At 44.5% G+C, this 86,234-nt stretch carries 83 protein-coding genes, 3 tRNA genes and 4 pseudogenes; 17 read left to right on the top strand and 73 right to left on the bottom strand.

Translation table 11 applies throughout. From position 1 onward, the window contains the following. Positions 1 to 162: 162 nt before the first annotated feature. The 4 genes from OCV77_RS12760 to OCV77_RS12775 all read right to left on the bottom strand — a co-directional run bounded on the left by OCV77_RS12760 (position 163) and on the right by OCV77_RS12775 (position 3,359). A complete protein-coding gene (locus tag OCV77_RS12760) occupies positions 163 to 1,098 on the bottom strand; it encodes an acyl-CoA thioester hydrolase/BAAT C-terminal domain-containing protein (protein ID WP_262575385.1) in 936 nt (311 codons plus the stop codon). Positions 1,099 to 1,227: 129 nt separating this feature from the next. After that, a complete protein-coding gene (locus OCV77_RS12765; protein ID WP_262575477.1) occupies positions 1,228 to 1,422 on the bottom strand; it encodes a hypothetical protein in 195 nt (64 codons plus the stop codon). Next, positions 1,388 to 1,978, bottom strand: coding sequence for a cytidylate kinase-like family protein (locus OCV77_RS12770; RefSeq protein WP_262575387.1), 591 nt, complete (start codon positions 1,976 to 1,978; stop codon positions 1,388 to 1,390). The genes OCV77_RS12765 and OCV77_RS12770 overlap by 35 nt, the downstream gene beginning before the upstream one ends. Positions 1,979 to 1,991: 13 nt before the next feature. Next, entirely contained in the window at positions 1,992 to 3,359 is a 1,368-nt protein-coding gene (locus tag OCV77_RS12775; protein WP_262575388.1) for an MATE family efflux transporter, read from the bottom strand. Between the two features lie 277 nt (positions 3,360 to 3,636). Here OCV77_RS12775 and OCV77_RS12780 point away from each other — a divergent pair, with 277 nt between their 5' ends. Then, positions 3,637 to 5,010 (top strand): sodium-dependent transporter, encoded by a 1,374-nt coding sequence (locus OCV77_RS12780; RefSeq protein ID WP_262575389.1) that lies wholly within the window; start codon positions 3,637 to 3,639, stop codon positions 5,008 to 5,010. A 12-nt stretch (positions 5,011 to 5,022) separates the two neighbouring features. Next, complete coding sequence (locus OCV77_RS12785; protein ID WP_262575390.1) at positions 5,023 to 5,988, top strand: ion transporter; 966 nt, start codon at positions 5,023 to 5,025, stop codon at positions 5,986 to 5,988. On the opposite strand, the gene OCV77_RS12790 is transcribed toward OCV77_RS12785, so the two are convergent. From OCV77_RS12790 to OCV77_RS12815, 6 genes are all read right to left on the bottom strand, one after another. Beyond that, positions 5,985 to 7,577, bottom strand: a complete 1,593-nt coding sequence (locus tag OCV77_RS12790) for a PP2C family protein-serine/threonine phosphatase (RefSeq protein ID WP_262575391.1) — start codon at positions 7,575 to 7,577, stop codon at positions 5,985 to 5,987. The two genes, OCV77_RS12785 and OCV77_RS12790, sit on opposite strands and share 4 nt — an antisense overlap. Then, on the bottom strand, positions 7,552 to 8,706 hold the full coding sequence (locus OCV77_RS12795; protein WP_262575392.1) for an acyltransferase family protein: 1,155 nt from the start codon (positions 8,704 to 8,706) through the stop codon (positions 7,552 to 7,554). The genes OCV77_RS12790 and OCV77_RS12795 overlap by 26 nt, the downstream gene beginning before the upstream one ends. Before the next feature lie 393 nt (positions 8,707 to 9,099). Beyond that, positions 9,100 to 10,806 (bottom strand): methyl-accepting chemotaxis protein, encoded by a 1,707-nt coding sequence (locus tag OCV77_RS12800; protein WP_262575394.1) that lies wholly within the window; start codon positions 10,804 to 10,806, stop codon positions 9,100 to 9,102. A 261-nt stretch (positions 10,807 to 11,067) separates the two neighbouring features. Further along, positions 11,068 to 11,868, bottom strand: a complete 801-nt coding sequence (locus OCV77_RS12805) for an AraC family transcriptional regulator (protein ID WP_262575395.1) — start codon at positions 11,866 to 11,868, stop codon at positions 11,068 to 11,070. A gap of 351 nt (positions 11,869 to 12,219) precedes the next feature. After that, positions 12,220 to 13,617, bottom strand: coding sequence for an MFS transporter (locus OCV77_RS12810; RefSeq protein WP_262575397.1), 1,398 nt, complete (start codon positions 13,615 to 13,617; stop codon positions 12,220 to 12,222). A 39-nt stretch (positions 13,618 to 13,656) separates the two neighbouring features. Next, positions 13,657 to 16,695 carry a glycoside hydrolase family 2 TIM barrel-domain containing protein gene (locus OCV77_RS12815; RefSeq protein ID WP_262575399.1) on the bottom strand — a complete coding sequence of 1,013 codons (3,039 nt, stop codon included), beginning with the start codon at positions 16,693 to 16,695 and terminating at the stop codon, positions 13,657 to 13,659. Between the two features lie 201 nt (positions 16,696 to 16,896). On the opposite strand from OCV77_RS12815, the gene OCV77_RS12820 reads away from it, so the two are divergent. Then, entirely contained in the window at positions 16,897 to 17,760 is an 864-nt protein-coding gene (locus OCV77_RS12820; RefSeq protein WP_262575400.1) for an AraC family transcriptional regulator, read from the top strand. A gap of 115 nt (positions 17,761 to 17,875) precedes the next feature. On the opposite strand, the pseudogene OCV77_RS12825 reads toward OCV77_RS12820, so the two are convergent. The 11 genes and pseudogenes from OCV77_RS12825 to OCV77_RS12875 all read right to left on the bottom strand — a co-directional run. Then, positions 17,876 to 18,550: pseudogene (locus tag OCV77_RS12825) on the bottom strand (reverse transcriptase domain-containing protein); the annotation flags it as partial. 214 nt (positions 18,551 to 18,764) lie between these two features. Further along, positions 18,765 to 19,205, bottom strand: a complete 441-nt coding sequence (locus OCV77_RS12830; RefSeq protein ID WP_118798691.1) for an Hsp20/alpha crystallin family protein — start codon at positions 19,203 to 19,205, stop codon at positions 18,765 to 18,767. A gap of 375 nt (positions 19,206 to 19,580) precedes the next feature. Next, a complete protein-coding gene (locus OCV77_RS12835) occupies positions 19,581 to 19,817 on the bottom strand; it encodes a hypothetical protein (RefSeq protein WP_262575402.1) in 237 nt (78 codons plus the stop codon). A 203-nt stretch (positions 19,818 to 20,020) separates the two neighbouring features. Next, the gene (locus tag OCV77_RS12840; protein WP_262575403.1) at positions 20,021 to 20,251 is read right to left on the bottom strand and encodes a hypothetical protein; all 231 of its coding nucleotides are present in this window, start codon (positions 20,249 to 20,251) and stop codon (positions 20,021 to 20,023) included. Further along, on the bottom strand, positions 20,239 to 20,805 hold the full coding sequence (locus OCV77_RS12845; protein WP_262575404.1) for a DUF3990 domain-containing protein: 567 nt from the start codon (positions 20,803 to 20,805) through the stop codon (positions 20,239 to 20,241). The genes OCV77_RS12840 and OCV77_RS12845 overlap by 13 nt, the downstream gene beginning before the upstream one ends. Next, positions 20,798 to 21,022 (bottom strand): DUF3791 domain-containing protein, encoded by a 225-nt coding sequence (locus OCV77_RS12850; protein ID WP_003864584.1) that lies wholly within the window; start codon positions 21,020 to 21,022, stop codon positions 20,798 to 20,800. Before OCV77_RS12850 ends, OCV77_RS12845 begins: the two co-directional genes overlap by 8 nt. A 52-nt stretch (positions 21,023 to 21,074) precedes the next feature. Further along, the gene (locus OCV77_RS12855; RefSeq protein WP_262575406.1) at positions 21,075 to 21,503 is read right to left on the bottom strand and encodes a hypothetical protein; all 429 of its coding nucleotides are present in this window, start codon (positions 21,501 to 21,503) and stop codon (positions 21,075 to 21,077) included. Between the two features lie 58 nt (positions 21,504 to 21,561). After that, the gene (locus OCV77_RS12860; protein ID WP_262575407.1) at positions 21,562 to 22,188 is read right to left on the bottom strand and encodes an alpha/beta fold hydrolase; all 627 of its coding nucleotides are present in this window, start codon (positions 22,186 to 22,188) and stop codon (positions 21,562 to 21,564) included. Between the two features lie 334 nt (positions 22,189 to 22,522). Next, complete coding sequence (locus tag OCV77_RS12865) at positions 22,523 to 22,729, bottom strand: helix-turn-helix domain-containing protein (RefSeq protein ID WP_262575409.1); 207 nt, start codon at positions 22,727 to 22,729, stop codon at positions 22,523 to 22,525. Between the two features lie 146 nt (positions 22,730 to 22,875). Next, positions 22,876 to 23,415: a helix-turn-helix domain-containing protein gene (locus tag OCV77_RS12870; protein WP_262575410.1), complete on the bottom strand. Its 540-nt coding sequence runs from the start codon at positions 23,413 to 23,415 to the stop codon at positions 22,876 to 22,878. Positions 23,416 to 23,674: 259 nt separating this feature from the next. Next, entirely contained in the window at positions 23,675 to 24,319 is a 645-nt protein-coding gene (locus OCV77_RS12875) for an SGNH/GDSL hydrolase family protein (RefSeq protein ID WP_262575412.1), read from the bottom strand. A gap of 613 nt (positions 24,320 to 24,932) precedes the next feature. Here OCV77_RS12875 and OCV77_RS12880 point away from each other — a divergent pair. The 3 genes and pseudogenes from OCV77_RS12880 to OCV77_RS16730 all read left to right on the top strand — a co-directional run. After that, complete coding sequence (locus OCV77_RS12880) at positions 24,933 to 25,634, top strand: N-acetylmannosamine-6-phosphate 2-epimerase (RefSeq protein WP_262575414.1); 702 nt, start codon at positions 24,933 to 24,935, stop codon at positions 25,632 to 25,634. 23 nt (positions 25,635 to 25,657) lie between these two features. Further along, positions 25,658 to 26,548, top strand: coding sequence for an ROK family protein (locus OCV77_RS12885; protein WP_262575415.1), 891 nt, complete (start codon positions 25,658 to 25,660; stop codon positions 26,546 to 26,548). 107 nt (positions 26,549 to 26,655) lie between these two features. After that, a pseudogene (locus OCV77_RS16730) lies at positions 26,656 to 27,047 on the top strand (SIS domain-containing protein); the annotation flags it as partial. Between the two features lie 27 nt (positions 27,048 to 27,074). Here the strand turns inward: OCV77_RS16730 and OCV77_RS12895 are convergent. The 12 genes and pseudogenes from OCV77_RS12895 to OCV77_RS16735 form a co-directional block, all read right to left on the bottom strand. After that, a complete protein-coding gene (locus OCV77_RS12895) occupies positions 27,075 to 27,920 on the bottom strand; it encodes a MurR/RpiR family transcriptional regulator (protein WP_262575416.1) in 846 nt (281 codons plus the stop codon). Between the two features lie 42 nt (positions 27,921 to 27,962). Further along, on the bottom strand, positions 27,963 to 28,919 hold the full coding sequence (locus OCV77_RS12900; RefSeq protein WP_262575417.1) for an acetylxylan esterase: 957 nt from the start codon (positions 28,917 to 28,919) through the stop codon (positions 27,963 to 27,965). After that, on the bottom strand, positions 28,907 to 29,887 hold the full coding sequence (locus tag OCV77_RS12905) for an acetylxylan esterase (RefSeq protein ID WP_262575418.1): 981 nt from the start codon (positions 29,885 to 29,887) through the stop codon (positions 28,907 to 28,909). The genes OCV77_RS12900 and OCV77_RS12905 overlap by 13 nt, the downstream gene beginning before the upstream one ends. Positions 29,888 to 29,892: 5 nt before the next feature. After that, positions 29,893 to 30,351: a NanQ anomerase/TabA/YiaL family protein gene (locus OCV77_RS12910; protein ID WP_262575420.1), complete on the bottom strand. Its 459-nt coding sequence runs from the start codon at positions 30,349 to 30,351 to the stop codon at positions 29,893 to 29,895. A gap of 12 nt (positions 30,352 to 30,363) precedes the next feature. Further along, complete coding sequence (locus tag OCV77_RS12915; protein ID WP_262575422.1) at positions 30,364 to 31,173, bottom strand: amidohydrolase family protein; 810 nt, start codon at positions 31,171 to 31,173, stop codon at positions 30,364 to 30,366. Between the two features lie 115 nt (positions 31,174 to 31,288). Then, positions 31,289 to 32,713: an ABC transporter substrate-binding protein gene (locus tag OCV77_RS12920; protein WP_262575423.1), complete on the bottom strand. Its 1,425-nt coding sequence runs from the start codon at positions 32,711 to 32,713 to the stop codon at positions 31,289 to 31,291. Positions 32,714 to 32,757: 44 nt separating this feature from the next. Beyond that, complete coding sequence (locus OCV77_RS12925; protein ID WP_262575424.1) at positions 32,758 to 33,609, bottom strand: carbohydrate ABC transporter permease; 852 nt, start codon at positions 33,607 to 33,609, stop codon at positions 32,758 to 32,760. Then, positions 33,606 to 34,493: a carbohydrate ABC transporter permease gene (locus tag OCV77_RS12930; RefSeq protein WP_262575425.1), complete on the bottom strand. Its 888-nt coding sequence runs from the start codon at positions 34,491 to 34,493 to the stop codon at positions 33,606 to 33,608. Before OCV77_RS12930 ends, OCV77_RS12925 begins: the two co-directional genes overlap by 4 nt. Before the next feature lie 32 nt (positions 34,494 to 34,525). Beyond that, a complete protein-coding gene (locus tag OCV77_RS12935; protein WP_262575426.1) occupies positions 34,526 to 35,443 on the bottom strand; it encodes a dihydrodipicolinate synthase family protein in 918 nt (305 codons plus the stop codon). A gap of 35 nt (positions 35,444 to 35,478) precedes the next feature. Continuing rightward, entirely contained in the window at positions 35,479 to 36,396 is a 918-nt protein-coding gene (locus tag OCV77_RS12940) for a dihydrodipicolinate synthase family protein (RefSeq protein ID WP_262575428.1), read from the bottom strand. 39 nt (positions 36,397 to 36,435) lie between these two features. After that, entirely contained in the window at positions 36,436 to 37,605 is a 1,170-nt protein-coding gene (locus tag OCV77_RS12945) for a MalY/PatB family protein (protein ID WP_262575429.1), read from the bottom strand. Between the two features lie 182 nt (positions 37,606 to 37,787). After that, a pseudogene (locus OCV77_RS16735) lies at positions 37,788 to 38,272 on the bottom strand (PP-loop family protein); the annotation flags it as partial. Positions 38,273 to 38,301: 29 nt separating this feature from the next. Here OCV77_RS16735 and OCV77_RS12955 point away from each other — a divergent pair. After that, on the top strand, positions 38,302 to 38,514 hold the full coding sequence (locus OCV77_RS12955) for a hypothetical protein (RefSeq protein ID WP_262575430.1): 213 nt from the start codon (positions 38,302 to 38,304) through the stop codon (positions 38,512 to 38,514). 146 nt (positions 38,515 to 38,660) lie between these two features. After that, entirely contained in the window at positions 38,661 to 39,443 is a 783-nt protein-coding gene (locus tag OCV77_RS12960) for an SDR family NAD(P)-dependent oxidoreductase (RefSeq protein WP_262575431.1), read from the top strand. Positions 39,444 to 39,457: 14 nt separating this feature from the next. Here OCV77_RS12960 and OCV77_RS12965 read toward each other — a convergent pair whose 3' ends face one another. The 19 genes from OCV77_RS12965 to ispF all read right to left on the bottom strand — a co-directional run bounded on the left by OCV77_RS12965 (position 39,458) and on the right by ispF (position 58,804). Further along, positions 39,458 to 39,790, bottom strand: a complete 333-nt coding sequence (locus OCV77_RS12965) for a transcriptional repressor (RefSeq protein ID WP_331488877.1) — start codon at positions 39,788 to 39,790, stop codon at positions 39,458 to 39,460. Between the two features lie 14 nt (positions 39,791 to 39,804). Further along, positions 39,805 to 41,976, bottom strand: a complete 2,172-nt coding sequence (gene feoB, locus OCV77_RS12970) for a ferrous iron transport protein B (RefSeq protein ID WP_262575432.1) — start codon at positions 41,974 to 41,976, stop codon at positions 39,805 to 39,807. Between the two features lie 98 nt (positions 41,977 to 42,074). Continuing rightward, on the bottom strand, positions 42,075 to 42,296 hold the full coding sequence (locus tag OCV77_RS12975; RefSeq protein WP_118798683.1) for a FeoA family protein: 222 nt from the start codon (positions 42,294 to 42,296) through the stop codon (positions 42,075 to 42,077). A gap of 13 nt (positions 42,297 to 42,309) precedes the next feature. Then, the gene (locus OCV77_RS12980; protein WP_262575434.1) at positions 42,310 to 42,522 is read right to left on the bottom strand and encodes a FeoA family protein; all 213 of its coding nucleotides are present in this window, start codon (positions 42,520 to 42,522) and stop codon (positions 42,310 to 42,312) included. A 113-nt stretch (positions 42,523 to 42,635) separates the two neighbouring features. Next, a complete protein-coding gene (locus tag OCV77_RS12985) occupies positions 42,636 to 43,328 on the bottom strand; it encodes a TetR/AcrR family transcriptional regulator (protein ID WP_262575435.1) in 693 nt (230 codons plus the stop codon). Next, on the bottom strand, positions 43,321 to 47,541 hold the full coding sequence (locus tag OCV77_RS12990; RefSeq protein ID WP_262575437.1) for an efflux RND transporter permease subunit: 4,221 nt from the start codon (positions 47,539 to 47,541) through the stop codon (positions 43,321 to 43,323). Before OCV77_RS12990 ends, OCV77_RS12985 begins: the two co-directional genes overlap by 8 nt. A 147-nt stretch (positions 47,542 to 47,688) precedes the next feature. Continuing rightward, positions 47,689 to 48,408, bottom strand: a complete 720-nt coding sequence (locus tag OCV77_RS12995) for a cell wall-active antibiotics response protein (RefSeq protein ID WP_262575438.1) — start codon at positions 48,406 to 48,408, stop codon at positions 47,689 to 47,691. Continuing rightward, positions 48,405 to 48,863 (bottom strand): LytTR family DNA-binding domain-containing protein, encoded by a 459-nt coding sequence (locus OCV77_RS13000; RefSeq protein WP_262575439.1) that lies wholly within the window; start codon positions 48,861 to 48,863, stop codon positions 48,405 to 48,407. Before OCV77_RS13000 ends, OCV77_RS12995 begins: the two co-directional genes overlap by 4 nt. A 143-nt stretch (positions 48,864 to 49,006) precedes the next feature. Beyond that, positions 49,007 to 49,186 carry a hypothetical protein gene (locus OCV77_RS13005; protein WP_262575440.1) on the bottom strand — a complete coding sequence of 60 codons (180 nt, stop codon included), beginning with the start codon at positions 49,184 to 49,186 and terminating at the stop codon, positions 49,007 to 49,009. After that, positions 49,173 to 49,865 (bottom strand): hypothetical protein, encoded by a 693-nt coding sequence (locus OCV77_RS13010; protein ID WP_262575441.1) that lies wholly within the window; start codon positions 49,863 to 49,865, stop codon positions 49,173 to 49,175. The genes OCV77_RS13005 and OCV77_RS13010 overlap by 14 nt, the downstream gene beginning before the upstream one ends. Positions 49,866 to 50,149: 284 nt before the next feature. Then, positions 50,150 to 50,776 carry an RNA polymerase sporulation sigma factor SigH gene (gene sigH / locus OCV77_RS13015; protein ID WP_262575442.1) on the bottom strand — a complete coding sequence of 209 codons (627 nt, stop codon included), beginning with the start codon at positions 50,774 to 50,776 and terminating at the stop codon, positions 50,150 to 50,152. Next, on the bottom strand, positions 50,766 to 52,034 hold the full coding sequence (locus OCV77_RS13020) for an SGNH/GDSL hydrolase family protein (RefSeq protein ID WP_262575443.1): 1,269 nt from the start codon (positions 52,032 to 52,034) through the stop codon (positions 50,766 to 50,768). Before OCV77_RS13020 ends, sigH begins: the two co-directional genes overlap by 11 nt. Before the next feature lie 19 nt (positions 52,035 to 52,053). After that, a complete protein-coding gene (gene rlmB, locus OCV77_RS13025; protein ID WP_331488878.1) occupies positions 52,054 to 52,821 on the bottom strand; it encodes a 23S rRNA (guanosine(2251)-2'-O)-methyltransferase RlmB in 768 nt (255 codons plus the stop codon). A gap of 94 nt (positions 52,822 to 52,915) precedes the next feature. Further along, positions 52,916 to 53,344, bottom strand: a complete 429-nt coding sequence (locus OCV77_RS13030) for a Mini-ribonuclease 3 (RefSeq protein ID WP_262575444.1) — start codon at positions 53,342 to 53,344, stop codon at positions 52,916 to 52,918. Further along, a complete protein-coding gene (gene cysS / locus OCV77_RS13035) occupies positions 53,329 to 54,735 on the bottom strand; it encodes a cysteine--tRNA ligase (protein ID WP_262575446.1) in 1,407 nt (468 codons plus the stop codon). Before cysS ends, OCV77_RS13030 begins: the two co-directional genes overlap by 16 nt. Positions 54,736 to 54,755: 20 nt before the next feature. Beyond that, positions 54,756 to 55,448 carry a serine O-acetyltransferase EpsC gene (epsC, locus tag OCV77_RS13040; RefSeq protein WP_118798672.1) on the bottom strand — a complete coding sequence of 231 codons (693 nt, stop codon included), beginning with the start codon at positions 55,446 to 55,448 and terminating at the stop codon, positions 54,756 to 54,758. 124 nt (positions 55,449 to 55,572) lie between these two features. Then, a complete protein-coding gene (gene hydF / locus OCV77_RS13045) occupies positions 55,573 to 56,787 on the bottom strand; it encodes a [FeFe] hydrogenase H-cluster maturation GTPase HydF (protein WP_262575447.1) in 1,215 nt (404 codons plus the stop codon). A 33-nt stretch (positions 56,788 to 56,820) separates the two neighbouring features. Beyond that, positions 56,821 to 58,236, bottom strand: a complete 1,416-nt coding sequence (gene hydG, locus OCV77_RS13050) for a [FeFe] hydrogenase H-cluster radical SAM maturase HydG (RefSeq protein ID WP_262575448.1) — start codon at positions 58,234 to 58,236, stop codon at positions 56,821 to 56,823. A gap of 19 nt (positions 58,237 to 58,255) precedes the next feature. Further along, positions 58,256 to 58,804 (bottom strand): 2-C-methyl-D-erythritol 2,4-cyclodiphosphate synthase, encoded by a 549-nt coding sequence (ispF, locus tag OCV77_RS13055; protein WP_118798669.1) that lies wholly within the window; start codon positions 58,802 to 58,804, stop codon positions 58,256 to 58,258. A 69-nt stretch (positions 58,805 to 58,873) separates the two neighbouring features. On the opposite strand from ispF, the gene OCV77_RS13060 reads away from it, so the two are divergent. After that, on the top strand, positions 58,874 to 59,521 hold the full coding sequence (locus OCV77_RS13060; RefSeq protein ID WP_262575450.1) for a gamma-glutamyl-gamma-aminobutyrate hydrolase family protein: 648 nt from the start codon (positions 58,874 to 58,876) through the stop codon (positions 59,519 to 59,521). Positions 59,522 to 59,530: 9 nt separating this feature from the next. Here OCV77_RS13060 and OCV77_RS13065 read toward each other — a convergent pair whose 3' ends face one another. The 5 genes from OCV77_RS13065 to OCV77_RS13085 all read right to left on the bottom strand — a co-directional run bounded on the left by OCV77_RS13065 (position 59,531) and on the right by OCV77_RS13085 (position 64,542). Next, positions 59,531 to 59,935, bottom strand: a complete 405-nt coding sequence (locus OCV77_RS13065) for a DUF1284 domain-containing protein (protein WP_262575452.1) — start codon at positions 59,933 to 59,935, stop codon at positions 59,531 to 59,533. A gap of 5 nt (positions 59,936 to 59,940) precedes the next feature. Further along, complete coding sequence (locus OCV77_RS13070) at positions 59,941 to 60,498, bottom strand: biotin transporter BioY (protein ID WP_262575453.1); 558 nt, start codon at positions 60,496 to 60,498, stop codon at positions 59,941 to 59,943. Positions 60,499 to 60,628: 130 nt separating this feature from the next. Further along, on the bottom strand, positions 60,629 to 62,467 hold the full coding sequence (locus tag OCV77_RS13075; protein ID WP_262575454.1) for an ABC-F family ATP-binding cassette domain-containing protein: 1,839 nt from the start codon (positions 62,465 to 62,467) through the stop codon (positions 60,629 to 60,631). Positions 62,468 to 62,470: 3 nt separating this feature from the next. Then, positions 62,471 to 62,992 (bottom strand): CarD family transcriptional regulator, encoded by a 522-nt coding sequence (locus OCV77_RS13080; protein WP_262575455.1) that lies wholly within the window; start codon positions 62,990 to 62,992, stop codon positions 62,471 to 62,473. Between the two features lie 191 nt (positions 62,993 to 63,183). Beyond that, positions 63,184 to 64,542 carry an NCS2 family permease gene (locus OCV77_RS13085; protein WP_118798663.1) on the bottom strand — a complete coding sequence of 453 codons (1,359 nt, stop codon included), beginning with the start codon at positions 64,540 to 64,542 and terminating at the stop codon, positions 63,184 to 63,186. A gap of 672 nt (positions 64,543 to 65,214) precedes the next feature. Between OCV77_RS13085 and OCV77_RS13090 the strand changes: the two genes are divergently transcribed. Continuing rightward, positions 65,215 to 66,447 (top strand): SGNH/GDSL hydrolase family protein, encoded by a 1,233-nt coding sequence (locus tag OCV77_RS13090; protein WP_262575456.1) that lies wholly within the window; start codon positions 65,215 to 65,217, stop codon positions 66,445 to 66,447. Positions 66,448 to 66,519: 72 nt separating this feature from the next. Here OCV77_RS13090 and OCV77_RS13095 read toward each other — a convergent pair whose 3' ends face one another. The 14 genes from OCV77_RS13095 to OCV77_RS13160 all read right to left on the bottom strand — a co-directional run bounded on the left by OCV77_RS13095 (position 66,520) and on the right by OCV77_RS13160 (position 78,383). Beyond that, positions 66,520 to 66,747: a hypothetical protein gene (locus OCV77_RS13095; RefSeq protein WP_262575457.1), complete on the bottom strand. Its 228-nt coding sequence runs from the start codon at positions 66,745 to 66,747 to the stop codon at positions 66,520 to 66,522. Continuing rightward, a complete protein-coding gene (locus OCV77_RS13100; RefSeq protein WP_262575458.1) occupies positions 66,731 to 66,970 on the bottom strand; it encodes a purine biosynthesis protein PurH in 240 nt (79 codons plus the stop codon). Before OCV77_RS13100 ends, OCV77_RS13095 begins: the two co-directional genes overlap by 17 nt. 174 nt (positions 66,971 to 67,144) lie before the next feature. Continuing rightward, positions 67,145 to 67,218: transfer RNA gene (locus OCV77_RS13105), tRNA-Met, on the bottom strand. A gap of 29 nt (positions 67,219 to 67,247) precedes the next feature. Then, positions 67,248 to 67,320 (bottom strand) — tRNA-Val (locus OCV77_RS13110). Positions 67,321 to 67,529: 209 nt separating this feature from the next. Next, the gene (locus OCV77_RS13115) at positions 67,530 to 70,334 is read right to left on the bottom strand and encodes a glycoside hydrolase family 3 protein (protein WP_262575460.1); all 2,805 of its coding nucleotides are present in this window, start codon (positions 70,332 to 70,334) and stop codon (positions 67,530 to 67,532) included. Positions 70,335 to 70,357: 23 nt separating this feature from the next. Beyond that, positions 70,358 to 71,149 (bottom strand): prolipoprotein diacylglyceryl transferase, encoded by a 792-nt coding sequence (locus OCV77_RS13120; protein WP_262575461.1) that lies wholly within the window; start codon positions 71,147 to 71,149, stop codon positions 70,358 to 70,360. Positions 71,150 to 71,218: 69 nt separating this feature from the next. Continuing rightward, positions 71,219 to 72,064: a polysaccharide deacetylase family protein gene (locus OCV77_RS13125; RefSeq protein ID WP_262575463.1), complete on the bottom strand. Its 846-nt coding sequence runs from the start codon at positions 72,062 to 72,064 to the stop codon at positions 71,219 to 71,221. A gap of 15 nt (positions 72,065 to 72,079) precedes the next feature. After that, entirely contained in the window at positions 72,080 to 72,571 is a 492-nt protein-coding gene (locus OCV77_RS13130; protein WP_118798654.1) for a deoxycytidylate deaminase, read from the bottom strand. A 33-nt stretch (positions 72,572 to 72,604) separates the two neighbouring features. Further along, on the bottom strand, positions 72,605 to 73,573 hold the full coding sequence (locus tag OCV77_RS13135) for an MraY family glycosyltransferase (RefSeq protein ID WP_331488879.1): 969 nt from the start codon (positions 73,571 to 73,573) through the stop codon (positions 72,605 to 72,607). Positions 73,574 to 73,620: 47 nt separating this feature from the next. After that, positions 73,621 to 74,208, bottom strand: a complete 588-nt coding sequence (locus OCV77_RS13140) for a ribonuclease H family protein (RefSeq protein WP_262575464.1) — start codon at positions 74,206 to 74,208, stop codon at positions 73,621 to 73,623. 241 nt (positions 74,209 to 74,449) lie between these two features. Next, positions 74,450 to 75,241, bottom strand: coding sequence for a hypothetical protein (locus OCV77_RS13145; RefSeq protein ID WP_262575465.1), 792 nt, complete (start codon positions 75,239 to 75,241; stop codon positions 74,450 to 74,452). A 160-nt stretch (positions 75,242 to 75,401) separates the two neighbouring features. Continuing rightward, a tRNA-Leu gene (locus OCV77_RS13150) sits at positions 75,402 to 75,485 on the bottom strand. 89 nt (positions 75,486 to 75,574) lie between these two features. After that, entirely contained in the window at positions 75,575 to 76,678 is a 1,104-nt protein-coding gene (locus OCV77_RS13155) for a DUF2974 domain-containing protein (RefSeq protein WP_262575466.1), read from the bottom strand. Positions 76,679 to 76,730: 52 nt separating this feature from the next. Next, positions 76,731 to 78,383, bottom strand: a complete 1,653-nt coding sequence (locus OCV77_RS13160) for a bifunctional diguanylate cyclase/phosphodiesterase (protein WP_262575467.1) — start codon at positions 78,381 to 78,383, stop codon at positions 76,731 to 76,733. 146 nt (positions 78,384 to 78,529) lie between these two features. Here OCV77_RS13160 and OCV77_RS13165 point away from each other — a divergent pair, with 146 nt between their 5' ends. Continuing rightward, on the top strand, positions 78,530 to 79,840 hold the full coding sequence (locus tag OCV77_RS13165) for an alanine/glycine:cation symporter family protein (RefSeq protein WP_262575469.1): 1,311 nt from the start codon (positions 78,530 to 78,532) through the stop codon (positions 79,838 to 79,840). Here the strand turns inward: OCV77_RS13165 and OCV77_RS13170 are convergent. Then, on the bottom strand, positions 79,828 to 80,262 hold the full coding sequence (locus OCV77_RS13170; RefSeq protein ID WP_118798647.1) for an RrF2 family transcriptional regulator: 435 nt from the start codon (positions 80,260 to 80,262) through the stop codon (positions 79,828 to 79,830). The two genes, OCV77_RS13165 and OCV77_RS13170, sit on opposite strands and share 13 nt — an antisense overlap. A 122-nt stretch (positions 80,263 to 80,384) precedes the next feature. Here OCV77_RS13170 and OCV77_RS13175 point away from each other — a divergent pair, with 122 nt between their 5' ends. Further along, entirely contained in the window at positions 80,385 to 81,683 is a 1,299-nt protein-coding gene (locus OCV77_RS13175) for an MATE family efflux transporter (RefSeq protein ID WP_262575470.1), read from the top strand. A gap of 11 nt (positions 81,684 to 81,694) precedes the next feature. Here OCV77_RS13175 and OCV77_RS16835 read toward each other — a convergent pair whose 3' ends face one another. Further along, positions 81,695 to 82,081, bottom strand: coding sequence for a hypothetical protein (locus OCV77_RS16835; protein ID WP_331488880.1), 387 nt, complete (start codon positions 82,079 to 82,081; stop codon positions 81,695 to 81,697). Between the two features lie 273 nt (positions 82,082 to 82,354). On the opposite strand from OCV77_RS16835, the gene OCV77_RS13185 reads away from it, so the two are divergent. From OCV77_RS13185 to OCV77_RS13205, 5 genes and pseudogenes are all read left to right on the top strand, one after another. Continuing rightward, on the top strand, positions 82,355 to 83,134 hold the full coding sequence (locus OCV77_RS13185) for a PBECR4 domain-containing protein (RefSeq protein WP_262575471.1): 780 nt from the start codon (positions 82,355 to 82,357) through the stop codon (positions 83,132 to 83,134). Between the two features lie 16 nt (positions 83,135 to 83,150). After that, positions 83,151 to 83,828, top strand: coding sequence for a response regulator transcription factor (locus OCV77_RS13190; RefSeq protein ID WP_262575472.1), 678 nt, complete (start codon positions 83,151 to 83,153; stop codon positions 83,826 to 83,828). Then, the gene (locus OCV77_RS13195; RefSeq protein WP_262575474.1) at positions 83,821 to 84,720 is read left to right on the top strand and encodes a sensor histidine kinase; all 900 of its coding nucleotides are present in this window, start codon (positions 83,821 to 83,823) and stop codon (positions 84,718 to 84,720) included. The genes OCV77_RS13190 and OCV77_RS13195 overlap by 8 nt, the downstream gene beginning before the upstream one ends. Before the next feature lie 135 nt (positions 84,721 to 84,855). Further along, complete coding sequence (locus tag OCV77_RS13200) at positions 84,856 to 85,527, top strand: ABC transporter ATP-binding protein (RefSeq protein ID WP_262575475.1); 672 nt, start codon at positions 84,856 to 84,858, stop codon at positions 85,525 to 85,527. Positions 85,528 to 85,542: 15 nt separating this feature from the next. Then, positions 85,543 to 86,234: pseudogene (locus OCV77_RS13205) on the top strand (ABC transporter permease); the annotation flags it as partial.

Here is an 86,234-nt window from a genome sequence, read left to right on the forward strand (position 1 = left end):
CTTTTTTGAAAAACAAGCCGTAGGTCTATTAAAGTTACCCATTTATATGAAAAGCATTTCAAAATACTTCTTGACTATTTACCAAATTGCTTACTTTCGTTTTATCTTTGTTCCTTTTGTTAGTTTATTCTAACTCGCATATAATAAAAATTCTTCCGGCAATTATCTATCTGCACTCTTCCATTCTGTAGCTGCATTTCTTACCCGCTGGTCAATATCCAGACGTACCCTGCGACATTCTTTCGGATATTTTCTTGCTGCCTGAAATGCCAGCTTCATAAAGAGTCCGGATCCAACCGGAAGCATTGTCTTTAGCATGCTCTCTGGAAAAACGAAATGGGTTCCATGCTCATAAATTACAGGCTCTAATCTGCATATATGCGGGCGTTCTTCCATTCGCTGTTTCATTCGACAGATATATTTTGCAGTATCCCACAACACATCATCCTCAGCACCAATCAGCAATACTGTTCCATGGATTTTTTCAATCTTGATCATCTCGTCTTCTGTGATTGGGTGAGCCTTTTCCGAATCATCAAACAGTTTTTTCGAATTAATCATATCACCGGTTCGTTTTGTTTCTTTCTCGATTACATGCCAGTAGTCAGGATGTTTGTAGCAAAAAGGCATATACGGAAGTGGTTCTCCTTTGTAAGAAAAAAGAGATTCTCCCTCAATCGGCCATTCTTTACAGCCATCTTTTTTGCCCTGCATAAACCCCTGCCAGATAAAGTCACTCGGTGTCAGACCTATCGTCAATGTAATATCCTCAAAATAAGAAGCGGCAGTTAATGCAAGTGTTCCTGTAGTAGAGACCCCGACAATTCCTATCTTCTGATTACCATGTACTTTTAACCAATTGATTGCTTTCTCTATACGTTCCAGTGGATAATTATGATGTCCATAATCCTTTTTTCCAGGTGACATTGTCATCACATTTATACCGAGTTTATGTAACCATTTCACGGATGCACGTGCCAGATAATCCTCTGGATCATCTCCGATCATGGCAATCATTGCACAGTCTGAGCCTGTTTTGCATTTCCAATATGCACCATAAAATCCGTCTAATTCCACATCAAAATGCCTTTTCTTCATCTCTTATCATCTCCTTAATATCAGCTAAGTTTCTCCAAAACTATTATTTTGTTTGAAATATTCCGAACGATTGAAAGCTTTCCTATTTTAAACTGTCCTGTATATTTCCATCATGCAAGTTAGTCTTATCTAACCATTGTTTTCTAAAAAACCGTGTGCTAACAAAACTGCAATTTCACACGGTTTCTTTTCATATATATTCAGTATATCACATTTATCTAATTTATCAAGCAGCTTCTGTGCTATCTGGATTGCCAGCATGACACCAAAATAGGTATACATCCATATTTCAACTATTACTGCATTCCATAATGATCTTCTCACATCTGTCATATCCAAGCTGTGAGCTGTTCAGGCACAACGTATAATTGCTGGTTCTTCCCCATTTCTGCTCTGTATAAAAATTATAATTTGTCATACGTCTTTTGTCTGTATCTGCCATCATTTTGACAGCCTTCTGTTCACTGACACGATATAACCGACTGATGCGCTGTATTTTTTCCGGCATATCCCCGTGGATAAATACGTTCAGCACATCGTTCCGGTCTTTTAAAATATAATCTGCATTTCTTCCAATGATCACGCAGGGCTCTCTCTCTGCCAGATCTAAAATAATCTTTCTCTGCGCCTCATAAACCATATCCCCAACTGATCTTCCTGTAATATCACGTCCGACAAGAGCATATGCAAATACTCCTTTCTTTGGAGACAGCTCTGCATTTTCCTGAATATATTCCGGTGCTAAGCCTGACTTTTCTGCAATCTCATTAATAATGCTTTTATCGTAATAAACAATCCCAAGCTTCTTTGCGACCTCTTCTCCGATAAAACGTCCACCGCTTCCAAATTCTCTGCTGATCGTAATAATTCTTTTTGCCATCTCTGACTCCTCCTTAATCCAAAGCATCCACTTTAATTTTTCTGATCCTCTTTAAAAATACATATCCCACAAGACATGCGGTCGCTTCAGTGACCGGAAATGCCCACCAGATCAGTGAAACCCCCATCTGACCATTTCTGACAAACAGAGAAAGAATTCCCGCCAGCGGCAGGATAATAATGAGCTGTCTCAAAAGCGAAATAACCAGTGATTCCACACCACCATCCAGTGCCTGATAAATGCCCTGATAAGCAACATTGATTCCGGCAAACAGAAAGCTGATGGAGATCACTCTCATCGCACCGACAAAATATTCTCTCGACTGTCCTACATTAAACAGCGCTGCAAATGCCCCGGGAAATATTTCTGTGATCGCAGTCCCAAGGATCATTAATGCAATGGTATAAATAAGCCCATATTTAATTCCAGCCTGAATCCTCTTCCTGCTTCTCATCCCATAAGCAAACGCGATGATTGGAGTGATCGCATCCCGAAGTCCAAATGCAAGGAACAGGACAAACTGCTGTACCTTATAGAATAAACCATAGGCAGTCTGTGCTGACGGACTGAATTTCAGGATCAGATTCATCACATAAACCATGATAGACATCAGAGCCTGCGCGATAATCGCCGGAAGTCCGATCGCATAGATTTCTTTGATGATCCCGCTGTCTGGCTTCATATATTTCACTCCGTGCTCAAATTCCTTATTCAGCTTAATGTGAAAGAAAAACAGCAATACTGCAGATGCTATCTGTCCGATCACAGTTGCGTAGGCTGCCCCCTTCACTCCCATTTCCGGGCAGGGTCCAATACCATAGATCATGACCGGATCAAGAATGATATTTATAACCGCACCAGCCACCTGTCCGATTGTAGAATAAAGTGATCGGCCTGTTGCCTGTAATAGCTTTTCAAACACAGAAAAGAAAATAATCCCAAAAGAAATCACACAGCATATTCTCAGATAGCTGACGCCCATCTTAGTTACTTCCACATCTACTGTCTGCGATGTAATATATGCCTTTACCCCAAATATACCAAATACCAGGCAGACCGCATAAATGATCACACCAAGAAACAGACTGTTTCCTGCTACCCTTGCAGCCTTTTTACTGTTTCCCTGTCCAAGTGTCCTTGCCAGAAGCGCATTGGTTCCCACACCTGTTCCAACCCCTACTGCAACCATAAGCATCTGAACCGGGAATACCAGCGTCAAGGCATTTAACGCCGCTTCACTTCCCTCTTTCATATTTCCTACAAAAGCACTGTCTACAATGTTATAGACCGCCTGCAACGCCATAGATAAGATCATCGGGATCCCCATCCGGATCATCAGCCTATCCACCGGCATTTCCTTCATCTTGTTGCTTTCCGCCATTTTGTTTCAGCTCCTCTCTTTTCATGGCAATGCTCATTTTTTTGCAATATAAAAACGAGCAGCTGATAAACTGGATTTACGCTTATCTGCTACTCGTTTGGTGTAATTATATTGCCTGTTTTTTAAAATGTCAAACAAAATTTATGATTGACAGGCTGCCTGAAACATTGCTTTTTTGCAGGTTTTATGCTATATTTTCGACATATGCACAATAAAAGCAGCTGATCCTGGTAAGGAGAAGATACTCTGCTCAGAATAAAAGAAAAAGGGGAATTTTATGAGTCACAATCACAAACAAAGAAGTTCATTTTCAGGAAAGCTCGGCTTCGTCCTTTCTGCGGCGGGTGCCTCCGTTGGTCTTGGAAATATATGGCGTTTTCCATATCTTGCTGCCAAATACGGCGGCGGTATTTTTCTGCTTATCTATATTCTGCTGGCACTGACCTTCGGTTACACCATGATCATTGCTGAAACCTCTCTTGGACGTATGACCGGCAAAAGTCCTGTAGGTGCGTTTCATTTCTTTGGGAAATCCATTTCCCTTTCCATTGGCGGCTGGCTGAATGCCATTATCCCGATCCTGATCGTTCCCTATTACTCTGTGATCGGCGGATGGGTCATCAAATATCTTGTTGAATATATTACCGGCCATGGTGATCTTCTGGCTTTTGATGAATACTTTACTTCCTTTATTTCCGATGGTATTTCCACAGAGATCTGCTTCATTATATTTGCCCTGTTCACCCTGCTTATCATTTATGCCGGTGTCCGGAACGGAATTGAGCGTGTATCCAGGATCATGATGCCTATTCTGGTAGTGCTTTCTGTGATCATTGCTGTTTACTCCATAACAAGACCGGGTGCACTTGCCGGTGTGAAATATTTTCTGGTTCCCAATGTACAGAATTTTTCCTGGATGACAGTCGTAGCTGCCATGGGGCAGATGTTTTACTCTCTTTCCATTGCCATGGGTATCCTGATCACCTTTGGCTCCTACATGAAAAAGGATATTTCCATTGAAGACTCTACCAAAAATGTGGAAATTTTTGATACCGCCATTGCTATCATGGCAGGCCTTATGATCATTCCTGCTGTATTTGCTTTCTCCGGCGGTGATCCGAATACACTGAAGGCAGGTCCCTCCCTGATGTTCATTACCATTCCCAAGGTATTTGAAAGCATGGGACTTGGCTCCGCTATCGGGGTACTCTTCTTCGTGCTGGTGCTGTTTGCTGCGATCACCAGTTCTATCGCCCTGACAGAAAGTGCAGTTTCCACCTTTGAGGATGAGCTTCACTGGAATCGTAAAAAAGCAACTGTTATTGTTGGTATTATTATGATCGTCCTGGGAAGTCTCTCATCCCTTGGTTATGGGCCACTTGCTTCTGTTACTATCATTGGCATGCAGTTCCTTGATTTCTTTGACTTTTTAACCAACTCCGTGATGATGCCCATAGCTGCTATCGCCATCTCTCTCCTCATTTCAAGAGTCGTTGGTGTCGATAAGATCGAAGAAGAGGTTCTTCACGGCGAAAGCAGGTTCAGAAGGAAAAAGGTATTTGTGATCATGATCAAATATCTCTGCCCGATCTTTGCCGTCATTATCCTGATCAGCTCTGTGGCAAATGCCTTTGGATGGATCAGTATGTAAAGGATCACACTTATGAACAGTGAAAACTCCTTACCTCTGAAAGCCAGAATTTTTAATATCATACAGATCGGAGATAAAAGTAACCGGATCAGCCGTGCCTTTGATATTTTCATTACGGTTGTTATTTTTTCAAATATCGTGGTTACTTTTCTCCAGACCTTCTCGGAGCTGTCCTTTCTGTCCGGCTTTTTCCACGTGATAGAAGCTGCTACCCTTTGCATCTTCTGCATCGAATATATACTCCGGATCTGGACAGCCGATCTGCTCTATCCTTCCAGAAGCAGACTGCGTTCCAGACTGTGCTTTCTAATTTCCTTTGACGGTATCATAGACTTCCTGACGATCCTGCCATTTTTCTTCCTGTCCGGCTTTGTCATCTTCCGGATGCTGCGGGTTGCCCGGATCTTCCATCTGTTCCGGCTCAACTCCAGATATGATTCCTTCAATGTCATCACAACCGTCCTTTATGAAAAGCGGAATCAGATCATCTCCTCTGTTTTTATTGTAATGATCCTGATGCTGGCAAGCAGCCTGTGTATGTACAGTGTCGAGCATGACGCACAGCCTGATGTCTTCCGTAATGCATTCAGCGGGATCTGGTGGAGCATGTCCACGCTTCTGACTGTGGGCTATGGTGATATCTATCCCATTACTACCCTTGGCAAAGTCATGGCGATCTGTATCGCTTATCTTGGTGTTGGCGCCGTGGCGATCCCTACCGGTATCATCAGCGCCGGCTTCGTGGAACAGTACCAAAGAAAGAGTGGTCTGTCCAATATCAAAAATGCGGATATTAAGGAAATTGCTGAAATTCTTGCCGACAGACGCTATGCCGGCAAGACGATCGAAGAAATAGAAACGGCAGACCAGCTGACTATCTTCCTGATCCTCAGGGATAATCTGTCGGTTCTGCCGCAAAAAGATACTGTTGTCAAATTAAATGATATTCTGGTGATCCGTGGTGAAAACGGGAATTAATGTTCACCGGTTTCTCCATAATATGTCAGTGCCACCATGGTGATATCATCAAACTGTGGAGCCTCCTGCACGAAGGCATGAATCCCCCCGCTTACATTCTCAAGAATCTTCCTGCATGCCTTATCCGGACTGCCATTTAATGCCTGCAGCATCCGTTCTGTACCAAACAGCTTGCTTTCTGCATTCGTTGCCTCAGCCACACCATCCGTATAAACATACAGCGTATCTCCCGGTTCAAACCGGATCTCATAATCTGTATATGCCACATCCTCCAGTCCTGCCAGAACAAATCCATGTTTGTCCTTAATCAGTTCAAATTCGCCATCTGCTTTCCGGAAGGCAGGATACTCATGTCCGGCATTGGCTGCTGTCATCACACCTGTAGACAGATCCAGAATTCCCATCCAAACGGTTACAAACATCTCTGCTTCGTTATTTTCACATAGCTGGTTATTGACAAAGGCAAGGATCTCTGACGGTGTTCCGCCCATCAGTGCCCGGTTCTTGATCAGTGTCTTGGCGATCACCATAAACAAAGCTGCAGGCACTCCTTTTCCTGAAACATCCGCGATCACCACGCCAAGATGCATGGGATCGATCAGGAAGAAGTCGTAGAAGTCGCCGCCGACCTCCTTGGCCGGATGCATAGTCGCATAGATCTCCATGTCTGTCCGTTCCGGAAAAGGCGGGAAAATACTTGGCAGCATGTCTGCCTGGATTTTGGTCGCTACTGAAAGCTCCGCACCGATCCTTTCCTTTTCTGCTGTCACCTCAGAAAGGCGTGCTATGTAATCCTTTACTTCCCCATACATCCTTTCAAAGGATCTGGCCAGCTCTTCCACCTCGTCCCCTGTCCGGATATCAATGGAAACTGTCTCTTCCTTCTCCAGGTTCTCGACCATCTTCTGGGATGCCCTGTTTAAAAGTCCAATCGGACGGAGCAGCTTCTGTCTGACTACCACAAGCAATGCGATGCTGAACAGCAGGATCACGATGATGATATTGATGCTGGTCGTCAGAATGAAACGGGCAATGTTTTCCTTTACTCCCGGCATGGAAATATCCACACCTACAAGAGCCACCGGCTTTCCCGTACTATCATAGACCGGTGCTACTACTGATGCAATGTACCCATAGGTTTCATCCATGGATATAAGAACCTGTTCTTCCGGATCCTTCTGAAAGGCAGCAAAGGAAACCTCCCTTCCTCCCTCCATATAATCCTCATGATCTCCCAGATCACAGGCTCCTTCATCCTTATTGGCATCCCAGATATAAATCAGGTCATCCTCACAGGGTACGTAAACATAGTAATATTTCAGGGCTGAATTTTCCTGACTGGCATTCAGAAAGCTTTCAATCTCATCATAATAAGCATCCTTCTGTCCGGTCTCCAGATACTTTTTTATCGTATCCCCATCAATATAGGCTGCTGCCGTCCTGGCATAGGCAAAGCCCTGGCTGCTGTATCTTTCCATAATGTCCTTCCGGTAGCGCAGCACCACAGATAAGCAGGTTGCCACAATGATCAGCAGTGCAAAAAACACTACTGCCAGAATCACCTTAGTACTTAGTTTTCTTTTCTTCATGTTCTGTTTTCCCCTTTTGAAATCCTTTTCTGATCTTACTATTCCAGATATCTGCAAGTATCAGGGACACTGCTGTGATCACCACTGCCAGCAGCAGGATCATCGGCGTGGGCAGAAGCTGTGTCCCCCTGACCAGATTCAGACAGAGCTGCACGGTCAGTGCAACAAAGATCCAGTGGATAAAGTAAAATACCGTCATATCCGTGCCAATCCTGTATACAAGCTTCACCGCTCTTTCAGATAAATGCTTTCCTATAAAATAGTAAATACCAAACATGGTGACTGCTGTCGTGATACAGATCAGGACATCCGGCATAATGATATGATAATAGCACAGCTCTCCCTCACCGAACATTCCCTGCCGGCTGTTGATCTTTATCAGGAAATACGGCAGTGTAACAAGGAAGCATGCCGTACTGGCGATCCGGTAAAAAAGTGCTTTGTCCTTTATCCTGCGGAGCCTTTTGCCAAATACATACCCGCTTACCGGCATGATCAGCCAGTTCATATAAACAAAATAGGACATCACCTGTCCTGCCGCATCCTCTGTTCCAATAAAATATCCAAGAATGATATTGGATACCATATTCCCTGTATCAGTTCCGTTCAGCATGGTTCCCACAACAGAACAGAGCAGTGCGATCAGGATCATACTTACATCAGACAGTCCAAGCTTTATAAAAATGCCTATCGTGATCAGCACAAGTCCTGCAAGCTGGAAAATATCATTATTAAAGGTCTGATATATAATAGAAGAAAGAAACATATCCCTGTCTCCAGAAATGGCATATCCGATCAGATCCGGGATCGTGTAACGGCACAGGTTCAGAAGAAATCCAAGCAGAAAGATCTGCACCCCTCTTCTGACAATGTCATTCCATTCCTTCTTCCTGCCATAGACAAGACAGGCTCCCATGGAAAACATCAGTCCCGGTGCGATCATGGGGCCTCCGATCACCGTATCAAAAATATAAGGAAGTCCGCTGTTTAGTGCTTCTTCCGGTACACAGTCAATGGTACAGTGCACCATTGCTACAAAGATCACAAAGACCACCTTGGCAATATCCATCTCCACCTGTCTGCCGGTGTTTACTTCTTTTTCTGAAAAAATCCTGTTCTTTAGATTCATCCCTTTTCCTTATCTATCCTGTGTTATATCACATATTTCATCTGTGAACTCTGTTTTATCATAACGCAATCGACGAAAAGCTGCAATAAGAAAGAATCCGGCTCGGAGGACTCGGAGGACTTTTTTGATTCATAAGACGTAATTTCCTATGAATCGAGTAGGAGGCGGTGACTAACCGCCGTCCTCTCACAGCACCGTTCTTTATTCAGCGCCCAAATCACAGACATGATTCCGTGTAGTTATTGGGCTTCGATTTGGTATGCAACCTTAGATAATGCGGAAATGAAAATTTCAGTTATAATGAAAGTTTTATGTTATAAAAAATACCGATCTTAATTCTCCACTATTTACGGATTATTAAGACCGGTATTTATTTCATTTTTTAATTAGCACTTAATCCCGACGTAGGGTAAACTTTCCTACCAGATCGTTTAATGCATATGCCTGTGCGGATAATTCCTCACCGGTAGCAGACGATTCCTCTGCTGCCGCAGAGTTCGACTGCACTACTTCCGATATCTGATTCACACCAAGTTCTGCCTGTTGCATCGCCTGTGCCTGCGCAGCAGACTCTTCACTCAATCGTTTTGCATCTGCCGCCATCTCCTTGACTCCCGTAACGATCTGCTCCAGAGATTCCGCTGCTGCCTCCGCTGCCTGGTTGCCATTCTTGATCTCCTGCAGCGATCCCTCGATCAGGCTTCTGGTATCTACTGCCGACTGTGCACTCTGTTCGGCCAGTTTACGGATCTGTTCTGCCACCACTGCAAATCCCCGTCCGGCTTCTCCTGCTCTGGCCGCCTCAATTGCCGCATTCAGAGACAACAGGTTCGTCTGACTCGCAATATCTTCAATGTCAGCAATAATATTCTGTATCTTTTTAGATGTTTCATTGATTCGGTCCATTTCCTCCATCAATGATCTCATCTGCGTATGCTCTGCATCCGCCTGCTGTGCATAATTCTCAGCCTTTTCCGTCGTCCTCTGCAGTTCGCCGGCTGTACGTGACACGGCATCTGTGATATTCGTAATGGTTGCCGTCAGTTCTTCCACAGATCCTGCCTGCTCTGTTGCTCCTTCTGCCAACGCCTGGGCAGATTGTGCAAGATTCTCCGATCCGGCAGATACCTGCTTAGCGGCCTCTTCTACCTGCTGTAAGGTGCTGTTCATCTGTCGGTTCATCTTACGCATGGCATCTTTCAGTGCCACAAACTGTCCTACATATTTCTCTTCGATCTTAGTACCGATGGCATAATTACCCTCCGCCATCTGTCCCAACAATTCTCCTGCATCCGTAATGATCAGATTCAGGTCAGCAGCCATGCCTTTTGCGACCTGTATCATATAGGATATCTCATCTTCCGTGTTTCTGTCCGGGAATGCACTATTCAGATCTCCCTGTGCAAAAGTCTGAAGTCGATCTGCCAGCGCTATCATCGGTTCTTCGATATTTCCTGCCATTTTCTTGCCTAATACCACAGAACTCCAGAAAGAGATCACTACGATAACCAGAATCGCGATCAGCATAAAAAGCTCCATATGACGCAGATCTACCTCCGCCTGATCTCCTTTTTCGACGCACAGATTCATCAGGTCTACAAACTCCGCATATATCCGTTCGTACTGTGCGGTCAGATCTCCGGTATCCAGATCCTGCGCCTTCAGATATCCGTCCTCGTCATCGGAAGTAGCCAGTTCCAATACCTGTGCATCCAATTCCCAGTACCCGTCCAGTTCCTGCAATACTTTATTATAGGCATCCCTGCCTTCGGTGAATTTGATTGAGCGGTTTAATTCATCTATGTAAGTCTCAAACGCTGCCTTTTTCTGGTCATGCAGTTCAATCTGCTTGTCTATCACTGCTTTGTCATCATAGCCTACTACTGCACGTAATGCGCTCCGGCTCTCCGAAAATGCCGCGACCGCTTTACCGATATCTCCCTGTGTAAATCCGTATCGGCTCAATGCCTTTTCATACTGCATCGCTGCGATCAGTAGTGCTACGATTCCAATAACTGCCGCAATCGCACCGATTATTGCTACTTTCACAAATCCTTTCGTCAGTTGCTTTTTAATACCTTTTTGCTTTTGTGTGGCCATATAAAGCTCCCCCCTAGCTTATCCGTTAAATAAGCTGCCGTGATCGACATCTCTATACAATCGTAGCACATCCCCTTTCATTATTCAACTGTACGAGATGGGTTTCCAGAGATTTTGTAAGACTGAAACTTGACTTTGCAGTTCATGTAACAGTTCTTTCATGTACTCCGACCTCCAGGTATTTTCCTAAACATATTGTGTATTCATTTTAAGTACAACTTTATGTATCTTACTTACAACATTTTCCAGTTATCGAACATTTTATGACTGCATATCATTCACACATGTACTTCGATAGTCACTTGGCGAAATTTTATATCTTTCCTTGAATACCCGGTTAAATGTCCTCTGGCTTTCAAATCCACTATCCAGGCAAATATTTGTAATAGAATCGCTTGTATTTTCCAAGCGATGGCATGCATAGTTCAGCCTTGCATCGTTAAGATATTGATTAAAGTTTCTATGGAATGTTTTGGAAAAGAGTCTGGATAAAACATATTTGCTCACCCCCAGGTCTTTTGCCATTTCTTCCAATGATAACTTTTTCTTGAAATTTGCTGATATATAGGAAACCGTCTGGTAAATAAGGTCTTTGCTCCCCACATGACTCTTCTCTACCAGATTCAGTTTTCCTATGCAGCGCGCAAACACAATTTGAAGATATGCCTGTGCAATAGTGATATCCGACTGTTCTGTCTCTAAAATTGCATTTATAACCCTATATACCTCTGATTCAACCTTTTCCGCTGTGATGATTGGGTATTCAGGAGCCATGGATTGCATGATATCTGCAAATTTGGCAATCGTAAATGGCGATGCAATCAGATAAGTCGCTTTATTTACACCAGGTGTCAGTACCTGATAGTGATGAATAACATTTGGAAATACAAAGCCTATATCTCCTTTTTCCATATGGTAAAGTTCCTGTCCGACACCAAGCTCTAATGTCCCACTCGTTACACAAACAATCTCCAGTGCATTATGAAGATGTGGTTCAATATGTTTTGACTTCCTATTTATTGCTATGATCTCCTCTTTTGTGTCAACATATTTTAATTGCATGAAATACTCCCCTTTGCAACATTTGTCTATCTCTTCTTTCGATTTGGCAAGCAATTCTTTTACACCTGTCTTATAATCAACTTGTAAATAAGGAAAGGAGGAATTACAAATGAGCAATCTTAAAAAATATCTGAATAACCTTTTAGTATTCTACGCTGAATATTTTGAGCATCCATACCATGTATAAATACTAAAAGGACTATTTTGTGAAAACTGAATATTTTTTCTGAGACCATTTCACAAAAACGAGGTGGTCCTTTTTTATTTTCAAAATACAGTTCTATCACTTTATATATAGAAAAACCACTGTCTCATCGAGCAGCTACCAGACAACGCTTTTTCCTGTCAATTCTAATTTATGTCCGATTTATCTGTTACTTCATCTGCAGCAATTCCTTTTTCTGCTTTCAGTTTTTTATTTGCATCTTCAACATTCATTCTTGAAAGTGCAAACATAATCAATACATCAAAGATTAACGGAAGCCAAAGATACATGAACTGCATCATATCAAGTGCAGACTGTGGCTGAGTTGCATTTGTTCCGACATATCCACTGAACTCAAGCATCCATCCAACAACAGCGGTTCCAATACCTCCACCGATTTTTACACCAAGAGAAGTACAAGAGTACATCGTTCCATCAATTCTCTTTCCCTGTGTAAGATAAGTGTATTCAGAGCAGGATGCAATAACAGCATTCATATCTCCCTGCCATGGTCCCTGACCTAAGGCTGCAAGAGCTGTAAACGCCATCATCAGCGGAACACTACCCATATATCCGGCAACAACAACAAGTGCTCTACCGATGACTGCTAAGACATAACCTCTTAAGTTCAGTTTATACATGCCTTTCCACTTACCAACTAATGTCGGTGTAAAAATCAGGGCAATAATCAGTGGAATATTTACTGCCCACGCAAATTGTCCAAACAAATTCTTATTTTTCAGTACCCATGTCATGTAATAAATGCCAGCTCCAATCATGGCACCATATAACTGCTGTAAAATATATGTTCCACAAATCATCATGTAATATTTGTTTTTGACAAGAAGCTTGAATGCCTGTACCATTCCATACTTTTCATTATCATTCTTTACTTCTCCTTCATTAAGTTCCTCCTCCGGAAGTTCCTTAACAGAAAGTGCTGAAATCGTATTTACGACCAGACCAATGATTGCATAGATAATAGCAACCGTTCTCCATGCCGCAGTATCTCCACCGCATTTATCTACAAATCCAACTGTAATCGCCTGAATCAGAAGACTTGTTGAAAATGCAAAAATAAAACGGTAAGATCCCATCTGTACACGCTCTTTGCTGTTCTTTGTAATCAGTGACGTAAGTGCTGAGTAAGCAATATTGTTTGCTGTATAAAACACGCCATTTAACAGTGTATATGAAATAAAGAACCACGCATATTTAGCCGTTGTTCCCAAACTGACCGGTACTGTAAAGCAGCAGACCAGCGTAATGGCACAACCAATATATCCGTATAGCATCCATGGCTTCGCTTTTCCCATTTTACTGTGTGTTTTGTCAATCATTGATCCAAAAAATATATCCGTGAAACCATCAAATAGTTTTGATACGGCAATCAGGGTACCTACGACACCTGCAGCAAGTCCTACTGAGTCCGTCAGATAGACCATCATAAAAGATGTCAGGAACGCATAGACTACATTACCTGCAATATCACCTGATCCGTATCCAATTTTGTTATACCATTTCAAATACTTTTTTTCTTCCATCGAATTTCTTTGCTCCTCATCTTCATCGCACTTAGAATTTTATCCCTTTACATACGGTATCAGTGTAAACTGGAACCGGAATAATACATCATCAAATCGGTACTGCTCCAATACAACTGGTCCACAACTATTAGAACCAATGCCATTTAATGCGTAGTCAACACAAAATACCACACTATCTGATTCTATTAATTCATAATTATGCGTTTTCTTCTCAAGTTCTTCCTGTGTATAATAAGAAGCATTGAATGAGAAGGCATTTTCCGCGGATACCACAATTCCATATCGGCTGTTGTTAAGCTCTACATATTCACAATCGTAATGGCTTCCATTTTCCTGTGGGCGGATATAGTCCTCATGTAAATCCCCTACATTTGCCCGGTACAGACCGTGACTCGCTGCCTGATGCTTGTCACGATAGCTCTCCTGCGGTCCCATTCCAAAGTATCTGATATCTGCAAGTTTCTTATCCAGGAACATCCTCACACCAAATCTTGGCAAATCTGGGAACTCTCCATCTTTTGCTGCCTCAATAGTTGCGTCTATTTTTCCTGCCGCATCTATTGTCCATGTAATTTTCACATCAAGGATCTTCTGCACTGTCTCTGCCACAATGGAAGCATGGCTTGTAATTTTTACACCATGTTTTCCCTGCACAACCTCTGTCGTATAGGCTCTTGTATAAGCCTTATCATAGCGGGCTTTCTTCCATTCAGACTTGATATACATATCGTTATCTGTTGGAGCTCTCCAAATATTTAATTCCATCGGATGGTTCAAGTATTCCAGCCCTGCGAATTTCATCTCTGTAAAGAGTGCAGTACGTTTGTCTATGGTATAAGCAAATTCACGCCCCTTGATATGAATCTGTGTATCATTTTCATTTACCTGTAATTCAGAGTCCACTGCTGTCTTTTGCATCCATTTCTCTGCAAGTTTACATTTTGCATCATCTTTACTTACCTCAATTTCATCAAATCCAAGGATATGGTCTTCATTCAACAGTGGCAATTCTTTTTTCAGATGGTAAATAAGTTTTAAATAACATTTCCCATTCTCTGGAACATTAATCTTCAGGCTTGTTTTTCCTTCCCCATGTGGTGCCACAGAAAATTCCGGAAGTATGCCTTTGCTGATCACAAGACCATCCTGTGTCAGTTCATAACTGATCTTCACATAATCCTTCAAGTCATCAAAATCCATGTAGTTATGAAGCACCAGTTCTCCACTTTCTTTGTCATAGGAAATAACCCTTGCCGGGCGATAAACATTCTTGTATTCCAAAAGTCCTGTGTGTACTGTTCTGTCCGGATATACTAATCCATCCATACAGAAATTGCCATCATGAATTTCTTCGCCATGGTCGCCTCCATAAGCATATATAGTCTTTCCATTCTCAGCAGTTCCATGAGCAATCGCATGGTCACACCATTCCCAGACAAAGCCGCCGCACATTTTGTCATTATCCTGAATCATCTGGAAGTAATCTTCAAAATCTCCAGGACCGTTTCCCATACTGTGACAGTACTCTACCAAGAGGAAGGGTTTGCTTCCATCCTTATCCAGATATTCCTGAATTTCGGAAAGTGCCGGGTACATCCGGCTATACACATCCAGATTGCTGTAATCATATGTTTTATCATAATTACGGTATCTTGCACTCTCATATTGTGTGATGCGGTCTGGATCATAATTCTTTGTCCATTCTAGTGCTTTTTCAAAGTTGCAGCCATAAGCGCTCTCATTTCCCATTGACCACATAACAATACAGAAACGGTTTTTGTCACGTTCCACCATGAGTTTTACACGATCAACGATTGCCTCTTCCCATACCGGATCATCTGCAATCTTCTCATTCCATCGCTTGAACCGATTGTAATCGGTGTCTTCTTTTCTGTAAATCATAAATGGACCATGAGCTTCAATATCTGCTTCATCTATCACCATGAATCCATACTTGTCACACATTTCATAGAAAAATGGTGCGTTCGGATAGTGGCTGGAACGGATCGCATTAAAATTATGCTGCTTCATTAACGTAAGATCGGTTGTAATCTGTTCCAGACTGATTGTAAATCCCGTAACCGGATCGGAATCATGTCGATTGACTCCACGGAATTTAATCTTCTGTCCATTTAGATAAATGACCTGGTCTTTAATCTCTACCTTTCTTAATGCAATGTGATCCACAATTACTTCATTTTCTGTTTCAAGAATCAGTTTATACAGATATGGATTTTCTGTATTCCAAAGTTCCGGACTTGCGATTTCTAATACAGCTGTTCCTTCTTCGTCAATACTTCCTAGTGCTACAACTGCTCCATTTTTATCTTCAATCGAAATTTTTACATTTGTTGGAGAGTAGAATTTCACATCAAGTTCTACCTTTGCAAGTATATCCTCAATCTTTGATTTTATATGATAATCGCTGATTGCCTGCTCTGGACGTTTCAAAATGTACACATCCCGGAAAATACCACTCATACGGAATTTGTCCTGATCTTCCAAATAAGAACCATCACACCACTTCATTACCAACACTGCCACCGTATTTGTTCCATCCTGAAGTACATCTGTAACATCAAACTCACTGGTCATATGGGAAACCTGGCTGTATCCTACATAAGAACCATTGATCCATACATAAAAGCAACTGTCTACTCCTTCAAAGTTCAAAAAAGCTTTTGGTGCTTTCTCATCTCTACTGTACTCAAAATTATGTACATAGGCTCCACACGGAATATCCTGCGGCACATATGGTGGATCAAATGGAAACGGATACCGGATGTTTGTATACTGATGTGTATCATATCCTGCCATCTGCCATACACTTGGAACCTGAATCTCATCAAAATTTTCTGTATCATAATTCTTCTCAAAGAAAGAATCCTTAATATTATAGATGCTGGTAAAATACTGGAATTCCCAAGTTCCGTTTAATAACTGCATACGGTCTGATTCTTCCCTGTGTTCCACCAAATTATCCATTCTTTTGGATGCCGGAATATAATAGGCTCTGGCTGGCATTGTGTTTTCGTGCAGTACGTTTAAGTTTTCATAATAACGTGGTACAATCATAAATAGCTCTCCTTCAATACATATACTTTTTTGTTTTTTGCTTTTCTAAAATAAACCTTAATACTTTACTTATATGCTTGCATTCCTTTGTTATGTTATATATAGCTTATCTTATTCTGCAAAATATGTCTATGAATTAGATTGGATAAAATATGCACTAAATAATACAATAATAAAAAGCGTGAAAAGAGGTGCTGCTCTATGTATATGAATACTGGTTATCTGAATCACTCCCACATGGATTTCAAAAACAAAAGTCGTCCACTGATTGTAGGAAGCTGTGGCACTTATCGCCTTTCCAGCTATCCAAAATTGCCAACCTACCGTCCAAAGGGACGCCTGGATTATCAGATCATCTATATCACTGCTGGTTGTGGGCATTTTCATTTTGACAATGTAGATAACGAAACGATTGTTCCCGCCGGTAATATTGTGCTGTACAGACCGAAGGAACTTCAGAAATATGAATATTATGGAGAAGATAAGACAGAAGTATACTGGGTTCACTTCACAGGAAGCAATGTGAAAAATATCTTACGTCAATATGGGTTTCCGGATAAAGAACGAGTTTTCCAAATCGGCACATCTATGGAATATGAACGGATTTTCAAGAGTATTATCATAGAGCTTCAACACTGTCAAAACGACTATGAGGAAATGCTTGTTCTTCTGCTTCGTCATCTGCTAATCAATTTCCACCGAGAACTGACACGGGAACATATTCTGAAAAACGAATACCTGGATCAGGAAATGAACACTGCAGTTACCTATTTCAGCGAAAATTATAATCAGAACATCAACATAGAGGATTACGCAGCCTCACGAGGAATGAGTGTCAGCTGGTTTATCCGGAATTTCAAAAAATACACCGGTTCCACACCAATGCAATTCATCGTAGGAATCCGGATCAACAATGCTCAGATGCTACTTGATGCAACAACCTATTCCATCAATGAAATCTCTAAAATCGTCGGATATGATAACCAGCTATATTTCAGTCGGCTTTTTCACAAGCTGAAAGGATATTCACCGAGAGAATACCGAAAGCTGAGAAACAAATTCTGAAATCGAGTAGGAGGCGGTGACTAACCGCCGTCCTCTCACAGCACCGTACGTACCGTTCGGTATACGGCGCTTTCAAGAGTTGACGTGCACAGACTGGTAGGCTGTGGCTAAATTCCCTCGCATACACCTTGATTTTCTCAAGGCTTGGCCTGATCGACTGACATTGCTTGCGGGAAGATAACTCCTTCAGTCTGGACTTGAACTTCTTCCATGACTTCGGATGAACTCGGACATAAATGCCTTTTCCGTTCCTTCCCAATGCAAAGCCAAGGAATTTAAAATTTCGGATTGCAAATACGCTGACAGTACGGCTCTTTTCTCAGTTGACTGTAAGTTTCAGCCTCTCCTCAAGATATTTTGTACTGCTTTCCAAGAGTCTCTCTGATGCTCGCTTGCTCTTTGCAAGAAGCACGATGTCATCTGCATATCTTATGCATGGAACATCTCTTTTCAAGAATTCCTGGTCGAACTCATTGAGGTAGACATTTGCCAGCAATGGTGATAGATTTCCACCTTGTGGTGAGCCTTCCTCTGTATCAATGACTACTCCGTTTTCCGTTACACCACTTTTCAGATAGCGCTTTATCAGCTGTACTACGCGCTCATCCTTTACATTCTTCCGGAGAAGATTGATGAGAATTTCGTGATTAAGAGTATCGAAGTACTTTGACAAGTCAAGGACTACAGCAAATGTATAGCCTTGTTCTGCATACTCCTTAACCTTGAGTATTGCATCTTTTGCACTTCTGTTCGGACGATAGCCATAGCTACCCTCTGCAAACAGCGGTTTTCTTAATTACAAGGGCCGCTTTCGCTACATCGTTATCGTTCAATAGCGAAAGCGGCCGCACATTTTGATTTTAATGTCAAGTGTTTGAGACAAAAAAAGACCCCAGTATTATTTCTAATACTGAGATCTTTGGTTTTGTCATCTTAACTTAATGACATTGAGCGAAAGCTCCGGGTCTTCTTCACCTGGGGTCAGCTGCATCATGCCGCTGCCATTATCCTTCGATTGCTATATGCTTTTTGGTTTCTACTGCCTTGGCTTCCTTCTTCGGAACATCCAGTGTCAGGATGCCGTTTTCAAATTTGCCATGAATATCATTTTCGGTGATATCATCACCTACATAGAAGCTTCTGCTCATGGAACCCGCATAACGCTCCTTACGGATGTATTTACCCTTCTTATCAGTCTCGTCCTTATCAAGGCCTTTGGCTGCTGAGATGTTCAGGTATCCATTCTCAAGCTGAACCTCGATCTCATCCTTCTTGAAGCCAGGCAGATCAACGATCACCTCATATCCATCCTCTGACTCCCTGACGTCTGTCTTCATCACATTCTTGGCGTGCTTACCATAAAGCTCCTTGTCCACATCAGGAAATGTGAAACCATCCATAAAGTCATCAAAAATATCTCTTCCAAATACACTGGGCATTAACATAAGTCATTCCTCCATTCTTTACTTGACAAATATGCCAGCTATTATTGTTTTCATTTTTACTTCCGAACTCCAGGAGATCTTTTATTTTTCTCTCTTCCTTTGTTCTATATGTAATATAGCACGTATCATTAGCACTGTCAAGAGGTGAGTGCTAATTTTTTGTGAAGATTTTGTGAACGCTACGAGCCATGCAAAATGGTGAAAAAACGCCCTGCAAGTTTACTTGCGAGGACGTTTTTTTGCTATTTTATAGGGCGACAGCCCGACAGCGAGGGAATTCTTTCCCGAGCTGTGCATGGCATATCTCACAGCTAGCATAGTTTCTGGCAGGTTCATTTCAGACATTTCATTCTCCACGTGAGACTTTTCTTGCCATTAACTGTCATCTCCCTTCTCTGTCTTTTGAACTGCTTCGGCAATCTCTTGTCTGTCTTTTTGCGAAGCAGATATATAAGTCTGCCGCACAACACTCTTGTTGTAACTGCTGTTCCGCATCTGGTTCATTACCTTGTGGTGAATTGCTGCCTCCAGTTCCTGTCTGCTCTTTTCCATATTTGCCTTCAATTCTTCCAGCGACATGGATTCATATTTCGGATTTTTTGCTCTGCTCACTTTGTCGTCCTCCTTCATTTTTCTGTAAATAAAAAGAACCGGCTTATTCATAAATGCCGATTCCTGGGTATAAAAAAACTGAGGTCATTGTTCCATGATTAGGAAATGCTGACCTCAGCGTTTTTGAAATATTTAATTGTTGCTCTATATGGAATAAAAGTTTTGCTCGCCATTGCTGTATAAATTTAAACTCACATTCCATATCAGGATTTCTTTAGTTCTTCCCTATACAATTCGGTTATATATGCCGGACCATTGCACCACAGTTTTGTTTTCTCATCATACAGTGCTTTTCCTGTCTTTGAACATAGAAAATCTGTCAATACCTCTTTTCTGTCCTTGCCCGTCTCTTCTGCGATTTCTTCTGTCACCATAGTGATAAGAAGGTCGATTGTATAATCCATTTTTTCTTTTGGAATTGTTACTTCAGCCATATCTTCTCACCTTTCACAAATTTCAGACACTCAATAGCTGCTTCCGTTTTAAAGCAATATTGATCTTTTAATTTATTTGGCAGCAACTGTTTAATACAAAAATCATCTGCTTCCTGATCACCTGCTGTTCCAAACGCCCCTGCAAGGTAGGCTGTAAGAGTTGCATTTGTCGCATCATCCGCAATCTTTCCTGCAATGATATCATACCTTGCCATTTCACGTTCAACTTCGATGAACATTTTTTTCTTTCGATGAGCTGCAATGCAATGTAACCAGTCTACATCTGCATTTTCAAAAATATGCGTTTCAAGATTTCCTGAAAGGTTGAATTCAAAAGTTGAAATATATCCAAACTTCTGTCCCTCTTCAATTGTTCCGGTTGCGATTGCTTTGGCTATTGAGGTTCTCAGAAAACTTTCTGCCTGCTCCTTGGATGTGGTTAAATAAAATCCCTGCCCAAAATCTTTTCTCTTTGCACATTTGGCAAGATCTGGCTCTTTTACTTCACAATAACTTCCATGATAGAGAACAAATCCATCTTTTAAATCAAGCACTAATCTCTATCCCCTTTCTTTGCAAAAATTCAGTAATATCTTCAAGCACAGCTTCATCACCTTCACAATGAAAAATCCCATAACATTTTTCTATATATCCAAGAACATCGGCTTCTTTAAACAAGTGGATAATCTGTTCAACAGGTAAATGCCACTCTTCTGAAGCAAGCCGGATTAATCTTGTTTGCATGAAAGTAATCTCTGTTTTCTCACTCATTATGAATCCTCCTTAATTTCTTGGTCAATAATACTGGAATTTTCTACTCTTATCAATAACCCCAAGTCATCAGATTCCATTCTCCGCCTTCACTCCGTGCAAGCCACCATGACCAAGTGTATTCTTCGTTAGCTTCCCATGCACCGCCACCTTTTTCCGGCGAACGGAAACTGCTTTCAAATGCAATACATTGCGTAAAGGCTTCTTTATTATCATCCGTTCTTAAATCGTTCATCCATTCAATGTTATCTGCATTGTTGCATTCTTCATCCGGCATATAAGAAAGGCTATGCAATTCACAGTCCTCAAACGAAGCGAACTGCTTTTTTATAATCTCAATGGCAGAGTCTATTTCTTCTTTTGAATAAACGGAAGATGCTCCATAATCAATTTCCACTTTTGATGTATCGTCGTTCTTTCCGCATCCGGCAAAGAGAAGAACCAGCACAATGCAAAGCATTACGGTTATAATCTTTTTCATAGTGAATACCTCCAAATACCGTTTTTTCGTTCTCTGCGACTTCCCGATAAACGGGAAGCTAATTGATACTATCATAAAATCTTTGCAACACGATTGCCAACTCTTCCGGAGCTTCTATGTTTGCTTCATGACCTGTTTTAATAAGTTCATGGAAGTTGGAATTGTTCAAATAATGACAAAGTTCTTTTGAAGTTTTTTTGTTTGCATTGTCCTTCTCTCCACAAACGATTAATACCGGACAAAACACCTTATGAAGTGAGTCACTGAAATCTAATTCAGCCATCGTACCACATAGGTTAATAACATCTGTTTTTTTGAACCCCATTTTATTGAATGCCGAATTCGGCATAAGATGAAACAAGATATTCTGAACTTTCAATAATTTTTTTGGCATTTTATATTGTGCTGCAATTAATGCGAGTGCCTTTACTTTATCCGGGTGGTCTATCGTATAATTAAGTGTCAAAACAGCTCCCAGAGAAAGCCCACATAAGACAATTTCTTCGTTCTCCTTGTCGCATTCTGATGAGAATGCTGAATATAATTCCTTATATGTAGCAGCTTTCCCTTCTAACATCTCTGATAAACTCAAACTGCAACTGCTTTTCGATACTTTCGTTTCTTTTATTACTCTATTCCAACTGTCTGGTTTTTGCCCTAGTCCATGCAAATATAAATACTTCATTTATTATCGCCCTTCAAATTTATATTTCACGCTTTCTATCACTTTATATGCCTGTATCTGAAATATCAAGTTACAAACTTTATTGGGAATAGGCACCTATGCCGCAATGGGAGAATCCCCTTGTATGAAATCTCTGATTTCGCTGTATTTTCCATTTTGAGATTTTTTTAAACTGAGAATGGCACCGCAGGTCGCACGATACAGGCAAATGTAATTGCCTGTATAGAAGTGCGCTCTTAGCTTTGCTAAGAGATTTATGCCGTATCCGCCGTGTTATCTTTTTTCGACTTCTGACGCATTCTGCCAGTTTTAATAATTGACATGTCTGCTCCTGTTACTCATCATCTGTAAACTCCATCATCTCATCAACGGTGCAGACCAGTTTCTTGCAAATCTTCTCAATCGTCTCCATTGATACATACTGGTTTTTTCCCATTCGGGCAAGAATGTTTCCACTGATCCCGGTGAGGTACTGCATCTCTATCCGCTTCATATTTTTATCTATGAGCATTTTCCACAATCTGTTATAACTTACGCCCATAAGCTACCTCCATATTTCTCATTCAAATATATTTTGATTATATCATGATTCGCACCTTCGGTGCTTACCGTTGCTTCGCAACTATCATGATCCAATTCGCCGTTCGCCAATCATGCAAGCATGTTGGCTCTCTTGCGCTCATTATATCACGTTTTCGTTAGGTTAAATACCTGTAATTTTTGAGTGGCTTCGAGCATAGCGCATATCTTCCGATAAATCTTTCGTGACGGTCTGCGATTGCCTCCTTCGAGCTTATAGTAATAACCGGGTGCAATCTCTATTTGCTCTGCAAAAGCCTTCTGCGACAGCCCCAGAGCCGTTCTAACGCTCTTTAGCACTTCGGTATAGGGTACGGCAAGGAAACGGAAGAAATCATCATAGAGCAAGGACGCTTCAATTTCCAAAATATCTGCCAGTTTGACAGCTACATCATAAGGGATAGACTGCTTTCCGTTTTCATACATCGTAACAGTCGCTGGTACAATATCCAGCTTTTCTGCTATATGCCTTGTTGTCATCTGTTTTCGCTGACGGTAGTACCTTAGATTATCGCCCTGCAAATTAGTCTTTGGCTTTTCTTCAAAAGGTATTGTTAAATGGAGTAACAGCTCGCCCTGGTGAAATTCACACAGCGATGTGTGATTGAAAACACCATTGCAAATACTATGTGGTACTTGCATTCCCATTTTGTATGCGCCAAACTATTATTGTCCATTTGGGGCCTCCTGTGTTTTTTATTTGTGGTTTGCAAACCCTCATTTATTTTAACACAGGAGTTTTCTTTTATCTAAAGATTTCCCTCCCCTGCATAGCAGGGGGTATTTTCACTGTGACACAACTAACTAACGATAAGCACCGCTATATAGAGAAACCTGTACTGCGGTGCTTATCTGTATACAAATATATCGCGAATTCTAATACCTTTAACAAATTATTACTGCTGCTTTACAAAATCTCGCGAACTTTTTCTGACAATGCTTCTGCCAACTGTGCATGACCTTCCCCGGTTAAATGCATAAAATCAATTTGATTAGGCGCCGCTGTAAGGACACAGTTTGCGTCCAGATAATGGCAGTCTGTAAGTTCAGCAATTTCTTTGTATTCGGCAGCTAAACGGCGAGATTTCTCATCACATCCAACTCCCATCGTATCGCCCACCTCCGTCTGAATATATTCCGTTGCAATGTTTTGCGGTACTACAACCAAAATATTGGGAACACCGTCTTTCCATGCATCCAATGTAGCTTTTGCCTTTAAAATCAAACGTTTTAATCCCAGGCCGATACAGGCGGCAGAAGAACCGAACCTTTCTTTTGTATCATTCGTTCCCAACATAATAATCAATAAATCTACTGGTTCATGACTCATAAGACAAGGATAGATATAATCCAATCCAGAAAGACCTTCATGGATCGGATCGGAAAAACAGGTAGTTCGGCCAGAAAGACCTTCTTCCAGAATCAGGTAATCGGCCCCCAGTTTTTTTTGCAAAAGCTGAGTCCAACGATGACTTTCATCAAAACGACCTCCTGTTTCTGCACAATAACCATGCGTGTTGGAATCTCCAAAACATAAAATATGATTTCTCATAAATTTTATCACTCCTTTATTTCTGTTATCAGCTATGAGCAAAGCTCCACACACCTATTATTTATGCGACTTTGCGAGGCATGGCAAGCCTCGTTATCACTACTAACTTCATAGTAACAACCAACTCCTAATGGTACAATTAAATTGACAAAATTAATCACACTTGAAAAGAGCTGATTGCTATCTATCGTCAAAAAATTTTACAGGATATCCACCTGTTCACATCACAACCGGTTGCCAGATTCCTGTTTCAAAAATACCGGTCAAGAACGAATGTTTGTAGGAAATCAAAACTCTATCACTAACTTAAATACATTCGCACATATCAGTTTGTTGGCAGTTGCAATTGCAGCAATCACTACATTTTCCAAGCAGTCTTACCGTAAACTAAAAAACAATCAAACGGACTGCATGATTTTCAATATGTGTTTTGCTCATCTCTATCTGTTATCAAAATCATATCATTTTTAATTCCAAAAATCAATCATGAAAGAAATTTCTTTCATTGATTTTTCCTTGAAAAAAATTTTGGCCATGTTATAGTGAAAATAACGAAACTGACATTCCCTGTTCCCAACGAAACCATATCATCATTAAAAGGAGGCTACTTCATATGACGCAAAAAAATCAGGCAATCTTCGAACAAATCAAGGGCGGACTGATCGTATCCTGTCAGGCTCTTCCGGATGAACCTCTTCATGGTTCTTATATTATGTCCAGAATGGCATATGCGGCTATGTTAGGCGGTGCAGTAGGAATACGCGCCAATACCATACCTGATATTACAGAAATCAAAAAAACTGTAGATCTTCCTATCATCGGTATTATAAAAGAAGTGTACGAAAATTCTAACGTCTATATTACGCCCACAATGAAAGAAATTGATGCTCTGGTTGAATGCGGCGTAGAAATCATCGCCTCTGATGCCACCGATTCTGAAAAGCGTCCCAGACCTGATGGAAAATGCCTTGATGAATTTTTTAAGGAAGTTCGTGAAAAATATCCGGACCAGCTTTTTATGGCAGACTGCTCCAACTATGAGGAAGCGATTCATGCGGCTGAGATCGGCTTTGATTTTATTGGAACTACTATGAATGGATACACAGAATACACCAAAGGTGTAACTTTGCCTAATATTGATTTAATGACCCGACTGGTAAAGGAATGCGAGAAGCCAGTGATCGCAGAGGGTGGAATCTGGCTTCCGGATCAGTTGCGGGCAGCTTTAGACGCAGGCGTTCATTCAGCGGTTATCGGAGGTGCAATCACAAGACCGTTAGAAATCACCAGACGCTTTGTAGCTGCCATCAAATAAAGAAAAACGAGGATTTCAAACCTATGAAAATTGCAGCTTTGGATATTGGCGGTACTTCCATCAAATCCGGGATCTGGAACGGTCATAATATGGAAGAAACCGGAGAGATTGCCACAAACGCCAAAAACGGCGGACCGTATGTCATTCAGCGAGCTATAGAAATTCTTCGTTCCTATTCCGGATTCGAAGCCATCGGTATCAGCACAGCGGGACAGGTCGATTCCCAAAAAGGAATAATCCGATATGCCAACGAAAATATTCCCAACTATACCGGAATGCCAATACGGCAAATTCTGGAAGAAACCTTCGGAGTTCCCATTGCCGTAGAAAATGACGTCAATGCGGCTGCTATGGGAGAAGCTCACTTTGGCGCAGGAAAAAATCATCCGGATTTTCTGTGTCTGACCTATGGAACCGGTGTAGGTGGAGCCATTGTCATCAATAAAAAGATATATAGCGGAAGCATGTTTTCCGCAGGCGAATTTGGTGCCATTACAGTCCATCCAGAAGACATCCGGGATCATGATCCGTTCAGCGGCTGTTATGAACAATATGCTTCCGCTACCGCACTTGTAAAAAAAGCGAAAGCATATGACGAAAGACTGGAAAATGGCCGGATTATTTTTTCACGCTTAACCGAAGAACCCGTAAAAAAAATCGTCGATGACTGGATCGATGAGATTGTTTATGGTCTTACGACCGTTATTCATATTTTCAACCCCTCTTGCATCGTTCTCGGAGGCGGTGTCATGGCTCAGCCTTACATTTTACAACAAGTACAGCAAAAAACAAGTAAGCGAACCATGAGCAGTTTTCATAATGTCGAACTGAAAACCGCTGAGCTTGGGAATCACGCAGGTATGCTTGGAGCAGCATGGTTAGCATTACAGAAAGGTTCACTTCACGCCAGGTGATTTACTCATAAAAATTAAAACAGAATATACTCGATTTACCAAAGCAGAAAAAAGTAGCCAATTATATTTTTCAAAACCATGGAATTAAAAGGGTATCAGGAATTTAATTTCTTAGAATCGAACCCAAGGTTTATTGTATGCAGGATTCTCATATGCAGGCCATAGTAGCTTCCACGATGTCGGAGAATGAAGTAGCCATTCTTTTTTCTTATTCCGGAGCGACCAAGGATACTATTCACGTGGCAGAAACCGTAAAAAAGCCGGAGCAAAAATCATCTGTATTACTCGCTTTATCAAGTCTCCTCTAACCTCCTATGCAGACCTTACGCTCCTGTGCGGTGCCAATGAAGGCTCACTTCAGGGAGGTTCTACCTCCTCTGAAATGAGCCAGCTCTTTTTGGTAGATCTCATGTATACAGAGTATTATCGAAGATACTATGATTTCTGCAGCAAAAACAATGAAAAAACCTGTGGATCAGTCGTTGAAAAAATATGGTGACTTGTTTCCATCCCTGCCAGCTATAACCTATTCGATCCAGTAATGAGGCTGTTTTTTTCTGTCATTCAATGCCTGTATGGTATTATTATACATAAATTTCTTTTCCTCATCTTCATCTACATAGTAATAATAAAGAATATCCATCATAGCAAGCAAAGGAAGCTGCGGCGAAACAATATTTCCTCCATACATATACTTAATAGAAGGAATCAAGACCACCTCAGTGCAAAATTCTTTGAAAATTTCTTTATCATTGGCCGTAAACAGAATTGTTTTTGCCCCTCTGGCATATGCCCCTTCTAACAAATAGAGAATCTCTTCGCTTTCTCCGCTTAAACTCATGCCAATGACCAGCTTATTTTTATCCTGAAAGACCGTACACATCCTGATTCGATCTGCTTCCTGCAGAGAATTAATATTTACTCCAATACGCATAAACCGCTCTTCCATCTCACTGGCCGCCAACCCGGAGCTTCCTTTTCCACAGATCCAAACCTGTTCCGCCCCATTGATATATTCCACAATCCGCATCATCTGCGCCTCATCCACCAGACTATACGCCTTATTGATAATCTCCTGATAAATATTGAGTACCTTCCGCACATTGCTCGTTGTGACCTCTGTAAATCTGGACTCTGCAATACTTTCTTTATAGGAATATACAAATTCGCGATACCCCTGAAATCCGCATTTCTTTGCAAATCTTGACAAGGCTGCCATGGATACAAATAATTGCTCCGACACACTTTTTGCAGACAAATCCACAGCTTCCCGATTCGTAAGAAAAAAATCGGCAATGCTCTTTTCTACTTGTGTAAAAGACTCATATTTCACTTCAATGATCGGAACAATGGATTTTACATATTGATCCATTCTTAATCAATACCTCCTGCTTCTATCAAAAAATGCTGTCCTTTATTTCTCCAGCAAAAATTTTAAGTATTCATTTTCAAAAAAATTATTTAGTTCATGCCCATGCTTGGGATATACAAGATGCCGTTTTTCACATGCCAAAGCATGAAATACAGCAAACTGAGCGGACGGTGGAGATACAAAGTCCCTTAAACCGGTACTCATAAGTACCTTTGCTTTTACCATAGAAGCAAAATTTTTCACATCCATCAGGGCAAGCTTCTCAAAGATTTCTTTTTCGCGTTTATGTTCCGGATCATGCCATCGAAAAAAATACGTTAGCCCTTCATATCCGTTGGTATCAAAATCCATTTCCCATACTCTTTTATAATCGCAAAGCATAGGATAATGTGCAATACATTTCTCTATCTCCGGATACAATGCGGCACAGGCAATAGCCTGACCTCCACCTTGCCCTTCACCATACACATAAAGTGAACCGTCATCCATGCCGGATAATCGTTTTGCCACCTCAATCCACAAAAAAGAATCCTCTATTAAATGATACAGATACATGTTTTCAGGGATATCCGAAAGCCCCTGAAATAATAGGCTACCGGCAGTAGGTCCCACTCCGCTTTGTCCAGACTCACTCATGCCACCCTGGCCTCTCGCATCCGGCGCCAACACCCCAAACCCTAACGCTCCGTAACGACTCAAATGAAACCAGCCTCTGGAAGCGCCCGGATAATCATGAAATGCAATCACCATTGGAACCTGTGTCTTTTTCTTTGGTCGAATGTATTTTGCACGAAGCCATACCTGATCTGTTGCCTGTATAGTAATCCGAAAATAACTCAATTTTGGATTTTCATACTCCACAGCTTCTTCTTCGATTCGTAAAGAAAATGCGCTCACCTTTTGCTTGCTCTTCTCCCAAAAGAATTCAAAATGCTCCGGCATCGGATCCCTACCCAAATACTGCCGTAACTGCTCCAAGGATACATCTACTCCTGGCACACAACCGCCTCCTCTCCGAAAAATGCAATCAGTTTATCGTCAAAAGCTGCTATTTCCTCATGTCCGAATTCTGGAAATATCAGATGTTGCTTCGGCGCTCTGATTTTAGAAAAAACGGCAAACTGTGAGGATGGCGGACAAATTTCGTCCATCAACCCAGTTCCAAACAAAACCGGACAGGTAATTCGTTCCACAAAATTCTGTACATCAATATATCCCAGTTTTGTAAAAAACTCCGTCAAATGCTTTCCTTCCGGATCAAACCATCTGGTATAATAATTGAGTCCATTATACACAATTACATCCCGATCCATATCCCAGGCTCTCCGATAATCACTTAAAAACGGATATAATGCGGCGCAGCGCCGGATATAAGATGAATTCAAAGCTGTACACACAAGTCCCAACCCAGCTCCCTGGCTGGCTCCGTTCACATAAATTCTCTCACAATCCAGTTCAGGAAGATTCATTGCCAATCTGACCATCAGGCAGGTGTCCATAAACACTTCGACATAATACATCTTTTCCGCATCTCCATCCACGCCCTGAATAATATGATCAGAAGCTGTAGTTCCCGCTCTGCCCCCTAAATCTTCACTTGAACCGCCTTGACCCGGACAATCCATGGCTAAAACCGCCATTCCCATTCCTACAAACGACGCCTGCTCAAACCATCCTCTGGAAGCGCCCGGATATCCGTGAAACTGCAAAACAACCGGTACTTTCTCCATGGATTTTGGTCTTATATATTTCGCATGAAGTTTTTCGCCATTTACACCCTCAAGCCAGACATCAAAAAATTCTGTCTCCGAGGTTTGAGGAAGGTCTGACGGTATTATTTCATAACTAAACGGAACCGACCAGGCCTTTTTCGTCATCTTATCCCAAAAATTCCAGAAATCGTCTGGAACTGGCGTGCTACCTGTATAACGTTTCAGTTCCTCAAGAGGCATATCCTTTCTCGGCAATGTAATCAAACCTCCTCTATCCGCACCTTAAAAATTGCCTTTTTTATTTTCTGAGATTCTTTTGCAATGACTCCTGTTCGATGTCCATCCTCCGGAAAACAAACCAGAAAATCGCCTTCATGCAGCGTAACCTGCGCAGCTGCCTCACCGGTCAGCGGAAGGAAATCATCCTGTGGGACGTACTCTTTCTGCTCCATTGTCCGAATAAAGCCAATATCTATTTGTTCGTTTCCTCTCAGCATCAAATGAATATCCAAATATTTCCTGTGTGCTTCCCAAAAACGTTCTTCCCTCTGCACCGTCGTATACTCCGCAATGTTTACATAAAATCGTTCTCCCTCAATGGGATAAGACCCCGGGTTCAATGCTTCTAAATCATGCGTTTCTGCATAAGCAAAACATTCCCTGATACGTTCTTCTAAAAAACCATAAGTAGTTTGTTGATGAATATTTCCAAATACCATATCTGCTCTTCCTCACTCTTCATTATTCGTATTGCTATCATCTTTCGGCAACCATTTCATGGCATTCTTATAAAAAATACATTCTTTCTCTTCTTCAGAAAGTTCTGCAAATTCCATTCTTTGCTTCATCATCGGTATATGATGAAGAGGCGTATCTGTCCCAAACAGCAATTTTTCAGCTGTCACATTCCTTACTGCCCACTCGATCAATCCGTTCAGTATACTTCTTGCGCTGGAAACATCCGTATAGATATTCCCATAGCTTGCCTGTTTGATGGCCCGAATCTGATGTCCAATATCTCCATCCGACCCACATCCCAAATGAGCGACAATCACTGAAACCGTTGGATACATATCTGCAAAAGGGACAAATTGTTCCGGCATACTGAGCGTTTCTCCGCTATGGGACAATAACAAAGTATGGTTCTCGTTACAAAAAGCAAACACTTCTTTTCCATAGGCTTCGATGGAGTAACCATGGGCATCCGGATGAATTTTCACGCCCACACATTTTCGATTCTTTAAGATTTTCTCTGCCTGATGAAAACTTGCAGGCATCAACGGATTTACAATAACCCACTGGTAAATCCAATCCTGTTCCTCTGCCAACTCTTCCATATAACGATTTGCATCCAAAAGCGCATCTGTGTTGTCCGGAAAAATTCCTTCCATCGGAGAAATACAGGCTGCTGTAATTCCCTGTTGTACATAGTTTTTCTTTAATGATTCCAGAGATATTCGATACATCTCTTTTTCCAGATTACTTTGAGGAAACCTCTCCGGATTCCCAAAATGCCCATGGATATCGATTGCTTTGTGCATAACCGCTCCTCTCCATGTTCCAAAAGCAGGGGAGCATCGCAAAATCATTAAAGCACTACCTGCATGATTTTCAACACTCCCCGCCTTATTTAAAGCTTATATTTACGATTGTTTCCTATTTGTTATAAATGACAGAACCTGCACGTCCCTCATCAATTACCACATTTCCTTTTTCAACATAAGCATCCAATGCTTCCTTGGCCGTTTTCTGTCCGGTCAATGCTGCCTGAAGTTCTGGGAACAATACATTTCTCAGTTCATTATAACCAGGCATATTATTTGAGAAATTGTAGATATACTGCGCATTTTTGTCATATGCCGGAAGCAGGGGCAGTTCGTCCTTTACCTGTTCTGCTACGCTGGCACGTACCGGCATCGTATTTTTAGAAGCCAGAACCAATTCCGGATCGGTACATACATACTTAATGAAATCTTTCGAAGCAGCAATTCTGGTCTCATCATTGGTATTCATGGCCATGAAACCAGACACATAAGTAAAGGAATTGGGATGTGGATCGCCCGGGATATTAGCCAGTCTTGCATCAAAGCTTTCAATGGCACCAGATCCCATATCACTCTTCAGATTCGTATAAAGCGTACTGTTGGTAAAACTTACCGCTATCTGCTTATTCTGGAACATTGCGTTACAGTCGTTTGAAGTCAGAGATTCTGCACCCGGAACCGTCAGACCATTCTTATACAGATCAAGAATGTACTCCAGAGCCTTTACACCTGCCTCATCATTCACACACAGATGACCGTTTTCATCAAAGAACGGGCTGCCAAACATTCTCAAATAACTCAGATTCCAAGTGTCTGCCTGATTGTTCATTGCAAACAGAGACATGGGATATACGCCTTCTAAATTATCTCTCAATCCGGTCAGAATTTCCTTAAACTCGTCTGGAGTCCAGGTTACAATATCATATTCTCCGCCAATCCATTTCTCAAGTCCTGCCTCTTTGAACATATCGGCATTATAAACCAGAGTACCCGGCATGTGCGCAAATGGGAATACAAAGGTCTCGCCCTCCACCTGACAGTTCTCCCAAATTCCTGCTGCAATATCTTTTCTGTCATCTTCGCTTATGATATCATCAATCGCCACAATATTCCCCTTATGATAGAACGAAGACATTGTGAATGCGCCTTCGTACACAAGATCCGGAAGAGTATTGGTCTCGGCTGCCACATTCAGCTTCTCATCACGGGTATCACCGGCAATTACCTCTACATTCACCGTCACATTGGGATGCATAGCATTATAGCGCTTTGCAGCTTCCTTAAAGAAACTGTCATAATCAGCTCCCGGCTCATCGCCGCTGAAAACGCCCTTCCAACTGGGGGTCAGCCAAAGAGTCAAAGAAACCGGTGCTTCTTCATCCCCCTTAGCTGCCTCAGTGTCCGCCGCAGTAGCCGCCTGTGTTCCCGAATCTGCAGCTGTTGTCGAGGTTTCTGTCTTTCCTCCAGAACCGCAGGCAGTCAAAGACAATACCATCACCGATGTCAATACCGTCGCAAGCAATTTCTTTTTCTTCATAAAAAATCCTCCTTTTTATTATTTATTAATATTACTAACTTTCATTATTCTTTTACCGATCCCATGGTAATACCGGCAGTAAAGTATCTTTGGAAAATCATAAAGATAATAAGCATGGGAATCGCTGCCACTGCTGCGCCTGCCATTTTATACCCATAGTTAGGACTGATTTCCTGCATAATACTGGCCGTACCAACCATCAAAGTCATCATGTCCTTACTTCTGGCAATCAGCATCTGCCACAAATAATCATTCCATATATTTACAAAATTCAGAATGAATAGTGCTCCGATACCCGGTTTCACAATCGGAATAATCAACGTTGCGAAAATCTTAAATTCACTAGCTCCGTCTAATTTACCTGATTCCCGGATGGAATCCGGAACCGTATCAAAGAAACCTTTTAACAGGAACACACCAAACGTACTGGCCACGTTTGGCAGAATCATTCCCGAATACGTATCACTCAGATCCAACTTCGTAATAATCTGAAACAGCGGCACGATGAAAATTTCCTTTGGGATCATCAATGCTCCGATAAATACGGCATAAATCAGCATCCGTCCCTTAAACCGCAGTTTCGAAACCGAATATGCCGCCAACGAAGAACAGAGAACCACCAAAAGCGTCGTCGTCAGAGCCACTAAAAAGCTGTTAAATGCCCATCGAAATGCTGGCTGTCCCTTAAAAAGATCCACATAGTTCTGATACCGGAAGGTTTTCGGCCACCAGTCCGGAGGCATCTTAAAGATCTCTGCCGAGGACTTAAAGGAACTTGTAATCAGGTAGTAGAATGGAAACAAGTTAACTATCGCATATAACAGCACCAAAATATTCACAAACAGATCCAACGGCTCCATATGCTTTAGTTTCTGGAAAAAGTTTTTCTTCTTCACTTTTTATCCTCCTTTCCACTCATAGATGCAAACAGAGGAAGTGCAATAATAACTGCCATAATAAACATCAGTACACCGACGGCTGCAGCAATGTTTTTCTTGTTATAATTAAACGCATTTCGGTACAGATAATACATCATCGACATAGACGCATTATTCGGTCCTCCGTCGGACAACAGTTGGATAATAACAAACAACTTCAATATGGAAATGACAGTTGTTACCGTTAAATATAATGTAGTAGCCTTTACCAACGGAATAATAATCTTCAGAGAAATCTGAAGCTTACTTGCACCATCCACCCTTGCAGCCTCTAACATTTCCCCGGAAATTCCGTTCATGGTTGCCACATACATAATAACGCAAGTACCAACGCTGGCTACAATGGTTACAAATGCGATAACCCACAGCACTGTTTTTGGATTTCCCAAAAGATTGATGGTTCCGGAACTTGCCTTCCCCAAATAGTAATTCACCAGACCATTTGCAGGATTTAATAAGAACTTCCAAACCATACCCATTACAACTGCTGAAACGATAACCGGTAAATAAATGCTGCTGCGAACAAAAGAAACATAACGAGGACTCTTGTCAAAAATCGCCAGTGATATAATCATACCCAGAAGGAGCATTCCTCCCGTTACCACTACAACCAGAAAAACGGTATTCAACACACTTTTCTGAAAAAACGGATCCTGAAACAACGTTATGTAATTCTGCAAACCCACAAAGGTATTCTCTACTGCAGTCGTCTTATAAAGGCTTATCCGAAATCCTTCAAAAATAGGATAAATGGTAAACACTGCAAAAAACAGAAGCTGCGGTAAAACAAACAAAAAACCCGCTATGGATTCACTTCGAAGCTTTTTCTTCCTTTTTGTCATACTTCACTTCTCCTTTGAAATATGGTTGTTCATCAGCAATACTTTGAAATTGCCTCATCAATCATTTTTACACATCTTTCGACATGAACCATATCCTCTTCAAAAAGTCCTGACAACGGCTTTCGAACTCCACCCAATTCGATTCCTTCTCTTCTTTTTATGATTTCCTTGATAGCCGCATACATATTGCCCTTGCAGGAACACATCTCATAAATAATCTTGTCTGCATCGTACTGAATCGGACAGGCTTTCTCATATTCTCCCTTTTTGCACAGCTCAAAAATCTTCAGATACAGTTCCGGCATCACGCCGTAGGTGCCGCCGATGGCTCCGTCTGCTCCGATAGCCAGGCCGCCGACAAGCTGCTCGTCCGGTCCATTAAATACTGCAAAATCATTTCCGCCGTACATCTTAAACATCTGGATATCCTGAATCGGCATAGAACTGTTCTTTACACCCGCCACTCTGGGATTTTTCAGCATTTCATGAAACAGCGGCATCGTAAGCGCCGTTCCTGCCAACTGTGGAATATTATAAATAATAAAATCCGTATCAGGCGCCGCTGATGAGATATCGTTCCAATACTGTGCAATAGAATGCTCTGGAAGATGGAAGTAGATAGGCGGAATCGACGCTACCGCATCGACGCCATGCTTCTGTGCATGAGCTGCCAGTTCACAGCTGTCTTCCGTATTATTGCACGCAACATGTGCAATCACGGTCATTTTACCCTTGGCAACCTCCATTAAGGCTTCCAACTGTTTTTTTCTTTCCTCCACTCTCTGATAAATACATTCTCCGGAAGAACCTCCTACATAAACACCCTTCACACCCTTTTTAACCAGATACTCTGCCCAGGCCTGTGTATGATCTACGCTGACGGTACCGTCCTCTGCATAACATGCGTAAAATGCCGGAATAATTCCCTGATACTTGCTGATGTCTCTCATTGTGTTTTTCTCCTTCTTTTATCACATATTCTTAATTATTCAAACCAACTCGGAAGCTGTTCTTTCATCTTACGGAAATAATGATCTACCTGCTCATCGGAAAAAGTCTGATACGGCGGATAGAGCCGCATCGGAAATTCTGGAATCGAAGCTTTTGCATATAACTTATCATAAGCTGCATTGATTACAGGCGTATTGCAGGTCTCAAAGAGAATTTCCTGAGAAACAGCCACTTCCTTTTCCAGCGCAACAAGAGTATCGATATCCTTTTCGACACCGGCCTGATACAGCTTCCATGCCGTCGGAAGATGCGAAGAAATACTGGAAAACAACATACTGCATTCTCCGAAAAGGCAACCATATCCATAGCCATATTCGCTTAATACAAACTGAATGGGTGTCTCTGCCCTGACCACATTGATAACATCTTCCAACGAATCGTTCATAAATTTCACAGCTGCAAGATTCGGGATCTCCTTTGCAAGTCGAATATAATCCTTTGCACGAAGCAGTTTTTTCGAACGTCCTCCGTTGTTATAATGCATAAATTTACAATCGGGAAATGGATCGCACACCTGATGGAAGAAAATATCCACTTCCTTATCGGTCAGCGCTCCCCAGGAGGGAAATGAAATCTGGAAATCTCTGGCTCCAAGATCGTATGCGATCTCCAAACGTCTGAGAATCTGTGTTGCCGAAAGACAAATCACTCCCACAATGGGCGTTGTATCTGTTCCGGATAATTCGTCGATGAATGTTTTGGTTATCTCAGTAAACTCTTCGTCATTTACAGCATAACCTTCTCCGGCTGTCCCAAAAATGTACACATACTTCAAACCGCCTTCTGCCAGATTTCTGACACCCTTACGAAATAACGCTTCATCAAACGAAAAATCCTCTTTCCAGGGAATCAAAGCCGCTCCTAATCCCATTCTTGAATATCTCTTTTTCATCTTTCTTCTCCTCTCTCGTAACTTTCTCTTATAAACGGCTTACGAAAACGTCTTTCTAAGCCGCAGCATCGCTTCTTCTAAACGAAAACGGGGGCAGGCACATACCATACGAACAAAGGATTCTCCTCCTTCTATAAATTCATCACCCCGTGTCACCGCAATATGAGCCTCATTGACAATTTTATCAATGATTTCATCCTGGCTAAGCCCCGTTTCCCGAAAATCCAACCATAAAAAGTAGGTGGCTTCCGGAACATAGGCATGAATGGCCGGTATATATTTCTTAATATAATCTACCGCATATTCTGCATTGGACAGAAGATAACTTTGTAACGCGTCTACCCACTCTCCTCCATTTTCATAACCGCCGATCATAGCTTCGATACCCAGGGTATTTTTTACCTTCAGGCCAGAAGCTAAAAGCTTCTTCTGAAAACGTTGGCGAAGCTCTTTGTTTTTCATGATCGCATAGGCCGTACATAAGCCTGCAATATTAAACGTCTTAGTCGGGGAATATAAGGCAATTCCGATCTCTCTCGCTTTCTCATTTCCGGTTCCAAATAGTGGTGTAAAAGAATGCGTCAATGTCATATCTGCATGAATTTCATCGGACAACAGATATACTTGATAACGAAAACACAAATCAATTAATTGTGAAAGTTCTTCCCTGCTCCAGATACGTCCTGTAGGATTATGGGGAGAACATAAGATAAACATGGTGACCCGTTCCTCAGACATCTGTTTTTCCATAAGTTCAAAATCCATGTACCAGAAATCCCCACTTCTTTTCAAAGGAGAGGGCACCAGCGTTCTTTCATTATGATTTACTGCATTTTCAAAGGCGTGATAGCCCGGAGCAGAAATCAAAATGCTGTCGCCTTTTTCTGTAAATGCCTGAATGGCCATAGAAACGCCGCCCAACACGCTGGCAACCGGCACAATCTCTTCAAAGGATAACTCCTGATGAAGTCTTGTCTTGTGCCATTGAATAATACTCTTCTGATAACGCTCTGGCATCTTCATATATCCAAAAATCGGATGTTCCATACGTTTTTGGATGGCATCCATAATAGCTTTAGGGCAGGCAAAATCCATATCCGCCGTCCACATGGGCAACATATCGTCTGCTTCGACAGAATAAGGAATATCATCCCATTTACTGCTGTCTGTATTCCGACGATCAATATCTGCATCAAACGAATACATCATTTCTCACCTCCTTTTTTCTTATCATAACATAAACATTTTTATTTTCAACATGTCTTCACATAATTAAAAATACTTTCATCATTTTGTTGTATTTACACAATTATTTTTCATTATTCAAAAATATTATGTGTATTATAAACAATCTTTTGAATATTCTTTCTCAAGAGAACCGATTTACGGTTCTAAAACACATCTGCATACCAATCCCCAAAATGAACCTCCCGCTCATTCTGCTTATAGGCAATAGAGGGCTGATCCTCTTCTTTCGCTACCTCCACAGCCTCTGTAAAGCGGCAGGCACAGCGAATGAAACGAAGATCGTTGGCTTCTACCCAGGCGATAATATCTTCTTCACGAATCAGATACAAAGAACGGATCAGTTCCATCCCCGGAAAATTAGTGCTGTGAAGTTTGGACATCATAGTCTGAATCTGCCCCATACAGCATTCCCGTGAGAATGTTTTCGATTACATCATCAAAATGATGACCAAAAGCGATCTTATTGCAGCCCAGTTTTTCCGCCTCGCTGTAGAGACAGCCCCCCGCATACGTGCGCAAAGATAACAGGGCGAAAAAGTTCCTGAAACAGCTTTGCCATCACCATAGAATCTTTCCCGCTGGAGCTGCACACAGCAACCCGGTCTCCATCCTGAATCATCTGGTACTCATACCTTCTGTGTAAGAGCACTCGAGCAGATGCAGGCAAAAGGATTTGACCTGTATACATTCCTGCCATTACTTTCGGTATATCTCGGGCATAAGCACATAACCGAGACAGAATACTATCTGAGGATGCTTGATGAACATTTTGACTCCATCCTTGACAAGTCGTCATCCTACACCCCGGAGTTATTCCCAAAATACAGCCCTGTTCAATCCTCATTTGCAAAAATTAATTTACAGAGATAGTTTATTCTAATTCTTTAATTTTTTCTTTGAATATAGGAATTTGCTATGTACAAAAATGTATTTTGTATGCTATTATCGTATTGTACTGATTTGTATTTTTCCATACTTATTATATAAATAATATATTCACGATTATGGAGAAAATTATGAAATACAGATATTGCCGCTGGATCGCCCTGTTCACGGGTGCTTCCGCTGGACTTTGTCCTGAATTTATGAATGCCATCTATGCTGATTCCAGATACGGCCTGATCAGAGAGGTCTGGCTTATTGATAAAGACCTGAAGGCTATGCAGTCCATTGCGGACCGCTTTCCGGGGAAAAAGGTCAGAATGATCCTTCTGGATCTGTCTGATCTGCAGCAGATCAAAAGCTTTTCCCTTCTTTTAAAGACTTATGATCCCTATATCAGACTCATGATCAACAATATTTCCCAGGAGTCTATTGGTAACTTCACTGATTACAGTGCACAGGATATAGAGGCTCTTATAAATATTAATGCCACAGCCCCCGTTCTTCTTTTGAAGCTCTGTCAGCCTCATATCATGATCGGGTCTGTGGTCATCATGTTCTCCTCTGCCGGCAGCATTGTGCCACTGGATGACAACGGTCTCTTTGGCTCTGCCAAGCAGTTCTGTTATTATTTCTCGCTTTCCATTTTTCACGAGCTGATGTGGGATGGCATCCGGATCATGGCTGCCTGTCCGGGACATATGGACGATATGAAGCTCCGTAATAAAGAAAGGCGCAGCTATCGTATGAATCCCCTTCCCGTCACGAACAACCAGCGGCTGGCTGCCAACATCCTGAAGCATGCAGAAAACGGAAAAGCCTCCTATACTCCTGGGCTTTTTTACAAAATTTATCGTTTTATAGTACGTTTTGGCTCCCATGAGAAGCTGATGGAAAATTCCTACCGTTTCTATTGACTTCCACCGGCAGGTCACTGCCGGTGGATTTTTATTTTGTCGCAATCCGAAAAGCTGCAGATCCTGTACATATTCTTACGGCTGATCGCCCCAAGCTCTTCCAGGGTATTGATCATTCGATATACAGTAGCAGTTCCGATCTTCGGATCCAGACTGGAGGCTTTGAAATAGATCTCCTTACAGCAGGAGCATTCTGATCCAAGGATCACATCAAGAAGTATCATTCTCTGTTTGGTGATCCGACATCCTCTTTCCTTCATTTTCCGGACAATCATCTCTTTCTGCTGCACAACGGTATGGTACTGTTCTGCTTCCTGAGACATTTCTTTTGTTACTTCCTGTACCATACAACCTCCTTTTCTTATGCCTGGTTTTTCAGAATCTTTTCACCATTAAAGGATAAGGAATTGCTTTCCTTATAAGGACGGAACAACAGATAAAGGATCGCTGCTATAAACACAAAGGCTACAACTGTTCCCAGTCCGAAAGCACCTGTTGTGATCAGTGTACCGATCTGATAGATGCAAAGTGCTACTACATAAGCAAGTCCGCACTGATATCCGATTGCAAACCAGAACCATTTGACATTGTTCATCTCACGCTTGATCGCACCCATGGCTGCGAAGCAGGGAGCACACAGAAGGTTAAATACCAGGAATCCATACGCTGCAACAGGAGTCATAACCTGTGCCAGGCTTCCCCAGATTTCTGAGCCATCTTCTGCAACCTCAGCAAAGCCAAAGAGCAGACCGAAGGTTGCTACGACATTTTCCTTTGCGATCAGTCCGCTGACAGCTGCCACTGCCATCTTCCAGCCTTCACCAGCCTGGGTCCAGCCAAGGGGAGCAAAGATCCATGCGATCGCAGAACCGATCTTAGCGAGGATACTTGCATCAAGCTGCTCAGCCTCCAGCATGCCAAAGCTTCCATCAACCCATCCAAAGCTCATCAGGAACCAGAGAATAATAGTGGAAAGAAGGATGATCGTACCAGCCTTCTTAATGAAGGACCAGCCTCTCTCCCATACACTTCTTAAAACATTGCCAACGGTAGGCCAGTGATAGGCAGGCAGCTCCATAACGAAGGGTGCCGGATCACCTGCAAACATTTTTGTCTTCTTTAAAATAATACCGGAACAGATGATCGCAGCCACACCTACGAAGTATGCACTCCATGAAACCCAGCCTGCATTATCAAAGAATGCACCTGCGATCAGGGCAATAATGGGAAGCTTGGCACCACAGGGAACAAATGTGGTTGTCATGATCGTCATCTTACGGTCTCTGTCGTTCTCGATCGTACGGGAGGCCATAACACCGGGAACGCCGCATCCGGAGCCGATCAGCATAGGGATAAAGCTCTTTCCGGAAAGGCCGAATTTACGGAAGATACGATCCATGATAAATGCAACACGAGCCATGTAACCACAGGATTCCAGGAATGCCAGGAACAGGAACAGCACCAGCATCTGAGGTACGAAGCCAAGTACGGCACCAACACCAGAGATCACACCATCTACGATCAGTCCTGTCAGCCAGTCAGCACATCCGATATTCTCGAACAGTGTCTGCGCACCGGGAATGATCCACTCGCCAAACAGGGTATCATTGGTCCAGTCTGTCAGGAATGCACCAACGGTTGTTACGGAAACATAATAAACAAGGAACATCACTACAGCAAAGATAGGAAGTGCTGCCCACCTGTTAGTAACGATCTTATCGATCTTATCAGATGTTGTCAGCTTCTCTTTCTTGTTTGCCTTGGTTACGCACTCACCCATAATAGAGGAAATGTAAACATATCTTTCATTTGTGATAATACTTTCGGTATCATCATCAAATTTATCTTCCAGCTCTTTGATCTGCGCTGATACATCAGGAGCCTGTTTCATCAGCTCTGAGATCTTGTCATCCTTTTCCAGAAGCTTGATTGCGAAAAATCTCCTCTGCTCCTCTGCAATATCGGACCCAAGCTTACCTTCTACTGCTGTGATCACATCCTCCACCTCTTTTGCAAAGCTGTGGACATGAGGGGTTTCCTGTTTCTGCTGTGCAAGCGCTACTGCCTTTTCTGCTGCCTTTTCGATACCGGTTCCCTTCAGGGCAGAGATCGGAACTACCTCGCAGCCAAGCTTCTTTCCAAGCTTATCCATATGTACCTTATCACCACTTTTATCAACGATATCCATCATATTGACAGCCATGACAACCGGGATCCCAAGCTCCATGATCTGTGTGGAAAGATACAGGTTTCTTTCAATATTAGTACCATCTACGATATTGATGATCGCATCTGGTCTTTCAGCGATCAGATAGTTTCTTGCTACAACCTCCTCCAGTGTATAAGGGGACAGGGAATAGATACCCGGTAAGTCCATGATGGTAACATCCTTGTGTCCCTTCAGCTTTCCTTCTTTTTTCTCTACTGTTACACCAGGCCAGTTTCCAACGAACTGATTGGAACCGGTCAGTGCATTGAACAATGTGGTCTTACCACAGTTCGGATTTCCTGCCAATGCGATTTTAACTGACATATCTCTCCTCTTTTCCTGTACCTGTATGGTACACATTTGATGTTATTCGCTTGATACTTAGATTAGTTTTGACTAACATTTAGCTAAAAAATAAATGCCTACTCCACCTGGATCATTTCGGCATCTGCTTTACGCAAGGATAATTCATATCCTCTTACGGTAACCTCAACCGGATCACCAAGAGGTGCTACTTTCCTTACATAAATCTCTACACCCTTTGTGATTCCCATATCCATGATACGTCTCTTCACAGGGCCTTCTCCTGTCAGCTTTGTCACCTTGACAGTCTGCCCACAGGCAACTTCTTTTAATGTTTTCATAGCAGCTCCTTTTCTAAACCATAATTTTATTTGCCATATCCTTGCCGATCGCAACACGTGAATCCTTTATATTCACGATCATGTTTCCATCCGTCTCGGATATCACAGTTACTGTTCCACCGACTACAAAACCAAGATTCTCCAGAAAACGTCTTGTTTCCTCCTTGCCGCCAACCTTTTTGATCACATTCGGTTTCCCGGCTTCCATCATTGATAAAGGCATCATACCATCCTCCTTTGTTAATGAGAATCATTATCCCGTCTTCGGTAGTTAGTATATGCTAATCGTCATTAGATGTCAATAACTTTTTTGTAAAAATATGCACAGGAAAATGCCTATCAGCCTCTCTCCGAAGAAAGCCACTGTCTGACGGCATCTGCGTCACTGCAGATGCCCATGCAAACCAGCCTGTGCATAGCCTGCATTTCTGCCTCCTGCGCCGCTGCCATCTTCTGCACTGCTGCTGTCTTCTGCACTGCTGTCGTCCTCTGTGCTCTGACACTGTTATTACTGAGCATCATCCCATAACAGAAGATTCTGGAAAGAGCATTCCTTGCAAGGAACTGCAGCATTTCTTCCGAAAGCGGCGGTGTGAAATGCTCTGCTTCAAATACTGCCTCCAAAAGCTCTAATGGCGGATTTTTACTGTTATTTTCCACTTCCTGCTGCCGGATCCTCTTTCCAATAACAGAATCCATGCTCATGGTATTGGCAAGCCGCATCAGACAGTCTGCTTTACTGATCTCCTTTTCCATTTTTCCAAGGAGAAAATCTATCTTTTCATACAATGTTTTCTGTTCTGTGATCCCCTGATAGATCCAGTGACAATACTGCTCTACGTTGTAGCAGATGGATCTGGCGATCATATCTTCCTTATCTGAAAAGTAACCGTAGGCTGTTCCCTTGCCGATTCCCGCCTTTGCTGTGATCTCTGAAACAGTCAGTCCTGAAAGATCTGCCCCCTCCATAAACAGATCAACGACCGCCTGATATATAGCTTTTTCCTTTACAGTAGGTGTTTCTTTATTCATCAGCCTGCTCCTTTTTTCCTTCTTTCAGAAACAATTTCTTCCTGCTACGCTTTCCCCTCTCTTTTCCTCTCGAGAAAACATCATAAATACAGGGGATCACGATCAGGGTAAGTAATGTGCCATAAGTCAGTCCACCAATGGTTACCACCGACATTGGCCTTGACATATCTGCACCCATATCATGACTGAATACCATGGTGGAAAGAGCCAGTATCGTGGTCATGGCTGTCATCAATACCGGACGCATTCTGGTTCTTCCCGCTGTCATGATCGCCTCTTTCTTTTCCATACCCTGTGCACGGAGCTGGTTGATGTAATCTACCAGCACGATACCATTATTTACAATGATACCTGACAGCATGACAAAGCCGATCAGTGCGATCACACTGACTTCGCTTCCGCTGATCAGCAGTCCAAGGAAACCGCCGGTAAATGCCAGTGGAATGGTGAACATGATGATAAACGGTGACAGCAATGACTGAAACTGTGCTACCATGATCAGGTACATGAAGATCAGTGCAAGGATCAGCATCAGATATAACTGCTGCATGGCATCTGTGATCGTTTCATTTTCACCGGTCATTTCAATGGTATAACCATCCGGCAGCTCATAATCTTCCAGTGCCTTTTCCACTGCATCAGAAACAAGTCCAATATTATAGCCATCTGCCAGCTGCGCTGTTACCGGAATATATCTGGTCTGGTTCAGTCTGTTTACGGACATGGATGTTTCTGTATCTTCAAAGGCGGCAAGCTCTGAAAGCTTCACTGTTTCCTTGCTGCCATCATTCTTTGTGCGGTCAAGTGTCAGATCTTTTACCAGCTCCCTGGTAAGTGTCATATCCTCTGCGTTCTTTACATATACATCATAATCACGGATCTCAGTTTCCAGGGAGGTTGCACTGGTAGCTGCCGCAAGCTTACCCTGTATCTGCTGGAATACCTGTGCCACCGTAAATCCATGTTCGATTGCCTTATCTCTGTCAACAATGATCCGCAGCTCCCCGGTACTTTCCTCAAGACCATCTGAAACCTCTGTGGTTCCTTCCACACCTTCTACAATCCCGGCTACCTCCTTAGCCAGCTCCTGCAGGGTATCCAGCTCTCTTCCTTTGATCTGTACTGTGATGCCGCTTCCTCCCATGGCACTCATATCCATGCTTGAGGTTTCAATGGCGATCTCCGCATCCTCTCTCTCTACAATATCTGAAATTCTGTTTTCGATCTCATCCGCGATCACTTCATTGGTTCTCTTTTTATTCTCATCAAGTGAAATATATACAGCAGTTTCATTGGTGGAGGAATTCCCGTTTCCTGTCAGCATAGTCAGGGAAGAAGCATTTGCCATGGCACCAACATCCACTACCTCATCAATTTCTGCAATTTTATAAAGTATTTCATCTGTCACCTCTCCTGTATGGGAAAGTGGTGTATCCTTCGGCAGGGTCACTGTCATGGAGATCTGTGTACTGTCCATATCCGGCATGAAGGCAGTTCCCTTTGCAAAGGCTGCCGCCGCACTTCCAACCAGCAGTACGAGCACCAGCAGGAATACCACAGGCTTTGTCTTAAGTGCAAGTGCCAGTACCTTTTCATAAGCTTTAATCAAACCACCAAAGAACCTTCCATCCTCTTTTGGGGTTACTCTGGAAAGTACACCGGATGCCATAGCCGGCACTACGGTCAGAGCCACGATCAGGCTGGCAAGCAGGGAATACGCAATGGTCAGTCCCATATCCACAAAGAGCTGCCTGGTAATTCCTTCAGTAAATACAATAGGAAGGAATACACACACGGTTGTCAGCGTGGATGCAAGAATCGCACCTGCTACCTCCCCGGCACCCTGAATAGCTGCCTCTTTGGCTGAATATCCTTCTCCCCGCAGCCTGTATATGTTCTCAATAACTACGATAGAGTTGTCCACCAGCATTCCTACACCAAGGGCAAGTCCTGACAGGGAGATCACATTCAGGGTCACACCACTGAAATACATACAGACAATAGCTGTGATCAGACTGATCGGGATGGACACAGCAACTACCATGGTAGGTCTGATATCCTTCAGGAAAAGGATCAGGATCAGGATCGCCAGCAGCGCTCCCACCAGTACGTTGTTGATAATGGAATCCATAACAAGATCTATATAAATGCCCTGATCCATCAGCGTGATCAGTGTCAGCTTTTCATTTTCCTCCTGCAGATCCTTGAACTTCTCCTTGATCCTGTCAGAAACATCGCCAGTAGAATACCCCGTCTGCTTCTGGATGGTCAGCATGACACCTGGATTACCATTGACATTGGTGTAAATGTCTGCGGAATTGTCTGTCATAAAGACGTCTGCTACATCCTCCAGATAAATAATGTCCACACCATCCATCTCGGTATTCATGATCGGCATTTTCTTCAGAGCTTCTACATCCTCCGGCTTGTCACCTACCCTTACAAGATAGTCAATGCCATCCTCTGTCACATATCCTGCCGGCATGGAAAAATTCTGGGCTGCCAGTAGGGATTTTACTGTACTTACCGTTAAAATACCATTCATATCTGCCTGATCGTAGGCGTTCTGTCTGTTTTCTTCCAGATCCTCTTCACTCTCTGCAAGCTGCTTTAAGGAATCCTGCAGCTTCTTTGCTGATTCATTCAGCTGCTCCTCGCCTTCCTTTAGCTGTTCCCAGCCGGAATCAATCTGTTCCTGTCCGGACTCGATCTGCTTCTGCCCGGATTCCAGCTGCTTTTCACTGGCTTCTATCTGGGCTTCTGCTGTCGTGATCTGCATTTCACCAAGGCTGATCGTAGTCTGGGCGTTGGCAAACTCAATCGCCGCCGTCAGATTTCCCTTATAAAGCTCTGTCAGACCGCTGTCCAGCTTGGCAATATTTCCTTCGATCTCGGAAAGGACTGACTGCATACTGGCTATGTAAGCATCCGCGCCAAGACCGCCGGTGTTGGCGTTGAGGCTGGCTTCCATGTTGGTGATCGTTGTCTTTGTTTCTGTCTTTTGCTGCGTTGCAGCATTTTCTATCGCTGTAAGTGCTGTTAAAGCTTCAACTGCACTGGAAGTTTCAGTTAAAGCACAGGGAACTTCCATGGAAGCTGCTAATGCATTAATCTGTTCTGCTGTTGCTGCATTAATATTGCCAGATGCTGGCACCATAGTCTTCAATCCAGCTATACCCGTAAGAACTGTATCTATCTGGGAAACACCAGCTTTCGCCTTCTTAATTCCGTCTTCCAGAGACTTTACGGTAGTGATCTGGGAGGTAATATGCACCTTGCTGGCTTCCAGATCAGCCTTTGCCGTCAGCAGCTCCTTCTCTGCCTGTGCCAGCTTCTCAGTGCTTTCACTCTTTTTGGAATAAAGCTCATTCTTTCCTTCTTCCAGCTTCGTCTTGTTCTCTGCAAGCTCAGCCTTGCCGTCAGCAAGCTTCTGCCTGCTGTCTTCCAGTTCTTTTTTATTCTTATCCAGCTCTTCCTGACTGTCGTTCAGCTGCTGTCTGGATTCATCAAGATCTGCACGGGAATCGTTCAGCTTTTCCTGTCCGTCATAAATCTCCTGTCTGCCATCGGCAAGCTGCTGCTCTGCATCCTTCAGTTCTTCATCGATCGAACCAAATACCTGCTCATTGATCGCATCGATCTTATCCTGTCTGATGATGACATTTACACTTTCCTCGATCAGACCGGTGGCACTGGCTGATGCAACGCCTTCTATACTCTCCAGATCAGGTATGACCGTATTCTGCGTGATATCCGTTACCTCTGCATTCGTCATTCCCTCACCGCCAACTGCTGCGATCATGACCGGCAGCATATCCGGGTTCAGCTTCATAATGATCGGATTGCCTATATCATCACTCCAGTAGCTTTTGATCTGATCCAGATTCTCCCGTATTTCCAGCGAAACGGCATTCATATCTGCGGACTGTGCAAACTCCAGAATGACCATGGAGTAGTTTTCACTGGATACCGAACTGATGCTTTCGATATTGCTGACTGTTGCCATGGAGCCTTCCACCGGCTGCGTTACAGTCATTTCCACTGTTTCCGGACTGGCTCCCGGATATGTAGTCATAACGATCACATAAGGAAGGCTGATATTGGGCAGCAGATCAGTGCTCATCTTCATCATGGATACCACTCCAAGAACGATCACCAGAACCACTGCTACCAGCACAGTATAAGGTTTCTTTACGCTAAATTTCCCCAGCATTTCCTACTCCTCTTTCATACCTGATAAATTTTCTCATTTTCCGACCGGTCGGACGGAACTACTGACAGTATAAAAGCAGGAAAAAGAAATGTCAATAACTTCCTTTTTCCTGCTCTGATCCTCTCACGTTATGATCTGATTTCTGCTTTATACATACACGATCTCAATCTCCCCAAAGCTTACGCTGCCCTTCAGATAGCAGGTAACCCGGCTTTCGCCATTGCATGGTCCTTCTTCCACGCTTCCCGCAAATACACTGATATCCTGCATCACCTTCCACTCTCTCGGAACATACAGCGTTGTCTGTCCAAAGCTGTTAGAAACCTCAACAGTTACTGTCTCCTGTATTGTCCCTGCCTGATCCAGATACACCTTCAGCTCCCCAAAGGAATTCTGGAAACGACCTCCTTTGAAGTTCGCCGTATCAACATATTTTGCCAGTGCTCCAAAGGAATTGGCGCAGGTCACAAACCCATCCTCTTCTCCCTCTGACGTCTTCTGATATTTGCTGTAATCGTGCTCTCCATATTCCCTTCTGTCCCTGTTTCCACATTTTCTGCTCTTATGCGGAAACAGCATATTAAACCCGCTTGTCAGCAGAATAACGATCCCTGCCACACTCCAAAAGCTTGCCCTGGGAAGTCCGAGCATTTCTGCAAAGGTCAGCCATGCCAGTCCAAGGGAAAAGAAGATTCCCCCAAAGCTCCGGTCTGCAATGCTGCTGATCAGAAGCGCCACACATAAAATTCCAATCAATGCACTCCATACGCTGATCTCTGCCGTGATCAGATGCATCTGGCTCAATACCAGAAATACTGCCGCCGTGATCAGTCCCAGTCCCCAAAATATTCTGCTCGCCTTTTTCATATTCCTAACCTCTTTTCTTCTAATTTTTCCTTTAATGCTTTGTAATAGGCTCTTGAAACATAAATACGTTTGTGTGTTCCCTGAAAAGCAATCTCACTGGATGCTGTCAGCGAACGCTGTATTGCGTAGATCCTGTTAAGATTTACTATTGCCGACTTGGATATCCGAAGGAAAGACCCTCCCAGTACCTCTTCCAGCTCATACAGCTTTTTATGTGTTTCAAATAGTTCCGTTTCCGTATGAGCCAGCACCTGTGTCCCTTCTGTCTCAAAAAACAGGATCTTTTCCGTTTCCATATAATATTCCGTATTTTCCTTATACAGAATAATCTGTCCTGCCCTGCCGACTGCTTTTGCAAGAATCTGCTGCAGCTTCATGATATCCGGTGTGATCTCCCGGCAATACAATACAAGCTCTTCCTCTGCTTCCGGATCTACTTCCATTCGCAGCTTCAATTCCTTCACCCCCTGACTGATTGTAATTATATAGGATCAGCCTGAAATGTAAACCGTTTTTCAGTAACAGGTCAGATATCACCGGTAAGTGGATTGAAAATGATCCTTTTCTTTCTTTTTCTCTTGTTTTGCTTCCCCTTTTATCACGATTCGGGGCATGGGGAACTTTTTTCCTCTCCCATGCCCCGCTCTCTTCCTTTTTCTCTTCCTTGGCTTCCTCTTTTATCACGATTCGGGGCATGGGGAACTTTTTTCTTCTCCCATGCCCCGCTCTCTTCCTTTTTTTCTTCCTTGGCTTCCTCTTTTTCCTCAATTCGGGGCATGGGAAACTTTTTTCTTCTCCCATGCCCCGCTCTCTTCCTTTTTCTCTTCCTTGGCTTCCTCTTTTACCACGATTCGGGGCATGGGATACTTTTTTCTTCTCCCATGCCCCGCTCTCTTCCTTTTTTTCTTCCTTGGCTTCCTCTTTTTCCTCAATTCGGGGCATGGGAAACTTTTTTCTTCTCCCATGCCCCGCTCTCTTCCTTTTTCTCTTCCTTGGCTTCCTCTTTTATCACGATTCGGGGCATGGGGAACTTTTTTCTTCTCCCATGCCCCGCTCTTTTCCTTTTTCTCTTCCTTGGCTTCCTCTTTTATCACGATTCGGGGCATGGGGAACTTTTTTCTTCTCCCATGCCCCGCTCTTTTCCTTTTTTTCTTCCTTGGCTTCCTCTTTTTCCTCAATTCGGGGCATGGGAAACTTTTTTCTTCTCCCATGCCCCGCTCTCTTCCTTTTTCTCTTCCTTGGCTTCCTCTTTTACCACGATTCGGGGCATGGGAAACTTTTTTCTTCTCCCATGCCCCGCTCTTTTCCTTTTTCTCTTCCTTGGCTTCCCCTTTTATCACGATTCGGGGCATGGGGAACTTTTTTCCTCTCCCATGCCCCGCTCTCTTCCTTTTTTTCTTCCTTGGCTTCCTCTTTTTCCTCGATTCGGGGCATGGGGAACTTTTTTCCTCTCCCATGCCCCGCTCTCTTCCTTTTTCTCTTCCTTGGCTTCCTCTTTTATCACGATTCGGGGCATGGGTGACTTTTTTCCTCTCCCATGCCCCGCTCTCTTCCTTTTTCTCTTCCTTGGCTTCCTCTTTTTCCTCAATTCGGGGCATGGGTGACTTTTTTCTTCTCCCATGCCCCGTCTGTCCTCATTGGCACCACTGACATCACTGGTACCACTGGCAGTCCTCACAGTCATCAAATCTCCGCCTTAACTCCTGCCACCCGGTAGCAGACCAGCAAGACCAGCAGACCATCAGTCCTTTCCTGTCAGCAGTGCCTTCCGTATCTTGCTGCGGCAGCGCTGCAGCGCATTGTCTGTCGATTTATCATCCTTTCCAAGTACTCTTGCAATTTCTGTATACTTCATCCCTGTCAGATACAGGTCGAGCACCTGTCTTTCAAAGCTGCTCAGCTCACTTTCGATGGCTTTCTCGATACGCTCTACATTCTCCCTGTCGATCAGCAGCTCCTCCGGGTTCTGTTCATCCCTTGAAACCAGGGAATCCAGAAGCTTCTTTTCCTCTTCCGTCTTATCACTGCCATTTCCCGCATAGAGGGAAACATAGCTGTTCAGCGGCGCATGCTTTTTTCTGCCAGCAGCCTGCACCGCCGTATACATCTGTCTTGCCACACACAGATCTGCAAAGGTGGCAAAGCTGGCATCTCTTCCAATATCATAATCCCGGATCGCTTTGAACAGCCCGATCATCCCCTCCTGGATCAGATCCTCCCTGTCTGCGCCAAGGATATACATACTTCCGGCCTTGCTTCTCACCAGATTTTTGTATTTCTCCATGATATAATCTGTAATTTTCTCTTCACCATCCCGGATCCGAAGGATCAGCTCCTCATCCTTAGAGGTTTCATAATCATTCCCCAACAGCTTCTACTCCCTCCTCCTCTTCGATCAGGATCAGCTGTGCTGCTATATGCTGTGCCAGCATACGGTAACCGGTTTTGTTGCCATGAACACCGTCCGGCATCAGTGCGTGGATCACTGCTGCATCATGCGTATCCAGAAAATTGGAATTGTACAGATCAATCACCGGTATCCCATGCTCTTCTCCAAGCTGTTTCATCACCCTGACAAAGGCTGACTGCGGCAGAAGATAATCCCTGCTTTTCCTCAACAGATCATGCAATACATTTGGAAGAGGCGTGATCAGTACGATCTGCGCATCCGGATAATCCTTCTGCAGTCCAAAGAGAAGCTCATCCAGATCTCCTGTAAAGGTATCCTTTTCTCTTTTCTCCAGGCTCCCAAGCTCCTTTTCAGAAGCACAGAACCCGTCATTGGTTCCTCCCATGACAAGGATCACATCTGTATCCTCCGGGATCTCCTGGTATCTGTCTACGAAAGCATTCTCCCAGTACCGCCCGATGGAAGAACCTCCGATCCCGAGATTCACTACCTCTTCTGCGCCAAGTATTTCTCCCAGCTGGGACGGATAGGACATAGACTGATAATTCTCTATGGTATCCAGATTAGATGCTGCCGTAATACTATCTCCAAGACAGGTAATCTTACAGTCTGAAAAATCCACCTCACTGTCAGCAATGATCTTTTTATCCTGTCTGTTGATCTTCATGGTATTTTCGTAGGAAGCACAGATCTCCCTCTCTTCTCCGGGAAAAAGCAGATTGCCGGATACAAGACCGCCCGGCAGAAAGCTCCCCCATTCCAGATTTCCGGATATGGAATTCCCGGATATAGAATTCTCAGATTCAGAATTTCCAGATACGGAATTTCCAGATACGAAATTCCCGTATACCAAATTCCCCGGTACAGAATTCCCGGATACCAGATTTTCAGCTTCTCCTTTATATGCTTCATTGTCTGACACAGAACCATCGCCTTCTGCTCTATCCGGTTCTTCCAGAAAAACTTCCTTTTTTTCTGTGTAATTCAGCTCATTTTCTTCTATATAGGAAATAAGAGCCTCCGGATCCTCAGATAAAGTCTGGATATTCGCCTGCATACTGGCAATATCCGCCCTTGCTTCTTCATAAACAGCTTCTCTTTCTATTTCCCACATTTTTCTTTCGTGCCGTTGCAGCCCTTTGTCAATCCCTACAGCCAGCAGCATGATAGCAGCCATAGCGATCAGCATCAGCATCACACGATTCAGCTTATTCATAAAATTACTGATTGCTCCCTTATCTTCCTGCCTTCATTCTCTGTCTTACCACCTCATAGGCAAGTATGCCTGCTGCCACCGAAGCATTCAGGGAATCAATATCTCCTTTCATGGGAATGGATGCCACCATATCACATTTTTCCTTTACGAGGCGTCCTACTCCGGCTCCTTCATTTCCGATCACAAGTCCAAGCGGTCCTGTAAGGTTCAGATCATACATACATGTCCCATCCATGTCTGCACAAGCAAACCACATACCCCTCTTCTTCAGATCCTCCATGGTCCTTACCAGGTTCGTCACCCTTGCCACTTTAGTATAATTCAGGGCACCTGCCGAGGTTCTTGCCACAGTTGCCGTCAGCCCGACTGCCCGGTTCTTGGGGATGATCACTCCGTGGGCTCCTGCAAGGTTTGCAGTACGGATGACAGCTCCCAGATTATGAGGATCCTCAATATTATCAAGCAGGATAAAAAAAGGATCCTCTCCCTTTTTTTCTGCTTCCGCAAACAGATCCTCTACTTCTGCATAATGATAGGCGGCAGCCACAGCGATCACACCCTGATGGTGTCCGGTTTCTGACATATGATCAAGACGCTCCTTATCCACGAACCTGATCATGGTTCCTCTCTTTTTGGCCTCTCTTTTAATGGTGGCAACAGGTCCGTCCTGACAGCCATCCAGAATATATACCCTGTCAATCTCACGTTCAGAACGGAACGCCTCGATCACAGCATTTCTTCCTTCTATGAGCATTTCTTCATATGTCTTTTCTTCTGCATTCATCATACATTCTTTCCCTTCTCTGTTCCCTTATACACTTCCATCAGACTCGTCCAAACGCTGCAACTCCGCCTGTCTCCTTCAGCAGCTCTTTCGAGGATCAGATCCTGCTGATTCCTTCTTTGATAAGAAAAAGTACCCGTTCTTCCCTGCCGGAGAGATACAGGTAGCCGATCAGTGTTTCCAGTCCTGTCGCCTTCCGGTAATCCAGAATGGATGCATTCTTTGCACTGGTATAGGACTTGGCATTCCTGCCTCTTTTGTATATGGCAAGCTCTTCCTCTGTCAGCTCCGGCTCCAGTGCTTCGATCATAGCTGCCTGTGCCTGTGCCTTCACATAGGATGTGGTGAGCCTGTGAAGCTGGCTGGCCTGACGGTTTCCCTTCTCCACCACCATGGTGCGGATCACAAGCTCATAGGCAGCATCTCCGATATAGGCAAGCGTAAGAGGTGAATATGCCTTCATATCCACCTCTTTTAACCCAAATAATTCTCTGATCCTGCTTGAAAGACTCAGGCTCTCTTCCATTTTACGCCCTCTCTGGTGTCCTCGAGAACAATTCCTTTGGCAAGGAGCTCATCTCTGATCTCATCCGCCCTTTTGAAGTTCTTCTCTTTTCTTGCTGCCTGACGCTCTGCGATCAATGCCTCAATATCGCTGTCCAGGATCTCTTCCTTTTTCTCTACGATCAGACCGCATACATCACAAAGCTCTGTGATCTCATCCTTCAGATACTGTACAAATTCCTGACTGCTTCCCTCTCCTGCGTTGGTATTGGCAAACTTCACCAGCTCGAAAATAACGGAAAGTGCATCCGCTGTATTGAAGTCATCATCCATGGCTTCATCAAAACGTGTCCTGTAGACAGCCGCTTCCTCTGCCAGCTTCTTTTCTTCCTCTGTCATGGAGCCCTCTGCGCTCTTTAACAGATAATCCAGATTGCTGACGCTGGTCACGATTCTGTCATAACCGTTCTGTGCTGCTTCCATCAGCTCACTGCTGAAGTTTAAGGGACTTCTGTAGTGTGCGGAAAGCATGAAGAAACGAAGAACCTGAAGATCATACTTTTCACTGATGTCTCTGACAGTAAAGAAATTGCCGGCAGATTTGGACATCTTTTTATTATCAATATTCAGAAATGCGTTGTGCATCCAGTATTTCGCAAACGGCTTGTCATTGGCTGCCTCAGACTGAGCGATCTCGTTCTCATGGTGGGGGAAGATCAGATCCTCTCCGCCTGCATGGATATCGATCTCATCCCCAAGGTACTTCTTGCTCATGACAGAGCACTCAATATGCCAGCCGGGACGTCCCTGGCACCAGGGTGACTCCCAGTAAGGCTCTCCGTCCTTCTTTGGTTTCCAAAGTACGAAATCAAGGGGATCCTCCTTCTGATCCTCTCCGGTTACAAGGAGAGATCTGTTTCCTCCCTGCAGATCATCCAGATTCTTATGGGATAACTTACCATAATCCTTAAAGCTTCTTGTACGGTAGTAAACAGTACCATCCTCTGCCACATAAGCATGACCCTTTTCGATCAGGGTACCGATCATATCCAGCATGCCGCAGATCTCTTCGGTAGCCTTGGGATGTGTAGTAGCCGGCTTTACATTCATGGCAGCCATGTCTTTCCTGCACTCTGCAATATAACGCTCGGAGATCACAGATGCTTCCACACCTTCCTCGATTGCCTTCTTGATGATCTTATCATCCACATCGGTAAAGTTGGATACATAATTAACCTCGTAACCCTTATGCTCCATATAGCGTCTTACTGTATCAAATACGATCATGGGCCTTGCATTTCCAATATGGATCAGATTATATACTGTAGGTCCGCAGACATACATCTTCACCTTTCCTTCGGTAAGAGGTACAAACTCTTCCTTCCTTTTTGTCAGGGTATTGTAAATCTTCATTTCCGCTTACGTCCTTCCTTTTATTCTGCATTCTGACTCTGCTTTTTCTGTGCTCTCTCACTGGTACGCATCTTCTGCTCCAGGTCAATGAGCTGATTGGTGATCTCTGCATTGCTGTGCTGCAGGGATGTGATCGCCTCCCATACCGGATCAGGATAATGGATCTGATCCAGCTCATCCTGGGGATGATCAGGATTGATCCGCTTCACGACACGTCCCGGTACACCAACAACTGTGCTGCCGGCCGGTACATTCTCAAGCACCACGCTGCCGGCTCCGATCTTACAGTTATCACCAATCGTACAGGAACCAAGTACCTTGGCTCCGGCTCCGATCATGATGTTGCTGCCAAGCGTAGGGTGACGCTTTCCCTTTTCCTTTCCGGTTCCTCCAAGGGTCACCCCCTGATATAAGGTTACATTATCACCGATAATCGTGGTTTCTCCTATGATAACTCCGGATCCATGATCGATAAAGAAGCCCTTGCCGATCTGTGCACCCGGATGGATTTCAATTCCCGTTTTCCTTACAGCCCTCTGGGAAACCCATCTGGCAAGAAAGTAATGCTTTTTCAGATAAAGCTTATGGGCAACACGATATCGCAGCATTACCTTAAAGCTCGGATATAAAAAAACTTCCATAGAAGAGTGGATCGCCGCATCCCGTTCCTTAATAATGGCCATCTCCTCTTTCACACTCTGAATCAGTCCCATTTTTTGCTCCTGTCATGTATTCTTTTCCGTCAAAAATACGGACCGGAAAAATTCTCTTTCTATAACAGAATATGAAGAAGAAGCGGTTTTGTCAACTGCTAAATCGTCTCTTGCTGTGTGGTTTTCACAAGTATTCTGCCAGCTCTTTAAATGGCTGAAGGCTTCTTTTCAGGATCCCATTCATAAAGGCGATCAGAATTCCATAATTGGTGAAAGGGATGCTGCTCTCTGCTGCCATCCTTTCCCTGCTTCTGATCTCTCTTTCATTCAGCATACAGCCGCCGCAGTGCACTACAAGTGCATAACTGGAAAGATCCTCCGGGAAGCCTCCGCCCGAAGTAAACTCATATACAAACCTTTTGCCCGTATGCTTTTCGATCCAGCCCGGCAGCTTCACTGTCCCGATATCCTCGCACTGTCTGTGATGGGTACAGCCCTCGGAGATCAGGATCCTGTCCCCTTCCTTTAATCTGTCAAGTGCTGCTGCCCCCTGCACAGCTCCTGCAAGTACGCCCTTATACCTGGCAAACAGAATAGAAAAGGATGTCAATGGGATGTCCTTTGGCACCATCTGCTTTACACATTCAAAGGCCTGACTGTCAGTGATCACAAGCCTTGGCCTTTCCTTTAAGGAGGAAAGCAGTGCTGGCAGCTCCCCTGTCTGTGTCACACTTAAGGTTCCGTGCGCATCCAGTATATCACGGATCACCTTCACCTGTGGGAGGATCATTCTGCCCTTTGGTGCAGAGGTATCAATTGGCGTTACCAGTACCACGTGATCCCCTGCTTCAAGAAGCTCGCCAACGATCGGTTTCTCTTTTTCCATTTTCCCTGCAAGGCTTCCGATTCTTTCCTTCAGCTGCTCTATATTTTCCCTTTTCAGGGCACTGACTGCAATTTCGTTTTCTTTCAGATCCTTCAGGCAGGAACACTCTTCCCTCACGAGATCCTTCTTATTATATACGATCAGATAGGGAACCCTTTTCTTCTGAAAAAGGGTGATCAGTTCCTCTTCCATTCCGGTAAGCCCTCTGGTGATATCTGCCACAAGGACAGCGATATCCGCCCTGTTCAGCACCTGTCTGGCCTTCCGAACACGCATCTCCCCGACAGTTCCTTCATCATCAAGCCCCGGTGTGTCAATGATCACTACCGGTCCTAAAGGAAGGAGCTCCATGGATTTCGTCACGGGATCCGTGGTCGTTCCCTTTACCTCTGATACAATAGACATCTCCTGTCCGGTCACTGCATTGACCAAGCTGGATTTACCAGCATTCCTTCTTCCAAAGAATGCGATCTGGATCCGGTCAGCCCCCGGTGTCTGATTCAGTGCCGCCATGCTGTGCATCTCCTTCCTTTGCGTCTGTTCCGGTCAGAAGCGGAAATCTCTTTCTCCCTGCCCGATCTTCACCAGATATTCCTCTGTTATTTTCCGTACCTGTTCCTTCGGAATATTTAAAAGCTCCTCTTTGATCATCCTCTCACCGATCGCCCTTGTCTCTGCACTGGCATAATCCTCCAGGAATTCCTTCAGTGTGATCAGGGCATTGGGATGACAGCAGTTCTGGATCTGCCCGCTCTTACACAGGCTCATAAAACGATCACCTGTCCTTCCTGCCCGGTAGCAGGCTGTACAGAAGGACGGGATATGCTTTGTCTCCATCAGCCAGCGGACTACCTCATCCAGTGTACGCTGATCGGATACATCAAACTGCTCTGTATCAGTAGGACGGAGCTCTTCTGTATAACCGCCAACACTTGTCCTTGAACCACCACTGATCTGGGATACCCCAAGGTCGATCACCTTCGCCCTGACCTGCTGGCTCTCCCTCGTGGAAATGATCATGCCAGTGTAGGGTACGCTGATCCGGATCAGGGCACAGAGCTTCGCAAAGATCTCATCACTGATACCATTGTCAAAGGTATCCGGGTCGATATCATCTGCCCGTTTGATCCTCGGTACACTGATCGTATGCGGTCCTACGCCATGCACTGCCTCCAGATGCTCAGCATGCATCAGAAGTCCTGCAAATTCGTAGCGGTACAGCTCAAGTCCGAACAATACGCCAAGTCCCACATCATCAATGCCACCCTCCATGGCTCTGTCCATAGCTTCCGTATGGTAGGCATAATCGTGCTTCGGCCCCGTGGGATGTAACTGTTCATAGCTTTCTTTATGGTAGGTTTCCTGAAAAAGGATATAGGTTCCGATTCCTGCTTCCTTTAATTTCCGGTAATTCTCCACAGTTGTCGCCGCAATGTTGACATTTACACGGCGGATCGCCCCGTTTTTATGCTGGATGGAATAGATCGTTTTGATACTTTCCAGCACGTATTCGATAGGATTGTTTACCGGATCCTCTCCAGTCTCAATAGCCAATCTCTTATGTCCCATATCCTGCAGGGCAATCACTTCCTGACGGATCTCCTCCTGAGTCAGTTTTTTTCTCGGAATATGTCCGTTCTGATGATGGTACGGACAGTAAACACATCCATTCACACAATAGTTTGAGAGATACAGCGGAGCAAACAATACGATCCTGTTTCCATAGAATTTCTTTTTAATCTCTCTGGCAAGTGCTTCCATCTCGTCAAGCACCTCCGGATCTTCACAGGCAAGCAGAACCGATGCCTCTCTGTGGGAAAGTCCCTTACATTCTCTGGCCTTGTCAAGGATCTGACGGATCATTTCCTTATTGTTTCTGTTCTCATCTGCAAAAGCAAGTGTGTCCTCGATTTCCTCGTGGCAGATAAACTCCTCTGCCTTCATGGATTTACTGTTGTACATCTTATGTCATCCTTCTTTCTTACTGTCTTCCGATACATCCACTGCAGCCAGCACATCCTCTCTGCTCCTGCATCACATCAATCGCTCCCACAGAAAGTGGGCTTGTCAGCAGACAGATAGCCTGGGACGAGATCCCTTCTCCACTGCCGGTAAAGCCAAGACCTTCCTCTGTGGTCGCCTTTACATTGACCTGATCTATGGAAATCTGCAGGGTATCTGCAATATTCTTTCGCATGGTATCAATATAAGGGCGCATCTTCGGTGCCTGCGCAATGATCGTAGCATCAATATTTTCTATAAAAAAGGCATTCTCCTGCAGCAGCTCTCCCACATGGGAAAGAAGCTTTAACGAGGAAATACCTTTATAAGCCGGGTCACTGTCCGGGAAATGCTTGCCAATGTCTCCAAGGGCTGCTGCTCCAAGCAGGGCATCCATAATGGCATGCAGAAGCACATCCGCATCCGAATGGCCAAGAAGTCCCTTTTCATAAGGAATCGTAACACCTCCGATGATCAGGTCTCTTCCCTCTGTTAATTTATGAACATCATATCCCATTCCAATTCTCATATCTTTCTTTCCTTCCTCATATATTCTACTACAGCATAACAGAAATATCACTTTTTTGGGAGAGCTCCATTGAAAAAAATTCTCGTTGCCGGAGAAACCGGAAAAACCTTTAATTATGAAAACGTCCTCCGAAGGCTCGGTGCCTCCTGTACCACCTCTCTTCATGTTCCGGAAATCTCATCCTATGATGCCCTTCTCCTTCCCGGCGGCGGTGACATTGATCCAGTCCTGTTTGGTCAGCTTAACTGCGGTTCCCGTTTTTTTGATCCGGTTCTTGACAGACTGCAGCTGTCTGTCCTGAAAGCCTTTGTATCTGAAAAAAAGCCGGTTCTTGGTATTTGCAGGGGAATGCAGCTCATCAATATTTTCTTCGGTGGTGACATCCATCAGGATCTGCCATCTGCTGACCGCCATCAGTACACGAATGGAGATCAGTACCATGAGACCTTTGCCCTGCCTGGCACTGTCCTCTACCGGCTTTACGGGGAGCGGTTTGTGGTAAACAGCGCGCATCATCAGGGCGTGGATCTGAAGGCTCCCTCTCTGTCCTATATCCAGTACTGCGACGATGGTGTAGTGGAGGGACTGTGCCACCACTATCTCCCTATCGTTGGTGTGCAGTGGCACCCGGAGCGGCTTTCTGATAAAGAAAAAAGCGAAGCCGTAAACGGTTCGCTTCTTCTCGACGCATTTCTGCATCATTATAAATTTGTATAAAAGGGGAATTTATACCGATCTGTAACAAATCCTGCGCCACTGACAATTCCCACAGATTTTCTCTCCGATTCCCTGCTCCAGGATCTGCTCTGCCACCTGTCTATAGAAAGTGAGGAAGGGCTGTTTCTCATTTTCCTCAAGGCCGCAGCTTTCCAGTACTCCTGTGTCATAATCGTAAACCTTCTGTGCCGCATCGCAGACCCCCTCTTTATTATGGGGACAGGCACAGCATATATCGTCCGTTTCCCTTACAAGCGTGATCATCGGGTTCTGCTCTGTCAGAATTTCCTTCATCTTTGCCATGTGTGCTGTAAATTCGCTGCTGTAGCCCTTTCCCTCAAAAAAGGAAAGACACATGCCATGATGGGGACGCAGTCTGAATTCTTTCTTTTCTGTAATATCCGTAAAATCCATAAAAATCAGTTCAGCTTCAGGATTACGGAAAACCGCTTACTCAGGACAAGTGCAAGTGCAATCTTGATCAGATCCGGGATGATAAAGGGGATCACACACCAGGAAAGAACTGCTGCCAGTCCAACCGGTCCAGAATTTTTCGTATATACTGCCATGAACCATACGGTTCCAATCGCGTAGCATACGATCAGTCCAAGTACCATAGATAAGCCAAGCACCCAGGTCTTCTTACCAAGGAGTGCTTCCATGCCCCACATCAGAAGTGCGGAAAACAGGAATCCGATAATATAACCACCGGTACTGCCAAGCAGGGTGCCAAAGCCCCCTGAAAATCCTGCAAATACAGGAATCCCTACTGCACCAAGCAGAATATAGATCAGTACGGAAAGACTTCCTCTCTTGCCGCCGAGAACACCTACTGCCAGAAATACGGCAAAGGTCTGCAGGGTAAAGGGAACTGTCGTTGGAATGGATATCCAGGAGCAGATTGCGATCAGAACCGCAAATACTGCTATGTATACCATGTCATAAGTTTTACTTCTTGTTGCTGTCTGTGTTGTCATTTGAAAATCCAGCCTTTCTGTAGTATGTTCCTTCAGGAACCTTAGACAGAATAACATGGCAGGTTTTTATTGTCAACCTTATTTTATCGCATGGTTAACAATTTGTTTTTCTGTTGCAGCTATCCCTCTATTATTGCTCTGCAATTCTCTCAGCTAATTCCTCCAGATATTCCCATCGTTCCATTTTTTCTTCCAGAAGCTTCTCTGTCTCTTCCTTCTCCTTCGTCAGCTCATTCAGCTTCACAAAATCAGTCGCCGCCTTCAGGATCCCGGCCTCCAAAGTTTCTATTTTCTCTTCCAGTGCAGCAATATCATCTTCTATGGTTTCATATTCCCTCTGCTCCTTATAACTGAATTTCAGCTTTGCAGACGGCAGCTTCCAGGCTTTTCCCGATTCTGTTTTTACTTTACCTGCACTGCCAGTATTTTCACTGTTTCCTGTCTGTTCTGAAAATTCTCCCCTTTCCATCTGAACCCGGTCACGGTAATCCGTATAACCGCCCTCATACTGCCTGATATTTCCACCTTCCTCAAAGGCGAATATCCTCCTTGCACAGCGGTCCAGGAAATATCTGTCATGGGACACCATGATCACGATTCCAGGGAAGCTGTCCAGATAATCCTCCAGGATCGTCAGTGTTTCAATATCAAGGTCATTGGTCGGTTCGTCCAGGATCAGGACATTCGGTGAATCCATCAGTACCCGGAGCAGGTTCAGTCTGCGTTTTTCTCCCCCGGAAAGCTTCTTCAGAAGTCCGTACTGTGCTTCTCCCTCAAACAGGAACCTCTCCAGCATTTTAGCTGCAGAAACCGGTCCTTCCTCAGTCTGTACAAATTCCGCCACATCTCTGATATAATCGATCACACGCTGCTCTGATGGCATTTCCTTCTCTGTCAGCTCCTGATCATAGCAGCCGATCTTCACTGTCTGTCCGATCACAATACTGCCCTCATCCGGCTCAACCCGCCCGGTGATCAGCTTTACAAGTGTTGTCTTGCCACACCCGTTCCTGCCAACGAAGCCAACTCTGTCACCCTTTAAAAAGATATAGGAAAAATCCCGGATCAGCACTTTATCCCCGTATGCCTTGGAAAGATGGCTGATCTCCACAGTGGTTCTGCCAAGTCTTGTGGCACTGCTGCCAATATCTATCTGGCTGCCTGCTGACAGTGCCTCCCTGTTTTTCAGCTCCTCATAACGCTGCAGTCTCGCCTTTTGCTTGGTGCTTCTTGCCCTGGCACCACGCTTCACCCATTCCAGCTCTTTACGCAGAATGGTTTTCCGCTTTCTCTCTCCTGCTGCCAGTGCTTCTTCCCGCTCCGCTTTTCGTTCCAGATATCCGGAATAATTCTCATCATAGGAATAAATACTGCCTCTGTCGATCTCTATGATCCTTGTAGCCACACTGTCCAGGAAATATCTGTCATGGGTCACCATGATCAGTGCTCCCGGCAGCTTTTTCAGCTCTTCCTCCAGCCATTCCGCCATGTCATTGTCCAGGTGGTTCGTAGGCTCGTCCAGGATCAGCAGATCCGGCCTTGTCAGAAGAGCTGCCACAAGTGCCAGCTTCTTACGCTGTCCTCCGGAAAGGATCCCACACTTTGCCGTGAAATCTGTTACACCAAGCCTTGTCAGCATCCGCTTTGCCTCTGTCTCCAGCTCCTGGTCTGTATGCCCTGATCTGCTGCTCTCCCGGCATTTCTGCAAGACTGCCTCTATAACAGTCTGTTCTTCCGGAAATAAAGGATGCTGCGGCAAAAAACTGATCACCAGATGCGAGGCTCTGGTGATCGTTCCACTGTCTGACTCCTCCAGTCCTGCGATCATTTTCAGCAGCGTGGATTTTCCCGTTCCGTTGATCCCGATGATGCCGACCTTTTCTCCTTCCTCCAGATACAAGGAAGCATCCCTCAAAATTGTCTTTTCTCCAAACGATCTGCTGATTTTAGAGGCTGTCAGTATATTCATAAATTATCCTTCTGTCTTTTCCTGTATTTCCGCAATGGTTTTGGCAATGATCTGTTTCATTTCCTGCTTTTCCCTGCCAATGGCAAAAGCAAGCTCTGAATACAGGCTGTCCTCTGCCAGTTTGAAATATCTCTCATCTGTAGAGGTGCTTTTCTTTCCCTGCGCTCTGCGGATCTGCTTTCTACTATACAGGTTTTTGATGATTCCGACAAGCTCTGTCGGATTGCAGCTCTGGATAGCCGCCTTATACTCCTGTTCCCGCTGCTTGTCGTTAGTACTCCATTTCTTTTCTGTTTCCGGTATTTTGCGGATGATCTCCCAAGCTTCTTCTTTGCTCAGCGCTTTCCGAAGGCTCCTGCTCTCCGCATCAACCGGCACATACACTTTCGCGCTTTGGCAGTCCTTCGGGATCAGCAGATAATATAATCTGTTTCTGTCCGTCCCTGGCATATCCAGGTGCATGATATCTTCCACTCTGCAGACACCATTGTTAAATTTGATCACATAATCTCCGATCTGATACAAAATAATCACATCCTTTCCAATTTTTCCGTCATTTCTTACGTTTATACTATTAGTGTACCACTTTTCAGTGAAAAATTTCAAAGGACATTTTATAGTAAAAAAAGCACAGAAATCCCACTTTGACAGGAATTTCTGCCTTATCCCTCTCCTGTCTGCCTGGGCTTTCTGTGCTTATTATACAGGTACTCCTTTTACAGGAAGATGTACTTCAGAATAAACAGTACTGCCAGTACCCACATAAGCGGGGTGATCTTCTTTGCCTTGCCTGCAGCTGCATGAAGAACTACATAGGAGATAACGCCAAATGCGATACCTTCTGAAATAGAATACATAAAAGGCATAGCAAAGATACAGATAAATGCGGGAATTGCTTCCAGCATATCATTCCATGCAATCTTTGCTACCTGCTGCATCATAAAGAAACCAACAACGACAAGTGCCGGTGCTGTTGCAAAGGAAGGAATTGCAAGAAAAATAGGTGAGAAGAACAGTGCCAGCAGGAACAGTGCTCCTGATACAATAGAAGTAAGTCCGGTACGTCCGCCTTCTGCAATACCTGATGAAGATTCTACAAAGGTTGTAATTGTAGATGTACCAAAGCATGCCCCTACAGTAGTACCTACAGCATCTGCCATCAGAGCGCCTTTGATTCCGGGAAGCTTGCCATCCTTATCCAGCATATCAGCCTTAGTCGCACATCCGATCAGTGTTCCAAGGGTATCGAAGATATCTACGAACAGGAATGCAAATACAACCACCAGGAAGTTCAGTGATCCGATCACAGAGAAATCCATCTTGAACAGTGTCGGTGCAAGGGAAGCCGGTGCAGATACGATGCCACTGGGGATCAGGCTGTAGAAGCCTGCATCCGGTGCTGGTACATATAATCCGGTAAGCTGGCAGATAATTCCCAGTACCCATGTGATCAGAATACCAAGGAGAATATTTCCCTTTACATTCTTGATAACAAGGAATGAAGTGATCAGAATGCCAAGCAGTGCCAGTACGACAGTAATTCCTTCAGAATTAAAGGTTCCTGCCTGAATAGATCCCTTAAAGGAAAACAGTCCAACCAGGGTAGAACCGTCTACTACGATGTGTGCATTCTGCAGTCCGATGAAGGTGATGAATAATCCAATACCAACGGAAACTGCTACCTTAAGACCTCCTGGAATTGCATTGAAAATTGCCTCTCTGACATTGGTCAGAGAAAGCAGGATGAAAACAATACCTTCAACAAATACGGCTGTCAGGGCAACCTCCCAGCTGTATCCCATTCCCAGCACAACTGTGTAGGCAAAATAGGCATTCAGTCCCATTCCTGCAGAAAGTACGAAAGGCAGGTTGGCAAACAGTGCCATACAGATTGATGCAAGCGCAGATGCTAATGCGGTTGCTGTAAAAACTGCGCCTGTGTCCATACCGGCTGCTCCCAGAATACTGGGGTTAACGGCAAGGATATAGGCCATTGTCATGAAAGTCGTGATACCGGCAATAAACTCTGTCCTTACGTCAGTTCCACGCTCTTTCAGCTTGAAAAATTTGTCCATTTCTATCTCTCCTTCTCATTTTGTTAACAGACAAAACCAGTGTATCATATATTTCATATCTGTGGGATTCTTTTTTCCTTTTTCAGTTATTTTTCCTTCTTTTCCTGCCTGTCAGTCCTGGTTTTTCTCCCCTTCTCATAGTTTTTCCCTGCCTGCGGGGCATGATTGCCTCTTTCCACTCTCCCATGCCCCGCTCCGCTCTGCTTTCCCTCTTTTCCTCTTCACTTTTCCCTGCCCGCGGGGCATGTTTGCTCCTTTTCTCACTCCCATGCCCCGCTCGGCTCTATTTTCCTTCTTTTCCTCTTCACTTTTCCCTGCCCGCGGGGCATGATTGCCTCTTTTCTCACTCTCATGCCCCGCTCCGCTCTGCTTTCCCTCTTTTCCTCTTCACTTTTCCCTGCCCGCGGGGCATGATTGCTCCTTTTCACTCTCCCATGCCCCGCTCCGCTCTGTTTTCCTTCTTTTCCTCTTCATTTTTCCCTGCCCGCGGGGCATGATGGCTCCTTTTCACTCTCCCATGCCCCGCTCGGCTCTGCTTTCTCAGATTGCTTCCTCAGTGATTCTTGTCAGGAATCCTGCTCCGCTGTATAATACCTGTATTATATGGGTTATCAAACCTTTCGGAAAATCACCCTGTTAGAGATTACATACCCGTCTTGGAAAGGAACACAGATGAATACAACAAATACAGCTATAGATAAAAGAAGTATCGCAGCTCCAGACAACAAAAGCAACGCAGATTCAACATACAAAACAGAGGCTGGCAGGCACTGGTGTGCCATTTATGGAAATGCCATGTCCATCACTGACCACAGGGTAGAAACCTACAGCAAAGATCTCACACTGCGCTATCCTGTCAAAGTTCCTTTTGCAGGAAGTGCCCTTCGATTTACCTTTGATAATTTCTGTGGCACAGAATCTATTACGATTTCTGCTGCTTTCGTGGCCATGACCGGAAACACTCCCGAATCCATAATAAAAGAAACTTCGAGGCAGATTACCTTTGACGGTAATGTCTCCATTACTATTCCCGCCGGGAAGCGTATCCTCAGTGATCCTCTTCCTTTTCCTGTCAGCCAGGGTGATTCCGTCTCTGTCAGCTTTTATCTGAAAGAATTTACCCTGATGCGTTCAGGTGTCATTGCAACCGGGCCTTTTTCCAAAGGCTTTTATTCCGTTCACAACCACTCAACTGCTGAGGTTCTTCCTCTGAATGAAACAAGAAAGACAAACTGCTTTTATTTTTTAAGTGACATCAGCCTCTATACAGACAGCTGCAATCATGCAGTTATCTGCTATGGTGATTCCATTACCTCACAGGACTGGCCAGATTACATGCTGGCAGAATGCCTGAAGGTACCTGATAACCATACTGCCATTATCCGAAAAGCCGCCAGCGGCACCAGGATCCTGCGTCAGTATGACAATATCACTTATGAATCCTATGGACTGATGGGAAAGGTCCGTTTCCCTCACGAGCTTCCTGTTGCCGGTGCCGATACGATCATCATCCAGCAGGGAATCAACGACATCATTCACCCGGTAGGCACAGACGTGAATCCCTTCCGTCCCATGAGCGATCTGCCAACCATTGATGAACTGACCGAAGGACTTATCTGGTACATTCAGGAAGCCTGTAAGCTGGGTTATCACATTTTCATGGGTACTCTGCTTCCCATTGAGGGCTGGCGTACCTATGCTCCCTTCCGGGAAACATTAAAAAATCAGGTCAATGACTTCATCCGAAGCACAGACCTGATCGATACCTGTATTGATTTTGACAAAGAAGTACGTGATCCTGCTCACCCTACCGCTTTCCGTGCAGGGTATGACAGTGGCGATCATCTGCACCCCAGTGCGGCCGCTTATGAAGCCATGGGAAGACTGGCATTCAGAAGCCTGTAATCAACAACCCCCACACCACAGCCAAAGCCTGCTGTAAATAAAAATCAGCAGGCTTCTTTCTTTTTTTTTCTTTCACTCTCTGGCTCTTTTACCGGCCATTAGTTTCTTCATATACTCCTTCTTCAGTTCATTCTCGCTCTTTAAATTCTCAATTTCTTTCTGAAGAGACTGCACGTATTCTCTGGCAAGCTTCACACCTCCCCGGACTGCAATATCCTCATGCTGCTCCATCTCATCCAGCCACTGCATCAGGGACTTTTCCCTAATATCCTGATACTCACTCTTATCTGGAAAATACATTCATACCACATCCTTCCCTGCCCGGCACTTCCTTACCGCTCACATAGCGGGCATTGAACTCCATATTGATCTCCCTCAGCTCCTTTTGACCGTCAATATATTCCTGATACATCTCTGCAAGACCTGACATACAGCCATCGCAGTTAGCTGATATGTTTCCAAGTGACCTGGCAACAATCGTCTCACGTTCTTCCCTAGTGGTTTCCGAAATCAAATACCCCATAATAGTTCCTCTCTCTTTTTATGATATCCGTATTCTCACCGATCAGCTATAACAACTCCAGTATGATTCTCACTTTTGTTTACAGCATGATTTCATGATGTCGGGGTCAAAAGCCCCGACTTTGATAGAAAAAAAGAAATGCTGTCTTCTTCAGCATTTCCCATTTTCTCGTAGTAGCGAGAGGGGGATTTGAACCCTCGACACCACGGGTATGAACCGTGTGCTCTAGCCAACTGAGCTATCTCGCCATATTCAGTTTATTCTCTTTTCAGAGAAGTGGGACCTACAGGGCTCGAACCTGTGACCCTCTGCTTGTAAGGCAGATGCTCTCCCAGCTGAGCTAAGATCCCGTCCACTGCTTGTTTACCCAAGCCACTTTGCTAATATACCATGTTCAAAGTGGCTTGTCAACACATTTTTCAATTTTTATTATCTGAATTTTTCCTTTTAATCAAAAAGTTCTGAAAAATTCAAAAATCCAGCATCTGCCATGAAGCAGCTGTCGCAAAATATCCAATATCACGTATCTCACACAGCATTGACTGCTCTTTCCCTGTCTTTAGTCGTTACTGTTTACATAAGCCTCGATAACATCATTCTTTCTCTCCAGTTCCCTGTCGAATCGGAAGGTGATCTTCTGTACCTCCAGACCATTCTGTGCAAAGTAAAGACGAAGTACAGCGTATTTATTATGGAATACTGCCTTTCTCTTTATCGTCTTCCACTCTCCGCCAGTTCCATTAAAGGAAAAGACTGCCATCGGTACGCTCTGATAGATCAGTGTCGCCGGAAGCTGCGCAAGCTCTGATAAGTCTGACTTTGCTGTTACTTCCACACGATACCCGCCAAGTTTCTGCAGATCCAGTGCAAAAACGAAGTCCTTATCCTTGCCGGTATCCACTCCATCCAGAGAAATACTGATCTCATCTTCGACTTTATAATAAGTAACCTCTACATCTGAAGTGATCTCCTGATCTGTTTCTCCGATCACCTCCACACTGGTCTGTATGCCCTCCATTCTTTCAAGAGCATGGGTATTCATCAGGAATCCGCAGATATTTGCTGCATTTCTCTGCAGCTCTCCCCTTGTCAGTGTTCCTGCCTCCAGGGATGAAAGGGTATTATCATCACTGTCATTGATTGAAGCATCTGTACAGACCATATAAAGATCGTTCTGCGCCTTTGCCATTGCCGCAAAGTTGTTGATCCTTGGCTCTTCTCCTTCGTCATTGATCTTGGCCCACCAGTCGGTCATCACGATCCCCTGAAAGCCCCACTCTCCTCGCAGGATCGTAGTATTCAGGTCATAGCTTCCGGCTGTCCAAAGTCCGTTTACGCTTCCATAGGTCGTCATAATGGAATCTGCCCCGGCTTCCCTGACTGCCATTTCAAAGCCCTTCAGATAAATCTCACGGAGTGCTCTTTCCGAAATAACAGAATCAACCGTAGATCTTCCTGTCTCCTGATTGTTGGCACAGAAATGTTTGGCAGTTCCTGTCACTCCTGCACTCTTTAAGCCACGGATCATGGCTGCTGCCATCTTTCCCGTAACAAAAGGATCCTCCGAAAAATACTCAAAGTTTCTTCCATTCAGCGGGTGTCTGTGGATATTCATACCAGGTCCCAGAAGAGCATCTATTTTGTTCTTCACCATCTCAATTCCGGTAAAGGAATACAGCTTCTCCACCAGTGCTGTATTGAAGGTGCTGGCAAGCAGTGTACCGTTGGGGAGGCTGAATGCCTTCATGCCGCTGTCAAGCCGCATACCGGAGGGGCCGTCAGAGCAGCAGCCGCAGGGGATGCCAAAATGTGCAAGTTCCTCGGATACACCGCCAAAGGCTGCTGCCGTTCCAGGTGTTACCTTGGGGCTTCCCATACCCTCTCCGCGGATGATACAGCTTAAGTCATCATCATTAAACTGTGCCACAAAGGCATCCATGGATACCCTTCCTTCCTTTACATCGATCAGACGGTATCCCTGATCTCCGGTAAATGGAAGTTCTTCCGGCAGCAGCTCTTTTCTCTTCTCTGCCGGATTCTTTTTTCTGAGCGGAGCAGCCTCCATTACCTTATGTACAGCTCCGTCTTTTTCTCTTATAAAACGCATCCTCTCAAAGGGTGTCACCGGAGCCAGTGCCTGTGACAGGGAAGCAAGACATACCGTTTCCTCAAGAGTAAAGCTGCCTGCCACCTCGGTCTCCCTGACATTCCTTCCGATATGGAACAGATACTCCCCCTTTTCCAGAATATAGGAGGACACAAAGCCGCTTGCCCCTGTTTCATCATAGGAAGCAAAGCTCTCATAGGGAATAGCTATCCTCATCTGCTCTTTAAGCCCCGGCTTTAATTCCCTGGTCTTGGCAAAGCCAGCCAGCACCTTTTCCGGCTTGGAAAGTGCTCCCTCAGGAGCTGTCACATAAACCTGTACTACCTCTTTTCCGGGCACAGTCCCGATATTCTGAACGGTAAAGGTAATCTCCGCATCCTTTTCCCCTGCGCTGAAGCTGACGTCCCCGATCCTGAAATCTGTATAGGAAAGACCAAAGCCAAAGGGATAACGGACCCTTTCCTTCGCTGCTGTTTCAAAGTAACGGTAGCCTACATAAATATCCTCCTCATAAAGATCCCTGTCCCTGTTGCCAAAATTGGCATCAGAAGGATAATCCGTGATCTTATAAGCAATGGTATCTGTCAGCCTGCCGCTCGGACAGGTCTTACCAAGCAGTACATCTGCGGTTCCATATCCACCGACCATACCGCCCTGCCATGCGTAAAGAAGTGCCTGCGGATGATATTCCTCTACGAAATCCATATCCATGATATTTCCGGTATTCAGTACAAGGATCAGCCTTTCAAAATGCTTTCTGACCTTGGAAAGCATATCTTTTTCCTTCTCTGTCAGCAGATAAGAGCCCTCCTGGTTTTTATTGTCCTGATCCTCTCCGGCTGTTCTTCCAATGATCACAAGAGCCGCATCGTTTCTGGCTGCCGCCTCACTGACAAGCTCCTCTGGAAGCTCCATTTCCACCTGGCACCATGGCTCATTTCCCCAGCCGACACCAGCGTCAAAGGGATGCTCCTTTACCCATGCCTCATAGGCAGAAAGAACCTGGGGATCAAGTATCACCTGCCCTGATTCCTTCAGGGCATCCAGGATACCAGTCACCTTACTTACATTCACCATGCCTCCCGAACCGGTCCCGCTTTTATAATAATGGAACTGCATTCTGCCAAACATGGCAAGTCTTGTACCTTCCTGCAAAGGCAGTGTATGCTCCTCATTGATCAGAAGAACCTGTCCTTCCGCAACCGCCTGCCTAGCTGTTTCTTCATATGCTTTATGATCCAGAACCATTTTTTTCATGCTCTTCTCCTCATCTGATTATTTTATTCCGTATCGGTCTTTCCATCTGCCCCTGTCTGACCTGCAGCTTCCACCAGTGCCCGCCTTTTATTACACATCAGCAGGATTCCTGCTGCCACAATAAACAGGGATATAAACTGGGAAGTGGAAAGTCCTCCCACTGCTCCTCTTTCATCATTCCTGAGAAACTCTATCAGAAAACGCCCTACTCCATAAAGCAGCATATACAAAAAGCCTGTATCTCCCTTTCTTTTCCGCCTGGGATAAGTCGCAAGGAGAATCGCCATGATCAGGAAATTTCCTGCAGAGGAAATAAGCTGCGTCGGCAGAAGCCTTATCCCGGCAGGAGCAAGCGCACCTTCCGGAAATATCACACCGATCGGCAGATCCGTTTCTCTTCCGTAGCAGCAACCTGCCAGAAAACATCCGATACGGCCAAAGCCCTGTGCCATAGCGATCGAAGGTGCAGCCAGGTCAAAATAATCCAGAAAAATCAGCTTCTTCTTTTTACAATAAAGAATCGCTGCCACCACACCTGCAATAATACCGCCATATACCACAAAGCCCTCTGAGCCTAGTAGTGCCAGCGGATTCTTAAGGAACTGCTTCCACTCCACGATCAGAAACAGCAGCTTGGCACCAAGAAAGCCGCCAATCAGCCCCCAGATCGCAATATCTACGATCGCATCCTCGATAAGTCCGTACTTCTTTGCCCTCTTCATTGCCATAAAGACACAGCAGAGAACACCTATTCCAATCATCAGTCCATATCCATGTACCGTAAATGGTCCGATGGAAAATAAATCAACCTTCATTTTCTAATCCTTTCCTGTAAGTCCGAAACGGGCTTCTATTCTTTCCGGAGTGCTTCCCTTTATACCCTGTCAGCTTGGCAGCTCCAGCTTTTCATTGCCATGAATACAGTACTTCCTTCCATTCATAGCCACATAAAGCGGTGTGGCATTTGGATTCATCAGGATCTTTCCATCCGTAGAGCGCTTCAGCTCCCTGTATGCCTTCACATAATCCAGAATTTCAATATTGGTGGCACACCAGATATCCTCCTTGTACTGTGCCATATATTTCAGGAAGCTCTCCATCAGCTCCCAGTTATTTTTCTGTGCAAATTCATAGCTGTGTCCCCAAAGATAAAAAACAAAGGGACCATCCTTCTCTTCCCTGCAGAATTTCTCTGCAAGCGCCATCAGCCTTTCATCCTCATGATGACAGGTGGGATGCCATGCAAGAAAGTCCTCTGGCAGAGAAAAATCCCCGGTGCTTTCTACGGTTCTGGCATATTCAATGCCACAGGCATCCAGTATCTCCTCGATCTGGCTGTTGTATGCCCCGTATGGATAGGCAAACCCACGGATCAGTTCCCCGGTAAGCTGTTCCAGATTATAGCGGTCCTTCAATACCTCTGTTGCAGCCATATTCTTTGGCAGTCCTGTCAGGGACGCGTGACTGTAGGCATGGGATGCGATCTCATGTCCCTGATAAAGACAACGCACCTCTTCTGCTTCCACCCTGGAAAAATCAGTTTCAATCCCGTTTACAGTCTCCATCCCCCCTTTGCCAAGAAGACCATAATTCAGGTTAAAGGTTCCCTTCATCCCATATTCGTTTAACAGCGCTGCCAGCCTTCTGTCATGTATAGTTCCATCATCATAGCTGAAAGTCAGCGCTTTTCTTTTTCCCTCCGGAAAAAGCATGCTGATCTCATAATCCATTTTCCTTCTCCTTCATCAATAGCCCATGATGCCCTCTAATGACTCATCATTGTCAATCCAGTCCTGCACCAGGATCTCCCTGTAATGATCCCTGTCATCCCGGACATATACCTTAACGATCCCGGCATTGATGATCATACGCTTACACATGGAACAGCTGTTGGAATTGGCAATATATTCTCCTGTCTGTGCATCGGTTCCCGCAAGATAAATACTGCTTCCAATCATCTTATCCCTGGAAGCACTGATGATCGCATTGGCCTCCGCATGGACACTCCTGCACAGCTCATAACGCTCTCCCCTTGGGATATTAAGCTGCTGCCTGATACAGGTTCCAAGGTCAGAACAGTTTTTCCTGCCCCTTGGCGCTCCCACATAACCGGTAGAAATTACTTCATCATTATTAACGATTACTGCCCCATAGTTTCTTCGAAGACAGGTACCCCTGTGCGATACACTTTCTGCCAGATCCAGATAATAATTTACCTTATCTCTTCTCTCCTTCATATCCCTTCTCCTTCCGTAAATCCCCCTGTTTCCTTACTTTCTCATCAGCAGAAGATAAACTGTTGCTGCTGAAACAACAATCTGTATGATAGCAAAACGGAATACGGTCTGCGTATTGGACCATCCCATCACCTTGCGCACATGATCATGAAGCGGTGTTCTTGTATGCTTCAGAATTCCGATCTTCAGAAAACGCAGCAGTGCCACCTTTACCAGTCCAAGTCCCCCATCCAGGATCAGCACGATCGCTGCCGGAATATAAAGAAAGGGGGATCCCGTTTTTAAAATAGCAATACTGATGAAAATACCCATTGCCCGTGAACCTGCATCTCCCATCAGGAGGCGGCTCGGTGTGGCATTGTACCACAGATATCCGAGGATACAGATGCCAAATAGCAGGATCAGGTACTGCAAATCACTTCCCTTCCCAAGAATCCCATTGATCACATAAATGGTAGTCAGGGTGACCAGTACCAGTGTACCTGAAAGACCATCCACACCATCTGCACAGTTTGTCACATTGATCGATGTCCATACCAGTATCACTGTCAGCACCGCAAAAACTACCGGTGGCACCGTCACGGTAATACCCATTGTTGCCAGTGTAAAGCTGCTTTCATTATGGTTCAGATAGGTCACTGCCAGTATGATCGCGATGATCAGGTCAAGCAGACCCTTTTTATATTCATTCCAGGGATGCTCGGCTGCATCATCCATATAACCGGTCAGCATTTCTCCTGCGATCAGCATCAGATAGATCATGGTCTCCACCGAAACCGGTGCAAAGAGAATCGCTGCTGCGATAAACACCAGCACAAAAATAATGCCTGCTCCTCTTGGCTTTCCTGCTGACAGGCTTCCATCATGGGCAAATGCCCGGCCTGCATCCTTTGGTAAAAAGCTGCTTAGCTTTGTAAGCAGCATACATGTCAGTGCAAATGCAAGTAAAAGCCCGACTGCTGCTACCATCGGACTGTCCTGTACTAAAAATTTCTGAATCACTTCTATCTCCTCCCGGCTGCCTTGCTGTTTTTTTCTTCTGTTCTCTTTCAGATCCCCAGTGCTTCCTTTGCCAGCTGGTCAGCCATTTCATTATAAGTATCCCCAGAATGTCCGGCAACTTTCACAAATTGGATATCAACCTGTCTGCTGGCCTCATCATAGAAAGACTTGTAGGCTCTGGTTCCCTCTTTGTTCGTCTTCCACAGTCCAAGACACCACTTAGCAATTCCCTCATAATCATGGTAAATGGCAATCTTTCTGATCCCATGCTCCATGGCATAACGCATGGCCGCCTCTGCCCCCTTGATCTCACCGGCAACATTGTGCATGGCTGCCAGCTCTTTATCATCATATTTCTTATGGAAGGTCTGTATCCCTTCTTTTAATAATACGACCATTCCGTAAGAAAATTCCCCGGTTCCTGCATGAAAGCTGCCATCCACATAAATCCGCAGTCTGTCCTCTTCCACCTCTTCCTTCTGGACTCCCTGCAGAAAGGTCTGTGCTTCCTCAAGCGTACCAAAGCTCTTGTACTCCGGTCCCGAAAAGCCATGGACACTTGCCCTGCATTCATCCCAGGTTCTGAAAATACCGGTTTTTCTTCCTTTTCTTACTGCATAAAATTTTGCTGCCATATGCCGACCACAGCCTTGCAAAGGCTTCCTTTCATTCTCTGCCGGAACCCTTTCCGGGCTTTGTGCGGTACTTCTAAAATACCATTTTCCAATATAAATTTCAACATACCGAATACAAAAAAGGATGCCCGTAAAAAAGGATGCCCCCGTTTTCCGGGTGCATCCCTTCTGATCCTCATACTATATCACTTTCCATATTCTGAAGCGAAAGAAAAGTCCTCTGTCATCTTCTTAACGTCCCTTAGAAGAATGAGTTCAGGATATTTCCGGCACTGTACACATTGCTGTAGGTACCGTTTGCTGTATAGGTATTGGACCTAGTACTCTCCTTAGCTGCTGTATAGTCGATCATGGAAGCCTGAGCAGATACCTTATATCCATAGGCACCGGTCGTTCCAAACAGATTCTTCACCGTACCCATATCAGACTTCTTAAAGGCTTCCTCATCAAGAGAAAGGCTGCTGTCGCTGTTCACGGTAATTCCAACCCTCGAAAGAAGCTTCGCATTGGCGCTGGTGACAGCTGCAAGCGTATCTGCCTTACTCTGCAGATTTTTGGAAGAAGCTGCTGATGTTTTACTGAGCAGATCATTATAATCTGTCACGAAACCGGATACAGCCTTATAAATCGCATCGGTATCATATTCTTCTGAAATAGTTGTTTTTCCTGTCTCATCTGTTGTTTTTACGTTCTTTTTCTGAAAAACAGATTTACTTCCCTTCACCAGCAGACTGTCTGCTGATTCCTTCATCGTATCAGCCGCCTTCTCAATCTCTGAAAGCGTCTTTGCGGAATCGGCTGCTGTAGAAATGGATTTTTTCTTTGTCTCTGTGTCCTTTCCTGTGGAAGCAGCCTTATCTGCAGCATCCTTCGCATAATAAGCCTTCATCAGCTTCCCGTAACTGCCATTCTTAATGCTGGCATAATCGGAAAGGAAATTTAAATTACCAAGACTGTTTCCCCTGCTTGTCGTCATACTCTGGAACAGATAGGAATAGTCCTGCCTTGCATTTACATTAATTCTGATCCCCATATTCTCACTCCCTTGACCTTCACAGGTACCTCCGTGTACCCGCTGATAACTTCACTTCATGTTACTTTTATAATAGCACTGTTTCCTGCTGATTACAAGTAACCTTCCCTATAAAACTCGTAAAACAAAAAACCTCAGTACATCGACTGAGGTTTTCACGTGCAGGAAAAGAGACTTGAACTCTCATGGTATTGCTACCACACGGACCTGAACCGTGCGCGTCTGCCAATTCCGCCATTCCTGCGAACAAATGTTATTATATCTGCTTTCCTTTCATTCGTCAACAGGTTTTTTGAATTTTTTTAAAATTTTAAATATTTGCGATAATTTCCACTATTTATCGTTGTTCCTTTGTGTCATGAAATTCTCCAGTGTGATCTCCACCAGTGACTTCATGATCCGCTGAATTGCCTTCCGGGTAGGTTCATCTACCTCCCTTGCTGCTTCCAGTACATTCTGCACAGACTTCCGTATATCAGCACCGAACTCAAATACATTGGAAGCCTCCGACGCAGACACTACCTCATAGAGCGTATCAATGAACACATGCTTTTCTTCATCTGTCAGTGACAGGATCCATTCATTCATGGCCGCATCCCTGATGAGCTTGCCGCTGCTCATATTTCTGGCACGCACAAAGGATCTGTCCTCAACCTTCCAGCTGTATGCATTGTGCTGCAGCATACCGATCCCACGACTCTCCACCACCTCATAGCTGCTGTGATCCTCCAGGATCATACCTACAATCGAAGATCTCGGTATAAATTTGGAAACCCTGTCTGCAATCTGCTCGTAGTGTCCCTCTGCACGGATTTCCGGCCGGAATCCCGGGCCATCATTATTATAAACATGAAGAAGCTTTCCTCTTGCCCTTTCCGAGCAGTTCATAGCCGCATAAACTGCCAGATTTCCTCCCTTGGAATGACCTCCGGCATAAAAGGAACCGGCAATCCATGAGGATACCTTATCCATATAGGCAACACTTAAATGCTGGCTGGACAGCGGCTTTGAAAAAGCAAGATTCAGATCTTCCTTCCAGCCAATGATTGTAGCATCCGTTCCTCTGTAGGCGATATAGGTTTCTTTATTCTCGAGTATATAGGTGATCGCCGAGAACTGCGTTTCATCATCCACATTGATCACGTTGACATAATAATTCATTTTCAGCGTCCCGAATCGTCTGGAATCCGCTGCCGCCTCAAAAAGCTCTTTATTATACTGCTTATACCAGTAATCATCCAGGAGATGATCCCTGTCTGGATGGTGATAAATATCCTGGATACTTATCAGCTGATTCCTCTCCTCCAGTCCCGGTACAAAACGTCCGAAATTCATATACACCATCTGGCACAGCACAAGAGAATCCACTTCATTTAATGGTTCCTGTAAAAAGCTGATATCTCCATGCTCCCGAACATAATCGATGATGTTTCCCATTCCTGTTTCCTTTCCTGTATTCTGTTATGCTTCCCATCTTAAAGCCCCATGCTCATGCTTCATGCCCGGCAGATCTTCTTAACATATTCTGAAAATCCCCTGCCGGGACGGGCCTGCTGAAATAATAACCCTGCAATATATCTGCCTGTTCTTCCACTGCCACATCATAAATGCCTTCTGTCTCCACGCCTTCCATGCAGACCTTCAGTCCGAGAGAATGTGCCAGCAGGATAATATGCTTGATGATATTCCTGTCTACATTATTTTTTTCACACTCTGCCACAAAGCACTGCTCTATCTTCAGGCAGTCTACTGAAATATCCTGTAAAATATCAAGAGAGGCATAACCTGTTCCGAAATCGTCCAGTGCTACCAGTACCCTATGTTCGCGCAGCTTATTCATGGTACGCATCAATACCGGAAGATCATGTGCCTTGCAGCTTTCCGTCAGCTCCATCATCAGTCTTTCCGGCGGGAACTGATACTCCTTCAGGATTCCCAGTACATATTCAGCAAAATCATCATCCTTCAGCTGTTTGTAGGATACATTTACATTAACGATCAGGCTGTCAGAAAAATCCATAACCTGGCTGATCGCCGTTCTTACAGCATATGCTCCTACTTCCTTCATCATACCTGTTTCTTCCAGGATCGGAATAAATTTGGCTGGTCCAATTCCTGGAAATCTGCCATTTTTCCACCGGAGCAGTGCCTCACATTCCACGATCTGCATGGATTTCGGCTCTACGATCGGCTGATAATACAGCTCAAACCCTTCAAAATCATTTCTGACACAGCGTTTCAGCTCTTCGATCAGACGCAGATGCTCCAAATACTGCTCCCGGATCTCCCTGGTAAAGACAGCTAACTGCCCCTTCCCCTGTCTCTTGGCACGTTCAAAAGCATACTGTGCATTTTTTCTCAGTATATCCGGCTTTTCCGCCTGATCCGGATACTTACATACACCGGCTGACAGCTGAAGCGATACCTTAATATCATTGGACAGTGAGATATCCATTGCCTCATCCGTCATCCTCGCATAAATATCCTTCATATCCTGCAGCGTACCATATGGATAATGAACTGCAAACTGATCACCTTCAAGCCGGTACAATGTCGCTGACTGTGGAATGCATTTGCTTATCCGCAAGGCAAAATTCTTGATGATCTCGTCACCACCGCTATAGGTATACAGGTCATTGATTCTTTTAAAGTCATCAATGCCTACGATCATCAGACAGCCCGAAGCATTTTCATTTTCAAAGGTATCTGCGATGTCCTTTACTGCCACATAAATGTTAGGCACATGGGTCAGCTCATCAGTTGTATCATCGACCCTTTCCAGAATCCCCATACAACAGACAGGGCTGATTTCTGTGTCCCTGTTCATAACACCATGGCTGCGTACCCTGACATATTCTCCATTCCGTTTTCTGACCCTGTATTCCAGCAGCATATAATCTGTTTTGCCAGTCCGTATACGCTCCATTTCTTCATCGAAATGAGCCAGATCCTCCGGATGGATAAAGCTCCTCCACATCCTGGCAAATCCATCCACATATTCCCCGGGCAGTTCAAAATCATTTACTGCCTTGGGCGACCATCTGACCCTTCCCGATATATTCTGCATAAAATAGTAGTCTTCCCTGAGCTTGCAGACTGATTCAAAAAAAATATTTTCCAACCCCTCATTATTGTACTTCACATGCTTCCCTCTTCTGTATGAAATCATACCCTTCCGCTGTCATTCTACATGTCAGTATACCTTTTTCTGTCAGAAAAAGAAAGTGACATTTCTCATAATTTTTCGAAAATATACATATAATCATAAAAAAGCAGGACTCATTGCCCATGTCTGCTGCGCTTGCTATTATCCAAAAATGTAATTCATTTCTATGGGGTGGTCCCCTCCTTCTTCTACTTATGGGAACACATCTGTTCTTTTCCTTTTACCTCCATTTTCCTCAGGGAAAAACCTGGAAAGCCGTCCGGATGTCCTTTAAAGGAAAAGATGATGACCAGAATAACCTTTCCGTTTTTGCCACATTGTCCACCACTCTTGCCGCAACGCTCGGTACCGGTAATATCGTAGGTGTTTCTACTGCAGTTGCCCTTGGTGGTCCCGGTGCTGTCTTCTGGTGCTGGATCACCGGTGTACTTGGCATGGCTACCTCCTATGCTGAATGCTATCTCAGTGTACGCTACCGCAGCAGGGATAAAGCCGGTACACATGTCGGAGGCCCCATGTACGTGTTCCGGAACGGACTCCATATGCCTCTTCTTGGCAGCTTTTACGCTGTTCTGACACTGCTTGCTGCTCTCTTTGTCGGCTGCACAACACAGTCAAATTCCATGGCTGAGACAGGGAAAAGCAGCTTTCACCTTGCTCCCTCCCTGACCGGATTCCTGGCTGCCATACTGGCAGGCCTTGTCATTGTTGGCGGCATCAGATCTATCGGAAAGGTCTGTGTCCGGCTGGTTCCCGTTCTGGCCATCCTGTTTACCGGCAGCTGCCTTCTTCTGCTCTTCCTGAACCGCACCTGCCTGTTTCCGGCAATTGCACTGATCCTTAAGGATGCCTTTACCGGAAAAGCGGTCGGAAGTGGTCTGTCCGCCGGCAGCCTGATGAATGTCCTCCGCTATGGGATTGCCCGTGGATTATTTACCAACGAGGCCGGCATCGGGACCTCTTCCATTATGGCTGCCACTTCCAGCGAGGAAAGCCCTTCCAGGCAGGCCTATGTGTCCATGACTGCCGTATTCTGGGATACCGTCGTCATGTGTCTGCTGAGTGGGCTTGTCATTGTCACTAATATATTAAAAAGACCACAATCCGTACTCCATGCCTCTCAGGGTACCCTTACGGATGCGGCCTTTTCTTCTCTTCCATTTTTTGGGAATGGCTTCCTCTCCGTCTGTCTGATTGCCTTTGCACTGACCACCCTCATCGGCTGGTCCTATCTTGGTGAAAGTGCTGTCACCTATCTGACTGGCGGCAGAGGTCTCTTTCTTTATAAGGTAGCTTATATCGTTATGATCTACATAGGTGCGATCCTTCCACTGCAGACTGTCTGGGAATGTACAGATCTGATCAATGCCTGTATGGTCATCCCAAACGTTCTTGCCCTTTTTCTTCTCCGCAGGGAAATTCAGATCACATAATTATCAATCATCTCCGTCTGCCACTCGACCAGATCTGCCAGCGTTACTCTGTCTACGACTCCCTTGATCGCCTCATCCAGCATCTGCCAGAGCTTCAGCGTAGCACAGGTTTCCTGCCTGTCACAGGTATTGACCTCATCATCCAGACAGGCTACCGGTGCAAGAGAGCCTTCCGTAAGGCGGAGTATCATCCCAACTGTATAGCTTTCCGGATCTCTGGCAAGCTTATAGCCTCCCTGCGGACCGCGGATGCTTTTCACATAACCCGCTTTATTCAAGCTGGAAATGATCTGTTCCAGATATTTATCAGAAATGTCCTGTCTCGCAGCAATATCCTTGATCCTTACCGGGGCATCGCTGTCATGCAGTGCCAGATCCAGCATCAGACGCAGGGCATATCTTCCCTTGGTTGAAATCTTCATACAAAACCTCCTTTTCCCCAATTATACTACTAGTTTACTAGGAATTGCAATAGTTGACTTTTCCTGTATGGATGGGTTACCATAGATAATGTTCCCCTTTTTATGGGGAAATGGAGGTTTTTATGCAGAAAAAATACTGGGGATTTATTCTCCCCTCTACGTTATCTTTTTTATTAACAGGAATTTATTCCATTATTGACGGCATTTTCGTAGGCAGAGCCATGGGTGACATGGGACTGGCTGCTATTAATATTGCCTGGCCGCTTGTAGCACTCATCATCGCCCTTGGTACCGGTATCGGTATGGGGGCTTCTGTTATGGTGTCTTTAAACCGGGGTGCCGGCCGTGATGATGCGGCAGACCAGATGGAGGGAAATGCACTGTTTCTTCTTGTCGTTTCCTCTCTCATCCTGACCGGGATCCTCTATTTCTTTGGTTCTCCCCTGATGACGCTTCTGGGTGCTGCAGGAGAAGTGCATACCCATGCCATGACCTATCTTCACTATATTCTGTATGGTGCGGTGATCCAGACAGTTGCCAGTGGTCTGACACCCCTGATGCGTAACCGTGGTGCTGCCGTTTACTCCATGTGTGCCATGGCCTGCGGCTGTATCCTGAACATCATCCTTGATTATGTTCTGATACTTGTATTTCCATTAGGTCTGATGGGTGCCGCTATTGCAACAGTGCTTGGACAGCTTGTCACTCTGATCTTTGCCCTTTTCTTCTATTTAAAGAAAGAAAACCGGATCTCCCTTACCAATATAAAGCCCTCCGGATCCGCAGTCAAATCCATCCTTAAGGTAGCAGCCTCCCCTTTCGGACTGACTTATCTGCCTTCCGTCACCATTATACTGATGAATCTGCAGTGCACCAAATATGGTGGTGATGAAGCTGTCAGCGCCTATGCTGTCCTTGCCTATCTGGTTTCCTTCATGGAGCTTCTCGTTCAGGGTATCAGTGATGGTGCGCAGCCACTCTTAAGCCTGAGCAAGGGCCAGAATGATAAAAAAACACTACGCAGCTATACACTGCTTACCTTTGCTCTCGGTATCGGTGTTGGTATCCTGAGCGGCTCCCTTATGTTCCTTCTGCGCCATCAGATCCCCGTTTTCTACGGTACCTCTGATGCAGCAGCAGAGCTGATCATCCATGCTGCACCTGCCTTTTCTCTTGTTATGGCTCTTTATGGACTGACCAAGCCCTCTGTTTCTTACTTCTATGCAACAGAGCATCTGAAGCAGTCCAGTACTCTTGTTTATGGAGAGGTTCTGCTGACAGTCGGTACCATCCTGACACTGCCAATCGTCCTTAAGCTAGATGGCGTATGGTTTACCATGCCCTGCGTACAGGTGGTCCTGTCCGTACTGGCAGTTCTGTTCCTACTGACCCATAAAAAAGAAATTACACCTTCAGAATGAAATTAACTGATTCAGCCATCGTACCAATCCGCTAATCTTTTAAGCAAATTAACAGAAGGGTTCCGTGTTCCATTCTCAAGTTTCTTTGGCATAGATTCCCTTACAATACGCTTAAATCTTGAAAGACCTTTCTCTTTCACATTTGCCTGATAGGCTGTACTCTTCCTGTATGATTTCTTACCCGTTGTTTCTGCTGCTTTTGCTCCAGCAATCTTAGGACCACGTTCTACTGTATAGAAGTTACTGCCCTTTATCCTCGCTCCTTTTGGCTCATGAGAATGAATCTTGGCTTTCTCCTTTGTGTGAATGACCATAGGCTTGTCATCCACTTTTTTATCTTCAATGTTCTCACCTTCTTTCGGAAAATTTCTGATTAAATCTTTATAAACTCGTTGCATAATTTGCTTCGTCTGTATATACTATAGTTAGTAGATGGGCTATATGCCTATCATGTGGACTGACACATAAAATCCGAAATTCTTTCCAGACTTCGGGTGCCGGACAGTTGGCTGGCAACGGAAAAACCAGTTTGCTTATCGGACTTCGGGTGCCGATCAGTTGGCGGACAACAGAAAAATCAGTCATTAAAGGAAGGTGTCATCTGCTACGGCAGACGAACCTTCCTTTTAAATTTGCCAAAATACCATTTAGATATAAGGAACTTAATGCTTATGACTAAGAAACAGGCTATTGCCATCATCACCAAGTGTGCAAAACAATACCAGCAGTATTTAGAAGGTAATCAGGTTGTTTTTGTCTATCGTGACGAAAACAATAAGTCAAACCATACTGCTGTAAGATTTCATTCGCATAACTTTCTCCACTTTACAGGAGTCACTCCAAGAACAGGAATGAATGCAAATGGCTTCTATCGTGCTGCCCTGAATAATAGGTTAACAGGCGAAGATGTTGCCCTTGACGATAGCTGGAACTATACCGACATCCTCTGGAACGGCATACAGGCTGAAAAGGTTCAACGGGCATTTGAGAAGCTGAATTACCGGGAACAGACCTTGTTTGAAAAGCGTCTTGCGATTTGCATAACCTGTGGGCGTGTCGGCTCATGGAAAGGCCGCCCCACCTTCGAGGAACTGGCAGTTATGTTTGAGGGCAGCACTGCCAGCGGTGCAGAGCGAGCCTACCGGAAAGCGGTGGACAAACTGGCAGAACTGCTGGTTGCCGAAGGTGCGCTCCATGCCGTCCGACTGAAACAGAAATCCAAGACTAAGCGCAAAAAGAAAATCACCGCCGCAATCTACGAATACCAAGCAGACTGCGACGGCGAAAGGGGCGAGATTCAGGTTGATTTTGAGAACGGCACAGCAGAAATAGTCCGGCTTGCCGATTGGGATACGATAAAAACCAACCGCTTTGCGAACAAGGCCGTAGCCTATCTTCTAAACTGTGAGAACGAAAAATTGCCCAAGGAAACGATAGTGGCATTTGAATAACGAAGGAGTGAGATATATGGAGCAATTACTGATTGTTGAAGATGATATCGGTTTGAATCAAGGGTTATGCAAAGCGCTGAAAGCAGATGCTCGGCAGATCATTTCCTGCCAAGACCTAAAAACGGCGAAGGAACAGCTGCTTTGCGGCGGTGTATCCCTGATCCTGCTGGACATCAATCTGCCGGATGGCAGTGGGCTTGAGCTGCTCCGGGAGGTCAAGGAAAACATGCCCGGAGTTCCTGTTATTCTGCTGACTGCCAACGACACCGATCTGGACATCGTAGACGGACTGGAGAGGGGCGCTGATGATTATATTACCAAGCCCTTTTCTCTTTCGGTTTTGCGGGCAAGGGTGAATACCCAACTGCGAAAGCAAGCGTCAAACCATAAAAATGCGCCGTTCCATATGGATCTATTTCACTTTGACTTTGAGGCTATGACCTTTTATGTGGGAGATTCAAAAGTGGAATTGAGCAAAACAGAACAAAAATTACTGCGTCTGCTTGTTGAAAACCGAGGCCGAACCATGACCCGTGGAGACCTTGTCGACCGGATCTGGACAGATGGCGCAGAATATGTGGATGAAAATGCTTTGTCTGTTACGATCAAGCGTCTGAGGGATAAGCTTGATGCACAGAAATACATTAAAACCGTCTATGGAATCGGTTATAGCTGGGTGACAAAAGATGAATAAAACCGGTATTGTGATCATACTGCTGTGTTTTCTGGCGGCGGCAGCTGTTGTGTTATGGGAGCGGAGAAAGACCAGAAAAACGATGGAAGAAATCGAAAGGATGCTGGACGCTGCCATGACCGGCTCCTTTTCTGAAACCAATTTTGATGAAAGCCAGCTGTCTGCATTGGAAACGAAGTTTGCGCACTATCTTTCCGCAGCAGAAGCATCTTCTCGAAATGTAGCGCAGGAAAAAGACAAAATCAAAACCTTGATTGCGGACATCTCGCACCAGACAAAAACGCCGATTGCAAACCTGCTGTTATACAGCGAGCTTCTGAAGGAGGAAACTCTGCCTGCATCGGCGAAGGCAAATGTGGAGGCGCTGTACAAACAATCGGAAAAGCTGCGATTTTTGATCGATTCTCTCGTAAAGCTTTCCAGACTGGAAAACGGGATCATTTCACTCACCCCTCAGCAAGCAGCGCTGCAGCCGCTGCTTGAAAGTGTGGTAGAACAATATACTGCCAAGGCTTCTGAAAAAGGATTGTCTTTGCAAATGCAGGATACAGATGCTTTTGCTGTATTCGACTTCAAATGGACAGCGGAAGCGCTGGCTAATATCGTAGACAACGCCATCAAATATACAGAGCATGGCACCATTACTATTTCTGCCGTAAGCTATGAAATGTTTGTAAGGATCGATATATCGGATACCGGTTCAGGCATCCCGGAAAATGAGCAAGCGAAGATATTTGCTCGCTTTTACCGCTCAAATAGTGTGCAGAAACAAGAAGGGGTCGGCATTGGCTTATACCTTGCCCGACAGATCATATCCGGCGAGGGCGGTTATATCAAGGTTGCTTCCGTTCCGGGAAAAGGAAGTACGTTTTCCATATTTCTGCCGAAATAACAACAATTCTATCAAAACTGTTAGATTTCATTTTCCGCCGGAAAGAATGTGGAAAGATTCCTATGCGATAATCTGTATGTATCAAAGGATCATTTCCTTTCATACATACAGATTTTTTCATGGAGGTACTCATTTATGGAAGTTTTACAGGCAAAAAACCTGAAAAAGATTTATGGCTCCGGCAATAACGCAGTTCATGCGTTGGATGGAGTTGATTTAAGTGTAAAGAAGGGCGAATTTGTTGCAATTGTCGGCACATCCGGCTCCGGCAAATCCACGCTGCTGCACATGCTGGGCGGGCTGGATCGCCCTACAAGCGGCACGGTCATGGTGGACGGACAGGATATTTTCTCCCTAAAGGAGGAAGCGCTGACCATCTTCCGCCGCAGGAAAATCGGCTTTGTGTTCCAAGCATATAATCTTGTTCCGGTGCTGAATGTGTATGAAAATATCGTTCTACCCATTGAACTGGACGGTGGCAAGGTCAATAAGGATTTTGTTGAGCAGATCGTACAGACCCTCGGACTGGAGAAAAAGCTGGATGCTCTGCCTAATCAGCTTTCCGGTGGTCAGCAGCAGCGTGTGGCAATCGCTCGTGCATTGGCGGCAGCTCCGGCTATCATCCTTGCTGACGAACCGACAGGCAATCTGGATTCCAAGACCAGCCAAGATGTATTGAGTCTTTTGAAAGTCACCAGTCAAAAGTTCGCCCAGACAATCGTAATGATCACTCACAACGAAGAAATTGCGCAGATGGCAGACCGCATTATCCGTATCGAAGATGGACGGATCGTCACCAAGAACTAACAGGAGGTGGCGAAGATGAATGTCAAAAATCGAAAATGTATTCGAAAACTCAGCTTAAAATCTCTTTATGCGAACCGTCGTCGCAATCTGATCGCCATTTTTGCCATTGCGCTGACAACGCTGCTATTTACGTCCATGTTCACCATTGTCTTGTCGTTGAACGCCAGTTATGAAACCTACCAGTTTCGGCAGGTAGGCGGCTATGCGCATGGCACCTTTAAGGATGTTTCCCCCGAGCAGGCGGAACGCATCGCTGCCCACCCAAAGGTAAAGGCTACGGGGGCACGGAAGGTAATCGGTATCACTGCGGAGGGGGTCTTTGCCAAAATACCGGCAGAGATCAGCTACATGGATGCCAACTGCACTAAATGGAGCTATGCAACCCCTACTATCGGACGGATGCCCGAAAGCGGCAAAGAGGTAGCCATGGATACGGCAGCGTTGCAGCTGCTTGGCGTAACGCCGGAGCTGGGCGCCGAGGTCACGGTTTCCTATTCCATTACGGACAAGGATCAAACCGCCTTTACTGTAACAGATACCTTTACGCTGGTGGGCTATTGGGACTATGATGAACTAATGCCTGTTCATTACATCAACATCAGCCGTGATTACGCAGATGACATCGAAGCGCAGGCAGTGAAAACAGGTTTACAGCCTTTCCGCACCGATTTGAATGTCATGCTGGCCTCCGGCACAAACATTCAAGG

The sequence above is a fragment of the Suilimivivens aceti genome (assembly GCF_025567405.1).
GTDB lineage: Bacteria > Bacillota > Clostridia > Lachnospirales > Lachnospiraceae > Suilimivivens > Suilimivivens aceti.

Excerpts from the sequence above, each read along its gene's own strand:
- OCV77_RS12760 (WP_262575385.1), bottom strand. The coding sequence starts at position 1,098 with ATGAAGAAAAGGCATTTTGATGTGGAATTAGACGGATTTTATGGTGCA.
- OCV77_RS12770 (WP_262575387.1), bottom strand. The coding sequence starts at position 1,978 with ATGGCAAAAAGAATTATTACGATCAGCAGAGAATTTGGAAGCGGTGGA.
- OCV77_RS12775 (WP_262575388.1), bottom strand. The coding sequence starts at position 3,359 with ATGGCGGAAAGCAACAAGATGAAGGAAATGCCGGTGGATAGGCTGATG.
- OCV77_RS12780 (WP_262575389.1), top strand. The coding sequence starts at position 3,637 with ATGAGTCACAATCACAAACAAAGAAGTTCATTTTCAGGAAAGCTCGGC.
- OCV77_RS12785 (WP_262575390.1), top strand. The coding sequence starts at position 5,023 with ATGAACAGTGAAAACTCCTTACCTCTGAAAGCCAGAATTTTTAATATC.
- OCV77_RS12790 (WP_262575391.1), bottom strand. The coding sequence starts at position 7,577 with ATGAAGAAAAGAAAACTAAGTACTAAGGTGATTCTGGCAGTAGTGTTT.
- OCV77_RS12795 (WP_262575392.1), bottom strand. The coding sequence starts at position 8,706 with ATGAATCTAAAGAACAGGATTTTTTCAGAAAAAGAAGTAAACACCGGC.
- OCV77_RS12800 (WP_262575394.1), bottom strand. The coding sequence starts at position 10,806 with ATGGCCACACAAAAGCAAAAAGGTATTAAAAAGCAACTGACGAAAGGA.
- OCV77_RS12805 (WP_262575395.1), bottom strand. The coding sequence starts at position 11,868 with ATGCAATTAAAATATGTTGACACAAAAGAGGAGATCATAGCAATAAAT.
- OCV77_RS12810 (WP_262575397.1), bottom strand. The coding sequence starts at position 13,617 with ATGGAAGAAAAAAAGTATTTGAAATGGTATAACAAAATTGGATACGGA.
- OCV77_RS12815 (WP_262575399.1), bottom strand. The coding sequence starts at position 16,695 with ATGATTGTACCACGTTATTATGAAAACTTAAACGTACTGCACGAAAAC.
- OCV77_RS12820 (WP_262575400.1), top strand. The coding sequence starts at position 16,897 with ATGTATATGAATACTGGTTATCTGAATCACTCCCACATGGATTTCAAA.
- OCV77_RS12830 (WP_118798691.1), bottom strand. The coding sequence starts at position 19,205 with ATGTTAATGCCCAGTGTATTTGGAAGAGATATTTTTGATGACTTTATG.
- OCV77_RS12840 (WP_262575403.1), bottom strand. The coding sequence starts at position 20,251 with ATGGCTGAAGTAACAATTCCAAAAGAAAAAATGGATTATACAATCGAC.
- OCV77_RS12850 (WP_003864584.1), bottom strand. The coding sequence starts at position 21,022 with ATGAGTGAGAAAACAGAGATTACTTTCATGCAAACAAGATTAATCCGG.
- OCV77_RS12855 (WP_262575406.1), bottom strand. The coding sequence starts at position 21,503 with ATGAAAAAGATTATAACCGTAATGCTTTGCATTGTGCTGGTTCTTCTC.
- OCV77_RS12860 (WP_262575407.1), bottom strand. The coding sequence starts at position 22,188 with ATGAAGTATTTATATTTGCATGGACTAGGGCAAAAACCAGACAGTTGG.
- OCV77_RS12865 (WP_262575409.1), bottom strand. The coding sequence starts at position 22,729 with ATGGGCGTAAGTTATAACAGATTGTGGAAAATGCTCATAGATAAAAAT.
- OCV77_RS12870 (WP_262575410.1), bottom strand. The coding sequence starts at position 23,415 with ATGGGAATGCAAGTACCACATAGTATTTGCAATGGTGTTTTCAATCAC.
- OCV77_RS12875 (WP_262575412.1), bottom strand. The coding sequence starts at position 24,319 with ATGAGAAATCATATTTTATGTTTTGGAGATTCCAACACGCATGGTTAT.
- OCV77_RS12880 (WP_262575414.1), top strand. The coding sequence starts at position 24,933 with ATGACGCAAAAAAATCAGGCAATCTTCGAACAAATCAAGGGCGGACTG.
- OCV77_RS12885 (WP_262575415.1), top strand. The coding sequence starts at position 25,658 with ATGAAAATTGCAGCTTTGGATATTGGCGGTACTTCCATCAAATCCGGG.
- OCV77_RS12895 (WP_262575416.1), bottom strand. The coding sequence starts at position 27,920 with ATGGATCAATATGTAAAATCCATTGTTCCGATCATTGAAGTGAAATAT.
- OCV77_RS12910 (WP_262575420.1), bottom strand. The coding sequence starts at position 30,351 with ATGGTATTTGGAAATATTCATCAACAAACTACTTATGGTTTTTTAGAA.
- OCV77_RS12915 (WP_262575422.1), bottom strand. The coding sequence starts at position 31,173 with ATGCACAAAGCAATCGATATCCATGGGCATTTTGGGAATCCGGAGAGG.
- OCV77_RS12920 (WP_262575423.1), bottom strand. The coding sequence starts at position 32,713 with ATGAAGAAAAAGAAATTGCTTGCGACGGTATTGACATCGGTGATGGTA.
- OCV77_RS12930 (WP_262575425.1), bottom strand. The coding sequence starts at position 34,493 with ATGACAAAAAGGAAGAAAAAGCTTCGAAGTGAATCCATAGCGGGTTTT.
- OCV77_RS12935 (WP_262575426.1), bottom strand. The coding sequence starts at position 35,443 with ATGAGAGACATCAGCAAGTATCAGGGAATTATTCCGGCATTTTACGCA.
- OCV77_RS12940 (WP_262575428.1), bottom strand. The coding sequence starts at position 36,396 with ATGAAAAAGAGATATTCAAGAATGGGATTAGGAGCGGCTTTGATTCCC.
- OCV77_RS12945 (WP_262575429.1), bottom strand. The coding sequence starts at position 37,605 with ATGATGTATTCGTTTGATGCAGATATTGATCGTCGGAATACAGACAGC.
- OCV77_RS12955 (WP_262575430.1), top strand. The coding sequence starts at position 38,302 with ATGCAGGCAAAAGGATTTGACCTGTATACATTCCTGCCATTACTTTCG.
- OCV77_RS12960 (WP_262575431.1), top strand. The coding sequence starts at position 38,661 with ATGAAATACAGATATTGCCGCTGGATCGCCCTGTTCACGGGTGCTTCC.
- OCV77_RS12965 (WP_331488877.1), bottom strand. The coding sequence starts at position 39,790 with ATGGTACAGGAAGTAACAAAAGAAATGTCTCAGGAAGCAGAACAGTAC.
- feoB (WP_262575432.1), bottom strand. The coding sequence starts at position 41,976 with ATGTCAGTTAAAATCGCATTGGCAGGAAATCCGAACTGTGGTAAGACC.
- OCV77_RS12975 (WP_118798683.1), bottom strand. The coding sequence starts at position 42,296 with ATGAAAACATTAAAAGAAGTTGCCTGTGGGCAGACTGTCAAGGTGACA.
- OCV77_RS12980 (WP_262575434.1), bottom strand. The coding sequence starts at position 42,522 with ATGATGCCTTTATCAATGATGGAAGCCGGGAAACCGAATGTGATCAAA.
- OCV77_RS12985 (WP_262575435.1), bottom strand. The coding sequence starts at position 43,328 with ATGAATAAAGAAACACCTACTGTAAAGGAAAAAGCTATATATCAGGCG.
- OCV77_RS12990 (WP_262575437.1), bottom strand. The coding sequence starts at position 47,541 with ATGCTGGGGAAATTTAGCGTAAAGAAACCTTATACTGTGCTGGTAGCA.
- OCV77_RS12995 (WP_262575438.1), bottom strand. The coding sequence starts at position 48,408 with ATGAAAAAGGCGAGCAGAATATTTTGGGGACTGGGACTGATCACGGCG.
- OCV77_RS13005 (WP_262575440.1), bottom strand. The coding sequence starts at position 49,186 with ATGCCCCGAATTGAGGAAAAAGAGGAAGCCAAGGAAGAAAAAAAGGAA.
- OCV77_RS13010 (WP_262575441.1), bottom strand. The coding sequence starts at position 49,865 with ATGGGAGAGGAAAAAAGTTCCCCATGCCCCGAATCGAGGAAAAAGAGG.
- OCV77_RS13020 (WP_262575443.1), bottom strand. The coding sequence starts at position 52,034 with ATGAATAAGCTGAATCGTGTGATGCTGATGCTGATCGCTATGGCTGCT.
- rlmB (WP_331488878.1), bottom strand. The coding sequence starts at position 52,821 with ATGATGAATGCAGAAGAAAAGACATATGAAGAAATGCTCATAGAAGGA.
- OCV77_RS13030 (WP_262575444.1), bottom strand. The coding sequence starts at position 53,344 with ATGGAAGAGAGCCTGAGTCTTTCAAGCAGGATCAGAGAATTATTTGGG.
- cysS (WP_262575446.1), bottom strand. The coding sequence starts at position 54,735 with ATGAAGATTTACAATACCCTGACAAAAAGGAAGGAAGAGTTTGTACCT.
- epsC (WP_118798672.1), bottom strand. The coding sequence starts at position 55,448 with ATGGGACTGATTCAGAGTGTGAAAGAGGAGATGGCCATTATTAAGGAA.
- hydF (WP_262575447.1), bottom strand. The coding sequence starts at position 56,787 with ATGGCGGCACTGAATCAGACACCGGGGGCTGACCGGATCCAGATCGCA.
- hydG (WP_262575448.1), bottom strand. The coding sequence starts at position 58,236 with ATGTACAACAGTAAATCCATGAAGGCAGAGGAGTTTATCTGCCACGAG.
- ispF (WP_118798669.1), bottom strand. The coding sequence starts at position 58,804 with ATGAGAATTGGAATGGGATATGATGTTCATAAATTAACAGAGGGAAGA.
- OCV77_RS13065 (WP_262575452.1), bottom strand. The coding sequence starts at position 59,935 with ATGGATTTTACGGATATTACAGAAAAGAAAGAATTCAGACTGCGTCCC.
- OCV77_RS13070 (WP_262575453.1), bottom strand. The coding sequence starts at position 60,498 with ATGACAACACAGACAGCAACAAGAAGTAAAACTTATGACATGGTATAC.
- OCV77_RS13075 (WP_262575454.1), bottom strand. The coding sequence starts at position 62,467 with ATGAATATACTGACAGCCTCTAAAATCAGCAGATCGTTTGGAGAAAAG.
- OCV77_RS13085 (WP_118798663.1), bottom strand. The coding sequence starts at position 64,542 with ATGGACAAATTTTTCAAGCTGAAAGAGCGTGGAACTGACGTAAGGACA.
- OCV77_RS13090 (WP_262575456.1), top strand. The coding sequence starts at position 65,215 with ATGAATACAACAAATACAGCTATAGATAAAAGAAGTATCGCAGCTCCA.
- OCV77_RS13095 (WP_262575457.1), bottom strand. The coding sequence starts at position 66,747 with ATGTATTTTCCAGATAAGAGTGAGTATCAGGATATTAGGGAAAAGTCC.
- OCV77_RS13100 (WP_262575458.1), bottom strand. The coding sequence starts at position 66,970 with ATGGGGTATTTGATTTCGGAAACCACTAGGGAAGAACGTGAGACGATT.
- OCV77_RS13115 (WP_262575460.1), bottom strand. The coding sequence starts at position 70,334 with ATGAAAAAAATGGTTCTGGATCATAAAGCATATGAAGAAACAGCTAGG.
- OCV77_RS13120 (WP_262575461.1), bottom strand. The coding sequence starts at position 71,149 with ATGAAGGTTGATTTATTTTCCATCGGACCATTTACGGTACATGGATAT.
- OCV77_RS13125 (WP_262575463.1), bottom strand. The coding sequence starts at position 72,064 with ATGGATTATGAGATCAGCATGCTTTTTCCGGAGGGAAAAAGAAAAGCG.
- OCV77_RS13130 (WP_118798654.1), bottom strand. The coding sequence starts at position 72,571 with ATGAAGGAGAGAAGAGATAAGGTAAATTATTATCTGGATCTGGCAGAA.
- OCV77_RS13140 (WP_262575464.1), bottom strand. The coding sequence starts at position 74,208 with ATGGCAGCAAAATTTTATGCAGTAAGAAAAGGAAGAAAAACCGGTATT.
- OCV77_RS13145 (WP_262575465.1), bottom strand. The coding sequence starts at position 75,241 with ATGGGGATCAGAATTAATGTAAATGCAAGGCAGGACTATTCCTATCTG.
- OCV77_RS13155 (WP_262575466.1), bottom strand. The coding sequence starts at position 76,678 with ATGGGAAACATCATCGATTATGTTCGGGAGCATGGAGATATCAGCTTT.
- OCV77_RS13165 (WP_262575469.1), top strand. The coding sequence starts at position 78,530 with ATGTCTGCTGCGCTTGCTATTATCCAAAAATGTAATTCATTTCTATGG.
- OCV77_RS13170 (WP_118798647.1), bottom strand. The coding sequence starts at position 80,262 with ATGAAGATTTCAACCAAGGGAAGATATGCCCTGCGTCTGATGCTGGAT.
- OCV77_RS13175 (WP_262575470.1), top strand. The coding sequence starts at position 80,385 with ATGCAGAAAAAATACTGGGGATTTATTCTCCCCTCTACGTTATCTTTT.
- OCV77_RS16835 (WP_331488880.1), bottom strand. The coding sequence starts at position 82,081 with ATGCAACGAGTTTATAAAGATTTAATCAGAAATTTTCCGAAAGAAGGT.
- OCV77_RS13185 (WP_262575471.1), top strand. The coding sequence starts at position 82,355 with ATGACTAAGAAACAGGCTATTGCCATCATCACCAAGTGTGCAAAACAA.
- OCV77_RS13190 (WP_262575472.1), top strand. The coding sequence starts at position 83,151 with ATGGAGCAATTACTGATTGTTGAAGATGATATCGGTTTGAATCAAGGG.
- OCV77_RS13195 (WP_262575474.1), top strand. The coding sequence starts at position 83,821 with ATGAATAAAACCGGTATTGTGATCATACTGCTGTGTTTTCTGGCGGCG.
- OCV77_RS13200 (WP_262575475.1), top strand. The coding sequence starts at position 84,856 with ATGGAAGTTTTACAGGCAAAAAACCTGAAAAAGATTTATGGCTCCGGC.